106 protein-coding genes, 3 tRNA genes and 2 pseudogenes (2 of these 111 running past the window's edge) are annotated in these 113867 nt (G+C 70.7%); 48 read left to right on the top strand and 63 right to left on the bottom strand.

The features are described from left to right. The 3 genes from ACTWQC_RS15370 to ACTWQC_RS15360 all read left to right on the top strand — a co-directional run. A protein-coding gene (locus ACTWQC_RS15370; protein ID WP_443316222.1) for an acyl-CoA dehydrogenase crosses the window boundary here: on the top strand, positions 1-690 show its final stretch. Its footprint begins 1137 nt before the window's first position; only the last 690 of its 1827 coding nucleotides appear in the window; its start codon lies beyond the left edge, outside the window; it ends in the stop codon at positions 688-690. A gap of 148 nt (positions 691-838) precedes the next feature. Then, a complete protein-coding gene (locus tag ACTWQC_RS15365) occupies positions 839-1018 on the top strand; it encodes a hypothetical protein (protein WP_443316221.1) in 180 nt (59 codons plus the stop codon). A gap of 57 nt (positions 1019-1075) precedes the next feature. Then, positions 1076-1240, top strand: a complete 165-nt coding sequence (locus tag ACTWQC_RS15360; RefSeq protein ID WP_443316220.1) for a hypothetical protein — start codon at positions 1076-1078, stop codon at positions 1238-1240. Between the two features lie 81 nt (positions 1241-1321). Here the strand turns inward: ACTWQC_RS15360 and ACTWQC_RS15355 are convergent, their stop codons facing one another. Next, positions 1322-2146: a maleylpyruvate isomerase family mycothiol-dependent enzyme gene (locus ACTWQC_RS15355; protein ID WP_443316219.1), complete on the bottom strand. Its 825-nt coding sequence runs from the start codon at positions 2144-2146 to the stop codon at positions 1322-1324. Positions 2147-2305: 159 nt separating this feature from the next. Here ACTWQC_RS15355 and ACTWQC_RS15350 point away from each other — a divergent pair, with 159 nt between their 5' ends. Continuing rightward, positions 2306-3112, top strand: coding sequence for a carbon-nitrogen family hydrolase (locus tag ACTWQC_RS15350; RefSeq protein WP_443316218.1), 807 nt, complete (start codon positions 2306-2308; stop codon positions 3110-3112). Here ACTWQC_RS15350 and ACTWQC_RS15345 read toward each other — a convergent pair. Beyond that, positions 3109-3636: an LURP-one-related/scramblase family protein gene (locus ACTWQC_RS15345; RefSeq protein WP_443316217.1), complete on the bottom strand. Its 528-nt coding sequence runs from the start codon at positions 3634-3636 to the stop codon at positions 3109-3111. The genes ACTWQC_RS15350 and ACTWQC_RS15345 overlap by 4 nt on opposite strands. 74 nt (positions 3637-3710) lie before the next feature. Here ACTWQC_RS15345 and ACTWQC_RS15340 point away from each other — a divergent pair, with 74 nt between their 5' ends. Continuing rightward, positions 3711-5579: an NHL domain-containing thioredoxin family protein gene (locus ACTWQC_RS15340; protein WP_443316216.1), complete on the top strand. Its 1869-nt coding sequence runs from the start codon at positions 3711-3713 to the stop codon at positions 5577-5579. Positions 5580-5789: 210 nt separating this feature from the next. Then, positions 5790-6461, top strand: coding sequence for a DUF2690 domain-containing protein (locus ACTWQC_RS15335; RefSeq protein ID WP_443316215.1), 672 nt, complete (start codon positions 5790-5792; stop codon positions 6459-6461). On the opposite strand, the gene ACTWQC_RS15330 is transcribed toward ACTWQC_RS15335, so the two are convergent. The 6 genes from ACTWQC_RS15330 to ACTWQC_RS15305 form a co-directional block, all read right to left on the bottom strand. Further along, the gene (locus ACTWQC_RS15330) at positions 6452-6682 is read right to left on the bottom strand and encodes a hypothetical protein (RefSeq protein WP_443316214.1); all 231 of its coding nucleotides are present in this window, start codon (positions 6680-6682) and stop codon (positions 6452-6454) included. The genes ACTWQC_RS15335 and ACTWQC_RS15330 overlap by 10 nt on opposite strands. Before the next feature lie 166 nt (positions 6683-6848). After that, positions 6849-7616: a DUF4232 domain-containing protein gene (locus ACTWQC_RS15325; RefSeq protein ID WP_443316213.1), complete on the bottom strand. Its 768-nt coding sequence runs from the start codon at positions 7614-7616 to the stop codon at positions 6849-6851. Positions 7617-7698: 82 nt separating this feature from the next. After that, positions 7699-9825: a BTAD domain-containing putative transcriptional regulator gene (locus ACTWQC_RS15320; protein ID WP_443316212.1), complete on the bottom strand. Its 2127-nt coding sequence runs from the start codon at positions 9823-9825 to the stop codon at positions 7699-7701. Between the two features lies 1 nt (position 9826). Beyond that, positions 9827-11122: a M18 family aminopeptidase gene (locus ACTWQC_RS15315; protein WP_443316211.1), complete on the bottom strand. Its 1296-nt coding sequence runs from the start codon at positions 11120-11122 to the stop codon at positions 9827-9829. A 326-nt stretch (positions 11123-11448) separates the two neighbouring features. Continuing rightward, positions 11449-12816 carry an MFS transporter gene (locus tag ACTWQC_RS15310; RefSeq protein ID WP_443316210.1) on the bottom strand — a complete coding sequence of 456 codons (1368 nt, stop codon included), beginning with the start codon at positions 12814-12816 and terminating at the stop codon, positions 11449-11451. After that, positions 12813-13475, bottom strand: a complete 663-nt coding sequence (locus tag ACTWQC_RS15305) for a GntR family transcriptional regulator (protein ID WP_443316209.1) — start codon at positions 13473-13475, stop codon at positions 12813-12815. The genes ACTWQC_RS15310 and ACTWQC_RS15305 overlap by 4 nt, the downstream gene beginning before the upstream one ends. A 113-nt stretch (positions 13476-13588) precedes the next feature. On the opposite strand from ACTWQC_RS15305, the gene ACTWQC_RS15300 reads away from it, so the two are divergent. Further along, complete coding sequence (locus ACTWQC_RS15300; RefSeq protein WP_443316208.1) at positions 13589-13816, top strand: FitA-like ribbon-helix-helix domain-containing protein; 228 nt, start codon at positions 13589-13591, stop codon at positions 13814-13816. A gap of 36 nt (positions 13817-13852) precedes the next feature. Here ACTWQC_RS15300 and ACTWQC_RS15295 read toward each other — a convergent pair whose 3' ends face one another. Continuing rightward, positions 13853-14047 carry a DUF397 domain-containing protein gene (locus ACTWQC_RS15295; RefSeq protein ID WP_443316207.1) on the bottom strand — a complete coding sequence of 65 codons (195 nt, stop codon included), beginning with the start codon at positions 14045-14047 and terminating at the stop codon, positions 13853-13855. A 3-nt stretch (positions 14048-14050) separates the two neighbouring features. Further along, positions 14051-14887 (bottom strand): helix-turn-helix domain-containing protein, encoded by an 837-nt coding sequence (locus tag ACTWQC_RS15290; protein WP_443316206.1) that lies wholly within the window; start codon positions 14885-14887, stop codon positions 14051-14053. A 283-nt stretch (positions 14888-15170) separates the two neighbouring features. Here ACTWQC_RS15290 and ACTWQC_RS15285 point away from each other — a divergent pair, with 283 nt between their 5' ends. The 7 genes and pseudogenes from ACTWQC_RS15285 to ACTWQC_RS15255 all read left to right on the top strand — a co-directional run bounded on the left by ACTWQC_RS15285 (position 15171) and on the right by ACTWQC_RS15255 (position 19026). After that, positions 15171-15638, top strand: coding sequence for an ATP-binding protein (locus tag ACTWQC_RS15285; RefSeq protein WP_443316205.1), 468 nt, complete (start codon positions 15171-15173; stop codon positions 15636-15638). A 94-nt stretch (positions 15639-15732) separates the two neighbouring features. Then, a complete protein-coding gene (locus tag ACTWQC_RS15280) occupies positions 15733-15960 on the top strand; it encodes a hypothetical protein (protein ID WP_443316204.1) in 228 nt (75 codons plus the stop codon). Continuing rightward, positions 15938-16462, top strand: a complete 525-nt coding sequence (locus ACTWQC_RS15275; RefSeq protein WP_443316203.1) for a DUF6879 family protein — start codon at positions 15938-15940, stop codon at positions 16460-16462. The genes ACTWQC_RS15280 and ACTWQC_RS15275 overlap by 23 nt, the downstream gene beginning before the upstream one ends. A gap of 24 nt (positions 16463-16486) precedes the next feature. After that, positions 16487-16690, top strand: a pseudogene (locus ACTWQC_RS15270) (helix-turn-helix domain-containing protein); the annotation flags it as partial. A 12-nt stretch (positions 16691-16702) separates the two neighbouring features. Beyond that, positions 16703-17338, top strand: coding sequence for a DUF5753 domain-containing protein (locus ACTWQC_RS15265; protein WP_443316245.1), 636 nt, complete (start codon positions 16703-16705; stop codon positions 17336-17338). 90 nt (positions 17339-17428) lie between these two features. Then, positions 17429-17665 carry a DUF397 domain-containing protein gene (locus tag ACTWQC_RS15260; protein ID WP_443316202.1) on the top strand — a complete coding sequence of 79 codons (237 nt, stop codon included), beginning with the start codon at positions 17429-17431 and terminating at the stop codon, positions 17663-17665. 476 nt (positions 17666-18141) lie between these two features. Continuing rightward, positions 18142-19026, top strand: a complete 885-nt coding sequence (locus tag ACTWQC_RS15255; protein WP_443316201.1) for a JmjC domain-containing protein — start codon at positions 18142-18144, stop codon at positions 19024-19026. Positions 19027-19096: 70 nt separating this feature from the next. On the opposite strand, the gene ACTWQC_RS15250 is transcribed toward ACTWQC_RS15255, so the two are convergent. The 3 genes from ACTWQC_RS15250 to pdhA (ACTWQC_RS15240) are packed head-to-tail and all read right to left on the bottom strand — an operon-like array spanning position 19097 to position 22911. Next, positions 19097-20749: a dihydrolipoamide acetyltransferase family protein gene (locus ACTWQC_RS15250; protein WP_443316200.1), complete on the bottom strand. Its 1653-nt coding sequence runs from the start codon at positions 20747-20749 to the stop codon at positions 19097-19099. Between the two features lie 21 nt (positions 20750-20770). Continuing rightward, a complete protein-coding gene (locus ACTWQC_RS15245) occupies positions 20771-21751 on the bottom strand; it encodes an alpha-ketoacid dehydrogenase subunit beta (RefSeq protein WP_443316199.1) in 981 nt (326 codons plus the stop codon). 2 nt (positions 21752-21753) lie between these two features. Next, positions 21754-22911 carry a pyruvate dehydrogenase (acetyl-transferring) E1 component subunit alpha gene (pdhA, locus tag ACTWQC_RS15240; protein WP_443316198.1) on the bottom strand — a complete coding sequence of 386 codons (1158 nt, stop codon included), beginning with the start codon at positions 22909-22911 and terminating at the stop codon, positions 21754-21756. 321 nt (positions 22912-23232) lie between these two features. Between pdhA (ACTWQC_RS15240) and ACTWQC_RS15235 the strand changes: the two genes are divergently transcribed. After that, positions 23233-23889 carry a response regulator gene (locus ACTWQC_RS15235; protein WP_443316197.1) on the top strand — a complete coding sequence of 219 codons (657 nt, stop codon included), beginning with the start codon at positions 23233-23235 and terminating at the stop codon, positions 23887-23889. Between the two features lie 102 nt (positions 23890-23991). Continuing rightward, the gene (locus tag ACTWQC_RS15230; protein ID WP_443316196.1) at positions 23992-25029 is read left to right on the top strand and encodes a phosphotransferase; all 1038 of its coding nucleotides are present in this window, start codon (positions 23992-23994) and stop codon (positions 25027-25029) included. 70 nt (positions 25030-25099) lie between these two features. Here ACTWQC_RS15230 and ACTWQC_RS15225 read toward each other — a convergent pair whose 3' ends face one another. After that, positions 25100-26710, bottom strand: a complete 1611-nt coding sequence (locus ACTWQC_RS15225) for a protein kinase domain-containing protein (protein WP_443316195.1) — start codon at positions 26708-26710, stop codon at positions 25100-25102. A gap of 332 nt (positions 26711-27042) precedes the next feature. On the opposite strand from ACTWQC_RS15225, the gene ACTWQC_RS15220 reads away from it, so the two are divergent. After that, positions 27043-28794 (top strand): protein kinase domain-containing protein, encoded by a 1752-nt coding sequence (locus ACTWQC_RS15220; protein ID WP_443316244.1) that lies wholly within the window; start codon positions 27043-27045, stop codon positions 28792-28794. Positions 28795-28843: 49 nt separating this feature from the next. Here the strand turns inward: ACTWQC_RS15220 and ACTWQC_RS15215 are convergent, their stop codons facing one another. The 9 genes from ACTWQC_RS15215 to pdhA (ACTWQC_RS15175) form a co-directional block, all read right to left on the bottom strand. After that, positions 28844-29407, bottom strand: coding sequence for a bacterial proteasome activator family protein (locus tag ACTWQC_RS15215; RefSeq protein WP_443316194.1), 564 nt, complete (start codon positions 29405-29407; stop codon positions 28844-28846). A 168-nt stretch (positions 29408-29575) separates the two neighbouring features. Further along, a complete protein-coding gene (locus ACTWQC_RS15210) occupies positions 29576-30316 on the bottom strand; it encodes a hypothetical protein (protein WP_443316193.1) in 741 nt (246 codons plus the stop codon). Positions 30317-30509: 193 nt separating this feature from the next. Then, positions 30510-31487, bottom strand: coding sequence for an NAD(P)H-quinone oxidoreductase (locus ACTWQC_RS15205; protein WP_443316243.1), 978 nt, complete (start codon positions 31485-31487; stop codon positions 30510-30512). A 273-nt stretch (positions 31488-31760) separates the two neighbouring features. Beyond that, positions 31761-32846: a potassium channel family protein gene (locus ACTWQC_RS15200; protein WP_443316192.1), complete on the bottom strand. Its 1086-nt coding sequence runs from the start codon at positions 32844-32846 to the stop codon at positions 31761-31763. Beyond that, complete coding sequence (locus ACTWQC_RS15195; protein ID WP_443316191.1) at positions 32843-35254, bottom strand: molybdopterin-binding protein; 2412 nt, start codon at positions 35252-35254, stop codon at positions 32843-32845. The genes ACTWQC_RS15200 and ACTWQC_RS15195 overlap by 4 nt, the downstream gene beginning before the upstream one ends. Further along, positions 35251-36300, bottom strand: a complete 1050-nt coding sequence (locus tag ACTWQC_RS15190; protein ID WP_443316190.1) for a DUF6457 domain-containing protein — start codon at positions 36298-36300, stop codon at positions 35251-35253. Before ACTWQC_RS15190 ends, ACTWQC_RS15195 begins: the two co-directional genes overlap by 4 nt. Positions 36301-36494: 194 nt before the next feature. Beyond that, complete coding sequence (locus tag ACTWQC_RS15185) at positions 36495-38132, bottom strand: dihydrolipoamide acetyltransferase family protein (protein WP_443316189.1); 1638 nt, start codon at positions 38130-38132, stop codon at positions 36495-36497. Continuing rightward, positions 38132-39184 carry an alpha-ketoacid dehydrogenase subunit beta gene (locus tag ACTWQC_RS15180; protein ID WP_443316188.1) on the bottom strand — a complete coding sequence of 351 codons (1053 nt, stop codon included), beginning with the start codon at positions 39182-39184 and terminating at the stop codon, positions 38132-38134. The genes ACTWQC_RS15185 and ACTWQC_RS15180 overlap by 1 nt, the downstream gene beginning before the upstream one ends. Beyond that, positions 39181-40338, bottom strand: a complete 1158-nt coding sequence (pdhA, locus tag ACTWQC_RS15175) for a pyruvate dehydrogenase (acetyl-transferring) E1 component subunit alpha (RefSeq protein WP_443316187.1) — start codon at positions 40336-40338, stop codon at positions 39181-39183. Before pdhA (ACTWQC_RS15175) ends, ACTWQC_RS15180 begins: the two co-directional genes overlap by 4 nt. A gap of 217 nt (positions 40339-40555) precedes the next feature. On the opposite strand from pdhA (ACTWQC_RS15175), the gene ACTWQC_RS15170 reads away from it, so the two are divergent. Both ACTWQC_RS15170 and ACTWQC_RS15165 read left to right on the top strand, forming a co-directional pair. After that, positions 40556-41044, top strand: coding sequence for an Lrp/AsnC family transcriptional regulator (locus ACTWQC_RS15170; RefSeq protein ID WP_443316186.1), 489 nt, complete (start codon positions 40556-40558; stop codon positions 41042-41044). A 106-nt stretch (positions 41045-41150) separates the two neighbouring features. Then, a complete protein-coding gene (locus ACTWQC_RS15165) occupies positions 41151-41561 on the top strand; it encodes a VOC family protein (RefSeq protein WP_443316185.1) in 411 nt (136 codons plus the stop codon). A 36-nt stretch (positions 41562-41597) separates the two neighbouring features. Here ACTWQC_RS15165 and ACTWQC_RS15160 read toward each other — a convergent pair whose 3' ends face one another. Then, positions 41598-42194 carry a TetR/AcrR family transcriptional regulator gene (locus tag ACTWQC_RS15160; RefSeq protein ID WP_443316184.1) on the bottom strand — a complete coding sequence of 199 codons (597 nt, stop codon included), beginning with the start codon at positions 42192-42194 and terminating at the stop codon, positions 41598-41600. After that, positions 42191-43714, bottom strand: a complete 1524-nt coding sequence (locus ACTWQC_RS15155) for a 3-hydroxyacyl-CoA dehydrogenase (protein WP_443316183.1) — start codon at positions 43712-43714, stop codon at positions 42191-42193. The genes ACTWQC_RS15160 and ACTWQC_RS15155 overlap by 4 nt, the downstream gene beginning before the upstream one ends. Positions 43715-43837: 123 nt before the next feature. On the opposite strand from ACTWQC_RS15155, the gene paaN reads away from it, so the two are divergent. Continuing rightward, complete coding sequence (gene paaN / locus ACTWQC_RS15150; RefSeq protein WP_443316182.1) at positions 43838-45520, top strand: phenylacetic acid degradation protein PaaN; 1683 nt, start codon at positions 43838-43840, stop codon at positions 45518-45520. A gap of 34 nt (positions 45521-45554) precedes the next feature. Here the strand turns inward: paaN and ACTWQC_RS15145 are convergent, their stop codons facing one another. Genes ACTWQC_RS15145 through ACTWQC_RS15135 form a run of 3 tightly spaced genes read right to left on the bottom strand, consistent with a single transcriptional unit; the run spans position 45555 to position 48150 of the window. Beyond that, complete coding sequence (locus tag ACTWQC_RS15145) at positions 45555-46259, bottom strand: TrmH family RNA methyltransferase (protein ID WP_443316181.1); 705 nt, start codon at positions 46257-46259, stop codon at positions 45555-45557. Then, complete coding sequence (locus tag ACTWQC_RS15140; RefSeq protein WP_443316180.1) at positions 46256-47476, bottom strand: HTTM domain-containing protein; 1221 nt, start codon at positions 47474-47476, stop codon at positions 46256-46258. The genes ACTWQC_RS15145 and ACTWQC_RS15140 overlap by 4 nt, the downstream gene beginning before the upstream one ends. Next, complete coding sequence (locus tag ACTWQC_RS15135; protein ID WP_443316179.1) at positions 47473-48150, bottom strand: DUF5819 family protein; 678 nt, start codon at positions 48148-48150, stop codon at positions 47473-47475. Before ACTWQC_RS15135 ends, ACTWQC_RS15140 begins: the two co-directional genes overlap by 4 nt. Before the next feature lie 208 nt (positions 48151-48358). Between ACTWQC_RS15135 and paaA the strand changes: the two genes are divergently transcribed. The 6 genes from paaA to ACTWQC_RS15105 all read left to right on the top strand — a co-directional run bounded on the left by paaA (position 48359) and on the right by ACTWQC_RS15105 (position 53205). Further along, positions 48359-49303, top strand: a complete 945-nt coding sequence (paaA, locus tag ACTWQC_RS15130) for a 1,2-phenylacetyl-CoA epoxidase subunit PaaA (protein ID WP_443316242.1) — start codon at positions 48359-48361, stop codon at positions 49301-49303. Beyond that, positions 49300-49608 carry a 1,2-phenylacetyl-CoA epoxidase subunit PaaB gene (gene paaB / locus ACTWQC_RS15125; protein ID WP_443316178.1) on the top strand — a complete coding sequence of 103 codons (309 nt, stop codon included), beginning with the start codon at positions 49300-49302 and terminating at the stop codon, positions 49606-49608. The genes paaA and paaB overlap by 4 nt, the downstream gene beginning before the upstream one ends. Then, on the top strand, positions 49605-50306 hold the full coding sequence (paaC, locus tag ACTWQC_RS15120) for a 1,2-phenylacetyl-CoA epoxidase subunit PaaC (protein ID WP_443316177.1): 702 nt from the start codon (positions 49605-49607) through the stop codon (positions 50304-50306). Before paaB ends, paaC begins: the two co-directional genes overlap by 4 nt. Further along, positions 50300-50827, top strand: a complete 528-nt coding sequence (gene paaD / locus ACTWQC_RS15115) for a 1,2-phenylacetyl-CoA epoxidase subunit PaaD (protein ID WP_443316176.1) — start codon at positions 50300-50302, stop codon at positions 50825-50827. The genes paaC and paaD overlap by 7 nt, the downstream gene beginning before the upstream one ends. Next, positions 50828-51937, top strand: a complete 1110-nt coding sequence (paaE, locus tag ACTWQC_RS15110; RefSeq protein ID WP_443316175.1) for a 1,2-phenylacetyl-CoA epoxidase subunit PaaE — start codon at positions 50828-50830, stop codon at positions 51935-51937. Positions 51938-52056: 119 nt separating this feature from the next. Further along, positions 52057-53205 carry an acyl-CoA dehydrogenase family protein gene (locus ACTWQC_RS15105; RefSeq protein ID WP_443316174.1) on the top strand — a complete coding sequence of 383 codons (1149 nt, stop codon included), beginning with the start codon at positions 52057-52059 and terminating at the stop codon, positions 53203-53205. A 77-nt stretch (positions 53206-53282) separates the two neighbouring features. Here the strand turns inward: ACTWQC_RS15105 and ACTWQC_RS15100 are convergent, their stop codons facing one another. The 4 genes from ACTWQC_RS15100 to ACTWQC_RS15085 form a co-directional block, all read right to left on the bottom strand. Then, positions 53283-53627, bottom strand: a complete 345-nt coding sequence (locus tag ACTWQC_RS15100; RefSeq protein WP_443316173.1) for a rhodanese-like domain-containing protein — start codon at positions 53625-53627, stop codon at positions 53283-53285. Between the two features lie 69 nt (positions 53628-53696). Next, on the bottom strand, positions 53697-54509 hold the full coding sequence (locus ACTWQC_RS15095) for a J domain-containing protein (protein ID WP_443316241.1): 813 nt from the start codon (positions 54507-54509) through the stop codon (positions 53697-53699). A gap of 363 nt (positions 54510-54872) precedes the next feature. After that, positions 54873-56465, bottom strand: a complete 1593-nt coding sequence (locus tag ACTWQC_RS15090) for a DUF2252 domain-containing protein (RefSeq protein ID WP_443316172.1) — start codon at positions 56463-56465, stop codon at positions 54873-54875. A 182-nt stretch (positions 56466-56647) separates the two neighbouring features. Next, the gene (locus ACTWQC_RS15085) at positions 56648-57019 is read right to left on the bottom strand and encodes a winged helix-turn-helix transcriptional regulator (protein WP_443316171.1); all 372 of its coding nucleotides are present in this window, start codon (positions 57017-57019) and stop codon (positions 56648-56650) included. A gap of 106 nt (positions 57020-57125) precedes the next feature. Between ACTWQC_RS15085 and ACTWQC_RS15080 the strand changes: the two genes are divergently transcribed. Beyond that, a complete protein-coding gene (locus ACTWQC_RS15080; protein WP_443316170.1) occupies positions 57126-57776 on the top strand; it encodes an FMN-dependent NADH-azoreductase in 651 nt (216 codons plus the stop codon). Between the two features lie 144 nt (positions 57777-57920). On the opposite strand, the gene ACTWQC_RS15075 is transcribed toward ACTWQC_RS15080, so the two are convergent. The 3 genes from ACTWQC_RS15075 to ACTWQC_RS15065 form a co-directional block, all read right to left on the bottom strand. Next, the gene (locus ACTWQC_RS15075) at positions 57921-58574 is read right to left on the bottom strand and encodes a response regulator (RefSeq protein WP_443316169.1); all 654 of its coding nucleotides are present in this window, start codon (positions 58572-58574) and stop codon (positions 57921-57923) included. A gap of 29 nt (positions 58575-58603) precedes the next feature. Further along, entirely contained in the window at positions 58604-60487 is a 1884-nt protein-coding gene (locus ACTWQC_RS15070; RefSeq protein ID WP_443316240.1) for a sensor histidine kinase, read from the bottom strand. A gap of 226 nt (positions 60488-60713) precedes the next feature. Then, a tRNA-Leu gene (locus tag ACTWQC_RS15065) sits at positions 60714-60800 on the bottom strand. Between the two features lie 424 nt (positions 60801-61224). On the opposite strand from ACTWQC_RS15065, the gene ACTWQC_RS15060 reads away from it, so the two are divergent. From ACTWQC_RS15060 to ACTWQC_RS15030, 7 genes and pseudogenes are all read left to right on the top strand, one after another. Further along, positions 61225-62058 carry an FhaA domain-containing protein gene (locus ACTWQC_RS15060; RefSeq protein WP_443316168.1) on the top strand — a complete coding sequence of 278 codons (834 nt, stop codon included), beginning with the start codon at positions 61225-61227 and terminating at the stop codon, positions 62056-62058. Positions 62059-62068: 10 nt separating this feature from the next. Next, positions 62069-62590, top strand: a complete 522-nt coding sequence (locus ACTWQC_RS15055; RefSeq protein WP_443316167.1) for an FHA domain-containing protein FhaB/FipA — start codon at positions 62069-62071, stop codon at positions 62588-62590. 141 nt (positions 62591-62731) lie between these two features. Beyond that, positions 62732-64276: a protein phosphatase 2C domain-containing protein gene (locus ACTWQC_RS15050; protein WP_443316239.1), complete on the top strand. Its 1545-nt coding sequence runs from the start codon at positions 62732-62734 to the stop codon at positions 64274-64276. 22 nt (positions 64277-64298) lie between these two features. Beyond that, positions 64299-65690, top strand: coding sequence for an FtsW/RodA/SpoVE family cell cycle protein (locus tag ACTWQC_RS15045; protein ID WP_443316166.1), 1392 nt, complete (start codon positions 64299-64301; stop codon positions 65688-65690). Continuing rightward, on the top strand, positions 65687-67144 hold the full coding sequence (locus tag ACTWQC_RS15040; RefSeq protein WP_443316165.1) for a peptidoglycan D,D-transpeptidase FtsI family protein: 1458 nt from the start codon (positions 65687-65689) through the stop codon (positions 67142-67144). Before ACTWQC_RS15045 ends, ACTWQC_RS15040 begins: the two co-directional genes overlap by 4 nt. Positions 67145-67311: 167 nt before the next feature. Next, positions 67312-69324, top strand: a complete 2013-nt coding sequence (gene pknB, locus ACTWQC_RS15035; RefSeq protein WP_443316164.1) for a Stk1 family PASTA domain-containing Ser/Thr kinase — start codon at positions 67312-67314, stop codon at positions 69322-69324. A 158-nt stretch (positions 69325-69482) separates the two neighbouring features. Continuing rightward, positions 69483-69758: pseudogene (locus ACTWQC_RS15030) on the top strand (methyltransferase domain-containing protein); the annotation flags it as partial. Positions 69759-69938: 180 nt separating this feature from the next. Here ACTWQC_RS15030 and ACTWQC_RS15025 read toward each other — a convergent pair. From ACTWQC_RS15025 to ACTWQC_RS15000, 6 genes are all read right to left on the bottom strand, one after another. Continuing rightward, entirely contained in the window at positions 69939-70667 is a 729-nt protein-coding gene (locus ACTWQC_RS15025; RefSeq protein WP_443316163.1) for a class E sortase, read from the bottom strand. A 39-nt stretch (positions 70668-70706) separates the two neighbouring features. Continuing rightward, positions 70707-72224: a class E sortase gene (locus ACTWQC_RS15020; protein WP_443316162.1), complete on the bottom strand. Its 1518-nt coding sequence runs from the start codon at positions 72222-72224 to the stop codon at positions 70707-70709. Next, positions 72221-72862 (bottom strand): aminodeoxychorismate/anthranilate synthase component II, encoded by a 642-nt coding sequence (locus ACTWQC_RS15015; RefSeq protein ID WP_443316161.1) that lies wholly within the window; start codon positions 72860-72862, stop codon positions 72221-72223. The genes ACTWQC_RS15020 and ACTWQC_RS15015 overlap by 4 nt, the downstream gene beginning before the upstream one ends. Beyond that, positions 72859-73035, bottom strand: a complete 177-nt coding sequence (locus ACTWQC_RS15010; RefSeq protein WP_443316160.1) for a hypothetical protein — start codon at positions 73033-73035, stop codon at positions 72859-72861. The genes ACTWQC_RS15015 and ACTWQC_RS15010 overlap by 4 nt, the downstream gene beginning before the upstream one ends. A gap of 69 nt (positions 73036-73104) precedes the next feature. Then, complete coding sequence (locus tag ACTWQC_RS15005) at positions 73105-73800, bottom strand: class E sortase (protein ID WP_443316159.1); 696 nt, start codon at positions 73798-73800, stop codon at positions 73105-73107. A gap of 71 nt (positions 73801-73871) precedes the next feature. Then, complete coding sequence (locus ACTWQC_RS15000; protein ID WP_443316158.1) at positions 73872-74645, bottom strand: DUF881 domain-containing protein; 774 nt, start codon at positions 74643-74645, stop codon at positions 73872-73874. A 155-nt stretch (positions 74646-74800) separates the two neighbouring features. Between ACTWQC_RS15000 and crgA the strand changes: the two genes are divergently transcribed. Further along, positions 74801-75058, top strand: a complete 258-nt coding sequence (gene crgA / locus ACTWQC_RS14995; RefSeq protein ID WP_443316157.1) for a cell division protein CrgA — start codon at positions 74801-74803, stop codon at positions 75056-75058. 321 nt (positions 75059-75379) lie between these two features. Here the strand turns inward: crgA and ACTWQC_RS14990 are convergent, their stop codons facing one another. Both ACTWQC_RS14990 and ACTWQC_RS14985 read right to left on the bottom strand, forming a co-directional pair. After that, entirely contained in the window at positions 75380-76282 is a 903-nt protein-coding gene (locus ACTWQC_RS14990; RefSeq protein ID WP_443316156.1) for a rhomboid family intramembrane serine protease, read from the bottom strand. A gap of 106 nt (positions 76283-76388) precedes the next feature. Then, complete coding sequence (locus tag ACTWQC_RS14985) at positions 76389-76922, bottom strand: peptidylprolyl isomerase (RefSeq protein ID WP_443316238.1); 534 nt, start codon at positions 76920-76922, stop codon at positions 76389-76391. 259 nt (positions 76923-77181) lie between these two features. Between ACTWQC_RS14985 and ACTWQC_RS14980 the strand changes: the two genes are divergently transcribed. Beyond that, positions 77182-77901, top strand: a complete 720-nt coding sequence (locus ACTWQC_RS14980; protein ID WP_443316155.1) for a DUF5324 family protein — start codon at positions 77182-77184, stop codon at positions 77899-77901. A gap of 109 nt (positions 77902-78010) precedes the next feature. Here ACTWQC_RS14980 and ACTWQC_RS14975 read toward each other — a convergent pair. Continuing rightward, positions 78011-78083 (bottom strand) — tRNA-Ala (locus ACTWQC_RS14975). Between the two features lie 159 nt (positions 78084-78242). On the opposite strand from ACTWQC_RS14975, the gene ACTWQC_RS14970 reads away from it, so the two are divergent. Further along, entirely contained in the window at positions 78243-78791 is a 549-nt protein-coding gene (locus tag ACTWQC_RS14970) for a helix-turn-helix domain-containing protein (protein ID WP_443316154.1), read from the top strand. An 84-nt stretch (positions 78792-78875) separates the two neighbouring features. After that, on the top strand, positions 78876-80243 hold the full coding sequence (locus ACTWQC_RS14965) for a protein kinase domain-containing protein (RefSeq protein ID WP_443316153.1): 1368 nt from the start codon (positions 78876-78878) through the stop codon (positions 80241-80243). 4 nt (positions 80244-80247) lie between these two features. On the opposite strand, the gene ACTWQC_RS14960 is transcribed toward ACTWQC_RS14965, so the two are convergent. The 12 genes from ACTWQC_RS14960 to dnaA all read right to left on the bottom strand — a co-directional run bounded on the left by ACTWQC_RS14960 (position 80248) and on the right by dnaA (position 96543). After that, the gene (locus tag ACTWQC_RS14960) at positions 80248-81666 is read right to left on the bottom strand and encodes a hypothetical protein (RefSeq protein ID WP_443316152.1); all 1419 of its coding nucleotides are present in this window, start codon (positions 81664-81666) and stop codon (positions 80248-80250) included. Beyond that, the gene (locus ACTWQC_RS14955; RefSeq protein WP_443316151.1) at positions 81666-83585 is read right to left on the bottom strand and encodes a vWA domain-containing protein; all 1920 of its coding nucleotides are present in this window, start codon (positions 83583-83585) and stop codon (positions 81666-81668) included. The genes ACTWQC_RS14960 and ACTWQC_RS14955 overlap by 1 nt, the downstream gene beginning before the upstream one ends. 171 nt (positions 83586-83756) lie before the next feature. After that, the gene (locus ACTWQC_RS14950; protein WP_208809277.1) at positions 83757-83891 is read right to left on the bottom strand and encodes a DLW-39 family protein; all 135 of its coding nucleotides are present in this window, start codon (positions 83889-83891) and stop codon (positions 83757-83759) included. Positions 83892-84047: 156 nt separating this feature from the next. Next, positions 84048-84121 (bottom strand) — tRNA-Ile (locus tag ACTWQC_RS14945). 59 nt (positions 84122-84180) lie between these two features. Next, the gene (locus ACTWQC_RS14940) at positions 84181-84840 is read right to left on the bottom strand and encodes a DUF3566 domain-containing protein (RefSeq protein ID WP_443316150.1); all 660 of its coding nucleotides are present in this window, start codon (positions 84838-84840) and stop codon (positions 84181-84183) included. Positions 84841-84843: 3 nt separating this feature from the next. After that, entirely contained in the window at positions 84844-87471 is a 2628-nt protein-coding gene (gene gyrA / locus ACTWQC_RS14935) for a DNA gyrase subunit A (protein ID WP_443316149.1), read from the bottom strand. A 66-nt stretch (positions 87472-87537) separates the two neighbouring features. Then, on the bottom strand, positions 87538-89556 hold the full coding sequence (gene gyrB / locus ACTWQC_RS14930; RefSeq protein ID WP_443316148.1) for a DNA topoisomerase (ATP-hydrolyzing) subunit B: 2019 nt from the start codon (positions 89554-89556) through the stop codon (positions 87538-87540). 263 nt (positions 89557-89819) lie between these two features. Continuing rightward, positions 89820-90362, bottom strand: coding sequence for a DUF721 domain-containing protein (locus tag ACTWQC_RS14925; RefSeq protein WP_443316147.1), 543 nt, complete (start codon positions 90360-90362; stop codon positions 89820-89822). Continuing rightward, entirely contained in the window at positions 90359-91561 is a 1203-nt protein-coding gene (recF, locus tag ACTWQC_RS14920; RefSeq protein ID WP_443316146.1) for a DNA replication/repair protein RecF, read from the bottom strand. Before recF ends, ACTWQC_RS14925 begins: the two co-directional genes overlap by 4 nt. A 51-nt stretch (positions 91562-91612) precedes the next feature. After that, on the bottom strand, positions 91613-92488 hold the full coding sequence (gene gnd / locus ACTWQC_RS14915; protein ID WP_443316145.1) for a phosphogluconate dehydrogenase (NAD(+)-dependent, decarboxylating): 876 nt from the start codon (positions 92486-92488) through the stop codon (positions 91613-91615). Between the two features lie 133 nt (positions 92489-92621). Continuing rightward, a complete protein-coding gene (gene dnaN / locus ACTWQC_RS14910; RefSeq protein ID WP_443316144.1) occupies positions 92622-93752 on the bottom strand; it encodes a DNA polymerase III subunit beta in 1131 nt (376 codons plus the stop codon). 856 nt (positions 93753-94608) lie between these two features. Then, positions 94609-96543 carry a chromosomal replication initiator protein DnaA gene (dnaA, locus tag ACTWQC_RS14905; protein WP_443316143.1) on the bottom strand — a complete coding sequence of 645 codons (1935 nt, stop codon included), beginning with the start codon at positions 96541-96543 and terminating at the stop codon, positions 94609-94611. 424 nt (positions 96544-96967) lie between these two features. On the opposite strand from dnaA, the gene rpmH reads away from it, so the two are divergent. The 9 genes from rpmH to ACTWQC_RS14860 all read left to right on the top strand — a co-directional run bounded on the left by rpmH (position 96968) and on the right by ACTWQC_RS14860 (position 103785). Further along, a complete protein-coding gene (gene rpmH / locus ACTWQC_RS14900) occupies positions 96968-97105 on the top strand; it encodes a 50S ribosomal protein L34 (protein ID WP_443316142.1) in 138 nt (45 codons plus the stop codon). Positions 97106-97130: 25 nt separating this feature from the next. After that, entirely contained in the window at positions 97131-97547 is a 417-nt protein-coding gene (rnpA, locus tag ACTWQC_RS14895; protein ID WP_443316141.1) for a ribonuclease P protein component, read from the top strand. Continuing rightward, positions 97544-97861 (top strand): membrane protein insertion efficiency factor YidD, encoded by a 318-nt coding sequence (yidD, locus tag ACTWQC_RS14890; protein WP_443316140.1) that lies wholly within the window; start codon positions 97544-97546, stop codon positions 97859-97861. Before rnpA ends, yidD begins: the two co-directional genes overlap by 4 nt. 12 nt (positions 97862-97873) lie before the next feature. Continuing rightward, positions 97874-98983: a membrane protein insertase YidC gene (gene yidC, locus ACTWQC_RS14885; RefSeq protein WP_443316237.1), complete on the top strand. Its 1110-nt coding sequence runs from the start codon at positions 97874-97876 to the stop codon at positions 98981-98983. A 12-nt stretch (positions 98984-98995) separates the two neighbouring features. Further along, positions 98996-99508 (top strand): Jag family protein, encoded by a 513-nt coding sequence (locus ACTWQC_RS14880; RefSeq protein WP_443316139.1) that lies wholly within the window; start codon positions 98996-98998, stop codon positions 99506-99508. Between the two features lie 111 nt (positions 99509-99619). Next, a complete protein-coding gene (gene rsmG, locus ACTWQC_RS14875) occupies positions 99620-100336 on the top strand; it encodes a 16S rRNA (guanine(527)-N(7))-methyltransferase RsmG (RefSeq protein WP_443316138.1) in 717 nt (238 codons plus the stop codon). Positions 100337-100596: 260 nt separating this feature from the next. Further along, a complete protein-coding gene (locus ACTWQC_RS14870; RefSeq protein ID WP_443316236.1) occupies positions 100597-101682 on the top strand; it encodes a ParA family protein in 1086 nt (361 codons plus the stop codon). After that, the gene (locus tag ACTWQC_RS14865; protein ID WP_443316137.1) at positions 101679-102827 is read left to right on the top strand and encodes a ParB/RepB/Spo0J family partition protein; all 1149 of its coding nucleotides are present in this window, start codon (positions 101679-101681) and stop codon (positions 102825-102827) included. Before ACTWQC_RS14870 ends, ACTWQC_RS14865 begins: the two co-directional genes overlap by 4 nt. 340 nt (positions 102828-103167) lie before the next feature. Then, positions 103168-103785 (top strand): GNAT family N-acetyltransferase, encoded by a 618-nt coding sequence (locus tag ACTWQC_RS14860; protein ID WP_443316136.1) that lies wholly within the window; start codon positions 103168-103170, stop codon positions 103783-103785. 80 nt (positions 103786-103865) lie between these two features. Here the strand turns inward: ACTWQC_RS14860 and trxA are convergent, their stop codons facing one another. The 7 genes from trxA to ACTWQC_RS14825 all read right to left on the bottom strand — a co-directional run bounded on the left by trxA (position 103866) and on the right by ACTWQC_RS14825 (position 113464). After that, positions 103866-104195, bottom strand: a complete 330-nt coding sequence (gene trxA, locus ACTWQC_RS14855; protein WP_443316135.1) for a thioredoxin — start codon at positions 104193-104195, stop codon at positions 103866-103868. 40 nt (positions 104196-104235) lie between these two features. Next, positions 104236-105210: a thioredoxin-disulfide reductase gene (gene trxB, locus ACTWQC_RS14850; RefSeq protein ID WP_443316134.1), complete on the bottom strand. Its 975-nt coding sequence runs from the start codon at positions 105208-105210 to the stop codon at positions 104236-104238. Between the two features lie 113 nt (positions 105211-105323). Beyond that, entirely contained in the window at positions 105324-105764 is a 441-nt protein-coding gene (locus ACTWQC_RS14845; protein ID WP_443316133.1) for a hypothetical protein, read from the bottom strand. 494 nt (positions 105765-106258) lie between these two features. Beyond that, positions 106259-106945, bottom strand: a complete 687-nt coding sequence (sigM, locus tag ACTWQC_RS14840) for an RNA polymerase sigma factor SigM (protein ID WP_443316132.1) — start codon at positions 106943-106945, stop codon at positions 106259-106261. Positions 106946-106980: 35 nt separating this feature from the next. Continuing rightward, complete coding sequence (locus ACTWQC_RS14835) at positions 106981-108735, bottom strand: serine/threonine protein kinase (protein WP_443316131.1); 1755 nt, start codon at positions 108733-108735, stop codon at positions 106981-106983. A gap of 112 nt (positions 108736-108847) precedes the next feature. Beyond that, positions 108848-111067 (bottom strand): murein biosynthesis integral membrane protein MurJ, encoded by a 2220-nt coding sequence (murJ, locus tag ACTWQC_RS14830; protein WP_443316130.1) that lies wholly within the window; start codon positions 111065-111067, stop codon positions 108848-108850. A gap of 45 nt (positions 111068-111112) precedes the next feature. After that, positions 111113-113464 carry a DUF6049 family protein gene (locus ACTWQC_RS14825; RefSeq protein WP_443316129.1) on the bottom strand — a complete coding sequence of 784 codons (2352 nt, stop codon included), beginning with the start codon at positions 113462-113464 and terminating at the stop codon, positions 111113-111115. Between the two features lie 174 nt (positions 113465-113638). Here ACTWQC_RS14825 and ACTWQC_RS14820 point away from each other — a divergent pair, with 174 nt between their 5' ends. After that, positions 113639-113867: the 5' end (the start) of a CCA tRNA nucleotidyltransferase gene (locus ACTWQC_RS14820; protein ID WP_443316128.1), read on the top strand. Its footprint extends 1271 nt past the window's final position; 229 of the gene's 1500 nt are visible here — the first part of the coding sequence; the start codon lies at positions 113639-113641; its stop codon lies off the right edge, out of view.

Below are 113867 nucleotides of genomic sequence, written 5' to 3'. Positions count from 1 at the left end.
AAGGAGGCCGCGGGCGAGGACGCCTCCGCCGCGAACCGCCTCAATGACCTGCTCCTGCCGATCGTGAAGGGCTACGGCTCCGAGAAGTCGTACGAGCAGCTGGCCCAGTCGCTGCAGACCTTCGGCGGCTCCGGCTACCTGCAGGAGTACCCGATCGAGCAGTACATCCGGGACGCCAAGATCGACACCCTCTACGAGGGCACCACCGCCATCCAGGGCCAGGACTTCTTCTTCCGGAAGATCGTCCGCGACCAGGGCCAGGCGCTGACCACCCTGTCGGAGGAGATCAAGAAGTTCCTGGCCGACGCCACCGGCGGCGAGGACCTGGCCGGGGCCCGCGACGAGCTGGCCAAGGCCGCGGTGGACCTGGAGGCGATCGTCGGCGCGATGCTGACCGACCTCGCGGCCACCGAGAAGGACGTCAAGTCCATCTACAAGGTGGGGCTCAACACCACCCGCCTGCTGCAGGCCTCCGGCGACGTCGTGATCGGCTACCTGCTGCTCAAGGGCGCCGCGATCGCGGGCGAGAAGCTCACTTCCGCCTCGGCCAAGGACAAGGCGTTCTACGAGGGCAAGATCGCCGCGGCGAAGTTCTTCGCGCACAACGTCCTGCCGGGCGTCTCCGTGCAGCGGGGCCTGGCCGAGACCATCGACCAGTCCCTGATGGAGCTGGACGAGGCCGCGTTCTAGAGCGAAAAGCCGCTGAACTCGGCGCGCACGCCGCGCCGCCCGCTTCGGGGCCCCTGTCGGTCGGGCAGGGGCCCCGAGGCGTTTTTTCGGCTCCTACTCCTGGGCACAGAGGCAGCCCCGCCCGCGGAGCGCGAGAAGGGAGCCGCGCGTGGCTGAGCTCACCGCGCACATGAAGGCGTACTCCGCTATGCCGCGGCGGTGGACGACCGGAGGGCCGGGTACGCGGCCCGGCTGCTCTTCCACGAGGACCGGCCGGCGGGACGTACGGCCGCTGCCGGCCTGGTGGCTGCGCCGGGCCCGACAGCACCTCGGCGGCGAGCCCGAGTGAGCCGAGCACTGCTACCTCGCCTGGACGGAGGCGGAGGAGGGGGCGGTCGGCGACTGGGTGCGCGGCTACCCCGCCGCCCTCCGGCCGCACTCCGCGGAGGGCGGCTACGTCAACTTCATGGACCACGACGACCGGGACCGCGTCCGCGTCAACTACCGCCGGAACTACGACCGCCTGCCGAGGTCGAGCGCCGCTACAACCCCGGCAACCTCTTCCGCCTGAACCACAACATCGCGCCGCGACAGGCCGCCCGGCGGGGCGTCCGGGCAGCGGCGCGGGTCAGGGCGTGGACTACGGCGTGGACTACGGCGTGACGGTGAACTCCTTCATGATCGCCTGCGCCAGGGCCTGGTCGCCCTCGACCTTCACCCGCTCCGTCAGCGCCTCCCGCCTGCCGCGCCCACAGGCCAGCAGCACGTACGCCTCCCAGTCCAGGGTCAGCGTCACCGCCGGGCCCAGCGACGGGCTGCCGTTGACCGACCCCTTCCCCTCGGCGTCCACCCGGACCGTGCGCATGAACTCCAGCGGGCCGTGCACATCGAAGACCACCGCCGAATTCGCGGGCGCGGCCGCGTCCTTGGCGACGACCTCCGGCAGGGCTTCCACCAGGTAGTCGCGGGTGACCAGCGCCCCCGGCGAGTCGAGGTTGCCCGGCTTGCCCAGCGCGCGGCGCAGGTCCTGCTCATGGACCCAGACGTCGAACGCCCGCCACTGCAGGGCCTCTTCGAGGGTCTGCTCGACACCGAGCGGCCCGCGGACCTTCGTACCGGGGTCGCGCGTCTCGTTCCGCAGCTGCCGCGAGCGGCGGATGATCGTGTACTCCAGTTCCGAGGTCATCTCCGGTGCCGTGTGGCACCGCCGTACGTCGACGGGGACCTCCATGTAGCGCTTCTGCTCGTTCGTCACGTGGTAGAGGTCGCGGGGCAGGGTGTGGATCGGGCGCGGATCGCCGAGCATTTCGCAGTCGACGCCGATGACATGGGAGACCACGTCGCGCACCGACCAGCCGGGGCAGTCGGTGGCGTGGTTCCACTCGCCCTCGACGAGCGGTGAAACCAGCTCGGATATCGCCTCGATGGAGTGAGTCCAGGCGTCGATGTAGGGCTGCAGACTTGGATGGACGGTCACGGGACCCCTCGGGCGGTTGGACGCGGGCTGGGTGCTCGAGCCTCTGCTCTGGCAGTTAAGTTACGCTGCGCACGGGCACCCCGGCAGTGCTTTCGGGACTGAATCGTAGGCCCCGTTGCTGGGCGAATCGAACACTCGAATGTCGAGGGTGGTGGTAGTGTGCGCGCCTCGTTGCTCCAGATCGACGTGAACCCCCATGAGTCGGTCGGATCGCGCCGCGAACGCGTGGCCGGGCTCGTCCGCGAGCAGGCCGGTGCCGACCTCGTCGTCCTGCCCGAGCTGTGGCCGGTTGGGGCCTTCGCGTACGAGGACTTCGACGCGTACGCCGAGCCCGCCGAGGACGGCCCGACGGCCCGGGCGATGGGGGCCGCGGCGGCCGCGGCGCGGGTCTGGCTGCACGCGGGTTCCGTCGTCGAGCGGGCCGGAGACGGCACCCTCTACAACACCTCCCTGGTCTTCGGCCCCGACGGCGCGCTGCGCCGCACCTACCGCAAGATCCACCGCTTCGGCTTCGACAAGGGCGAGGCCGTGATGATGGGCGGCGGGGACGAGATCGCGACCGTCGAACTCCCGGACGCGGTCGCGGGTCTGGCCACCTGCTACGACCTCCGCTTCCCCGAGATGTTCCGTCAGCTGACGGACGCGGGCGCCACGCTCCTCGTCGTACCGGCCGGGTGGCCCGCCCGCCGCCGCGCGCACTGGACCCTGCTGGCCCGCGCCCGCGCCGTAGAGAACCAGGCCTATGTGCTCGCCTGCTGCTCGGCCGGCACCCACGGCGGGGTCGAGCAGGCCGGGCACAGCCAGGTCGTCGACCCGTGGGGTGAGGTGCTGGCCGAGGCGGGCGAGGCGGAACAGGTGCTGAGCGTCGAGCTGGATCCGGCGAAGGTGGCAGAGACCCGTGAGCAGTTCCCGGTCCTGCGCGACCGCGTCCTGGGCCTGCCGGAGCCGCTCCGCGGCCGGCACTAGTCGTCCCCTCTAGTCGTCCCCAAGTCGTCCCCGACCACGCCTCGCTCGCGTTCCGCGAGCCGGATCACGCACACCGCGACGGCGATGATCAGCGCCGCGTCCGCGTCCTCCCGCAGGACGTTCACGGCGTATGTGTCCCGCACCCGGAACCACTGCCGGGAGATATGGGCCAGCAGCTCGTCCTCGTACTCGACGGTGAACTCCCGGTCGAGGATCCTGCCGCTCACGTCGAGTTCGGTGCCGTCCACGAGCTCGACGCGGTAGTGGTTCCTGAGCAGCGAGAGGCGCTTCTTCCGGATCACGGCGAGCCTGCCGTCCTCGCGCTCGATCTGCATCGCGTCGCGCAGGCTGAGCATCTTCTTCCGGATGGTGACGAGCACGCGCCCCTGCGGGTCCTTCAGCTCGAAGGTCTCGCGCAGCCGCAGCGCCTTCCCGTCGACGAGGAAGGCCTTGCGGCCCTGCTCGTCCTCGATCCAGTAGTCCTCGCCGATCCCGAAGATCCGATCCCGCACCAGGTATTTCATGGGTGGGGTGTTCCCGTTCCGCCGCCCGGTGACCGCCGGAATAGGCCGTACGCCTGATGTGGTTGGCTTGAACCATGGCTCCACGTGCACGCGTCCGCGCCCCCGAGCTCGTCGGCAAGGGTGGCTGGCTCAACACGGGCGGTAACGATCTCACCCTCGCCGACCTGCGAGGACGTATCGTCATTCTGGACTTTTGGACCTTCTGCTGCATCAACTGCCTGCATGTCCTGGACGAGCTGCGGGAGCTGGAGGAGAAGCACCGCGACACCGTCGTGATCATCGGGGTCCACTCGCCGAAGTTCGTGCACGAGGCCGAGCACCAGGCGGTCGTCGACGCCGTCGAGCGGTACGAGGTGCACCACCCCGTCCTCGACGACCCCGAGCTGGCGACCTGGAAGCAGTACGCGGTCCGGGCGTGGCCGACGCTCGTCGTCATCGACCCCGAGGGGTACGTCGTCGCGCAGCACGCGGGCGAGGGGCATGCCCACGCCATCGGGAAACTCGTCGGGGAGCTGGAGACCGCGCACGCCGCCAAGGGCACGCTGCGACGCGGCGACGGTCCGTACGTGCCGCCGGAGCCGGTGGCGTCCGAACTGCGCTTCCCCGGCAAGGCGCTCGCCCTGCCCGGGGGCACCTTCCTCGTCTCGGACACGACGCGCCACCAGCTGGTGGAGCTCGCGGCGGACGGCGAGACGGTGGTGCGGCGGATCGGGACCGGTGAGCGCGGGCTGGCGGACGGCAGGCCGGAACGGGCGCGGTTCAGCGAGCCCCAGGGTCTCGCGCTGCTGCCTGGGGGCCCCTCCCGGACGGAGTCTGGGGGAGGTGCGGTCGCCGTCGCCGACACCGTGAACCACGCCCTGCGCTCGTACGACCCCGCCACCGGCGAGGTCACGACGATCGCCGGGACCGGGCTCCAGTGGTGGCAGGGTTCCCCCACCTCAGGGCCGGCCCGGGATGTGAACCTCTCCTCGCCGTGGGATGTGGCGTGGTTCGCCGGCCGGCTGTGGATCGCGATGGCCGGTGTCCACCAGCTGTGGACGTACGACCCGGCGGCGCGGACCGTCGAGGCCGTGGCCGGGACGACGAACGAGGGGCTGGTCGACGGCCCGGCCGCCGAAGCCTGGTTCGCCCAGCCGTCGGGGCTCGCCGCGACGGACGACCGGCTCTGGATCGCCGACTCCGAGACCTCGGCGGTGCGCTGGGTCGAGCGGGACGGCGACGGCTTCGCCGTGCGGACGGCGGTCGGCACCGGCCTCTTCGACTTCGGGCACCGGGACGGGCCCGCCGGGCAGGCGCTCCTCCAGCACCCGCTCGGCGTGACCGCGCTCCCGGACGGCTCCGTCGCCATCAGCGACACCTACAACCACGCCCTGCGCCGCTACGATCCGGCGACCGGCGAGGTGAGCACGCTCGCGACCGATCTGCGCGAGCCGTCGGGCGCCGTACTCGCCGACGGCGACATCGTCGTGGTCGAGTCCGCACGCCACCGGCTGACCCGGCTGCGGCTGCCGGAGGAGGCCGTACGGGTCGAGGCCGTCGCCCACCGCACGCAGCGTGCCGCCACCGACGTCGCCCCGGGGAAGCTGCGCCTGGACGTGGTCTTCCAGGCGCCCGCGGGGCAGAAGCTCGACGAGCGCTACGGTCCTTCGACCCGGCTGATCGTCAGCGCCTCGCCGCCTGAGCTGCTGGCGGACGGCGCGGGCACGGGCACGGACCTGAGCCGCGATCTCGTTCTCGCGGACGGGGCGGTGACGGAGGGCGTGCTGCACGTGTCCGCGATGGCCGCCTCTTGCGACGACACCGCGTCCGACATCGGCTCCGGCGCGGGGTCGAACGAGTACCCGGCCTGCCATGTGCACCAGCAGGACTGGGGCGTCCCGGTCCGTATCGCCGACGGCGGAGCGGACCGGCTGCCGCTGGTCCTGGCGGGCCTGGACGCCTGAGGCCGGCCGAGGGCCGGGGAGCCCGAGGCCGTGACTGCCTGAGGGCAGGGGGTGTCCACGTGCCGGGGGCTTCACCGTCCGAGCGCCTCACACATTGACCCAAGCAGGTGGCGTAAGAGGGGAGTTGCCGGGGTACGGCGTTGCCCGCGACCGAGCAGGTCGCAAGCATGGATCACTCCAGGATGTGATGTGGCTCACCCGGGAGGGATCGTGGCTGTGGGCAATGGTGGCACTCCGAACCCGCCGGACCCGCCGGCCCCCGCTCCCTCGCCGGGACCCTCCTCTCCAGGCCGCGGGCAGCGGCTGCGTGCATGGGTCCGCGGCCACGGGCCGCAGACGCTCGCGGGCGGCCTCATCGTGGCCGTGGCCGCCGCGGCCGCAGGGGCCTTCGTGACCGGGCTCTTCGACAGCGGCGGGAACGAACCGGCAGAGAAGCCTCCCGTGAACGGCGGCCCGAGCCGACCGGGCGCGGACGGCCCGCTGCGCGACTGCATCGGCGGCGCCTGCCAGGGGCAGGACCCCTCTGCATTCGGGTGCAACGCCGACGCGCAGGTGCTCGCGGAGCGGACCGAGCCCGTACGCCTGCAACTCAAGTACAGCCCGACGTGCCGGGCCGCCTGGGGCAGGATCCTGGAGGCCGGGATCGGGGACCAGGTAGTCATCTCCCCCGCAGTCGGCAAGGCGGCCAAGGCCGTCATCTCGTCCGGGCACGACAACTACACGAAGATGGTCGCGGCCGAAGGCCAGTTCAGGCTGACGGCCTGTGCGGAAGCCGACGAATCGAGCGGATCACCGGCCTGGACGCGGTTCTGCGTCGACGCCGGGCCCGAGAACGTGAGCCGAGCCCCCGTCTCCGGGGCCGCCGAAGCGGCTCACCGGTAGAAGCGGTTGTGGTCCTCGACCTCGACGACCGGCGCGCCGGGGGACGGGGGCTGGACCCGCCGCCGCTTGAGGATGCTCACGTATGCGGCGAGGCCGATGAAGCCGACGGCCATCATGATCAGGCCCGCCAGATCGAGGTTGACTCCGGCCATGTTCCAGTCCGTCGCGAACGTGAGGATGGCCCCCACCGCGATCAGAACAATGCACCCGCCGATACCCATTCTGTCCGCCTCCCGTGATCATTGGTTGTTCCGGGCTGGACCGCTTCCGGGTACCCGGGCCCGGAACAGCCATGCCGCGGCAGGGGAGTTCGAGGCCCTGTCGCGGCGTTTGTGCGGGTCGCCAGACCGGTCGCCGGCCGGTTCGCCGGGCCGGGCCATCAGGCGGTCACCAGGCGAGGGCGTCCCCCGCGCTGTCCAGCCAGTACGTGACCCGGCCGCTGTCGTCGACGTGGACCGAGCCGCCGGGCGCGGGCAGCGCCACCGGGCGGCCCGGCTCCCCGGCGGCGTCCACCTCGGCGAAGGCGACCGCGATTTCGGATGCCTCGCGACCGTTCGCGCCCGAGCCGTCGGCGGCGGAGAGGCTGATTCCGGCGTAGGCCGTCTCGCCCGGGGCGATGGTGGTGACGGCTTGTGGCTTGCTGTCCTCCACCGCCTCGAGGCCCGCCTTGTCGCCGTCGAAGGTCACATACGGGTGGGCGTACGCGTTGCAGGGCCTCCTGGACGTGTTGGTGGCGGTCAGGATCATGTGGTTGACGGGCCGCTTCACCGCCTGGAGTTGGACCTCGACGTTCGCGGGCGTGCAGGTCGGAACCTTGCCGCCACGGCCCTGCCCGGCCGTCGTGCCGGAGCCGTCGGCGGAACCGCCGCCCGCCGTGCCTCTCTTACTGCCCTTGCCGGAGCCCGTACCCGTCCCGGCGGAGGTCCTGGCCGCCGCGGAACCGCCGGACTGCTGCTCCGCGGAACCCTTGGCGCCGGTGCGCTGCGCGGCCGAGGCGTCGTTCGCGCCGCCGGAGGTCCGCACCCCCGAGCCGGAGTCCCCGCCGCAGGCGGTGAGCGTGAGGGCTGCCGCGGCGGTCAGGCATACGGCGGTGAGGCGCAGCGAGCGGGAACGGCGGGCGGCGGCGGAAGAGGCGCGGCCAGTGGCGTACGGCATGTCAGGTCTCCCCGGACTGAGGGCGGTCGGTGGGTACGGCCTGAACCCTGCCGACCCCCGCTGCCGTACCGCTAACCTCCGGCTAACGCTCCGCTGCCCCGGCTGAATCGGCCCCGGACACATCGGTCCCGGACGCATCCCTCTCGCCCGGCTCCCCGCCCCGCGCGAAGAGCTGCACCAGCGCGCTGATGACGTAGCGGTCGGTGGCCTCCTCGTCCACGAGGTGCATTTCGGCGAGCCGGTCCAGGCCGTCCCGGGTGCGGTCGGGGTCGGCGCCCGCGAGTGCGGCCACCGCGGACGCGTCGACCTGGCGGCCCGAGCCGGTGGCCAGCGCGCTCAGCAGCCGCGCGTCGTCCGCCGAGAGCCGGGCCACGGACGTCCGCAGCGCGGCCGCGATTCCGGTGTCCTCGGCGGACAGCAGGGCCAGCCGCCGCCGCTCGTCGCGCAGCGCCGCGGCCAGCCGGGACAGCCGCCAGCGCGGGCGCGCCGTCAGCTGCGCGGCCGCAGCGCGCAGCGCTAGCGGGAGCCCTTCGCACAGACCGACCAACTCGCGGGCGGCGTCCGGGTCGTCGGCGACCCGCTCGGGGCCGAGCACGGTGCCGAGCAGCGCCACGCCCTCGTCGGTGGCCAGTACCTGTACGGGTACGGGCCGGGCGCAGTCGGTGGCGACCAGGCCGTCGAGGCGGCTCCGGCTGGTCACGAGCGTGGCGCAGCCCGCCCCTCCCCCAGACTCCGTCCGGGTGGGGGTACCCCCAGCGGTAGCCGGGGGAGTACCCCCGGGCAGCAGCGGCCGTACCTGCGCAGAACTGCGTGCGTTGTCCAGGACGACCAGGATCTTGCGGCGGGCGACGATCGACCGGTAGAGCGCGGATGCGGCCTCCGCCGACGGCGGGATCTGCCCGGGCGGTGTCCCGAGTGCGAGCAGGAACTCGCGCAGCACGGCCGCGGGCGCCGCCTCGTCGCCTTCGCCGAAGCCGCCGAGGTCGGCGAAGAGCTGCCCGTCGGGGAAGGCGTGGGTGTGCAGGTGTGCCCACTGCACGGCGCACGCGGTCTTGCCGACACCGGCCGGGCCGGTCACGACGGCGACGGGGCTCTCGCCGTTCGCCGTCGCCGTGATCCAGCGGGTGAGGTCCGCGAGTTGTGCCTCCCGGCCGAGGAAGCGGGCCGGGGGCCGCGGCAGATGGCGGGGGACGACGTGGCCGGCCGCGGGCGGCGGGGAGCTGTCCGGTGGCGGGTGGCCCTGGGCCGCGCGCGCCGCGTCGCTCCGGCCCGCGCGCGCCCGCGGGTCCGCGTGCCCCTGCGGGTCGCCGTACGCCTGCGGGACGCCGTGTGCCTGCCGATCGCCATGCCCCTGCGGAACGCCCTGTGCCTGCCGGTCGCCGTACACCTGCGGGTCACCGTGTGCCCGCAGGCCGTCGTGCGCCCGCGGATCGGGGTGGGCCTGTGGAGCGGACGGCGCCGCGGCCACCGCCTCGGCGCGCAGTATCTCCTCGTACGCCCGGCTGAGCCGCTCCCCGGGGTCGACCCCCAGCTCCTCGCCGAGCAACTGCCGGGTCCGATGGAACCAGTTGATCGCGTCCGACTGGCGGCCCGCCCGGTACAGCGCCCCCATCAGAGCCGCCACCAGCCCTTCGCGCAGCGGGTTCGCGGCCGCCTCGACGTACAGCACGGCCGCGGCCCGCTCGTGTTCGCCGAGCGCCCCGTGTGCCGTCGCCAGCGCCTCGACCGCCGCCAGCCTCCGCTCCTCGAGCGCGTGCGCCGCGGCGGCGAACTGCGGTCCCGCCACCGTCCCGCTGAGCGCCGGTCCGCGCCACAGCCCCAGCGCCTCGCGCAGCAGGGGCACGGCGTCCTGCGGCGCCGCCTCGGGCCGCGCGAGGGACAGCAGCTCGCTGAACCGGTGGGCGTCGATCAGCTCTTCGGGCAGCCGCAGCAGATACGCGCCGGCCCGCGTGGCGAGCTCGATGCCGTACGCGTCGGCTCCGCCCTCCGCCAGGGCCGCGCGCAGCCGCGAGACGTGGCCCTGGACGACCGTACGGGCGTGGGCGGGCGGTTCGTCCTCCCAGAGGCAGGTGATGAGCTGCTCGACGGAGACCGTGATGTTGGGCTGCAACAACAGCATGGCGAGCACGCTGCGGCGCTTGGCGGGCCCGAGCGGAAGCTCACCGGAGCCGGTGGTGACACCGACCGGGCCGAGCAGCGCGAACTCCAACTCAGTCCTCCAGGAAGGCCGCCAGCACATTCGCCAGCAGAAACGGATCCTCCGCCCCGCACAGTTCACGGGCCGAGTGCATGGAGAGGATCGCGACACCGATGTCGACCGTGGCGATGCCGTGCCGCGCGGCGGTGATCGGACCGATCGTGGTGCCGCAGGGCATGGCGTTGTTGGACACGAAGGACTGCCACGGTACGCCCGCGCGCTCGCACGCGGAGACGAAGACCGCGCGGCCGCGCCCGTCCGTCGCGTAGCGCTGGTTGACGTTGACCTTGAGGATGGGGCCGCCGCCCGGCACCGGGTGGTGGCCGGGCTCGTGGCGCTCGGCGTAATTGGGGTGCACGGCGTGACCGGTGTCGGAGGACAGGCAGACGGTTCCGGCGAAGGCGCGCGCCCTGTCCTCGTAGCCGCCGCCGCGCGCGAAGACCGACCGCTCCAGGACGTTGCCGAGCAGCGGTCCTTCGGCGCCCGTGTCGGACTGGCTGCCGTTCTCCTCATGATCGAAGGCGGCCAGGACGGGGATGTACGGCAGGCTCCGGCCGGAGGTCGCCATGGCGGCGAGCGCGGCCGTACCGGCGTGCACGGACAGCAGGTTGTCCAGGCGCGGCCCGGCCAGCAGCTCGCGGTCCCGGCCCAGGTACGCGGGCGGCTCGACGCTGTGCACCATGAGGTCCCAGCCGGTGACCTCCTCGGCCGGAAGGCCCGACTCCTCGGCCAGGAAGCGGATGAGGTCCCCCTCCTGGACTTCCCCCAGGCCCCAGACCGGCGTCATGTGCCGCTGCTTGTCGAGCTTGAGGCCCTCGGTGTTGACGGACCGGTCGAGGTGCACGGCGAGCTGCGGCACGCGCAGCAGCGGCCGGTCGACGGATACGAGGTGCTGCGCTCCGCTGCGGAGTGTGAGCCGTCCTGACAGGCCGAGGTCGCGGTCGAGCCAGGTGTTGAGCAGCGTGCCGCCGTAGATCTCGACGGCGATCTGCCGCCAGCCGTGCGCGCCGGTGTCGGGGATGGGCTTGACGCGGAGGTTGGGCGAGTCGGTGTGCGCGCCGATGATCCGGTACGGCGTCTCGGCCCCGGCCCCCTCCGGCACGTACCAGGCGACGATGGCCCCGCCCCGCAGCACGTACTTCCCGCCTGCCGCCCCGTCCCAGACGGCGGTCTCCTCGACCTTCCGGAACCCGGCCTTCTCGAGCCGCTCGGCGGCGCTCGCCACGGCGTGGTACGGCGAGGGGCTCTGGGCGAGGAATCCGATCAGGTCGTCGGTATGGCCGCGGTCGAAGCGGGGGTGGGGGCTCATGCCGACAGCATAGAGAGGGGGGCGTGCGGGCGGCTCGGGTGCGCTACGCGATGCGGCGGCTCCGCGCCGCACGGTGACTGATCCCCCCCAGTCCGGGGGCGAGGCGGGGGCCCGCGCGGCACCGCGCGGGCCACCGCCGAGGGGGCGAGGCGCATGCGGGCGCTCCGCGCCGCACGGGATCGCCCGCCGGGCCGGGGCGCGGGAGCGAGGGCGGCGCGGCACCGCGCGGGCGACCGCCGCCTGCGCAAAGCGAGAGGCGCGAGGCACCAGCGAGAGGCCGCGGCGTTCTGCGGCCCACGCGGCCCGCGGCCGGCGGGCCGCGCCCGCTACGCCGGTACGTGGACCGTCTCCACGCGGCTCGCCACCACCCGTTCGCGCTCGCGCCGGTCCGCCCGCCCCCGCAGCCGCAGGATCTGCGCGACGCCGACCGCCTCCAGGACGAAGACCGACGCGAAGGCGATCCGGTAGTTGTCGCCGGTCGCGTCGAGCAGGACGCCGATCGCGAGGAGCGTCGCCATGGAGGCGGTGAAGCCGCCCATGTTGACGATGCCGGAGGCGGTGCCGAGGCGCTCGGGAGGGTTGGCGGGGCGGGCGAAGTCGAAACCGATCATGGAGGCGGGGCCGCAGGCGCCGAGGACCGTGCACAGGACGACGAGCAGCCACATCGGTGCGTGCCCGCCCGGCCAGCCGAGAGCCGCGCCCCAACTCAGGGCCGTCACGCCGACCGTGCCGAGCGCGAGCGGCGTACGGGCCTTGTGATGGCGGGCGATGATCTGCCCGTAGACGAGGCCGACGGCCATGTTGGCGAGGACGACCAGGGTGAGCAGTTCGCCGGCCTCGGCCCGGGACAGGCCCTGGGCCTCGACCAGGAACGGCATGCCCCACAGCAGCAGAAAGACCATGGCCGGGAACTGGGTGGTGAAGTGCACCCACATGCCGAGCCGGGTGCCAGGCTCCCGCCAGGCCGCCGCGATCTGCCGCCGTACGAAGCCGCCACCGCGCGCGTGGTCCTGCGCGTGGTGGCGGACCGCAGGCTCCGGCTCGTAGCCCTCGGGGTGGTCCTTGAGGAAGACCAGCAAAAGCACGAGCACGACCGCGCCGCCGATCGCGCTGCCCGCGAAGGCCGGCGTCCAGCCGAGGCTGTGCAGGAGGCGGGAGAGCACGAGCGTGGAGATGAGGTTGCCCGCCATCCCGAACAGCGCGGCGATCTGCGCGATCAGCGGCCCGCGCCGGGCCGGGAACCAGCGCGAGCCGAGCCGCAGCACGCTGATGAAGGTCATCGCGTCGCCGCAGCCGAGGAGCGCGCGGGCGGCGAGCGCGGTAGCGTACGAGTGGGAGAGCGCGAAGCCGAGCTGGCCGGCCGTGAAGAGGACAACGCCCAGCGCCAGGACCTTCTTGGTGCCGAGCCGGTCGACCATCAGGCCGACCGGTATCTGCATCCCGGCGTAGACGAGCAGCTGGAGGATCGAAAAGGTCGACAGGGCCGAGGCGTTGATGTCGAAGCGGTCGGCCGCGTCGAGGCCCGCGACGCCCAGGCTGGTGCGGTAGGTGATGGCGACGAAGTAGACGGCGACGCCGATGCCCCAGACGGCGACGGCCCGCCGTCCGCCGGGGGGATCGCCGGGCAGGCGTATGGCAGAGCCAGAGGCTGCGTCGGAGCCGGAGCCGGAGCTGGAGCCGGAGCCGGAGCTCACCGCTCATCACCCCGGACGAGGACGCGGACCCAGCTGACGTGCTGGTGTACGGCCTCGGCCGCGGCGTCGGCGTCGCCGGTGCGCAGGGCCTGGAGGATCTCGGCGTGCTCGGCGATGTTCTTGGCGATCCGGTCGGGGTGCGCGTGCATGACCGCGACGCCCATCCGCAGCTGGCGGTCGCGCAGTTGGTCGTAGAGCCGGTCGAGGATCCGGTTGCCCGCGCTGCGGACGATCTCGGCGTGGAAGCAGCGGTCGCTGGCGGCCACGGCGGCCAGATCGCCCTGGGCCGCATACCGCCGCTGCTCCTCCAGCAGCTCCTCCAGGCGCGCGATGAGCCGCGGCCCGGCGGGCACGGCCTTGCGGGCGGCGTGCTCCTCGACGAGCAGGCGAGTCTCGACGACATCGCCGATCTCCTGCGCGGAGACGGGCAGCACGAGCGCGCCCTTCTTCGGATAGAGCTTGATCAGCCCTTCGACCTCGAGCCGGAGCAGCGCCTCGCGCACGGGCGTACGGGATACGCCGACGGCTTCGGCGAGGTCGCCTTCGGTGAGCAGGGTGCCGCCTTCGTAACGGCGGTCGAGTACGGCCTGCTTGACGTGGGCGTAGACCCGCTCTGCGGCGGGCGGTTGCTTGACGGGGGCGGGGACGGCGGAGGGCATGCGCACATCTTAGATACAACAGAGATGCGTCCGCTGACCCCGTCCGGGATGCGGACAGGGGCGGTCCCGCCCACGGATTTGGACCCGGTGCCCATCCACGCCACGCTGAATGCATGGCAACAAAGCGGATCCGGAACCTCGACGATGAGACCTACGCCGTACTGCGCAGACGCGCAGCCGAGGCGGGCCAGTCCCTTGAGGCGTACCTGCGCACTCGCCTGGAGGACGAAGCACGGCAACCGACGATCGACGAACTGCTCCGGGCAGCTCGCGCAGAGCTGACGAGCGACGTGTCGATGAAGGACATCCTCGCCGTGCAGAACGAGGGTCGCGAGGAGTGATCGTCATCGGCTCTGCCGATGCGCACCCCCAGGACCTCACGCAGGGTCGAAGCCCCCGTGCACCAGCTCAGTGCGGAAGGCCGACCACGCGGCCGGGTCGAAGCGGAGTATCGGACCCTCCGGGTCCTTGGAATCCCGCACGGCGACCGTGCCGGGGACGTTGGTCGCGACCTCGACGCAATCCATGCCGTCCCCGCTGCGACGCGACTTCACGAAGACGAACTGCCGCATGTTTCACATCTCCTTGCAGATTCGGTCAACCAGATCGCGCGAGTCCTGCTCCGACAGCGCCAGCCTCACGGTCTGCTTGAAGATCTTGTCGTGCGCCAGGGCGTCGGCCTCGCTCTCCAACCAGATTGTGCCGGACGCGTTGTCCGCGTAGACCACGTCCAGGGCTGTGGACTCGGCGAATGAGGCGATGTTGAACGGCCCGATCATGCCGGGAAAGCCACCGCCGCTGAGCGGAACCACCTGGAACACAACGTTCGGATAGTGGGACACGCGCAGCAAGTGCTCCAACTGCCTGCGCATCACGTCAGCACCCCCGACACGCTGCCGCAGCACCGGTTCCCATACCACTGCCCATACTTGAAGCGGCTTCTCTCCATGGAGTCGCTTCTGCCGGTTCTGTTTCACCTCCACACACTGCTTGATCACGTCTGGGTCATCCAGCATGGCTTGATCGCGAGCGAGGGCGGCCGTGTATTCCGGCGTGTGCAGCAGACCCGGCACCAGCGCTACCTGCCACGTACGCATGCGCACCGCCACGTCCTCCATGGCGATGTATTCGGCGATGGCGACGTCGGGGTAGCGCTTCCACCACCCCTTCGCCTTGCGGCGCCCCCGGTCGAGTTTGGCCAGCTCAAGGAGGTCATTGACGGTTTTCTGATCCGTCAGGCCGTACAGGGCGCAGAGCGCCACGACATCAGGGTCACGAAAGGGAACCCAGCCCCGCTCCATCTTGGCGATCTTCGCCGCTGTAGCGCTCAGCGCATCTGCCGCTTGAGGCTGAGTCAGCCCTGCCGCGGTTCGGAACCGCAGTAGTTCGCTGCCCAACTTACGAGCCAGCACGGTCGATACGCGGTTCCCCAGAGCCGCCCGATCCCTTGCCACGACACATCACTCCCAAAGCCGGAATCAGTCTGCAGTGGTCCGGAGCGACCGCACAACCATGATCTGGAGACAGATTTCCCCGAGACAGCTTGTGTGGCTGACGCGAGCAAGACTACCTTCGGTACGCAACCGCTCGCACAGCGGAGCCAGTTGGCGGAAGTGCACCGCCTCGCCATGCCCGGCGACGACGGCAACGCCACCGCCGCACCCAAATCCCCAGCACAACCGGAGGCGTCAGCCCATGGCCTTCCCACAACCCGACGTCGTCCTCCACGAGGACGCGCTGGACTACACCCCGAGCCCCCGCAGCGTCTCCATTGCCCGCCGACGCGCGGCGCGGCTGGTTACCGAGTGGGGGCACGCCGCCCTCGCCAGCGAAACCGCACTGGTCGTCAGCGAGTTGTCGACCAACGCTCTGCTGCACGGCTCCCTACCGGGCCGCCTCTTCCGCGTACGGCTGGCCCTGACCGCCTCCGCCGTACGCGTCGAGGTCAGTGATACGCGCGGCGAGCACATGCCCTGCGTACAGACGCCCGTCGCAGACGAGTCGTTCGGGCGCGGCCTGCTCCTGGTCGGCGACATCGCGGACCGCTGGGGCACGAGGCCCCGTACCCCCGGCAAGACCGTCTGGGCCGAGCTCGACACGTGCCGTCCTGCCCCTGTCGCAGCGACCCCACAGCCCCGGCCAGGAGCCAGGCAGGCTCCGTAGGAGACGTGCAAGTTCACGCAATTTCCTCGCGCCACCAACTCGCTTGAGCGCATGCTCAAACACAGAATCGTCGGCTTCGACCGAGGAGGACATCATGGCTCTGCACAGGCTTGGCAAGGATCCTGAGAGCAAATCCGGCGGCTCTCCCACGATCTACCTGGACGACGAGACCGACAGTTACCTCGTCCAGGGCTGGAAGGTGCTGGACGAGGAGCGCCTGTCCACGATGGGCATCCCCGACCACGAGACCGTAGTTGAGATTCCGCGACGCATGGTCCAGTTCTTCCAGGAGATGAAGCGTGACGAAGGCACCGACGTTTGAGGAGCTGCTGGCCTCGGTCCGGCACTCGGCCGTGCACCTTGAGATGCGCGACGGCTACATGACGTCAGACCCTGCCTACATCGCCTGGCAGGAGGGCAAACTGACCGACCCGGTGGGCGGTGACCCAGAGTTCGAGGAGTGGCTCACGCGGGTCCGTGCGGCCACTGACCGCGGTGTCGTGATCCGCCGGGCGAGGGTGTTCTCAGTCCCGGTGTCGGACTACATCAAGTTCGAGCATTACGTCTCCGACGCCAATGTGAAGGCCGGCGAGCAGATTCGTTGGCTGCCTCGCCGTCGAGCGACAGACATCGCCTTCCCCGGGAACGACTTCTGGGTCTTCGACAACGAGCTGGTCCTGGTCCTCCACTTCACCGGTGACGGGGAGAGCGCCCCGGATTGGATGGAGCTGACGACCGACCCCAAGATCCTCAGTCTCTGCACCAGTGCGTTCGAGGCGGTGTGGGAGCGCGCCATCCCCCAGGCCGAATACCACCCGTCCTGACCGGCACGCCAGCGAAGCAATCCAGTGCCATCCTCGCCCTCTTCAGCTGTCCAGGAAGCCCGTCAGGCCCTGGGAAAGCGACTTCGAGAGATCCGCAAAGCAGGAGGCTTCAAGACGGCACGGGCCTTCGCCGCCCGTGCCGGCTGGAGTGAGTCGAAAGCCTCCCGAATCGAGAACGGCATTACGGCTCCGGGCGAGGAAGACCTCCATCGATACGCGGTGCTCTGCAAGGTGCCCGACGTGTACCCGGACCTCATCGCGACATCGCAGAACATTGAGGAGATGTACGTCGAGTGGCGGAGGTTGCAGCGGCAGGGGCTGCGCCCGATCCAGCAGGCTCACATTCCGCTGTACGAGCGCACCAAGCACTTCCGTATCTACGAGCCGGGGGTGATCCCCGGCCTCTTGCAAACCGCTGACTACGCACGTTCGATCATGAGCCGCATCATCTCGTTCTGGGACATACCCGACGACAGCGAAGCCGCAGCCGAGGTACGCGTGAGACGTCAGTGGGTTCTCCGTGACGCCAGTCGGCGATTCGGCATATTGCTGGAAGAGACCGCGCTGAGGTCAAGGTTCGGCGACGCCTCAATCATGGCAGCGCAACTGGGCCACCTCCTCACGGTGGCCTCCCTGCAACAGGTCAGCTTGGGCATCATCCCCACGACCGTCGACCGGACCATGTGGCCCGTCGAAGGCTTCTGGATCTTCGATGACAGCCAGGTGATCATCGAATTGGCCACGGCCCAGGTGACTGTGAAGCAGCCGAGCGAAATCGCCGCGTACTCGCGGATGTTCGCTGAGCTTGCAGCGATGGCCTGCTACGGACATAGGGCCCGCGCCTTGATCGCGGAAGCAATCAGCTCGCTCGAGTGAACATCTGCAAGCACGCGCAAGTTGTTTGAGCGGCGAAGTCCCCCTCTCCGATGCTCTCCGCACAAGAGATACACCGAGGAGGGATCCCCGATGCACAACCTGTACGGTCTGCCCCTCGAGGGCGCGGAGTTCGCTCAATTCTGCGGCGGCAACCTGGGAGGCGAGCACGAGACGTGCCTCTCCGTCGCGGAGATCCCCGGCGCCACGGGAGCGTACGTCCTCCGCGACACCAAACCCTCGGGCGCTGGCCAGGAGCTGCGTGTCACAGCCGACGAGCTGGACACGTTTGTCCTCGGCTGGGCCCAGAAGAGGGGTCTCAGGATCTAGATCATGCGCTGGCATGGACACTGGCACGGTTACGGCCCCTGGGTGGGCGGCGGTGCGCAATACGCTCAGGAAGGTTTGCGTCGGCCGGGTCGGCAACCCAACGACGAGCAAACCCGCGCCTTCCTGGGCTCAACGCTGCCTCCGATGATGACCGGCCACTGGTTGTTGCGTCAGAACCAGACTGCCGCCGATCGCACATGGACCGACGTAGTAGACACCGTCTTCTGGCTGAGCGGGCGTTACCAGGAGAATCCACCGTTCACCCGCGAGGACGGCAGGAACGCGTATCCCGGGCTCGACGAAAAGACGGCGTACGCGCTCGACGCACTGTCACGCGGAGTGGACGTGACCTGGGCCTACTGGACTGTCTCGGGCTCCCTGGCGTCCTACTCGGTGGTGTCGTGTCCCAGCCGGCACCATCCCAAGATCGCCTGCCCGCTTCCGCCCACCCGATCTCACAGCACTGGGGGGGACACATGTCGCTGAGGCTGCTGCTGAACGACTCCGTGGACGAACTGCTGAAGTCGTGGCCCACCGAGCCGCAGGTGCACCACCGCGGCGCCACCGACCTGGATCGCAATGTGCCGCTGTCCCTCATGGACTCGTACATCGATTACGACCTTCCATCACCGCAGTACGTCGCAGTGGTCAAGAACGGCCAGGCCGTACACCCCGGCCGGTTCTCGCATGACGGCAGGATGACTCCCGGAAAAGTCCGCGGTCTCATCGACGAGGGCCATACCGTGAACCTCCGCGAGGTGCAGCGAGCGATCCCGTACCTGGCCCGCGTCTCGCGGGTGATCCAACAAGAGACGGGCTACTCGAACCACATCAGCGCGATCATCACTCCGCCGGGACAGCAGGGACTCACGCATCACTGGGACCAATTCACGGGGATCGTCGCACAGATCACGGGCAGCAAGCGCTGGCCGCTGTGGCGCCCGGTGGTCGACCAGCCGACGGGGGACTATCTCTCATCGCCGCAGGTATGGACCCAGGAACTGCAAGAGCGTTTGGAGGCGAGTCCACCGGATGCGGAGTTCGAGCTGACGCCCGGTGACACGTTGGTCTTGCCCAGAGGCTGGGTGCACAGCCCACACGCCGTGGACGGCAGCACGAGCTTCCACCTGACGTTCGCGATTAAGGAGCGTTCGTGGCTGTGGCTGGCTGAGAAGCTCATCGGGCTGGCTGTCGAGGAGCAATCCTTCCGGGCCGAAGTGCCGCCGAGAGCATTCGCCGGAGAACTTGAGTCCGACGTTCTGGTAGCACGGTCGATGGTGGTCGACTTCCTGGGACGGATCGACCCGACTCTGGCCGCCGAGCGGATTCGGAAGGCCGCGGTGAGCGAGAAAGTCGGATAGCTGCTGCGCCACGCAGAGGGCCCGGACGCACGTGCGTCCGGGCCCCTGACCATGGTGTTGCCTTCGCGGGCTACGTCCAGGTGATCAGCCGCTTGGGCTGTTCCAGGACCGCTGCGATGTCCGCGAGGACCTTGGAGCCCAGTTCGCCGTCGACCAGGCGGTGGTCGAAGGACAGCGCCAGCGTCGTGACCTGGCGTGGCTTCACCTTGCCCTTGTGGACCCACGGCTGCAGCTTGACCGCGCCGAAGGCGAGGATCGCCGACTCCCCGGGGTTGAGGATCGGGGTGCCGGTGTCGACGCCGAAGACGCCGACGTTGGTGATCGTGACCGTGCCGCCCTGCATCGCCGCGGGGGACGTCTTGCCCTCGCGGGCCGTGGTCACCAGCTCGCCGAGCGCGGCGGCGAGTTCGGGCAGGGTCTTCTCGTGCGCGTCCTTGATGTTGGGGACGATCAGGCCGCGCGGGGTGGCCGCGGCGATGCCCAGGTTCACGTACTCCTTCCGCACGATCTCCTGGTTCGCCTCGTCCCAGGCCGCGTTGACCTCCGGGTTGCGCCGGATCGCGACGAGGAAGGCCTTCGCGACCAGGAGCAGCGGGTTGATCCGCAGACCCGCCATGTCCGGGTCCTGCTTGAGCTCCTGTACGAGCTTCATCGTGCGGGTCACGTCCACGGTGATGAACTCCGTGACGTGCGGCGCGGTGAAGGCGCTGGCGACCATCGCCTGGGCCGTCGCCTTCCGTACGCCCTTGACGGGCACACGGGTTTCGCGCGGCGCGGCGGGGGCGGCGGCAGGCGCGGGCGCCGGGGCCCCCACCGGTGCGGCCTCGGTCGCCGCCATGGCGGAGGCGGCGGCCGCGTGCACGTCGTCGCGCGTGACGATCCCGTCCGGGCCGGTCGGGGTGACCCTCGCCAGGTCCACGCCGAGATCCTTGGCGAGCTTACGGACCGGTGGCTTGGCCAGCGGCCGCCCACCCGGCACGGAAGGAGCCGCGGTCCCGGCAGCCCGTGCCCCCGGCTGCGCCACGGCGGCGGCCTGCGGCCCGCCGGGAACCGCGGCGGCCGTACCGGCGTGGCCGTTCAGCTCGGACTGCAGCGCAGCCGCGGCCGGCTGCGCCGCGGGCGCTGCCCCGCCGGCACCGGCGGAAGGCTGCCCCTGCGGCGCCGCGGGCGCCTGGTCGGCGCCACCGGCGCCCGGCTGGGCCGGGACACCCGGAGCCTGCCCCGGCTGCGGCTTGCGCGGGCGGCGCTTCGTCGAGGAGGCGGAGACGCCGTAGCCGACGAGGACCGGCTGGCGGCCCTCGGCCTCGGTCTCGCCTTCGCCCTCGCCCGGGACCGTCGGCGTGGGCGCAGGGCCGGGCTCGGCCGCCTCCCGGGCCGCCTCCTCCGACTTCGGCGGGTAGTACGCCGGCTGCCCCGCGGCGCCGGGCGCCGCCCCGCCCTCGCCCGGTGCGGCGGAGCCGCCCCCGGGCTCGGTGTCGACGGCGATGATCACCGTGCCCACGTCCACCGTCGTCCCCTCGGGGAACCGCAGCTCGTGGACGGTCCCGTCGAAGGGGATCGGCAGCTCCACGGCCGCCTTGGCGGTCTCGACCTCGCAGACCACCTGCCCGTCGGTCACCCTGTCGCCGGGCTGGACGTACCACTTGAGGATCTCGGCCTCCGTCAGTCCCTCGCCCACGTCGGGCATCTTGAACTCGCGGAAGCGCTGACCAATATCCGTCATCGTCACGATCTCCTCGGCCCCTCAGTACGCCAGCGCGCGGTCGACGGAGTCCAGCACCCGGTCGAGCCCGGGCAGGTACTCGTCCTCGAGCCGTGCCGGCGGGTACGGCGCGTGCATCCCGCCGACCCTCAGCACCGGGGCCTCCAGATGGTAGAAGCACCGCTCGGTGATCCGGGCGGCGATCTCCGACCCCGTCCCCAGGAATACCGGGGCCTCGTGCACGACGACCAGCCTGCCGGTCTTCTCGACCGACCGCTGGACGGTGTCGAAGTCGATCGGCGACATCGACCGCAGATCGACGACCTCGACGGACTTGCCCTCCTCCGCGGCCGCGGCGGCCGCCTCGAGGCAGACCTTCACCATCGGCCCGTACGCGGCCAGCGTCAGGTCCGTGCCCTGCTGGACGACGCGGGCGGAGTGCAGGGGTCCGGGGATGGCGCCGGTGTCGACCTCGGCCTTGTCCCAGTAGCGCCGCTTCGGCTCGAAGTAGATGACCGGGTCGTCCGACTCGATGGCCTGCTGCATCATCCAGTACGCGTCGGCCGCGTTGGAGGGCGAGACCACCTTCAGCCCCGCCACGTGCGCGAAGAGCGCCTCGGGCGACTCGCTGTGGTGCTCGACCGCGCCGATCCCGCCGCCGTACGGGATGCGGATGACGACCGGCAGCTTGACCTTGCCCAGGGCGCGGGCGTGCATCTTGGCCAGCTGCGTGACGATCTGGTCGTACGCGGGGAAGACGAAGCCGTCGAACTGGATCTCGGCGACGGGCCGGTAGCCGCGCAGCGCGAGGCCGATCGCGGTGCCGATGATGCCGGACTCCGCGAGCGGGGTGTCGATGACCCGGTCGTCGCCGAAGTCCTTCTGCAGCCCGTCCGTGACGCGGAAGACGCCGCCGAGTTTGCCGACGTCCTCGCCCATGATGAGGACCTTGGGGTCGGCCTCCATGGCCGTACGGAGCGATTCGTTGATCGCCTTGGCGAGCGAGAGCTTCTCGGTGGCCATGGTCAGTTCTCCTCCGCGTCCGCGAACGAAGCCTGGTACGCGGCGAACTGCGCGCGCTCCTCGTCGACGAGCGCGTGCCCGTCGGCGTAGACATGCTCGAACATCGCCATGGAGTCCGGGTCGGGCATGGCGCGTACGGCCTCGCGGACCCGCTTGGCGAGCGCGCCGCTCTCCTGCTCCAGCTCCTCGAAGAAGGCTGCGTCGCCGAAGCCCTCCCGCTCCAGGTGGGTCCTCAGCCGCAGGATCGGGTCCTTGGCCTCCCACTCCGCGCGCTCGTCGTCGCCGCGGTAGCGGGTCGGGTCGTCGGAGGTGGTGTGGGCGCCCATGCGGTAGGTGAACGCCTCGATGAGCATCGGGCCCTGGCCGCTGCGGGCCCGCTCCAGCGCGGCGCGGGTGACGGCGAGGCAGGCGAGGACGTCGTTGCCGTCGACGCGGACGCCCGGGAAGCCGTAGCCCTGGGCGCGCTGGTAGAGGGGGACGCGGGTCTGCCGCTCGGTGGGCTCGGAGATCGCCCACTGGTTGTTCTGGCAGAAGAAGACGACGGGGGCGTTGTAGACCGCGGAGAAGGTGAACGCCTCGGCGACGTCGCCCTGGCTGGAGGCGCCGTCACCGAAGTACGCGATGACGGCCGAGTCGGCGCCGTCCTTGGCCACACCCATCGCGTAGCCGACTCCGTGGAGCGTCTGCGAGCCGATGACGATCGTGTAGAGGTGGAAGTTGTTGGTTGTGGGGTCCCAGCCGCCGTGGTTCACGCCGCGGAACATGCCGAGCAGATTGGTCGGGTCGACCCCGCGGCACCAGGCGACGCCGTGCTCGCGGTAGGTCGGGAAGACGTAGTCGTCGTCGCGCAGCGCCCGGCCCGAGCCGATCTGGGCGGCCTCCTGGCCGAGCAGCGAGGCCCACAGGCCCAGCTCGCCCTGTCGCTGAAGTGCGGTGGCCTCGGCGTCGAAGCGCCGGGTCAGCACCATGTCGCGGTACAGGCCGCGCAGCTCTTCCGGGGTCACCTCGATCGAGTATTCGGGGTGCTCGACCCGCTCGCCCTCCGGCGTCAGCAGCTGTACGAGTTCGGGGCGGGCGTCGGTCGGCGGCTTCTTGACGCCGGCGCGCTTGCCGGTGCTGCTGCGACGCGGTTTCCGCGCGGCAGTGCTCTCCACGGTCACGGTGTGCTCCTCCGTCTGTCCGGCCCCCGGGATCCGCCGGTGGCCAGTTTGGGGCTCACCCGCTTCGAAACGGCGCACGGGGTATGTGCGGCACGGCCGAACCGGGCGTGACAGGTGTCCGGACGCGGCCTGCAATAGGCACGTTACCCAGTGCGCCACATGTCTGCGAAACCCCTCTGACCTGCGATTTTGCTTGGATTTCCAAGTAAATTGCGAGGTGAGCGGGAACTGCACTGGTCACGGCCTTGCGGCTCGCCGGACAACGGCACGTTATCCCGGAGCACAAGAGCACGGGAAGAGTTGGTGTGTGAGACTGACGGCGTGCGCGAAGAAGGGCAAATCAGGGTATTTCTGCTGGACGACCACGAGGTGGTCCGCCGCGGAATCCATGACCTTCTGTCGGTCGAGGAGGATATCGAGGTGGTCGGCGAGGCCGGCACCGCGGCCGAGGCCCTGCCCCGTATCCCGGCCACCCGCCCGGACGTCGCCGTACTGGACGTACGGCTCCCCGATGGCAGCGGCGTCGAGGTCTGCCGGGAGATCCGCTCCCGGGACGAGGACGTGAAGTGCCTGATGCTCACCTCCTCCGCCGACGAGGCCCTCATCGACGCGATCGTGGCGGGCGCCTCCGGCTACCTCCTCAAGGCGGTCCGCGGGCATGAACTGCTCTCGGCCGTACGGGAGGTGGCGGCCGGGAAATCGCTGCTCGATCCGGCCGCGACGGCCCGCGTGCGGGAGCGGCTGCGCGACGGAAACGGCGCGAAGAGCGATGAAAAACTCGCGCACCTCACCGAGCACGAGCGGAAAGTCCTGAAGCTGATCAGCGAGGGCCTGACCAATAGGGCCATCGGCGAGCGCCTGCACCTCCCCGAAAAGACGATCAAGAATGATGTCTCCGGCCTGCTGGCGAAACTCGGATTGGAGCACCGCTCCCAGGCCGCGGCATTCAGGGGCCGCATGCAGACGGAAAAGGGCTGACCGGAAGATCGAGCCGCGGTTCGTCGCCGTCCACTACCTCACCGGAGTCCCCGCGCGCCAGGCCGACCACGCTATGTAACCCGGTCATCTAGCATCTGGCGCGTGCCGCGCTCATATGACGCCTCTGGCGCTCCCGAGGCCCCCGTCGCTCTCGACGCCCTGCTCCGCCAGTACGAGGGCGCCGGCGAGCCGCTGTCCTGCGAACCCGTCGCCCAGGGCCTGCTCAACCGCGGCTACCACCTGGCCACCACCAGCGGCCGCTACTTCCTCAAGCACCACCTCGACGGCGACAGCGACGCCATCACCCACCAGCACGGCGCCATCGCCCGGCTCGCGGCGCTGGGCCTGCCGGTCGCCCCGCCCCTGGCCGACACGGACGGCCGTACGGTCGTGGTGATAGGCGGCGGCTGCTACGCCCTGCACCCCTGGGTGGACGGCAGGCACCGGGACGGCGCCCAGCTCAGCTGCGCCCAGTCCCGGCGGCTCGGAGCGCTGCTGGGGCTCGTCCACACCTGCCTGGAGCGGGTGATGCTGCAGTCACCGGTCCCCGAGGCCGAGGCCCGGGTCGAGAGCGCCGACCCGACCGACACCTTCGAGCTGATCGAGGAGCTGCTCGGCCTCGCCCGCGCCAGCCGCCCGCGTGACACCTTCGACGAGCTCGCGGAACACCGGCTCCTCGAGCGCAGGGCCCTGCTGGAGCGGCACGCCCACCGCCGCCCCGAGGCGGGCGCCGAGCCCGCGACGGGCTGGGTGCACGGCGACTTCCACCCGCTGAACCTGCTCTACCGGGGCGCGGAGCCCGCAGCGATCATCGACTGGGACCGGCTCGGCGTCCAGCCCCGAGCCGAGGAGGCGGTACGGGCCGCGGCGATCTTCTTCGTACGGTCGCGGGGGACGCTGGAGCTGTCGAAGGTACGGCCGTACGCCCGCGCGTACCGGGCCGCGACCGGCGCCACCCCGGACGAACTTGCCGCGGCGGTCCACCGGGTGTGGTGGGAGCGGCTCAACGACTTCTGGATGCTGCGCTGGCGCTACCAGCTGCGCGACCGTCGCGCCGATCCGCAGTTCCCGGCGGCGGCGGCGCTGTCGGTGTGGTGGACGCGCGAGTACGAGGCGGTCTGCGACGCCTTCACCGGGTGACCCCGGCCGGTGGCAATCCGGTGGCAATCCGGTGCCGGCGGTGGCAATACGGTGCCGGCCGCTGCCCCGGTCAGTCTTCCTCGCCGGGGTCGGGGAGGGTCGGGTCGCCCGACGGATCCCCGTTGCCCGGGTCGTCCGTGCCACCGGGGCTGGACGGGTCGTCGGTCGGATCGCCGCCGCTGGACGTGCCGTCCGTCGGGGTGTCGGTCGGATCGTCAGTCGGCGCCGTCTGGGACGGCGTCGTCGACGGCGTCTGGCTCGGCTTCTGCGAGGGCGTGTAGGACGGCGTGTAGTCGTCCTGGCCGCCGACGACCGCGCCCGGGTCCGTGCCCTCCGTCGTCTCCTCGTCCTCCGACTGGGACGGCTTGTTCTCCGTCTTCTCGGGGGCCGTGGTCGAGGGGGTGTCCTTCTTGTCCCCGCCGGCCTGCTGGCCGGTCCTGTCCAGCGCGTAGGCGGCACCGAGGATGATCGCGATCACGGCGAGCGCCACGAACAGCCACATCTTGCCGCGGCCGCCCCGGCCCTTCCCGCCGCCCGGCCGGCGGCCGTCGAAGCCGCCGTCGTCGGTGCGGGCGCCGGGCAGCAGCGGACCGCCGGAGCCCATCTGCGCGGTGTTGCCCGTCCTGAAGCCGACGGGGGTGTCGCCATGGCTCGGGTGCGGCAGGACGGTCGTGCCGGCCACGCCCATCGCCGGGGTGTTCGCGCCGGTGTGCGCCACGGGACCGGTGTCCCAGACCCCGCTGTGGCCGCCCTTCTCCTGCAGCATCTGCAGCGCGTACTGGACCAGGCCGCGCATTTCCTCGGCGCTCTGGAACCGGTCGTCAGGGTCCTTGGCGAGCGAGCGCATGACCAGCCCGTCCAGCTCCGGCGGCACCCCGTCGGCGGCCTCGGACGGCGGGACCGGGTCGTCCTGGACGTGCTGGTAGACGACCGAGAGCGGGGTCTCGCCGGTGAACGGCGGGCGCTGCGCGAGGAGTTCATACAGCAGGCAGCCGGTCGCGTAGAGGTCCGAGCGGTGGTCCACGGCCTTGCCGAGGGCCTGCTCGGGGGAGAGGTACTGCGGGGTGCCCATGACCATGCCCGTCTGGGTCATGGTGGACTGCGCGCCGTGCAGCGCACGAGCGATGCCGAAGTCCATCACCTTGACGGCGCCGGTGTTGGTGATGATGACGTTCGCGGGCTTGATGTCCCGGTGCACGATGCCGTGGTGGTGGCTGTAGGACAGCGCCTCCAGCACCCCGGAGACGATGATCAGCGCCTGGTCCGGCGGCGGCGCCTCGGCGTTGAGCAGCAGATCGCGGATCGTCCGGCCCTCGACGAGCTCCATGACGATGTACGGCACCGTGTGCGGGCCCACGACGTCCTCGCCGGAGTCGTAAACGGCCACCACCGCATGGTGGTTGAGGCCCGCGACCGACTGTGCCTCGCGCGTGAAGCGCGCCTTGGAGACCGGGTCCTCCGCGAGGTCGGTGCGGAGCAGCTTCACCGCCACCGTACGGCCGAGGCGCACGTCCTCGGCGGCGAAGACCTCGGCCATGCCGCCGCGGCCGAGGCGGTGGGTGAGGCGGTAGCGGCCGTCGCCGACGAGCCCGCCGACCCCCCACGCCTCCGGCGCTTCGGGGACACCCCCGCCGGTGGCGTCGGGTTCGGACGGGCCCTGGGCGCGCTGCGTCTGTGCCATCAGTCCTCGCCGTCGTGTTCGTCCGCGTGCTGTCGCTGCGGTCCTTGCGGTCTTCCCTAGGGCACGCTACAGGGTCCGGGCCATGGTCCGGTTCGTGATGGACCGGCCATCCAACCCCCCACAGGTCGCGCGAGGCAAATCACGTGGTGCCGCTGTAACGCTTCAGAGACGCTTCTTGCGCATCCGGTCACGGAACGGGCATGCAGCTTGACGTGTCCCCGCCCTCCGGCAGACTTGGCCGGGAATCACTGGTAATCATGCGTGACGGGATCGGCACGCCGGGGCCGCAGCGGCCGCAGCGCAAGGCCGTGCGCCACGGGGGGAGCAGAAAGATGAGCCAGGACGGCGCACAGGGCCGTTACGAGGGCCGTTCGGTCGGCGGCGGCCGCTACCAGCTGCGCGACCTGCTCGGCGCGGGCGGCATGGCGTCCGTACACCTCGCGTACGACACCGTGCTGGACCGGCAGGTCGCCATCAAGACCCTCCACACCGAGCTCGGGCGCGAGCAGTCCTTCCGCGAGCGGTTCCGCCGCGAGGCCCAGTCCGTGGCGAAGCTCTCCCACACCAACATCGTCTCGGTCTTCGACTCCGGCGAGGACGCGATGTCCGACAGCGCCTCCGGCGGAGGCGACGGCGCGGTCGTCCCGTACATCGTCATGGAGTACGTCGAGGGCCAGCCGCTGCGCTCGGTCCTGGACGCGGACGTGGCGCAGTACGGCGCGATGCCGGCCGAGAAGGCGCTGAAGATCACCGCGGATGTGCTGGCGGCGCTCGAGGTCAGCCACGAGATGGGCCTGGTCCACCGGGACATCAAGCCGGGCAACGTGATGATGACCAAGCGCAATGTGGTCAAGGTCATGGACTTCGGCATCGCGCGCGCGATGCAGTCCGGGGTCACCTCGATGACCCAGACCGGCATGGTCGTCGGCACCCCGCAGTACCTCTCCCCCGAGCAGGCGCTGGGGCGCGGCGTGGACGCCCGCTCCGACCTCTACTCGGTGGGCATCATGCTCTTCGAGCTGCTCACCGGACGGCTGCCGTTCGACGCGGACTCGCCGCTGGCCATCGCGTACGCGCATGTGCAGGAGGAGCCGCCCCCGCCGTCCTCGATCAACCGGTCGGTCCCGCCTGCGGTCGACGCGCTGGTCTCGCGGGCGCTGCGGAAGAACCCCAACGAGCGTTTCCCGACGGCCGAGGCGATGCGCGACGAATGCGCGCGGGCCGCGGGCAGCGGGCAGACCGGGGCCGCGCCGATCATCATCGCCGGCGGGCCCGCGGCGCGCAGCGGCTCGGGGGTCGGCTCGGCGGTCTTCCCTCCGGTGGACCAGCAGACCCCGGCGCCGCCGAACGTGCACACGCCGTACCAGCAGCCCGCGCAGCAGCCGCACTCGGGCCAGCAGATGGGCGGCTTCGGCCCCTCGACCCCGCCGCCGCCCTCGCAGCCGATGCAGCAGCCGGGGCAGCCGGGCTACCACACCCCGGGGACCCCGGGCCTGCAGACACCCGCTCCCTCGCCGTACGGCAGCGGCTCGCAGACCCCGCCGCCGTACTCGATCACCCCGCCTCCGCACGGCCCGTCCTCGGGCGGCAGGAGCAACATGCCGGTGATCGTGGCGTCGGTCGTCGTCGCGCTGCTGGCGATCGGCGGCCTGATCACCGCGATCGTGCTGAACAAGGAGAACGGTGATGGCGGCCAGGCGGACGGCAGGGAGACGACGCAGCCCACGACGGACGAGACGGCGAGCCGGCAGCCGGCGGGCTCGGGCGGATCCACGAGCGGCGGGGGCGAGTTCAACCCCGGCGACAAGACCCGGGTCATCGACACCGAGAAGTGCACCGAGGCGAACGAGTACTGGGACGACAACAGCAAGATCTCCGCGCCGCAGTTCCAGTACTACGACGTCACGTCGGTGAAGGAGTGCCTGAACGCAGCGGGCTGGAAGTACAGCGTGGTGTACGAGAACGAGAACTCCTGGGGCAAGGGCATCGTTCTCCGGCAGACCCCGCTGACGGGCGACCCGTTCGACCCGAAGGACAAGACGGAGAAGTTCGTGCTGACGGTGTCCACGGGCAAGCCCGCCTGAGGTACGAGGAGGGCCCCGGCGCGCGGTTGCGTGCCGGGGCCCTCCTCGTTTACAGGTACGGGCCTGAGCGGGCGCCGCCCTGGTGGGACCGCTCCTCGTCGCCCTCGGCTGTCATCACGCCCGGCGGCAGCGCCCGGCGCATCTGCTCCAGCTGGGCCCGGGCCGCCATCTGCTGGGCGAACAGGGCCGTCTGAATGCCGTGGAACAGTCCCTCGAGCCAGCCGACCAGCTGAGCCTGCGCGATCCGCAGCTCCGCCTCGGTCGGGACGGCGTCATCGGTGAAGGGCAGCGAAAGCCGCTCCAGTTCCTCGACGAGCTCGGGCGCCAGGCCGTCCTCCAGCTCCTTCACGGAGCTGTGGTGGATCTCCTTGAGCCGGACGCGGCTCGCCTCGTCCAGAGGTGCCGCACGGACTTCCTCCAGAAGCTGCTTGATCATGCTGCCGATGCGCATGACCTTCGCGGGCTGTTCGACCATGTCCGTCACAGGAACCTCGCGCGACTCCTCGTCGCCCTCCCCGCCGCCGGAGCCGGGGTTGCCGAGAGCCATCCCGTCGGGTCCGACGACCAGCACCTGGGGGTTCTCCTGCGACCGTTCATTCCTCGGCATCTCCATGCCGCCATTCTCTCGCACACGGACTTGTAAACGGTTCTGCCCCCGGGTACGGCCGATCCACCGCTTTCGATGGGCTCCCGGCGAGGGAAGGGCGGTGGCGGCGGGGGTGTGAGGTGGGCGCTCGGGTGTGTGCTCGGGGACGTGCGCGGGTGTGTGCTCGGGTGCGGGTCAGTGCTGCCGCAGCCGGATGCCGATGTAGGCGAGGCCGAATCCCATCAGCGCCAGACCGGTCCCGATCGGCAGCACCCGCAGCATCCGTCCGCTGGGGTGCGCCCCGGCCGGCTGGCCGCTCTCCTCGGCGCTCGTGCTGGGGGCGGCGCTGTCCGGATCCGGTGTACCGGTCGAGGACGGGTCTGCGGGCGCCTCGCTCACCTCGGTCCACTCGGGCTCGACCGGCTCCTGCTGCTGCGGCTCGTACGGCAGCGGGGGCCGCCACGCCCCCTCCAGCTCGTCACGGTCGGGCGGGGACGGCAGGTCAGGCGTCGGGCCGGGCGGGTGCGGGGCCGCATGGGTGGGCGGGGAGGGCTCGGCGGCGCCGCCGCTGGGGGGCGCGGCGGACGGTGGGCCGGGCGGCGCGCCCGAGGGTATGCCCGGGCCCGGCGGCGCGCTGGGTTCCTCGGGCGGGCCGGTCTCCCTGGAGCCGGAGCCCGGCCGGGAGGGGCCGCCGGGCCGGGACGAGGGGTCGGGGCCGGGGACCTGGGCCGCCCCGGGCGCCCTGCCGGACGGATACGGGGCGGATATGCCCAGGCGGCCCATCGGGTGAATCAGCAGGATTTGTGGCCCGGTGACGGACGTCCTGCGCTCCACAGGGAAATGAGCCTGTTCGCGGGCGAGCGCGGTGGGGGCCGGCAGCATGGCCGCCCCCACCAGGAGCCCGATGGCGAATCGCGAGCGAAGCGCTGGAGCCACAGTGGTGACCCCCTCCCGTGCGAGCCGTCAGGGTGACCCTTCCGATGCAGTGTTCAGAGTCACATGACGGATGAAATCCGGCATCTCGGACGGGAGTCGGGCGAGAGTCCGGCGAGGCTCGCTGGAGGTCGGAGCGGGCCGGAACGTACGGGATTCGGAGGAAGCCCGAGGGACCTGCGAGTCGCCCCGGCCGTCACACCGTGAGCAGGACCTTCCCCACGTGGGCGCTGCCCTCCAGCACCCGGTGGGCCTCCGCCGCGTCCCGCATCGGGAGCGTACGGTCCACCACCGGCCGTACCCGCCCGGTTGCGAACAGCGGCCATACGTGCTCGCGCACCGCCGCCACGATCGCCGCCTTCTCCGCCAGCGGCCGCCCGCGCAGCGAGGTCGCCGTCACCGCGCCGCGCTTGGCCAGCAGCGCGCCCAGGTCGAGCTCGCCCTTGCGCCCGCCCTGCAGGCCGATGACGGCGATCCGGCCGCTCACGGCGAGTGCCTTCACATTCTGGCCGAGGTACCTCGCGCCGATGATGTCGAGGATGACGTCCGCCCCCGCCCCGTCCGTGGCCTTGCGGATCTCCTCGACGAAGTCCTGCTCGCGGTAGTCGATGAGGATGTCCGCGCCGAGCTCTCGGCAGCGCTCCAGCTTCTCCGGGCTGCCCGCCGTCACCGCGACCCTGGCCCCGACCGCCTTCGCGAGCTGGATCGCCATCGTGCCGATGCCGCTCGATCCGCCGTGCACCAGCAGCGTTTCGCCGGGGCGGAGGTGGGCGACCATGAAGACGTTCGACCAGACCGTGCACACCACTTCGGGCAGTGCCGCGGCCGACACCAGGTCCACCCCCTCGGGGACGGGAAGCAGCTGGCCGACCGGGACCGCGACCTTCTCCGCGTAGCCGCCGCCCGCGAGCAGCGCGCACACCTCGGCGCCGACGGACCAGCCGGAGACTCCGGGCCCGAGCGCCGCGATCCGGCCGGCGCACTCCAGGCCGGGGTACGGGGACGAGCCTTGCGGCGCGGCGTAGAAGCCCTGGCGTTGCAGCAGGTCGGCGCGGTTGACGGCGCTGGCCACGACCTCGACCAGCACTTCGCCCTCGCCGGGCACGGGGTCCGGGACCTCGGCCCACACCAGGGCCTCGGGTCCGCCGGGTTCGGGGATGGTGATCGCGTGCATAGGCATGGCCGCGAGGCTACTCCGGTTGCAGGGCCGGGCCATTCAGCCGGTCCTGCTGGTTCAGCGGGTCCGGCTGGTCCGGCTGGTCCGGCTGGTCCGGCTGGTCCGGCTGGTCCGGCTGCTGGCTCAGCGGGTCCCGGCCGGTCCAGCTGGTCCAGCCAGTCCAGCCGGTCCGGGTCCAGCCGGTCCGGGTCCAGCCGGTCCGGGTCCAGCCGGTCCAGGTCCAGCCGGTCCAGGTCCAGCCGGTCCGGGTCCAGCCGGTCCGGGCAGCGGCTACTGCTCCGGTTCCCGGTCCAGGGTGTTGGTCTGGGGCCTGGCGCGGCTGATGGCGATGATCCGGTCGGTCGCCTGAAGCGGGCTGGCCTTCGGGTCGTCGTAGCCGAGGAGCCGGTGCCCGCGCAGCACGGACACGACCAGGTCGTCCACCTCCCGTACGGACCGTCCGACCTCGGCCTTCACCACCGGGCGCTCGATCAGGTCCAGGCCGCTGCCCTGCTGGATCAGGTCCTCCATGACCGTGACCGAGCTGGGGCTGACGACGGAGAGGCCGAGCAGGCGGCCCGCGGCGCTGGAGCTGGTGATCACAGCGTCCGCTCCGGACTGGCGCAGCAGCGGCGCGTTCTCCTCCTCGCGGACCGCCGACACGATCTTCGCGCCCCGGTTGAGCTGACGGGCCGTCAAGGTCACGAGGACGGCGGTGTCGTCGCGCTGGGTGGCGATGATGATACGTCCGGCCCGCTGCGTCTCGGCGCGCAGCAGGACATCGCTGCGGGTGCCGTCCCCGACGACGCCGACGAAGCCGTCTGCGGTGGCCGTGTCGATGACTTTCTGGCTCGGGTCGATGACCACGACCTTTTCCTTGGACAGGCCCTTGGCGGTCAGGGTCTGGAGGGCGGTACGGCCTTTGGTGCCGAAGCCGATGACTACGGTGTGATCGCGCAAGGCGGACCTCCAGCGGTTCAGCCGCCACTGTTCGCGGCTGCGTTCGGTGAGGACCTCGAGGGTCGTGCCGACCAGGATGATCAAGAAGAGCACGCGCAGGGGTGTGATGAGGACGACGTTGGTGAACCGGGCGCCGTCGCCGTACGGGACGATGTCGCCGTAGCCGGTGGTCGAGAGGGTGACGGTCGCGTAGTAGACGCAGTCGAGGAAGTCGACGTCCACGTCGGCGTTGTCGTGGTACTCGTCGCGCTCGGCGTAGACCAGGAGCACCGTCGCGAGGAGGACGAAGAGGGCCATCAGCAGGCGTCCGACGACCTGTTGGAGCGGTCCGCGGACGGTGCGGCGGGGGAGCTGTATGCGGTAGCCGCCGGGCTCGGGTGCGACGCGGGCGGCGGCGTCCTGGCTGGGCAGCTTCACGCGTTGGTCCCGCGGTGCGGAGGACTGCCGGGGGCGACTGGGCTGGTGGGAGCGTCGCTGGTGGGGGTGGCGTCGGCGCCGCTGGTGGGGCTGGGGCCGGTGGGGCTGGGGCTGGTGGGGCTGGGGCCGGCGCCGGTGAGGCTGATGTGGCTGGTGGACCAGGGCAGTTCGAGGTACTCCACCGCGTCCCCGGGCTCCGCGCCGCCGGGCGGCACGACCGCCAGCCCGTCGGAAGCGGCAATTCCGCGGAGCATCGCGGGCCCGTGGAAGTGCAGCGGCACGGCGCGGCCGCCGCGGAGGGCGACGGGGACGAGCCGGGTGTTGTGCGGATGGCCCTGAACGGCGGCGGTGAGGCCGACTGTCGCCGTCGTGGCGGCGGTTCCCGCCTCGTCGGTTGCCGAGGCCGCCCGGCCCGAGAGCATACGGAGCAGGGGCTCGGCGAGCGTGAACAGCCCGGAGACGGCGGCGAGCGGGTTGCCCGGGAGCCCCACCAGGTGCTTACCGGGGGCGAGCCGCGCGAGCAGCATGGGGTGCCCGGGGCGTACGGCGACTCCGTCCACCAGCAGGGCGGCACCGGCGCGGTGAAGCGTCGGATGCACGTGGTCGACGGGGCCTGAGGCGGTGCCGCCAGTGGTGACGACGAGGTCGGCGGTGGATGCGATGACGGCCTTGTGGAGGATGTCGGCTTCGTCGCGGAGGTGGTGCGTACCGATCACCTCCGCGCCGAGTGCGCGCAGCCAGGGGCCGAGCATCGGACCGAGCGCGTCGCGGATCCGGCCCTCGCGGGGGAGGCCCGCGTCCAGCAACTCGTCGCCGAGGACGAGGATTTCGACGCGGGGGCGGGGGAACGTGCGCAGCTCGTCGTAGCCCGCGGCGGCGGCGAGGCCGAGCACGGCGGGGGTCACGAGCGTCCTGGCGGGCAGCAGCCGGTCGCCGCGGCGGCACTCCTGGCCGCGGGGGCGGATGTCCTGGCCCGGCGCGACGGGTCCCCGGCCGGGGAGTACGTGCAGCCAGGCCTCGCGCGGGGCACCGCGCACCGCGCGGTACGGCTCGTCGGCGGGCGGTTCGTTGGCGGGCGGTTCGTTGGCGGGCGGCTGGTCGGTGGGCAGCTGGTCGGTGGGCAGTTGGTCGGCGGGCGGCTGGTCGGCGGGTGGTTCGGTGCCGTGTGGTCGTGGTTGCGGCTCGTCGCGGACCGGCTCCCGCGCCTCGCGCTCCCGCACCTCGCCGTGCTCGCTGCGCAGCACCGCCGTCGTACCGGCCGGGATCCGCGCGCCGGTGGCGATACGGACCGCCTGGCCGTCGGGCAGCGGCGGGGGAGCGTCATGTCCGGCGAGGATGCCGTGCTCGGAGCCTCCGGTGTACGGGACGTCCCGGGAGGACGTGGCGTCCGCAGCGTCCGCGGCGTCGGCGGCGTTCGCGGCGTCCGCGGTGTCCGCGGCGCTCGTGGTGTCCGCGGCGCTCGTGGTGTCCGCGGCGCTCGTGGTGATCCGCCAGGGCCCGGGGCCCGCGACTGCCCATCCGTCCATGGCTGAGGTGTCGAACGACGGCAGGTCGGTCAGTGCGACCAGCGGCTCGGCCAGCACATGCCCCAGCGCGTCCACGAGCCCCCGTACGACGGAAGGCAACGGCCCACCCGCGGCCCGCGCGGCCACGTCCCGGGCTTCGCTCCAGGACATAGCGTGATGGGCGTGATGGGCGGTATCGGTGCCCTGCGCGCCATGAACGCCATGAACGCCATGAACGCCATGGGCGTGGCCGGGCCGCCCGGCCGCCGCCTCCGCGGGTTGTGCGGCACCGGACCGCGGTGTTCCGCCCTGCGGGACGGAGGTCTGCTGCGGCGCGCTGTGGTGGAACGCTCCCGGCCACAATTCGTCCGACTCCGGCTCAGCGGAATCCCGCGCCCGCTCCCGACCCGGCGTGCCGTGCTGTCCGCCGCCCCGCTGCGATTCCGGCCGGATCACTCCGCCCCCGGAGGGCTCGGCGGCGTCTCCCGCGTCGTTCGGCTCGGCTGCCCCGCCCTCGATACGTACCAGGTGCGCTGCGCGGCGGGTGCGTGACGCGGAACCGCCCGGCTCGCGCCGGGCCGCGCGGCCCGTGCCCTGCGCGGCGGAGCCGCTGTGTCGCCCTTCGTTGGCGATGGCCAGCGCGTCGTCGACCTCCAGCGCGTCGTCGGCCTTCCGCGGCTCGTCGGCATCCAGCGCGTCGGCTGCCTCCAGCGCCGCGGCTACTTCCAGCGGGTCGCCGGGCTCGAGCGCATGGCCCGCCTGGAGGCCGGCATGGCGACGGTCGGCATGCAGGGGATCCGCATGCAGGTGGTCCGCATGATCGACGCCCGCTCGGCCGACTTCACCGGCCGCCGGGTGTTCCACGTTCCACGGCCCGTCGCGGCCCACGCCCGGGTCCGTCATCCCGCCGTCTTCTCGGGGCCGCTGGCCGGGCCGTCGGGGGACTCCTCGGCCCAGCGCTCGGCGAGCGCCGCCGCCTTGCGGACGGCGGTCGCGACCTCGGCCGCGCTTCCGCCCGCCCGGCCCGCCGCATACCCCACCAGGAAGGTGGTCAGCGGCGCCGCAGGCCTGGCCACGCCGTGCGCGGCATCGCGGGCTAGGTCCAGCAGGACGCCGGTGTCGACGTCCAGCTCGATCCCGAGTTCGTCCTTGACTGTGGCAATCCATTCGTCCAGCACGTTTCCATGCTCCCTGATACGGGCCCTGGCCGCGGCGATGTCCTCCCAGGTGTCGCAGTCGAAGGAGGAGGCGGCTGCGTCGGGGCCGGGCAGGCGGTGAAGGGTGAGCTCGGCGGTGAGCAGCCGGAGGGGCAGGTGGGCGAGGCCGCCGTGCTCGGCGGCGAGCAGGGCGAGTTCGCGGCGCAGCGGCTCGGTGCGGTACGCGGCGACCAGCGGCTGGTCACGCCCGTCGGCGTCGACGAGGACGACCGCGTCGGCCTTGTCCCCGGCACCCGGAGCGCCCGTGGAATCCGGACCGTCCGTGGAATCCGGACCGTCCGTGGAATCCCGACCGCCCAGCGAACCCGGACTGCCCGCGGACCCTGGACCGTCCGCAGGCCCCGGACCGCCCCTGGGACCCGGACCGCCGGAGTCCGCGCGACCCTCCGGCGGACCGTCCAGTGCCGCGAGCAGCCCCCGCACCGTAGCCGCCGACAGGAACGGCAGGTCGGCGGAGAGCACGAGCACGACCCGTGCCGTGACCTGCCGCAGGCCCGCGTCGAGGGCAGCCAGCGGCCCGCCGCCGGGCGGGTCTTCTCGGGTCCAGCGCACGACCCGTGCGGTCGGCCGCCGGGAGCCGACGACGACCGTGACGGCGGCGTCCGCGCACGCGCCGAGCACCCGGTCCAGGAGCCGGCGCCCGCCGACCCGAAGGCCGGGCTTGTCGGCGCCGCCCAGCCGCTTCGCGGCTCCTCCGGCCAGCACCACGGCGTCGTACGCATGCGCAGTCATGCACCCGAGTATGGCCGGGCGCGCCCCGTAGTCACCCCTGAGGTACGCGGACGGTGTGCGGGGGTCGGGGCGGAACGGGGGGGCGGAAGCCAGGCGGAAGCCAGGCGGAAGCCAGGCGGAAGCCAGGACAGAAGCCGGGCGAAGGCACCGGAAGAGTCCCAGGAGAGATCGGGAAGGCCCCGGTGTCCCCTCGGTCACACCGTGCGCAGCAGCACCGCGGGCTGCTCGACGCAGTCGGCCACGAACCGCAGGAAGCCCCCGGCCGTGCCGCCGTCGCACACCCGGTGATCGAAGGTCAGCGACAGCTGTACGACCTGCCGGACTGCCAACTCGCCCTGGTGCACCCAGGGCTTCGGCACTATTCGTCCGACACCGAGCATCGCCGCTTCCGGGTGGTTGATGATCGGCGTGGAGCCGTCGACGCCGAAGACGCCGTAGTTGTTGAGCGTGAAGGTGCCGCCGGTGAGCTCGGCGGGCGTGAGCGCGCCCGCCCGCGCTGCCTCGGTCAGCCGGGCGATCTCCTCCGTCAGCCCGACCGTCGTACGGGCCTGCGCGTCCCGGACGACGGGCACGACCAGGCCCCGCTCGGTCTGCGCCGCGAACCCGAGGTGCACGGCGGGCAGCCGTACGATCTCGCGGTTCTCGGTGTCCACGGTGGAGTTCAGTTCGGGGTAGCGGGCGAGCGCGGCGGTGCAGATCCGGGCCAGCAGTGCGAGCAGCGACACCTGGGGCCCGCCGGAGGCGTTCATGGCGGTCCGGGCGGCCATCAGCTCAGTGGCGTCGGCGTCCACCCAGCACGTCGCGTCGGGAATCTCGCGGCGGCTGCGGGACAACTTGTCGGCGACGGCCCCGCGCACCCCGCGCAGCGGAATCCGCTCCTCGCGCTCCGGGCCCCCCACGCCCGCGTGCTCGCCAGTCGGCTGTCCGGCGGGCGACCCGGCGAGGACGGGCCCGGGGCCGGTCGTCCCGGCCGCGGCGTACGGAGCCGCCTCGCCGTGCGCCGCGGTCACGGTCATCCTCCGCGCGGCCTCCTCGACGTCGGCCCGCAGGATCAGCCCTTCGGGCCCGGACCCCTTCACCGCCCGCAGATCGATCCCGTGCTCCCGCGCGATCCGCCGCACCAGCGGTGAGATCACGGCGACGGGCCCGCCTGCCCGTTCTCCTGCTTGGCCTGCGTACCATCCGTCCGCGGAGTGCCCGCCCGTGGGTTGCCGGGCCGTGGGTTGCCCGGCCGTGTGTTGCCCGGCCGCAGCTCGCTCGACCGCGGACAGCCCGTCCACGGTCTGCCCGCCCGACGCACGGTCCCTGGGGCCGGTACCCGCGGCGCCGGACGGCGCCCCCGCCCCGGCTCGCCCGCCCCGGCCACCGCCCGCGTGCGCCACGTCCGCCGCCCGCGGCTCTCTCTCGCCTTCCGTGGCCGACCGGGAGAACCCGCCCGAACGCCGGACCCGGCGGCGACGCGCGGCCGGCGCACCCGTGCCGTACCCGACCAGAACGTTCCCCGAGCCCTCCTCGGCCGCCGAGCCCGGCCGCCCCGCGGGCTCCGCGGGCTCCGCGGAATCCTCCGCCTGCGAGGCCGTGGAGTCCACGCCCACGGCGACCGTCAACAGTGGTGCCCCGACCGGAAGTTCGGTCCCTTCCTCCCCGAAGCGCGCGGTCACCACGCCCCCGTAGGGACACGGCACCTCAACCGTCGCCTTCGCCGTCTCGACCTCCACCACCGGCTGGTCGACGGCCACCACATCGCCCACCTGCACGAGCCAGCGGACGACCTCGGCCTCCGTCAGCCCCTCGCCCAGGTCGGGCAGCGTGAACTCGCGCACCACAGCCATCAGCGCATGCCCTCCGCCTCGGTCCAGCCTGACTCCCACTGGAGCCGGGCGACCGCGTCGAGAACGCGGTCCACACCCGGCAGATGGTGCCGCTCCAGCATCGGCGGCGGATACGGGATGTCGAACCCGGCGACGCGCAGCACGGGGGCCTCCAGATGGTGGAAGCACCGCTCCGTCACCCGCGCGGCGATCTCCCCGCCGGGGCCGCCGAAACCGGTGGACTCGTGAACCACCACCGCCCGGCCGGTCCTGCGGACCGATGCACTCACCGTCTCGTCGTCGAACGGCACCAGGCTGCGCAGATCGAGGACTTCGAGGTCCCATCCCTCGTCCCGCGCCGCCTCCGCCGCCTCCAGGCACACCGGCACGGAGGGTCCGTAGGTGATGAGCGTGGCGCTGCGGCCCGTACGGCGGACGACGGCCCGCCCGATGGGCGGCACCGCCTCCGGCTCGTCGGCCGACCAGTCGGCCTTGGACCAGTACAGCCGCTTCGGCTCGAGGAAGATCACCGGATTGTCGGAGGCGATCGCGGCCCGCAGCATCCCGTACGCGTCGGCGACGGTCGCCGGTGTGACGACATGGAGTCCGGGCGTCGCCATGTAGTAAGCCTCGGACGAGTCGCTGTGGTGCTCGACCCCGCCGATCCCGCCGCCATAGGGCACCCGTACGGTGATCGGCAGCGGCATGGCGCCCCGCGTGCGGTTGCGCATCCGCGCGACATGGCTGATGAGCTGCTCGAACGCCGGGTACGCGAAGGCGTCGAACTGCATCTCGACGACGGGCCGCAGCCCGTACATCGCCATCCCGGCGGCCGTGCCCAGGATCCCGGCCTCCGCAAGCGGCGTATCCGTGCAGCGGTCCTCACCGAACTCCTTCGCGAGGCCGTCGGTGATCCGGAAGACGCCGCCCAGCGTGCCCACGTCCTCTCCGAGGACGTGCACGGACGGGTCCTCTGCCATCGCATCCCGCAGCGCGCGCCCCAGGGCCTGTGCCATGGTCGCGGGCTTGCGCACGCCGGAGCCCGGCTCTGCGGTGGCTGGTGCCGTGGTCACTGCCCGCCCTCCCCTTCGCTGCCGGCCTGCTCGTCCTCCGCCGCGTCCAGCTCGGCACGCAGTTGCTCGGCCTGCTCGCGCAGCTGCGTGGTCCGCTCGGCGTAGACGTGGGCGAACAGGTCCATGGGGTCCAGGAGCGGGTCCTGGTTCATCCGCGCCCGCAGGTCGGCGGCCAGCCGCTCGGCGGAGTCGCGCGCGGCCTCCACCACGGCGTCGTGCAGCAGACCCTGCTCGCGCATCTCGCGCTCCATGAGGGTTATCGGGTCGTGCTCGCGCCATTCCTCCACCTCGGAGTCCGAGCGGTAGCGGGTGGCGTCGTCCGCATTGGTGTGGGCCTCGATCCGGTAGGTGACGGCTTCGACGAGCGTCGGCCCGCCGCCGCTGCGCGCCCGCCGCACGGCCTCGCTCAGCACCTGGTGAACCGCCACCGCGTCGTTGCCGTCGACGAGCCGGCCCGGCATGCCGTACCCGACCGCCTTGTGGGCGATGGAGGGCGCGGCCGTCTGCTTGGCGAGCGGCACGGAGATGGCGAAGCCGTTGTTCTGGACGAGGAAGACGACGGGGGCCTGCCAGACGGCGGCGAAGTTCAGCGCCTCGTGGAAGTCGCCCTCGCTCGTGCCGCCGTCGCCGACCATGGCCAGCGCGACGACGTCGTCCCCCTTGAGACGGGCGGCGTGCGCGAGGCCGACCGCATGCGGCAGCTGGGTGGCCAGCGGCGTACAGAGCGGGGCGACGCGGTGCTCGTACGGGTCGTAGCCGGTGTGCCAGTCGCCCCGCAGCAGCGTGAGCGCCTGCACGGGATCGAGGCCGCGGGCGACGGCCGCGAGCGTGTCGCGGTAGCTGGGGAAGAGCCAGTCCTGGTCCTCGAGGACGAGCGCCGCGGCGACCTCGCAGGCTTCCTGGCCGGTACTGGACGGGTAGACGGCCAGCCGCCCCTGCCGGGTGAGCGCCGTCGCCTGCGTGTTGTAACGGCGGCCGCGCACCAGCTCGGCGTGGAGCCGCCGGAGCAGGGACGGGTCGGCGTCCCGCGCCGCAGAGGTCCCCAGGATGCGGTACGGCTCCGCGTCGGGCAGCAGCGGCGCGGGATCGACGCGGGGCCGCCAGGAGGGCGGCGGGGCGGGGTGGTACGACCCGGGCTGTTCGAGGACCGTCATATCGAGCACCTCCTGGAGATCCCATGCCGGTGGGCCGGGACGGGCAGGCTTCCGGCGGACGCGGTTGGGGTCCCCCGGCGGAGCCAGGGGAGCGTCTCACCTACCGATTGTTCGGTCGTCGGCACATTTTGGCTACAGGCGGACCCAGCCTGTGGACAAACGGTTCTCCACAGCCTGAGATGAAGACAGGACGTCCATATCGGGGAGGCGCAGCGGGATGGCAGCTGAACGGATGGCCGAAGAAGACCGGATTCCGCCCTCACGCCCCCTCGATGCGATCGACCGCGCGATCCTCGGGATGCTGCGCACCGACGGCCGCGCCTCGATACGCTCCGTGGCCGAGCGCGTGCACGTCTCGCGCGCCAACGCCTACGCGCGCATCAACCGGCTCATCGAGGACGGGGTGATCCGCGGCTTCAGCGCCCGCATCGACCAGGAACGGGCAGGCCAGGGCGCGTCCGCGTACATCACCCTCAAGATCGTGCAGAACTCCTGGCGCACGGTGCGCGAGCAGCTCAAGGAGCTGCCGGGCGCCACCCATATCGCCCTGGTCAGCGGCGACTTCGACGTCCTGCTGCTGGTCCACACCGAGGACAACAGGGCGCTGCGCGAGCTGGTGCTCACCCGCATCCAGTCCATACCCGAGGTGCTGAGCACCCGCACGCTGCTGGTCTTCGAGGAGACGGACCTCTGGCCGGAGGAGTGACTCCTTCCGGTCGGACTCTCCGCCACCGATGAGTTCCGGACAACCGCGAGGTCTATCTCTCCGAAGCAGCACCACACGCCGAGCAGCGAGAGAAAAGAGACCCCTGATGTCCACGAAGATCTTCGTCAACCTCCCCGTGAAGGACCTCGCCAAGTCGAAGGACTTCTTCACCAGGACCGGCTTCTCGTTCGATCCGCAGTTCACCGATGACCGTGCGGCATGCCTGGTGATCAGCGACGACATCTACGCCATGCTGCTCACGGAGCCGTTCTTCAAGACCTTCACCGGCAAGGAGATCGCCGACACCAGGAAAAGCACGGAGGCCATCGTGGCGCTGGGCGTCGAGAGCCGGGAGCGGGTCGACGAGCTGGCCGACAAGGCCTTCGCGGCCGGCGCGCAGCCTTCGAGGGAGACCGACGACCAGAGCCCCATGTACGGGCGGACCTTCCAGGACCCCGACGGCCACCTCTGGGAGATCTTCTCCATGGATCCGTCCGCGATGCAGGAACAGGGCTGAGCGCCCTCACCTTTGACCGCCTTGCCGTACGGCTCCTCAGCTGGTCCGCAGGCCCGCGAAGGCCATCCGCACGACCGCCTCCGCCACTTCCTCGCCGTCGGCGTGGCCCGCGTGGCCGCCGTGCGGGCGGTACCACTCCACGATCGAGTTGATCATTCCGAAGAGCAGCCGCGTCGCGAGCCGTACGTCGACGTCGTCCCGCAGGTCCCCGTCCGCCGCGGCCTGCTTGAGCAGCTCGGCGACCTGCTGGTCGAACTCGCGGCGGCGCGCCATGGCCGACCGCTCGGTGTCGGTGTTCCCGCGCACCCGCAGCAGCAGCGTCACGTACGGCAGCTCTGCCATCAGCACCTCCGCCGTGCGCCGCGTCACGTGCTCAAGCCGGTCGATGGCCCGCCCCTCCGTGGCCTGCGGCTCCTGAAGGATGCCGAACAGCCCGTCCAGGGCACGGGATATGGCGAGTCGCAGCAGCTCTTCCTTGCCGCGGACGTGGTGGTAGATGGACGACTTGGAGATCCCCGCGGCGCGGGAGAGGTGCTCCATGGAGGTGCCGTCGTAGCCGCGCTCGTTGAAGACCTCGACGGCGACCGCGAGCAGCGACTCGGGCGTATAGGTGTCGCGCTTGGCCATGGTCATGATGAAAGCAGCCTCTCGTCGGCCGCCGCACGGCGGCACAGGAGCGGGGAGGGCGCATAGCGGGGCGCGCCATATGCGCCGTGGAGGTTCCGCAGGACATCACGCACCCATCGGGCGCCCAGTTCGTCCCCCCACTCCAGCGGGCCCCGCGGGTAGTTCACACCGAGCCGCATCGCGGTGTCGATGTCCTGCGGACCGGCCACGCCGCGGCCGACCGCGTCGACGGCGAAGTCCACGAGCATCGCGACAGTGCGGGCGACGATCATGCCCGGGACGTCGTCGATCACACTGACCTGCTTGCCCAGCGCCTGGAAGAGGCCGATGGCCGACTGCAGAGCCGCGGGGCGGACGGTGTCCGAGGGCGCCAGCGCGATACGGGTCGCGGTGCGGTAGTCCAGCGCGAGGTCGAAGCGGATGCAGTTGCCGGCCGGATCGGTCGTGGCGGCCGAGCCGTCGGTCAGCGTGAGCCGGGTGCCGTCGGGCAGGGCGATGAAGCCCTTGGAAGGCTCCGGCGCCCCGTCGCCCGTGACCTCGATGCCCGCCTCCGTGATCATCTCCCGCAGGACCGCGGCCGGTCCCAGGCCCGCGTGGATCCCGACCGTGTCCGGGGCCTTGCACTGCTCCGCGGTGTGCGGCTCCGGCTTCTGCGCCCCCTCGCCGTAGCCGAACCACCCGCGCCCCGCCTTGCGCCCGTGCCGCCCGGCCTCGACGAGGCGCCGCTGGGCCATGGACGGCGTGAACTTCGGGTCCTGGAAGAAGGCCTCCCACACGGAGCGAGTGACCGCCTCGTTCACGTCCTGACCGATGAGGTCCGTCAGCTCGAACGGTCCCATCCTGAAGCCGCCGCACTCGCGCAGCACCGCGTCGATCGTGGCGGGATCGGCCGCCCGCTCCTCATGGAGCCGGAAGGCCTCGGCGTAGAAGGGCCGGGCGAGGCGGTTGACGATGAACCCGGGGGTGTCTGCGCAGTGGACGGGCGTCTTGCCCCAGGCGGCGGCCGTGTCGTACGCGCGTGTGGCCGCGGCCTCGTCGGTGGCGGAGCCGCTCACCACCTCCACGAGGGGGAGGAGCGGCGCGGGGTTGAAGAAGTGCAGCCCGACGACGCGTCCCGGGCGGCGCAGCGCGCCGGCTACCGCCGTGACGGACAGCGACGAGGTGTTGGTGGCGAGGAGACAGTCGCCGGAGACGACCGTCTCGAGCGCCGTGAACAGCTGCTGCTTGGCGACCAGATCCTCGAGGATCGCCTCGACGACGAGCTGCGCGTCCGCGAGGCCGGCGATGTCCCCGACCGGATCGAGGCGGGCATAGGCCGCTTCGCGCTCCGCGGGTGTGATCCGGCCCTTCTCCACCAGCCGGTCGAGCCGCGCCATGACGGCGTCGGCGGCCGTCCCGGCCCGGCCGGGAGCGACGTCGTAGAGCCTCACCGGGTGTCCTGCGAGCAGCGCGACCTGGGCGATTCCCTGGCCCATGGTCCCGGTGCCGACGACGCCGACGGTTCCGGTCCGGTCGATTGCCATCATGGCCGAGATCCTCTCGTACACGTTGTCCACAGGCTCGACAGGCCCCCTTGTCCCGACCGATCGTTCGGTTACTCTAACCCTGTTGCCCTTTTCCGGCCCAGCTCAACGAGGAGTTGGTCAGTCATGGCCGCCGATCTCACCGCTGTCCAGCTGATCGAGAAGCACCGCCCGACGCTCGACCAGGCGCTCGAGGCCATCCGCACGCGCGCGTACTGGTCACCGCACCCGGAGCACCCGAAGGCTTACGGGGAGAGCGCCGCCGGTGACGGACAGGCCGCCTTCGACGCCCTGCGCGGCAAGCGGCTCGACCTCGACCAGCCGGGCACCGACGCCTGGGTGGGCGACGAGGTGTCCCCCTACGGCCTGGAGCTGGGCATGGAGTATCCGCACCCGGACGCCGATGCGCTGCTCCCGGCCATGCGCGCGGCGATGCCCGCGTGGCGGGAGGCCGGGCCCGAGGCGCGGGCCATGGTGTGCCTGGAGATCCTCTCCCGGATCAACGCGCGCACCCACGAGTTCGCCCACGCGGTCATGCACACCAGCGGGCAGGCGTTCATGATGGCCTTCCAGGCCGGCGGGCCGCACGCCCAGGACCGCGGCCTGGAGGCGGTGGCGTACGCGTACGTCGAGCAGGTCCGCACCCCTGACGCGGCGGACTGGTCCAAGCCGCAGGGCAAGCGGGACCCGCTCAACCTCCACAAGCAGTTCACCGCCGTGCCCCGCGGCATCTCGCTCCTGATCGGCTGCAACACCTTCCCCACCTGGAACGGCTACCCCGGTCTGTTCGCATCCCTGGCCACCGGTAACGCGGTGCTGGTCAAGCCGCATCCGCGGGCAGTGCTGCCGCTGGCGCTGACCGTCGCCGTCGCCCGCGAGGTGCTGGCCGAGGCGGGATTCGACCCCAATCTGATGGCGCTGGCCGCGGAGCGGCCCGGCGAGGGCCTGGCCAAGGCGCTGGCCGTGCGTCCCGAGGTCCGGATCATCGACTACACCGGCTCGACCGCCTTCGGCGACTGGCTGGAGGCCAACGCCCGCCAGGCGCAGGTGTTCACCGAGAAGGCCGGGGTGAACACCGTAGTCATCGACTCCACCGATGACTACAAGGGGATGCTGGGCAACCTCGCCTTCTCGCTGTCGCTCTACAGCGGCCAGATGTGCACGACCCCGCAGAACCTCCTGATCCCGCGGGAGGGGATCGGCACGGACGCGGGCCACAAGTCGTACGACGAGGTCGTCACCGACCTGGCGGGCGCGGTGCAGGGCCTGCTGGGCGACGACGCGCGGGCGAACGCGCTGCTGGGCGCGATCGTCAACCCGCAGGTACGGGAGCGCATCGAGGCGGCGCCCGGCCTCGGGAAGGTCGCGCTCGCCTCGCGCGCGGTGCAGCACCCGGACTTCCCGGACGCCACCGTCCGTACGCCCGTGATCGTCAAGCTGGACGGAGCCAAGCCGGACGACGAGGCGGCCTACCTGGCGGAGTGCTTCGGGCCGGTGTCCTTCGCGGTGGCCGTGGACTCGACGGCCGATGCGGTGGAGCTGCTGCGCCGCACCGTCCGGGAGAAGGGCGCGATGACCGTCGGCGCGTACACGAGCTCGCCCGAGATCGAGCGGCTGGTCGAGGAGGCGTGCTGGGAGGAGTGCGCCCAGCTGTCGCTGAACCTGACCGGCGGGGTCTACGTCAACCAGACCGCGGCGTTCTCGGACTTCCACGGCTCGGGCGGCAACCCGGCGGCGAATGCGGCGCTGTGCGACGGGGCGTTCGTGGCGAACCGCTTCCGCACGGTCGAGGTGCGACGGCCCGCGTAGACGCCCAGGCGTGGCTCCGGGATCCGGATCCCGGCTACAGCGCTTCCGGGGTCTCCACGCGGGCGTGGCGGCTGATCCAGGCGTGCATCGCGATGGCGGCCGCCGCGCCCGCGTTGATCGAGCGGGTCGAGCCGAACTGGGCGATCGAGCACACCAGGGCCGCGTGTTTCCTGGCCTCCTCGGTCAGGCCGGGTCCCTCCTGCCCGAACAGCAGCACGCAGCGGCGCGGCAGTTCGGTGGTCTCCAGCGGGACGGCCCCGGGGAGGTTGTCGATCCCGATGACCGGCAGCCCCTCGGCGGCCGCCCAGGCGGTCAGGCCGACCGTGTCCGGGTGGTGGCGCACATGCTGGTACCGGTCGGTGACCATGGCGCCGCGCCGGTTCCAGCGGCGCCGCCCCACGATGTGGACCTCCTTGGCCAGGAAGGCGTTGGCGGTGCGTACGACGGAGCCGATGTTGAAGTCGTGGCCCCAGTTCTCCACCGCCACATGGAAGTCGTGACGGCGGGTGTCGAGGTCGGCGACGATCGCCTCGCGCTTCCAGTAGCGGTAGCGGTCGACGACATTGCGCCGGTCGCCGTGCGCGAGCAGCTCGGGGTCGTAGTGATCGCCGGTCGGCCACGGCCGGGGGTGCGGCCCGACGCCGACCTCCGCAGGCGTGTAGCCGTCGTCGTACTGGATGGCCTCGGTGTTCCCGGCACCGGCACTGCCGGGGCTGCTGAGGCTGCTCACGGTGCTCACCCGACGAGGGTACGGTCGGGCTCCGCGCTGCCGCGTCCCTCGGGCTCCGAGTCCGCGCGGGACGACCGGCGGGGGCGCAGGCGCGCGGCCAGGCCACCGACCCGGCGCAGAAAGCCGGTCGGCAGGAAAACGGCGTCCGCAGCGATCATGGCCAGGGAGAAGAACGGCAGGCCCAAGGCCACCGCGAACGCCAGGTGCTCGAGCATCATCACGGCCAGCAGCGCGTTCTTGACACGCCGGTTCATGAGCGTGAACGGGAACGCGACCTGGACGATCACCGTGCCGTAGGTGATGAGCATCACCAGCACGCCGCTGCTGCCCACGAGGTCGGAGACCAGGGGCCAGGGCGCGAAGTAGTCCAGGTTGACCGGGTAGAAGGCCGCCGTGCCGTCCTGCCAGCGCGAGCCCTGGATCTTGTACCAGCCGGCGGTCGCGTAGATCAGGCACACCTCTGCCATGATCACCAGCAGGGCGCCGTTGTGGGCCAGGTTGGCGATGACGTCCAGCACGGTCGCCGTCTCCCGCCCGACCGCCGACTCCACGCGCGCGTACCGGCGCACCGCCCACCACAGGGCATGGATGATCCACAGCCCCCAGAAGACCAGCGCCCATCCCCAGCTCAGCCGGTCCAGGAGGGTGGCAGCGGCGAGAACGGCGCCGAGGACCGACCACAGGGCGATGCCCGCGGGGTCCCGCCCCGGCTCAAGGGCTCCCTCCTGCTCCCTCCTGCGCCGCCGCCGCGCGTCCAGCGACCACACCTGGCCGCAGCGCGTGAGGACCAGATAGATCGCCATGAGGTGGACGACGTTGTCGCCGCCGTCGCCCATGAAGATGCTGCGGTTCTGCAGCGACAGGACCCCGGCCATGAAGAGCACGGACATGGTGCGGGTGCGCCAGCCGAGCATGAGAAGGGCGCTCGCGGCGAGCGAGAAGGCGTAGACGGACTCGAACCACAGTCGCCCGTCGGACCACATGAGCACGGTGAAGGCGCCGTTCCCGTCGATCATCTGCCGGGCCAGATCCCAGCTCCACGGGCCATCGGGCCCGTACAGCTCGTGGCGGTGCGGCCATTCGCGCAGCAGGAAGAACAGCCAGGTGAAGGAGAAGCCGATCCGGACCACGGCGGTCTGGTACGGGCCGAGGGCGCTGCCGGTGACACGGGCGATGCCGCGCGCGAGCCCGCGCTCGGTCCGGCGGACGGGGAGGTTCGGCGTCACGGGCTGTCGGCTCCCTCGGGGAGGTCAGCGGCGGCGACCGTCCACCACGGGAGTACGCGATGCACGGTCCTGGTGTCGATCTTCTCGTCGCTCCACGGGGGCGGGGTGACAGGGGTGGTCGCCGAGCGCACCTGGATCCGCTCGACCCTGCCGCCGTTCTCCTCCGAGCCGAACCGGTCCATCACGATCCGCCGGATGTAGCGCTCGGAGAGCTGGCCGCGCAGGCCGTCCGGCCTGTTCTCGGCGTCGTGCGAGCCGGTGAAGAAGTCCCAGGCCCGGCGCAGCTCGTTCTGCTGCGTGTGGCTGGGCAGGGGGTTGTGGCGGATCCCGGCGCCGTCCTGGGCGGACAGGTCGGTCCACTCCGTGGTCGCGATCCCGCCGTCCGCCGTACGGACCTCGGCGCGGGCCTGTACCGCGATGTTCTGCTGGAGTGGGTTGGGAGCGAACAGTTTCCAGTTCTGCTCGAACTCCGGATAGACGTACTCGTCGACCGCCGCGCCGTGCCGCTTGGTGATCGTGTTGGAGGGGGCGACGTGCAGAAAGACCATCGACACGTGCACGGCGGCGGCGACGGCCACGACCGCGACCGCCACCGCTATCACTATTCGCGAGGGCAGCGAGAGTGCGGCTACGCCGCCCGGCGCCGCCGCTGTTTCGTCCTCGTCTCGCTCCATACCCGCCCTCCCGCGTCCCCGGATCTCCGGGGAACGGTACTCAGAGCACCCCGCCCAGCACAGCGCTCATGGAGTTATCCACAGCCTTGACACCCTACGAGCCGCCACAGCACCATTGAACCGAACGATCGGTCGGTCGGTTGGCTGGTCGATTGATCGGCGGGGAGTGGGGCTCATCGACGGAGAGGGGTGCCTGGTGACCACGGTGATGGAGTCCGGGAGCGCGGGCGCGTATGCGGCGGAGTTCGACGCCGTGGTGGCCGCGGACGAGCGGATCGAGCCGCGCGACTGGATGCCGGACGAATACCGAGCGACGCTGGTGCGGCAGATAGCGCAGCACGCCCACTCCGAGATCATCGGCATGCAGCCGGAGGCGAACTGGATCACCCGCGCCCCCTCGCTGCGGCGCAAGGCGATCCTGATGGCCAAGGTGCAGGACGAGGCCGGACACGGGCTGTATCTCTACAGCGCGGCGGAAACCCTGGGCACAGGGCGGGACGAACTGCTCGACAAGCTGCACTCCGGCCGCCAGAAGTACTCCTCGATCTTCAACTACCCCACGCTGACCTGGGCCGACGTCGGCGCCATCGGCTGGCTCGTGGACGGCGCGGCCATCACCAACCAGGTGCCGCTCTGCCGCTGCTCCTACGGCCCCTACGCCCGCGCGATGATCCGGATCTGCAAGGAGGAGTCCTTCCACCAGCGGCAGGGATACGAACTGCTGCTCACCCTGAGCCGCGGCACCCAAGCGCAGCACGCGATGGCGCAGGACGCGGTGGACCGCTGGTGGTGGCCCTCACTGATGATGTTCGGCCCGCCCGACGACCAGTCCTCGCACTCCGCCCAGTCCATGGCCTGGAAGATCAAGCGGCACTCCAACGACGAACTGCGGCAGCGCTTCGTCGACATCTGCGTCCCGCAGGCGGAAACCCTCGGTCTCACCCTCCCCGACCCGGACCTGAAGTGGAACGAGGAGCGGGGGCACTACGACTTCGGGGCCATCGACTGGGACGAGTTCCGCGAGGTGCTGCGGGGCAACGGCCCCTGCAACGAGGAGCGGATCACCCAGCGTCGGCGGGCGCACGAGGAAGGCGCCTGGGTGCGCGAGGCAGCTGCGGCCTACGCCGCCAAGCACGGGGAGGGGAAGGAATGAGCGCGACGAGCGGTACCGGCGGGGCGGCCGACTGGCCGCTGTGGGAGGTGTTCGTGCGCAGCCGCCGCGGCCTGTCGCACACCCACGCGGGGAGCCTGCACGCGCCGGACGCCGAGATGGCGCTGCGCAACGCCCGCGACCTCTACACCCGCAGGTCGGAGGGCGTCTCGATCTGGGTGGTGCCGTCCTCGGCGATCACCGCCTCCTCGCCCGACGAGAAGGACCCGTTCTTCGAGCCGGCCGCCGACAAGCCCTACCGGCACCCGACGTTCTACGAGATCCCGGAAGGGGTGAAGCACCTGTGACGGCCGCACTCGCCCTGGGAGACGACGCGCTGGTGCTCTCGCACCGGCTGGGGGAGTGGGCCGGGCATGCGCCGGTGCTCGAGGAGGATGTGGCGCTCGCCAACATCGCGTTGGATCTGCTGGGCCAGGCCCGGGTACTGCTGTCGATGGCGGGCGACGAGGACGAGCTGGCGTATCTCCGCGAAGAGCGCGCATTCCGCAACGTCCAGCTGGTCGAGCAGCCGAACGGCGACTTCGCGCACACCATCGCCCGCCAGCTCTACTTCTCGACCTACCAGGAGCTGTTCTACGGGCAACTGGCGGGCGGCGAGAGCGACTTCACACCGCTGGCTCGCAAGGCCGTCAAGGAGGTCGCGTACCACCGGGACCACGCCGAGCACTGGACGCTGCGGCTGGGCGACGGCACGGCGGAGAGCCACGACCGGATGCAGCGCGGCCTCGACGCGCTGTGGCGATACACGGGCGAGCTCTTCGAACCCGTAGACGGAGTGGCCGTGGACTGGGACGCACTGCGTCAGGGCTGGCTGGCGTCCGTGACGGCCGTCCTGGAGCGGGCCACCCTGGCCCTGCCCGGCGGGCCGCAGAGCGGTGCCTGGACGGCGGGCGCGGGTCGCCAGGGTCTGCACACCGAGCCGTTCGGCCGGATGCTCGCCGAGATGCAGCATCTGCACCGCAGCCACCCGGGGGCGACATGGTGACCACCAGCGACACACAGCCCCGTGACACGGCTGCCACGACCGCCCTCGAAGAGGAACTCCGCAAGCTGGCCGGCTCGGTGCCGGACCCGGAGCTGCCGGTCGTCACGCTGGAGGAGCTGGGCGTGCTGCGCGGCCTGCAGGTCGTCGGCCCCGGCCAGGTCGAGGTCGAACTGACCCCGACCTACACCGGATGCCCGGCGGTCGAGTCGATGTCGGCCGACATCGAGCGGGTGCTGCACGAGTACGGCATACCCGAGGTCACGGTCCGTACCGTCCTCTCCCCGCCATGGACCACCGACGCCATCAGCGCCGAAGGCCGCCGCAAGCTCGAGGAGTCCGGAATCGCACCGCCCCGCCCGGGCGGTGGCAGCGGGCCGGTCATGATCCAGCTGTCGGTCCACTGCCCGCACTGCGGATCGACCGACACCACGCTGCTGAGCCGCTTCTCCTCCACCGCGTGCAAGGCGCTGCGCCGCTGCGAGTCGTGCCGCGAACCGTTCGACCACTTCAAGGAGTTGTAGATGGCCCGCCCCGCGACCGAGACGGCCCGTTCCGCTCCGGCCGCCCGCCACGGTGCGTTCCATTCGCTGCGGGTGGCGGCGGTGGACCGGCTGACCGACGACTCGGTCGCCGTCACCTTCGCGGTGCCGCCCGAGCTGCGCGAGACCTACCGCTACATGCCAGGGCAGCATCTGGCGCTGCGCCGGGCAGGAGGCGGCGCGGAGATCCGCCGCACCTACTCCATCTGCGGGCCGGCCCTGGCCCCGGAGGGGCCGGAGACCCTGCGGGTCGGCGTACGGCTGGTCGAGGGCGGGGAGTTCTCAACCTTCGCGCTCAAGAAGCTGACGGTCGGCGACACCGTCGAGGTGATGGCACCGGCCGGTCGGTTCGTACTCGAGCCGGGGCCGGGACACTTCGTCGGCGTGGTCGGCGGCAGCGGCATCACCCCCGTGCTGTCGATCGTCTCGACGCTGCTGGCGCGCGAGCCGGAAGCCCGCTTCTGCCTGATACGCAGCGACCGCACCGCCGCCTCGACGATGTTCCTCGAGGAGGTGGCCGACCTCAAGGACCGCTACCCCGACCGGCTCCAGCTGGTGCATGTCCTCTCCCGCGAGGAGCAGCAGACCGGCCTGCCCTCCGGGCGGCTGGACGAGGACCGGCTCACCGGACTGCTGCCCGCACTTCTGCCGGTCGAGGCGGTCGACGGCTGGTTCCTGTGCGGACCGTACGGGCTGGTGCAGGGCGCCGAGCGGGCGCTGCGTGCCCTCGGCGTACCGCGCGGCCGCGTGCACCAGGAGATCTTCCATGTGGACGACGGCGCCTCGACGGCACCCGCCCGCGTCGCCGCCCCGGCCCACGCCACCGTGACCGCGACGCTGGACGGCCGCTCCGGAAGCTGGCCCGTACAGGACGGCGAGTCGCTGCTGGAGGCGGTGCTGCGCAACCGCGCCGACGCCCCCTACGCCTGCAAGGGCGGGGTGTGCGGAACCTGCCGGGCCTTTCTCGTCTCGGGCGAGGTGCGGATGGACCGGAACTTCGCCCTGGAGGCCGACGAGGTCGGCGCGGGCTACGTACTGGCCTGCCAGTCCCATCCCGTCACCGAGCAGGTGGAGCTGGACTTCGACCGCTGACCAGGCCGGGTCCCGCCGGGTACCGGACTGGTTCCGGTGGCACCATTCCCTATTCCTGAAACCTGTTCTATCTTGACGCCTCGTCAGAAGTGTGTGCCGGGCGCGCGGGAGGACAGGCAGTGGACTTCACCTTCACCGAGGAGCAGCAGGCGGCCGTCGAAGCGGCGAAGGCGGTCTTCTCCGGAGTCGCACCCGACGGAGTGCCCAGCCCGGCGCTGACCCCTGGCGCGGTCGCCGAGGACTTCGACCGGCCGCTGTGGCGCAAGCTCGCCCAGGCCGACCTGCTGAGCCTGGTCCTGGACCCCCGGCACGGCGGGGCGGGGCTCGATCCCATCGCGCTGTGTCTCGTACTGCGCGAGTCGGCCAAGGTGCTGGCCCGCGTCCCGCTGCTGGAGACCGGCGCCACGGCCCTCGCCCTGCGGACATACGCCCCCGCGGAGCTGTGCGACGACCTGCTCCCGCAGGTCGGCCGCGGCGAACTCGTCCTGACCGTCGCTGCCAACGGCCGCACCGGCCACGACCCGGCTGAACTCGCCGTCGACGCCCGGCAGGACGGCGACGGCTGGGCCCTGGACGGCACGCAGACGGCCGTGCCCTGGGCGCAGTCCGCCGATCTCCTCGTGATCCCCGCCCGCACGGGCGACGGCCGCACCGTACTCGCGCTCGTCCCCCGGCTCCACGACGGGGTCACCCTCGCCGACCAGGTGTCCACCAGCGGCGAGCGGTACGCCGAAGTCCGCCTCGAAGCCGTACGGCTCGCCGGCCGCGATGTGCTCACCGCCGACGGGGCGTGGGAGTGGCTGCGCCATCTGCTCGCCACCGGGACCTGCGCGCTCGCGCTCGGCCTCGGGGAGGGCGTGCTCGGCATGACCGGCGAATACACCAGCAAGCGCGAGCAGTTCGGCCACCCGGTGGCCACCTTCCAGGCCGTCGCCGTCCAGGCCGCCGACCGTTACATCGACCTGCGGGCCATGGAGGCCACCCTCTGGCAGGCCGCCTGGCGGCTCACCGCCGCACAGAGCGCCACCGGCACCACGGGCGCGCTCCCGCCCGCCGCCGACGTGGCCGTCGCCAAGGTCTGGGCCTCGGAGGGCGTACGCCGGGTAGTGCAGACCGCACAGCACCTGCACGGCGGCTTCGGCGCGGATGTCGACTACCCGCTGCACCGTTACCACGCCTGGGCCAAGCAACTGGAGCTGTCACTCGGAGCGGCCGCCGCCCACGAGGAGGCCCTGGGCGACCTGCTGGCCGCCCACCCCCTCGGCTGACGCCGGGCGCTGGCACCGTCGGAAACGCGTCAGAGGACGAAAGTGTGAGAGCACGAAAGGGTCAGAGGACGAAAGGGTCAGAGGACGAAAGCCTGCTCGCCGCTGTCAGCGACCAGCGGACGACCCGCGGCCTCCCAGGCGAGCATGCCGCCGTCCACGTTCACCGCGTCGAGCCCCTGCCCGATGAGGTACTGCGCGACCTGCGCCGACCTGCCGCCGACCCGGCACACCACATGCACCCGGCGGCCGTCGGCGACGGCCTCGGTCAGTTCGCCGTACCGGGCCACGAGCTCGCTCATCGGCAGGTGCAGCGCGCCTTCGGCGTGGCCGGCGGCCCACTCGTCGTTCTCGCGGACGTCCAGCAGGAAGCCGTCGGACGGCACCGCCGCGGCGTCCACCGCGGGCAGCTGGGCGAAGTGCATGGTCAGCCTCTCAGTCTCTTTCCGGGCACGGCCCGTGCCCGGCAGGGCGGCGGGGCCGTCCCTCGCACGTTACCCAACCAGCTCCGCCAGCCGGGCCTCCCGCTCGGCGACCTGCGCCAGCAGCTGCTCGGCGATCTCCTCGAGCAGCCCGTCCGGATCCTCCGGCGCCATCTTGAGCATGGCCCCGATCGCGCTGGCTTCCAGCTCGGCAGCGACCGCGGCCAGCAGTTCCTTGCGCTCGGCCAGCCACTCCAGGCGGGCGTACAGCTCCTCGCTCCGGCTCAGTGGCCGCTCATCGGGCCGCGGCCCGGCGGCCCACTCGTCGGCCAGTTCGCGCAGCACTTCCTCGTCCCCGCGGGCGTACGCCTCGTTCACCCGCACGATGAACGCGCTGCGCCGCTCCCGCTCCGCGTCGTCGCGCGCCAGATCCGGGTGGGCCTGGCGGACCAGCTCGCGGTAGACACGGCGGGTCTCCTCGCTCGGCCGCACGCGCTGCGGCGGCCGCACCGGACGCTCGGTGAGCATCGCCGTAGCCTCCGGCGACAGGCCTTCCGAGTCGATCCAGCCATGGAACAGCTCCTCCACCCGCGGCATCGGCAGCACCAGCCCGCGGGCCTCGCGGGCCTTGCGGATGTCCTCGGGGTCGCCGGTCCGGGCCGCGACGGCCTCCGCGATCTGCGCGTCCAGCTCGTCGAGCCGCGAGTACATCGGGCCCAGCCGCTGGTGGTGCAGCCGGGAGAAGTTCTCGACCTCGACCCGGAAGGTCTCGACGGCGATCTCGAACTCGATCAGGGCCTGCTCGGCGGCGCGCACCGCTTGCTCAAGGCGGGCTTCCGGCCGGGGTTCCTCCGGGGCCCCCGCCCCCACCCCCTCCCCGCCCATCTGGTCGGCTCCCGCCTGCTCGGCTCCCGGGTTCGTCTCGGCTTCCGGATTAGTCACCCGGCCAGCCTACGGGCAGGGCAACGACACCCGCGCCCGCCCGTCCCGGCCACCGCAGTCCGGCCCGGCTACACGCCTTCCGAGCCCCGCCGCCCGGCCGTCCCCGCCAACCGCCTCCCGAGCCCGGCCACCCGAGCCCGCACCCGGCAGTCCCCGACACCCGCCTCACGAGCCGACCATCCCGACGTCCCGGCCGGCCACCCGCGCCCCCAAGTCCGACTGGCACGTGGCCGACCGCCGCCCTACACCCGACCTGGGCGCTCATGGGCGCTCAGCCGCCCGACCGCAGCGGCTGCAGCTCGCCGGTCAGACCCCGAGCTCAGCCGCTATGCGGCCGCTCCGCACCGCGGCCACCAGCTCTGCGTGGTCCGCTTCCGTACGGTCCGCGTACGCCACCGCGAAGGCCGCCATCGCGTCGTCCAACTCCTCCCCCTTACCGCAGTAGCCCGCGACCAGCCTCGGGTCCGCGCTGTGCGCGTGGGCCCGCGCCAGGAGAGCGCCGGTCATCCGCCCGTAGTCGTCGATCTGGTCGGCGGTCAGCGCCGCCGGGTCCACGCTGCCCTTGCGGTTCCGGAACTGCCGCACCTGATACGGCCGTCCCTCGACGCTGGTCCAGCCCAGCAGGATGTCGCTCACCACCTGCATCCGCTTCTGTCCGAGCACCACCCGGCGCCCCTCGTGCCCGGCATCCGGTATCTCGAAGCCCGCCTTCGCCACGTGCGGCAGCAGAGCCGATGGCCGGGCCTCCTTCACCTGCAGCACCAGCGGCTCGCCCCGGTGGTCCAGCAGCAGCACCACGTACGACCTCAGGCCCACGCTGCCCGTGCCGACGAGCCGGAAGGCGACATCCTGCACGGCGTACCGCGCGAGCAGGGGCAGGCGGTCCTCAGGAAGCGTCTCGAGATAGCCGCCCAACGCCTTCGCCACCGCCGCGGCCTCGACGTCCGGCACCCTCCGCAGAACCGGCGGTGCGTCCGTGAAGCGCCGCCGCGGGCCTCCGCCCCCAGCACCGCCGCCCCCAGCACCGCCGCCGACCGCCCCGCCGCCCTCGCCGTCCGGCATGAGCTCCGTCGCCCGCGCCGCGAACCGCCCGCTCGTGTTCCGCCGCGCCTTCTCCGCGACCCGCTCCAGCGTGCCGACCAGGTCGTGGGCGTCGGTGTGCGAGACGAGCTCCTCGTCCGCGATCGCGTTCCATGCGTCCATCGCAGGCAGCTTCGCCAGCAGCCGCATCGTCCGCCGGTACGCCCCCGTGGCGTCGTGGGCCGCGGCGCGGCAGGTGTCCTCGTCGGCCCCGGCCTCGCGGCCCGCCAGCACGAGCGAGGCCACGAGCCGCTTCAGGTCCCACTCCCACGGCCCGTGCACCGTCTCGTCGAAGTCGTTGATGTCGATGACGAGGCTGCCGCGGGCGTCGCCGTAGAGCCCGAAGTTCGCCGCGTGCGCGTCCCCGCATATCTGCGCACCGATCCCCGTGATGGGCGTCCCTGCGAGGTCATAGGCCATCAGCCCGGCCGATCCGCGGAGGAAGGCGAAGGGGGTCGCGGCCATCCGGCCGACGCGTATCGGAGCGAGCTCCGGCAGCCGCCCGGCGCTGGACTCCTCGACCGCCGCCACCGCGTCCGGCCGTCCGGCGTCCGACGGCGGTTCGGCGTGCGCGGCACGCGGCACCCGCGCCCGCAGGGCCTTCCCCCGCTGCTTCGGCGCAGCCGATGCCTCGGACCACTGCACGAACCCCGCCACGTACGGAATCCGCTCGTCGGCCACCGCGCCCTGCCCCTCCGCGCCCTGCTCCTCCGTGCCTTGCCCCTCCGCGCCCTGCCCGTCCGTCGACACGATCAGCCCCCCGTTCCGTCCCGACAACGACTGGCCATGACCGTACCCTCGCTCGCCGCGGGGCCGCATGCCCTGTGGATAACTCCCCCGGTCGCCCAATCAGCCCCCCAACGTCCCCCATTCCGGACCGGCTTCACCCCACTCCCGCGCCGGCTTCACCACACTGCAGGACCGGCTTTGCCCCACCCCCGGACCGGTCGACCTCCCCAACCCCGGCCCGGCTTGACCCCGCCCTCCCGGGCTAGCCGGGGCTAGCCGCGGAGGTTCTTCGGGCACTGGCCCCCGTCCGGCAGATACTGCTCCGCCCATCGCCCGAGTTCCTTGAGCGCGGGCTCCAGTGCCCGCCCCGCCTCGGTCAGCCGGTAAGCCACCCGCAGCGGCGGCCCCTCGTCCACTTCCCGAACGACCAGCCCCGCCGCCCCCAGCTCCGTCAGCCGGTCCGAGAGCATGCGCTCGCTGATACCGGGGATCGCCCGGCGCAGCTCGACGAAGTGCACCGCGCGCTGCAGCAGCACGGACACGACCAGTCCGGTCCAGCGCTTACCGAGGAGCTGGAAGACGCGGGTCATGCCCGCATCGACTTCCTTGCACGCCTGCTCGCTGTGGTCCACCCCACCGTCCATGCCCACCAGAGTACTGGGCTCCCGTCATCTGCTGCAGAAAAGTAAGTGGCTGTGTTAAAACTAGCTACGTACGGAATGCAACCCGGATTCTTTGTCGGAGGTCCCGATGCCCACACTTCTTCACCTCGACTCGTCCGCCCTCCCCCAGGACGGCTCCGCCTCGCGTGACGTCACCGCCACCTTCCGCAAGGCCTGGGAGGAGCAGCACCCGACCGGCAAGGTCATCTACCGCGACCTCGCCGCCGACCCGATCCCGCACATCGACGCCGTCGCCATCTCCGCGGGCTTCTCGGACCCTTCCGAGCACACCCCCGAACAGCAGGCCGCCTTCGCCCTGCGCACAACCCTCGCCGAGGAGCTGGAGCAGACCGACGCCGTCCTCATTGGCGCCCCGATGTACAACTTCACGATCCCGTCCAGCCTCAAGGCCTGGCTGGACCACGTGGTCATCATGGGGCTGACCGCCGGTGACACCCAGTCCGCCGCAGGCAAGCCGGTGACCGTTGTGGCCAGCCGCGGCGGCTCGTACGCGCCGGGCACTCCGCGTGAGGACTTCGAGTTCGTGCAGACCTACCTGGACAAGGTGCTGAACGGCCTGCTCGGCCTCGAGGTCGACTTCATCGTCCCGGAGCTGACCATGGCCAGGGCGACCCCGGCGATGGCGGACCTCGTCGACCTGGCCGATGCCTCCCGCGCCAAGGCCCACGAAGACGCGGTGCAGAAGGCCAAGGCCCTCGCCACCCGCCTCGCGGCCTGAGGAACCGCCGTTGGCCCGACCGTCACTGCCATCCGCTGCCGTCCGCTGACGACGGCCGACGTCCGCTGACGTCCCCTGCCGTGCGCCGGCGACCGCCGACGTCCGCTGACCAGGCGGCGGCCGCACAGGACGCCGGGCCCGGGTCTACTCCCCGAGCCCGGCGTCCCGCGCCAGCAGCGCCGCCTGCACCCGGTTCCCGCACCCGAGCTTCGCGAGGATCCGGCTGACGTACGTCTTCACCGTCGCCTCGCTCATATGGATCCGCTCGCCCGCGTCCGCGTTCGAGAGCCCCTCGCCGAGCAGCGCGAGCACCTCCAGCTCCCGCGCGGTCAGCACCTCGAGCCGCCGCCGGGCCTCCTCGCCCCGCGCCGCCGCCCGCCCCGAGGCCAGCGAGTCGACCACGTGCCGGGTGGCCCCCGGCGAGAGATACGCGTCACCGCCCGCCGCGGCACGTACCGCGCTGATCAGTTCACCCGGCGCGGAGTCCTTCAGCAGAAAGCCCGCGCCGCCACTGCTCAGGGCGCGCAGCACGTTCTCCCTCTCACCGAAGGTGGTGAGGATGAGGGCCCGTACGGCAGGGGCGGCGGCGCGCAGCTCGGCGAGCGCCGACAGTCCGTCCATCACCGGCATCTGGATGTCGAGCAGGGCGACGTCGACCGAATGGGACCGGGCCAGCTCGAGCGCCTCACGGCCGTTCGCCGCCTCCGCGACCACGGAGATGTCCTCGGCCGAGGTGAGGATCATCCTGATGCCCGCCCGTATGAGCGGTTCGTCGTCCGCGACGAGAACCCTGATCACGACTCCCCCACCCGCCTCGCACCCGTCTACTACTCCCTGACCGCGAAGGACCGCTTCTCGATCAGCTTCCCGTCCCGGAAGCAGAAGCGGAAGGCCGGTTGGGTATCCCAGTTCTTCGGCGTCTCGGTCGACATCAGGGTCAGGCAGGCGGCGCCCTCGGGCTTCGCCGGGCCCTTCTCGTGCAGCCCCCCGGTCATGAACGAACCCTTGGGCAGCTTGTCCCGCACCTCCACCTCGGGGTCGCCGATGCGCACCGACTCGTAGACCGAGGGGTCGATCATGCTCTCGCCGGCCTCCCCCACGACGAGGGCGAAGCCCCAGACGACCAGTGCAACCATCACCAGCGCGATCCCCGAGAGAATCGCGCAGCCGAGGGCCAGGCTCCGGCCCCGTGAGCTCTTCGCCACCAGGCCCGCCCCTTCGGCGTACGAGCCGCCCGCGTACGGGTCGCCGGTGTACGGGCCGCCCGCGTACGGGTCGCCGGTGTACGAGTCGCCGGTGTACGAGTCGCCGAGCGCGACCCCCTCGCCCTGCGTCCAAAAGTCGTCCGCCCCGTCCACGAAGAGCGTGGGATCGGCCACACCGGCCACCCCACTCGCCGGACCGCCCGCGTCCCGGCCCGCCGCACCGCCTTGGCCCCCACTCGCCGCACCACCAGGGCCGGCACACCCGCCACCGCGCCCGCCCCCGCCCCCATCCGGCCCGTACGGCAGCACGCCCGCCACCCGGAACCCCCCGTCGCCCGTCGGCCCCGCGTGCACCATCCCCCCGATCAGCCGGGCCCGCTCGCGCAGCCCGACGAGGCCCTGGCCGCCGCGCACCGCCGCGCCGTTCCCGGCCTGTCCCGCGCCTGCGGCCGGCACGGGCACCGGCCCGTTGGCGACCTCCACCACCAGCGAGTCCGGCTCGTACCGCAGTCCCACCGTGATCCACGCCCCCGCCGCGTACTTGTGAGCGTTCGTCAGACCTTCCTGGGCGATGCGGTACGCCGCGTGGTCGGCCGCCGGTGCCAGCGGCCGCGGCTCGCCCGAGCGCCGCAGCTCCACAGCGGCGCCCACGGCCCGCGACGCCTCCACGAGCGCTTCGATGCCCACCGCACCCCGCGAGGCGGGCTGCGCGCCCTCCACGGGCTGCGGCTCCGGCGTGCCGTCCCGCAGGATCCCCACGACCTCGCGCAGCTCGTGCATCGCGGCCACCGAGGCGTCCCGCAGCACACCCACGGCCTCGCGCTGCCGCTCGGTCAGCTCGGGGTCGACCTCCAGGGCACCCGTGTGCACGGCGATCAGGGCCAGCTGGTGACCAAGGCTGTCGTGCATGTCCTGCGCGATCCGCTGACGCTCCCGCATCCGCGCCTGACCGGCGATCATCGCGCGCTCGCGCAGCAGCTGGGCGTTGTGCTCCCGGAGCGCGTCCAGCAGCCTGCGGCGCTGCCTCCAGTAGCGGCTCGCCAGGCCCGGCACGACGGTCGTGGCCAGGAAGAAGACGGTGGAGAAGATCAGCGTCGCGACCGGGGCGAGGGCCGGGGCCTCGGTGTACGCGCTGAGCGCCGCGTGCAGGACCATGGCGGCGCTGAACGACCCGACCGCCCTCCCCCTCGACGCGATGCCGCGCCCGGCCGACCAGCCCGCGACGATCAGCAGCGGCGCGAACCCGCCGAGCCCACCGGCCGCCGCGCCTGTGACAACCAACACGGTCGCCGGCAGTACGCGCCGCAGCGGCGACAGCAGCCCCACCGCCACCGCAGTCGCGAGAATCCGCAGTCCGCTACCGCTGGTCAGGCTCTCAAGACCGGCCGCGAGCAGCGCCAGGGCCAGGGACAGCACCACCTCACCGACGATCCGCCGCCGCGGCCACGCCCCCGGTACGACCAGGCGGCTCCACACGGCGTGTGCCCTTGCCCTCTCGCTCGCCATCACGCGGCACACGCTAGGCAGCGCCCGCCCACCGGCGCACTCCCCCTTCGTCGCGCCCCGGTGCGACGAAAGTCGCACTCACCAGGCGCACCCACCAGTCGCGCCCACCGGGCGAACGGACCGCGGCCGGGCTCCCGTCAGACAGCTGACCGGCATCTGACCGGCAGCAGACCGGCAGCAGACAAGACAAAAGCTCCGCAGATCCGAGGACCTGCGGAGCTTCTCGTGGTGCGCGAGGGGGGAGTTGAACCCCCACGCCCTTTCGGGCACTGGAACCTGAATCCAGCGCGTCTGCCTATTCCGCCACCCGCGCATGGGTGTTGTCGTCCGGCTCTCTCACATTCCCCGGACCGATCCGTCCGTGTCGCGTGGGAGCGCCTTCCGACATCCAGAAGGTTAGCACGCTGGCAGGGGTGGGTTCACACGCCTATTCCCAGGCCGCACGGGCGGCCCCGGGGCGGCCCGCGGGCAGCCCGGGAGCGGCCCTCGGAGCAGCCCGCGGAGCAGCGCGGGGACCCCGTACCCGCCTCGTGGCCCCGCGTACCGCCGCGATTGCGCGACACTGTTCCGGGGATGGCCTCTACCATCCGGTGTGGCCCGTCCCGGATCAGCCTGTGAGGGGCGACACTCGACGGCGGGGGTGGGAAGTGGAACCACTTGTGTTTGCGGCTCGTGGATACGATCAGTAAGCAGTACCAGGACGGCTTCGAGGAACGCATCAGGGAAGGAGGTGCCCCGTGGGAGTACTGAAGCGCTTCGAGCAGCGTCTCGAGGGTCTCGTGAACGGCACCTTCGCCAAGGTGTTCAAATCGGAAGTGCAGCCCGTCGAGATCGCGGGAGCACTTCAGCGCGAGTGCGACAACAACGCCACCATCTGGAACCGCGACCGGACCGTGGTCCCCAACGACTTCATCGTCGAGCTGAGCACGCCGGACTTCGAGCGCCTCAGCCCGTACGCGGGCCAGCTCGGCGACGAGCTCTCCGGCATGGTTCGCGACTACGCGAAGCAGCAGCGCTACACCTTCATGGGCGCGATCAAGGTGCACCTGGAGAAGGCGGACGACCTGGACACCGGGCTGTACCGGGTGCGCAGCCGCACGCTCGCCTCGAGCGAGTCCCAGGCCCCGCAGGGCAGGCGCCCCGCCGCAGCCCAGCGCCCCGGCGGCTACCCCGCGCAGCCCGCGGGCGCCCCGCCCATGCCCGCCGCGCCGCCGCCCGCCGCCCGCGCCGGAGGTCCTGCCCCGGTGACCCGGCTGCCCGGCGCGAGTGCGGGCCCGATGCCGAGCGCGCAGACCCGCCGCTGGATCGAGATCAACGGCACCCGCCACCAGATCTCCCGGCCGACGATGGTGCTGGGCCGCAGCACCGAGGCCGACGTGCGGATCGACGACCCCGGAGTCTCCCGCCGGCACTGCGAGATCCGGACCGGAACGCCCTCGACGATCCAGGATCTGGGGTCCACCAACGGCATCGTGGTGGACGGACAGCACACCACCCGCGCTACGCTCCGCGACGGCTCGCGGATCGTCGTGGGCAGCACCACCATCGTTTACCGGCAAGCCGAAGGGTGAAGCGGGGGCAATGTCAGAGCTGACCCTGACGGTCATGCGGCTGGGCTTTCTCGCCGTACTGTGGCTGTTCGTCATCGTGGCCGTACAGGTCATCCGCAGCGATCTGTTCGGCACGCGCGTAACCCAGCGCGCCGCGCGCCGCGGGGAGGGCCAGGCACGGCAGCCCGCCGGCCGGCAGCAGCCCCCGCAGCAGCGCGCGCCGTCGAACAACCGGGGCGGCGGCCGCCAGCGCCGCGGAGCGCCCACCAAGCTCGTGGTGTCCGAAGGCTCCCTGACCGGCACCACGGTCGCCCTCCAGGGCCAGACGATCACCCTCGGCCGGGCACACGACTCGACGATCGTGCTGGACGACGACTACGCGTCGAGCAGGCATGCCAGGATCTACCCGGACCGTGACGGCCAATGGATCGTCGAGGATCTCGGGTCCACCAACGGCACGTATCTCGACCGGACCCGACTCACCACCCCGACACCGATTCCGCTGGGTGCGCCGATCCGCATCGGCAAGACCGTCATCGAGCTGCGGAAGTAGTACGAGAATGAGCGAGCGGAGCGAGCGGGCCCTGGCCGCGCCGGCAGCCTTTGCGGCAGCCGGCGCGGCAGACGTGAGCGCGCTCCCGACCGGAGGGTGGGCACCGTGCGGATGTACCCCGAGCCGACCGGCGAGGTGCGCATGAGTCTGTCACTGCGCTTCGCCGCCGGATCGCACAAAGGCATGATCCGCGAAGGCAATGAGGACTCCGGCTACGCCGGCCCCCGCCTCCTCGCCATCGCCGACGGCATGGGCGGCCAGGCCGCCGGCGAGGTCGCCAGCTCCGAGGTGATCTCCACGCTCGTCCAGCTCGACGACGACGTGCCCGGCTCCGACATCCTCACCTCCCTCGGCAGCGCCGTGCAGCGCGCCAACGAGCAGCTGCGCGTCATGGTCGAGGAGGACCCCCAGCTCGAGGGCATGGGCACCACGCTCACCGCCCTGCTGTGGACCGGCCAGCGGCTCGGCCTCGTCCACGTCGGCGACTCCCGCGCGTACCTGCTGCGTGACGGCGTCCTCACCCAGATCACCCAGGACCACACCTGGGTGCAGCGGCTCGTCGACGAGGGCCGGATCACCGAGGAAGAGGCCACCACCCACCCGCAGCGCTCCCTGCTGATGCGCGCGCTGGGCAGCGGCGACCACGTCGAGCCCGACCTCTCCATCCGTGAGGTCCGGGCCGGCGACCGGTACCTCATCTGCTCCGACGGCCTCTCCGGCGTCGTCAGCCACCAGACCCTCGAGGACACCCTCGCCGGCTACCAGGGCCCCCACGAGACCGTGCAGGAGCTCATCCAGCTCGCGCTGCGCGGCGGCGGCCCCGACAACATCACCTGCATCGTCGCCGACGTCCTCGACGTGGACGACAGCGACACCCTCGCCGGGCAGCTCAACGACACCCCGGTCGTCGTCGGCGCGGTCGCGGAGAACCCGCAGCACCTGGGCGACAACGGCGCCATGGAGACCCCGGCCGGACGCGCCGCCGGGCTCGGCCGCGGCGTCCCGTCACAGGGGCCCGGCTCCGCGGCCGGCGGCTTCGGCCCGCCCGGCAGCGGCGACCCCGGCATCGCGGGACTCAGCGACGGCGGCTACGGCACGTACACCGACGAGGACTTCATCAAGCCGGGCCGCCGCGGCAGATGGCTCAAGCGGTCCCTGATCATCACGCTCGCGCTCGGCCTGGTCGGCGCGGCCGGGTACGGCGGCTACCGCTGGACCCAGACCCAGTACTACGTGGGCGCCAAGGGCGAGCACGTCGCGCTCTACCAGGGCATCAGCCAGGATCTGGCCTGGATCAGCCTCAACGAGGTGCACGAGGACCACCCCGAGATCGAACTCAAGTACCTCCCCGCCTACCAGCGCAAGCAGGTCGAGGACACGATCGCGGTCGGCAGCCTCGGCCAGGCCAAGGACAAGGTCGAGGACCTCGGCAAGCAGGCCGGTGCCTGCCACAAGCGCGCCGAGCAGGCCAAGGCCGCCAAGGAGCAGGCCGAACAGCGCGAGAAGGCCGAGGACCAGCAGGCCAAGCCGGGCGAGCAGCAGGGCGAGGCCGGCGGCTCGACAGGCAGCACTCCCGTCACGCGCGCGGAGGAACCGACCAAGCCCAGCGCCACTCCGACACCCGGCCCCACGCTGTCGGAGGAAGAGAAGCAGCTGGCCAAGCAGTGCGATAGCACCCAGCAGTAGCCGGTAGGGGGCCATCCAAGCCATGACCAGTAATACGACCACCATCAGCTCCGTGGGAGCACCGAGCAGGCGCAACACCGAACTCGCCCTGCTCGTCTTCGCCGTGCTGATCCCCGTCTTCGCCTACCTCAACGTCGGTCTGGCGAAGGAGGAGAGTGTGCCCGCGGGCATGCTCGGCTACGGCCTGGGGCTCGGCCTCCTCGCGGGCGTCGCGCATCTGATGGTGCGCAAGTTCGCCCCGTACGCCGACCCGCTGATGCTTCCGCTCGCGACGCTGCTCAACGGCCTCGGCCTGGTGCTGATCTGGCGGCTCGACCAGGAGCCGCTCGTCACCACCGAGGTGCTCGGCGGTCCCAAGGCCCCCGGCCAGCTGATGTGGTCGACGCTCGGCGTCGCGCTCTTCCTCGGCGTTCTGGCCTTCCTCAAGGACCACCGCGTACTGCAGCGCTACACCTACATCTCCATGGCCGTGGCGCTGGTCCTGCTGGCCCTGCCCATGTTCTTCCCCGCCGTCAACGGCGCGAAGATCTGGATCGTCATCCCCGGCGTCGGGTCCATCCAGCCCGGCGAGTTCGCGAAGATCATCATCACCGTCTTCTTCGCCGGCTACCTGATGGTCAAGCGCGACGCCCTCGCGCTCGCCAGCCGCCGCTTCATGGGCATGTACCTGCCGCGCGGCCGGGACCTGGGCCCGATCCTGGTGATCTGGGCGATCAGCCTGATGATCCTGGTCTTCGAGACCGACCTGGGCACCTCGCTGCTGTTCTTCGGCCTCTTCGTGGTCATGCTGTACGTCGCCACCGAGCGCACCAGCTGGATCGTTTTCGGCCTGCTGCTCTCCGCCGCCGGCGCCGTCTTCGTGGCCTCCTTCAACACCCACGTCGGCGCCCGGGTCGACAACTGGCTCAACCCGCTGGCCACCATCGACGGCGCCGTCACCGAGACCGCGCAGGTGATGTACTCGTTCGGCTCGGGCGGCATCCTGGGATCCGGGCTCGGCCAGGGCTACTCGCGGCTCATCGGCGGCCTCGGCGCGAAGAGCGACTACATTCTCGCCACCGTCGGCGAAGAGCTGGGCCTGACCGGCATGATGGCGATCGTCATCCTCTACGCGCTGCTGATCGAGCGCGGCATGCGGACCGCCCTGGCCGCCCGTGACCCCTTCGGCAAGCTCCTCGCCGTCGGCCTGTCCGGCGCCTTCGCGCTCCAGGTCTTCGTCGTCGCGGGCGGCGTCACCGCCCTGATCCCGCTGACCGGTATGACCATGCCGTTCCTCGCGCAGGGCGGTTCGTCCGTCGTCGCGAACTGGGCGCTCGTCGCCGTCCTGCTGCGCATCAGCGACACCGCGCGCCGGCCGGCCCCCGCCCCGGCCCCGTCCACCGACGCCGAGATGACCCAGGTGGTCCGACCGTGAACAAGCCCCTCCGCCGGGTCGCGATCTTCTGCGGCCTGCTCGTCCTCGCCCTGCTGGTCCGCGTCAACTGGGTTCAGTTCGTCCAGGCCGACGAGCTCAAGAACGACAAGAACAACCGTCGCGTCGCCATCACCCGCTACAGCGTGCCGCGCGGCGACATCATCGTCGACGGGAAGGCGATCACCGGCTCGACGACGACCGACACCGGCGACTTCAAGTACAAGCGCACGTACAAGAACGGCCCGATGTGGGCGCCGGTGACCGGCTACGCGTCCCAGGTGTACGACGCCAATCAGCTCGAGAAGCTCAACGACGGCATACTCACCGGTGACGACGACCGCCTCTTCTTCAACCGCACGATCGACATGATCACGGGCAAGCAGAAGAAGGGCGGACGGGTCGTCACCACCCTCGACTCCACGGCGCAGAAGGCGGCCTTCAAGGGGCTCGGTGACAAGAAGGGCGCCGTCGCCGCCATCGATCCGCAGACGGGCGCGATCCTCGCGCTGGCCAGCACCCCGTCGTACGACCCCTCCACGATCGCCGGCATGAACGACGGCGCGGCCTACAAGTCGCTGCTGAACGACAAAGACCAGCCCATGCTCAACCGGGCTCTGAAGCAGGCCTACCCGCCCGGCTCGACCTTCAAGGTGGTCACAGCCGCCGCCGCCCTCGAGCACGGCCTGTACGACGACATCGACGCGAAGACCGAGTCGCCGCTGCCCTGGAACCTGCCGAACACCAGCACCCCGCTGAAGAACCACGGCGACCTTCCCTGCAAGAACGCCAGCATCCGCGAGGCCCTGCGCGTCTCCTGCAACACCACCTTCGGCAAGATCGGCTCCGACCTCGGCCGGGACAAGATGGTCGAGACGGCCGAGAAGTTCGGCTTCAACAACCCCGAGATCGACACCCCGGTCCGTGCGGTGAAGAGCGCCTTCTCCACGAAGATGGACCTGCCGCAGACCGCTCTGTCCTCCATCGGCCAGTTCGAGACGTCGGCCACACCGCTGCAGATGGCCATGGTGACCGCCGCGATCGCCAATGACGGCAAGCTGATGAAGCCGTACATGGTGGACCAGCTGCAGGCCCCGAACCTCAACGTGGTCGAGCAGCACAAGCCCGAGGAGATGAGCGAACCCCTCTCGCCGGAGCACGCCCAGCAGATTCAGGACGCCATGGAGACCGTCGTCAAGGAGGGCACCGGCTCCGGCGCCCAGATGCCGGGCGTCACTGTGGGTGGCAAGACCGGTACGGCCCAGCACGGCGTGGGGAACAGCGAGAGGCCGTACGCCTGGTTCCTCTCGTATGCCAAGACCGACGAGGGCTCGCCCGTCGCGGTCGCGGTCGTCGTCGAGGACTCCGACGCCGATCGCGGCGACATCTCCGGCGGCGGTCTCGCCGCCCCGATCGCCAAGGACGTCATGGAGGCGGTAATCAACAGCGAGAAGTGAGCCCGGTCACACCGCTGAACCGAACTGCCCTTGTGACAGTACCGGTCCTGTATCAGGTAACGGCAGCTGGCCGGGTCCACCACGGCGTGCCGGGTACGGTATGCCCGAGCAGCACACCGCCGGACCCCACCGGTGCGTGGGAATGACGGAAGAGGGCTGGAGAAGCTATGGAAGAGCCGCGTCGCCTCGGCGGCCGGTACGAGCTGGGCTCGGTGCTCGGCCGCGGAGGCATGGCCGAGGTGTACCTCGCCCATGACACGCGCCTCGGCCGCACCGTGGCTGTGAAGACGCTCCGGGTGGACCTCGCCCGCGACCCGTCGTTCCAGGCCCGGTTCCGCCGAGAGGCCCAGTCGGCCGCCTCGCTCAACCACCCGTCGATCGTCGCGGTCTACGACACCGGCGAGGACTACGTCGACGGAGTCTCGATCCCGTACATCGTGATGGAGTACGTGGACGGGTCGACCCTCCGCGAGCTGCTGCACTCCGGCAGAAAGCTGCTGCCCGAGCGGTCGCTGGAGATGACCATCGGCATCCTTCAGGCGCTGGAGTACTCCCACCGGGCCGGGATCGTGCACCGCGACATCAAGCCGGCGAACGTCATGCTGACGCGCACCGGCCAGGTCAAGGTCATGGACTTCGGCATCGCGCGCGCCATGGGCGATTCCGGCATGACCATGACGCAGACCGCGGCCGTCATCGGCACCGCCCAGTACCTCTCGCCCGAGCAGGCCAAGGGCGAGAGCGTAGACGCCCGCTCGGACCTGTACTCCACCGGCTGTCTGCTGTACGAGCTGCTCACCGTACGGCCGCCCTTCGTGGGCGACTCCCCGGTCGCCGTGGCATACCAGCACGTCCGCGAGGAGCCCCAGCCGCCGAGCGTGTACGACCCGGAGATCTCCCCGGCGATGGACGCGATCGTCCTCAAGGCGCTGGTGAAGGACCCGGACTACCGCTACCAGAGCGCCGACGAGATGCGCGCCGACATCGAGGCGGCCCTCGACGGGCAGCAGCCCGTGGCGGCCACGGCGGCCCTGGGCGCGGTCGGCTACGGCGCTTACGGCGACGACCAGCCGACGACCGCCCTGCGCGCGCAGGAGGCCGGCGGGCAGACCTCCATGCTGCCGCCCATGCGCGAGGACGACGGCGGCTTCGGCTACGACGAGCGGCCGGACCGGCGCCGCGGCGGCGGGCAGAAGAAGAGCAGCACCTCGACGATCCTGCTGGTCGTCGCGGGCATACTGGTGCTCGTCGGCGCGATCTTCATCGGCCGTGAGCTCTTCGGCACCGACAGCCCCGCCGACCGGGTGGAGGTGCCGAACTTCATCGGCGACACCCTGAAGGACGCCCAACAGCAGGGCGACAGCGGCGGCTTCGTCGTCAAGGACGACGGGGACCCCATTCCCTGCGAGGACCAGAAGAAGAACCAGATCACCAAGCAGGACCCGGCCGCGGGCTCGAGGATCGCGAAGGACGAGACCGTCACGGTCACGCTGTGCTCGGGGCCCGAGCTGATTCCCGTCCCGGACGTGGAGGACCTGCCGATCGAGGACGCAAGGGACCGGCTCGTCAGGAAGGGCTTCGACCGCGACCAGATCCTGACGAAGTCGATCGAATCGGACCGGTCGCCCGGCACGGTGCTCAAGCAGGCACCCAAGGCCGGCACCAAGAAGCCGAAGACGGCCACGATCACGCTCACGGTCGCCAAGAAGAAGGAGACGGTCACCGTTCCTCCGGTGACCACCAAGACCTTCGAAGAGGCGAAGGCCCAGCTCGAGGCGCTGGGGCTGCAGGTCACGAGGACTGACGTCGACCAGCAGGGTGTCGCCGAAGGCACCGTGGTGGACCAGACGCCGGCCGCCGGCACCGAGGTCGAACCGGAGTCGACGGTCAACCTCAAGGTCGCCAAGGCCGCCGAGCAGACCCAGGTCCCGCAGGTGGTCGGCCAGAAGCTCAAGGACGCGAGGAAGGCCATCGAGGATGCCGGCCTCACCGTCGGCACCATCACCGGCCCGCAGGAGGACAACTCCACGGTGGTCCTGACCGACCCGCAGGGCGGCAGCCCGGTGGCCAAGGGCACGACCGTCAACATCACCACGGTCGACGGGAACGGTGACAACGAGGGCGGCGACGACGGCGGCATCTTCGGCGGCCCGACCGGCACCGTCCGCAGCAAGGACTGACGGCCGGCAACCGCCCGCCTGTCCGTCCGTACGGCACGGCGAAGGCTCCGGCTTCCATGCGAGTGGGAGCCGGGGCCTTCGGCGTACGTACGGCTGCCAGGGCCTGTCTGATGGGTCAGTCGCTGTACCCGATCGCGAAGGTTCTCGTGTCGTCCCCTGTGACTGAACCCTCCTCGTACCTCCGTGCGACAGCTGATGCCTACGACGCCGTCGCTGTCCGCTATGCCCATGTCACCCGCAATGGGCTCGACGAGCTTCCGCTGGATCGCGCGGTGCTCGCTGCGTTCGCCGAGTTGACGCGGGCCGCTGATGGCGGGCCCGTCGCCGAGCTGGGATGTGGCCCTGGATATGTGACGGCGCACCTGCGGGACCTGGGACTGGACGTCTTCGGCGTCGACCTGTCGCCGGTGATGATCGATCTTGCCCGCGGGGCGGGCCGGTAGCCGCGTTCGCGGGGCCATCTGCTGATGCGCAGACAGTAGATTCGGTGGACAGCGGCTCAGGGTGATGGAGTGCCACTAAAGGACTGTCCGCGGGCACGAGCGGAGCCAAAGACGCATGGCGGCAACGGTCACCGTGCCGTGGAAGCCTCGGCATGACCCATCGGACGGTGCCTAGCGCAGTTCCTTGGGCGGCGTGCGGTCCGCGTCCACCTTCTCCGTGCGCTCCAGCTCCGCCCACACGATGTAGCGGTACTTCGACGTGAAGACCGGCGTGCAGGTCGTCAGCGTGATGTAGCGGCCGGCCTTCTTCCTGCCCGACTCCTTCGGTACGGAGTCGAGCACCTTCACGTTGTACTTCGAGGTCTCCGGCAGCGTCGCGTAGACCTTGTAGACGTACCAGGTGTCGCGGGTCTCGAAGACCACCGCGTCGCCCTCGCCGATCTTGTCGATGTTGTGGAACTTCGCGCCGTGCCCGTCCCGGTGTGCGGCGAGCGTGAAGTTGCCCTTCTTGTCCCAGGGCATCGCCGACTTCACGGGCTTGGTGTAGAACCCGGCCACACCGTTGTTGAGCTCCTTGGTGCCCGTCCCCTTGGTGACCAGCACCTCCCCGCTGCTCATCGCCGGGACGTGAAGGAAGCCGATCCCGTCCTTGGTGTCCAGCTCGCCCGGCCCCTTCGCCGCCCAGCGGTCGCGGACCTCGTCACCCTTCTTCGCGGCATCGCGGTCCGCGAGGACGTTCGTCCACCACAGCGAGTAGACGACGAACAGGGCGAGCACCAGGCCCGCCGTGATGAGGAGTTCGCCCATGACGCTGACGACGGCGGCTGTCCGCCTGAACGTACCGCGCCGGCGCTGCGGTGGACGCGCCTCGGTGTCCTGTGCGTGCTGGGTCGCTGCCACCGCGTCCTGCTCCGTTTCCACTGGGGGTGAGATGAAGGTCTAGCCGACGAGCGCGTCCGGCTTGCCCTTGCTGCGCGGCCGCTCATCGACCATCTTGCCCCAGACGATCATCCGGTAGGTACTGGTGAATTCGGGGGTGCAGGTCGTCAGCGTGATGTAGCGGCCCGGTCCGGTGAACCCGGAGCCCGGCGGCACCGGACGGATCACGCCGATGTTGGCCGGCGAGGTCTGCGGGAGGATGCTCGCCATCTCGTACGTGTAGAAGGTGTTCCGCGTCTCGACGATGATCTCGTCGCCCGGGTCGAGTCTGTTGATGTAACGGAACGGCTCGCCGTGCGTGTTGCGGTGCCCGGCGACCGCGAAGTTGCCCTTCTTGTCCCAGGGCATCCCGGTCTTCAGCTTGCCGTCGGCGTAGTGGCCGACCATGCCGCGGTCGAGGACCTTGTGCTTGTCGATGCCCTCGGCGATCGGGACTTTCACATCCAGCTTGGGGATGTACATGATGGCGAAGCCCTGGCCGGGCGCGAACGCCCCCGCCCTGCGGTCGTCCTCCGCGCCGTCCTGGTCCCACGCCTTCTGCAGGTTGTTGGCGGCACCACCGGCCTGCGCGTGGGCGAGGACGTTGGTGTACCAGAGCTGGTAGGTCACGAACAGCAGCATCAGCACGCCGATCGTGATGAACAGCTCACCGACGACCCGGCTGGCGACGACCCCGGGCGGGTCCTTGCGCGCCCGCGCCAGCCGCCGGGCCTCGAGCCGGGAGGTGGGCGCGGGACTGTCCGCCCCCGCCGCGGCGGGGGCGTTCGCGGGCCGGCGCCCGCGGGCACGCCTGCCGCCCCGCTTGCCCTTGGCCGCCTTGCGCCGCGCCGCACGGCCGCCGCCGGGCGGTATACCGGGGTCACCGCTCCCGACGGTCGCGGGGACGCGCAGGGCGACCGTCTCGTCGTCGATCGGCGGCAGCCCGCCCGGCGGACCGTCGACGGCCGGATCGGCGGCAGCGGGATCGGACACGGTCGGAAGCAGGGCGGTGGCACCCGCGTCCGTCTGCGGGGAAGCGGCGGCCTGCCGCGAGGCTTCCTGGACGGCCTGCCGGGCCGCCTGCCGGATGGCCTCGACCTGCTCGCGACTCGGGCTCCTCCGGGACTCGTACGCGGGCTCGTACGCGCCCTCGTACGCCTCGCCGTTCCTGCCTGCCTCGCGGCTCTCGTAGGCCTCGTAGCCCCCCTGAGACCCATAGCCACCGCTGGACTCGTAGCCCTCATGGCCCCCGTACGCCTCGGCGTCATACGGCTCGCCGGTCCGGTACGGCTCGCGTGCGCCGTAGGCCTCGTACGCCCCGGGCCCGCCGTACGTCTCCTGGGCCGCGGACTGCGCCGACGCCTGCCGGCTGTCCGGCGCCGGGGCCCCGCTCTCGTATCCGGGCCCGTGGCCCTGCTCCGGCAGCGGGTCGTTCAGCGGGTCGTCCATACGCCCCACAGCCGCCTCGAACGCGTCTGCGTCGCCGTACGGCTCTCCGTACGGCGACGCGGATTCGCGCTCGGGGCGGAGTGCCGTCACGCGCCGACCCTGCCCACCACCGGCGCGAGGCCCGCCGACCGTTCCACGGCACCGGCGTCACCGCACGCCACCAGCCAGTTGGCCAGCATCCGGTGGCCCCACTCGGTGAGCACCGACTCGGGATGGAACTGCACGCCCTCGACGGGCAGATCGCGGTGCCGCAGCCCCATCGCGACCCCGCTCCCGGTCCAGGCGGTGATCTCCAACTCGTCCGGGACCGTGTCGCGTTCGAGGGCCAGCGAGTGGTAGCGGGTCGCGGTGAAGGGCGACGGCACGCCCTGGAAGACACCCACGCCCGCGTGCGTCACCCTCGACGTCTTGCCGTGCAGCAGCTCCGGCGCCCGGTCCACGACCCCGCCGTACGCGACCGCCATCGACTGCATCCCCAGGCACACCCCGAAGACCGGCACCCCGGTGTCCGCGCAGTGCCGCACCATGTCGACGCAGACCCCCGCCTGCTCGGGCGTCCCGGGCCCGGGGGAGAGCAGCACGCCGTCGAACCCGTCCTGCGCGTGGGCGAGTTCGACCTCGTCGTTGCGCCGCACCTCGCACTCGGCACCCAGCTGGTAGAGGTACTGGACGAGGTTGAAGACGAAGCTGTCGTAGTTGTCGACGACCAGGATGCGTGCGGTGCTCATCGTGCTGCCCGGCCTCCGTTGTCGACGGTCACGTCGTTGAACGGCAGCAGCGGTTCCGCCCACGGGAAGACGTACTGGAAGAGGACGAAGACGATCGCCAGTACGAGCACGAGCGAGATCAGCGCCCGCACCCATGTGTTCCCCGGCAGATGCCGCCAGATCCAGCCGTACATGCTGTCCCTACTTGCCGATGACGGTGTCGATGAGCACCAGAGTAAAGGGCCGCGGGTGTGGCCGGTGGGTCAGCTGCGCAATGCGTCCGGCTTGCCCCGCTCGACGGGCTGGGTGGCGTCCAGGTGCGCCCAGACGATCAGCCGGTGGCTGTGACCCCACTCGGGCTCGCAGGTGGTCAGCGTCAGATAGCGGCCGGGGCCCGCGTACCCCGCCTTCTCCGGTACCGGGTCGAGGACGGCGGTGTCGGTCGGCAGCGTGCGGTGGGGCTCGCGGTCGATGCGGTACGTGAACCAGGTGGTGCCGTCGCCCAGCACCACCGCGTCGCCGGGCCGCAGCTCGGGGACGTCCTTGAACGGGTCGCCGTAGGTGCGGCGGTGGCCGGCGACCGCGAAGTTCCCGGTCGCCCCGAGGCGGGCGGTACGGGCGTAGTGGCCGAGGCCCTTCTTGAGGGTGCCGGTGCCCGTGCCCTCGAGGACCGGCTTGGCCCAGCCGGAGCCGAAGCGCGGGACGTACATGACGGCGAACGGCTCCCCGTCCTCGTACGGCTTCTGCTGCCGCCCGGGTTCACCGTCGCCCTCGGCCGGTTTCGCCTCCGACACCGGGCCCGTCGACCACTGCTCCTCGAGCCGGTCGATCTGGCCGTCCATCGCGCGGTCGGCCCGTACGCCCGTCCAGAACAGCACGTAGACGACGAAGAGCACGATGACGGTGCCGACGGTGACGCAGAGCTCGCTGAACGTTCTGACGATCAGTCGCACGGCCACCGTGCCGAACCTCCGTCCCGGCTGCCCCTCGGGCCTGCTGCTCCGTGGGCTCGCTCCCCCACGGGGGCTCGCTACTCCACGGGCTTGGCGTAGTGGAGATCCACTGTGCCGGAGTAGCCGGGAAGAGTCACCGCCCTGTGCGTATCGACTTTCCAGCCGAGCCCGTACGCGTTGACGTACTGCATGTAGTTCTGGATCGTCGGGGAGTCGGAGAGCGCCTTCTCCAGCCGGGGGACGCTGCCGACCGCGGTCACCTTGTAGGGCGGGGAGTAGACCCGGCCCTGGAGGATGAGCGTGTTGCCCACGCAGCGGACCGCGCTGGTGGAGATCAGCCGCTGGTCCATGACCTTGATGCCCTTGGCGCCGCCCTGCCAGAGCGCGTTGACCACGGCCTGAAGGTCCTGCTGGTGGATGACGAGGTCGTTGGGCTGCGGCTCGGGGACCCCGGGGATGCGGGCGGTGGCGTTCGGGGGCGCGTCGGTGAGGGTGACGGTCACGCCCTGGCCGGTGAGCTTCGTGGTGCCCGCGGCGTTCTCCAGGCCGCGGAGCCTGCGGTCCTCGGCCGCGCTGCTGCCGTCGTCGCGCTGGGCGAGCCGGTCGACCTGGGAGCGGGCGGTGGCGGCCTCGTCGTCGAGCTCATGGTTCTTGCGGCTGCGCTCCTGAATGAGGTCCGAGAGCTTCAGCATCGAGTCGTCAGTGCGCAGATTGGTGCCCTGTGCCGTATGGAAACTCGTCCAGAAGATGAGTCCGGCGAGGGCGAAGACCCCGGCGGTCAGCAGGCGCACGGGCCGGAACCGGCGGGCCCGCGGGGGCCGGCCGGCGGGGGTGTCCGCTGAATTGCTCACCGTACCCTTATCTCCTTCGACGCCGCGGAAGCACTACGCTAACTGACGCCCGGGGGAGGCAGTGCTCCCCATCACGGACCGCCCCGGCGACGGAGAACCAAGCATTACCAAGCAGCTCTGCGCGGTCACGCAGCGCATCGACAGGAGAGACCCTCGTGCCGAAGTCACGTATCCGCAAGAAGGCCGATTTCACACCGCCGCCCGCGAAGCAGCAGACGAGCATCGATCTGTCCAGCGGCCGCCGCTGGGTGGCTCCGCTGATGCTGGCCATGTTCCTGATCGGCCTGGCCTGGATCGTCGTCTTCTACGTGACCACCGGGGACATGCCGATCGACGCCCTCGGCAACTGGAACATCGTCGTCGGCTTCGGCTTCATCGCAGCGGGATTCGTGGTCTCCACGCAGTGGAAGTAGGCCCGTCCGCGACCCTTGCCCCAAGGTTGCCCACAGAGTTATCCACAGGCCTGTCCACATGGGGAAAAGGTCAGACGATCTGTGGATAACCTCCGGGCCGTTGACGCCGGTGTGACAGGTGGTACGTCGTATGACGCACGAACGAGCCTTGATTTTGCTGGGAAAACGCAGGTCAGTGCGATAGCGGACAGCCGTTCCCCACAGCATGCACAAGATCCGACACCCGCTGTGGACAACTTGACGTCGAGGTTCCTCTTCAGCTCACTACGGCCCGGCTGGGGCGAAGGGGAGGCGGGGACGAGGCGAGGGCGGCGGACCTGCTCAGCCGGTGAGCTGGAGCGTCCGTATCCACACGACCGCGACGATCGCCAGCAGCGCCACCAGGCACGTGACGCGCTGGACGAGGGCGCGGCGCTCGCGCGGCGCGTGCACCATCCCGTACGCGACGGCCGCGCCGACCACCAGCCCGCCGATGTGAGCCTGCCAGGCGATGTTGGCCCAGGTGAAGGTGAAGACCAGGTTGAGCACGAGCAGGACGATGACGGGGCGCATGTCGTAGTTCATCCGCCGCATCAGCACCGCAGTCGCTCCGAGCAGACCGAAGATCGCGCCGGAGGCGCCGAGCGAGGGCTGGCCGGAGCCTGCGAGCCAGTAGGTGAGCGCGCTGCCGCCGAGCCCGGACAGCAGGTAGAGCGCGAGATAGCGCACCCGGCCGAGCGCGGCCTCGAGCGGCCCCCCGAGCCACCACAGGCCCAGCATGTTGAAGGCGATGTGCCACGGCGCCTGGTGCAGGAAGACCGCGGTCAGCAGCCGGTACCACTGCCCCTCCGCGACGCCTTCCGTCGGCACGTAATAAGGCGGCGGTGGCCACTCGCCGACGAGGGCGAGCTCGTCGACAAGCCGGTCGCCGACGACGAGCACGGCGACGAAGACCGCGAGATTGAGGCCCAGAAGGATCTTGGTGATGAGGTGGGGGTCGGCGGCCACCGTGCCGCCCGCGATGGTGCGGGGCCGGGAAGCGTACGGCGCCTGCCCGTTGCCGGACGTGCCCTTGACGCAATCCGGGCACTGGAAGCCGACCGATGCGCTGACCATGCAGTCCGGGCAGATGGGCCGCTCACACCGGGCGCAGCGGACGCCGGTCTCGCGCTCCGGATGCCGGTAGCAGCCCGGCGTGCCGCCCGCGGCCGCGGGAGTGTCCGGGCTTCCTGGCGCCTGATCCATCGGTCCCTCGTCTCCTCCGCATGCGCGATCCCCGCCTGGCAGCAGCCGCGCAAAGACCGCCCCGCCCGTCATACGGACGGGCGGGGCGGGATGGTTCCCGTTCCGGTCAGCCTTCGCGGGTCTCCACGACGACCGACTCGATCACCACGTCCTTGAGCGGACGGTCGGTGCGCGGGTTGGTGGCGGTGGCCGCGATGGTGTCCACAACCTGCTGGCTCTTCGGGTCGGTGACCTCGCCGAAGATGGTGTGCTTGCCGGTCAGCCACGCGGTCGGCGCGACGGTGATGAAGAACTGCGAGCCGTTGGTGCCCGGCCCGGCGTTGGCCATGGCCAGCAGGTAGGGCTTGCTGAACGCGAGGTCCGGGTGGAACTCGTCGCCGAACTCGTAGCCCGGGCCGCCGGTGCCGTTGCCCAGCGGGTCACCGCCCTGGATCATGAAGCCACTGATCACCCGGTGGAAGACCGTGCCGTCGTACAGCCTGTCCTGGGAACGCTTGCCGGTCGCCGGGTGGGTCCACTCGCGAGTGCCCTCGGCAAGCTCGACGAAGTTCTTGACCGTCTTCGGCGCATGGTTCGGCAGGAGCCGGATCTCGATGTCGCCTTGGTTGGTCTTCAGGGTGGCGTAGAGCTGCTCAGCCACGATCTGCCTTCCGTAGTTCTCACTGACGTTCACCGATCCTCGCACGGACCCACTCGGGACGAGTAGCCGACGAACCGGCGCGGGTGCCACAGAACAGTGGGAAAGTCGGAGGAGGCTCCCCATCAGCGGTAGTTGATCTCCTTTCGGGGAACTTGACCCGGATGCCCGTCCGCACATGCCATCCGACGAGCGAACGGGCATGATCTCTTATCGGGTGGAAAGGCGACAAAACGTACGCCACCGAGGAGGAGGAAATCCCGTGACCCGCAATCACAGCGTGCGCGCCGCGACAGGCACCGCGAAGGACAGCGTGCTGCACGCCGCGGAGGTGGTGGCGCCATACGCCGGTACCGCAAGGGACCAGGCCGTGCACTACGCGCACGAGGCCCGCGTACGGCTGGCGCCCAAGGTGTCCCAGGCCGCGCACCAGGCCCGCCACACCGCACTCGTGCAGTACGACGCGCACCTCCAGCCGCGCCTGCGGCAGGGCATCAAACAGGCACGCGGGGCGCTGCCGCCGAAGGTGGACGCCGCCGCCATGCGCACCGCCAAGCGAGCGCGTACGGCCGCACGGCAGGCCGCCGACTACACCGCGCCCCGGATCGGGCATGCGGTCGCCGCCGCGGAGCCGGTGCGGGAAGAGGCGGTGCAGCGCAGCGCGGCGGCCTTCGCGGCACTGCGGAACCACGTGACCGCCGCGGACATCCAGAAGCTGGCGCGCCGGCGCCGGCTCCGCGCCCAGGGCGGCCGGGTGGCCAAGCGGTTCCTGGTACTCGGCATGCTGGCGTCGGGCGCCATCGCCGTCTGGAAGTGGTGGGACAAACAGGCCAACCCGGACTGGCTGGTCGAGCCCCCGGCCGCCACGGAGCTCGGCGACCGCCCGCCGCTCACCTCGGTGGACGGCAGCGACACCCTGGATCCTGACGCCCAGGCGAACCAGGCCGAGACGGAGGAGGGCAAGCGAGGCGACCAGCGCTGAGCTCTCCCCCGGACCCGTCCTCACGACCGGGAGCACCACCATCCCGGCCGGGACCGTCACCACAACGCCCCCTCACCGCGTTTTCGCAGGTGAGGGGGCGTTCTTTGGGTGGAGCCTAGGGGAGTCGAACCCCTGACATCTGCCATGCAAAGACAGCGCTCTACCAACTGAGCTAAGGCCCCGAGGGTGGTGGATCAAGCCGTCGAACCGCGTCCGGTTGAGTGCCGCAGACAAGAGTACCGGGTCTTCGGGAAGATCTCGCAAAGGATAAGGGGCTCCCCGTCGGCAATCACGCTCCGTAGGATGTCGCGCGAGGTTCGCAGCAGCGAAGGGGAGTCGTCATGGATGCCGCACAGCAGGAAGCCACCGCCAGAGCCCGTGAGCTGCAACGCAGCTGGTACGGCGAGCCGCTGGGGGCGCTCTTCCGCCGGCTGATCGACGACCTCGGCCTCAACCAGGCGCGGTTGGCCGCTGTGCTGGGGCTGTCCGCTCCGATGCTCTCGCAGCTGATGAGCGGCCAGCGCGCGAAAATCGGCAACCCGGCCGTCGTTCAGCGGGTTCAGGCGCTCCAGGAGCTTGCGAGCCAGGTGGCGGACGGCAGCGTCAGCGCTGCCGAGGCGGCCAACCGCATGGAGGAGATCAAGAAGACCTCCGGCGGATCCGTGCTCAGCACCAGCTCCCAGAGCACGCCGAGTTCGGGGGCGCCGACCGTACGTCGCGTGGTCCGCGAGATCCAGTCGCTGCTGCGGTCGGTCGCGGCCGCGGGCGACATCATTGAAGCGGCGGACGCCCTCGCCCCCACCCAGCCGGAACTGGCAGAGTTCCTCAGGGTGTACGGCGCCGGGCGGACCGCGGAGGCGATCGCCCACTACGAGGCCCACCAGGGCTGAGCGCCGGCGGCAGGGGTGCGGTGGGGGTAGCGGTAGCGGTAGCCGGCAACGACGACTGAGGCGACAAAGGGGCGACGGGGAGCAATGGGTGAGATCTTCGCTGGTCGGTACGAGCTGATCGACCCGATCGGGCGCGGTGGGGTGGGCGCCGTCTGGCGCTCCTGGGACCAGCGGCGGCGGCGTTATGTCGCGGCCAAGGTGCTGCAGCAGAGCGACGCGCACACGCTGCTCCGCTTCGTCCGCGAGCAGGCGCTGCGCATCGATCACCCACACGTGCTCGCCCCGGCGAGCTGGGCGGCCGATGACGACAAGGTCCTCTTCACCATGGACCTGGTGAGCGGCGGCTCCCTCGCCCACCTCATCGGGGACTACGGCCCGCTGCCTCCCCGGTTCGTCTGCACACTGCTCGACCAGCTGCTGTCCGGGCTCACCGCCGTGCACGCCGAGGGCGTGGTGCACCGCGACATCAAGCCCGCCAACATCCTTCTCGAGGCGACCGGAACGGGACGCCCCCATCTGCGGCTCTCGGACTTCGGCATCTCGATGCGCAAGGGCGAGCCCCGGCTCACCGAGACCAACTACGTCGTGGGCACGCCCGGTTACTTCGCGCCCGAGCAAATGATGGGCTCCGAGCCGGACTTCCCCGCGGACCTGTTCGCGGTCGGGCTCGTCGCGCTGTATCTGCTGACCGGCAGCAAGCCGGACTCCCAGGCGCTCGTCGAGCACTTCATCTCGCACGGCGTGCCCGGCGCTCCCGAGGGCGTGCCGGAGCCGCTGTGGCAGGTGCTCGCGGGGCTCCTGCAACCGGACCCGCAGGCCCGCTTCCGTACGGCCACGGGGGCGCGCAAGGCGATTACGGCGGCCGCCGAGATGCTGCCGGAGGCCACGATCGAAGAGGAAGCGGTCGAGGTCTTCGACCAACTCGGGCCGCTGCCCGCGGGCTTCGGTCCGGACGGGCCGGTCGCGGGCGCCCAGGCAGGTCCCGTCGGCGGTGCGGGCCAGCCCGGCCCGCCCGGCCAGTCCGCCCCGTCCGGCACGCCGACGTCGGCGATGTCCGAGACGGGCAGCTTCCATCTCCCGCCGCCCGGGCAGCAGCCTCAGCCGCTCGAGCAGCCGAACACTCCACCCACGCCGACCCCCACTCCGATGCCCGCACCGGCCCCGATGCCGGCCGCTCCCCTGGCTCAGGGTCCCGCTCCATCGCATCCGTCCGCCCCCCTTCCCGCAAACGCGCCGGACATGGCCCAGGCTCCGACCGCCGCGGTCCGCCACGATTACGCTCCTACTCGTCCATACACCGCTCACGGCTCGCAGGTTCCCGCGCCGGGGACTCGAGCAGCGACCGCCGCCCCGCAACGCCGACCGGGACCGCCCCCGAAGGTGGCGATCCCGGTGCTGGCCGTGGCGCTGCTGTGCTTCGCGGTCGGTTTCTGGGCTCTGGCCGCGAGCTGACTCATCAGCCGGGCGGCTGCCCGTACCGCTGGTCCTGCGGATGCACCACGGCGGTGGGCGGCTGCGGTGGCTGCGGCTGTTGCGACTGGTGCGGGAGCCCGGCCGGGCCGGCCGGTGCCGCCGCAGGTGCGCCCGCCGGTACCCGCCGCCGCGCCACCAGCATCCACACGCCGAGCCCGACCAGCAGGACCGTACCGGCCCCGATCCCCGCGGCCGCGACCAGCTTCATCGTGCCGCTCTGCTCGCTGTCCGCCGCGGTCTCACCCTTCTCCGCGGCCTCCCTGTCCTCGTCGGTGATACCGAATCCGGCCGCCGCGGCGTCTCCGTCGTACTGCGGGCCCGGCTTCAGCTCACCGTCGATGTTGAGCCGCAGCGTCAGCGAAATGTCGCCCTTCGTGAATTCCCCGACGTCCGGGTGGAGGCTGACGGCCAGGTAGTACCAGCCCGCGACTTGCATCGGGCTGACGTCGGTCGAGCTGTTGTAGCGGTTGGTGTAGGTGACCGGAGCGGTCGGCCCGGCCACCATCGCCGTCTGCTCGCCGTCGTAGGAGCTGGTGTCGCTGTCGACCCGCCCGCGCGCCGTGTTGTACAGCTCGTAGCTCAGGCCTGTGGCCGCGAAGCCGCTGTCCTCGGTCACCGTGGCGTTGGCCAGCTCCAGGCTGCCGGACAGCTGCTGCCCCCAGTCGAGCGGGACGCGGTAGAAGCGGGTCTCGCCGGGCCGCAGCTGGTCCTTCCACACGCCCGCGTCGAGCGCGGGCGCATCGTTGAAGCCGGTGCCGCCCTTCCGGCTCTGGCCCTGACCGGTCGGCGGGGTCGGGGACGCCGAGTTCCAGCTCGTCGGCGGCGTGGTCGAGACAGTGCCCTTGACGCCCGGTTCGGACATATAGCGGATCTCGATCGGCCAGCGCCCGGGGTCGGCGGTCGCGTCGCTGGTCCGCTCGACTACGAAGTAGTACGAGCCCTGCTGTTGGCAGTTCCCGTCCTCCTCGACCTTGCGGGTGACGTAGCCGGAGATGGGACGGGCCTGCTCGCCGCTGCCGAACGACGCGTCACCGCTGTCGCATTCGGTGCCGTCGCTGCTCAGCAGCCTGACCTTGATCCCGTCGGCGTACTTGACCGGGGTGCCGGGCTTCGGGGCCGCGACAGCGGACAGGAAGGCGGTGGACTTCTCGTCCAGAGTGACCCCGTAGTAGAACGTGTCGCCCGGGCCGATGGTGTCGGTGTAGACACCCGGTTGAAGTGCCTGCGCGTCCGCGCTGCTCGTCTTGCCGCTCGCCTTCTTCGCATCGTCCGCGGCCCTGTAGGTCGGCAGACCCTCGGACCCGTCACCCGGCGCCGCCAGTGCCTGCCCCGGCATCGCCGCCACCGCGCAGAGCGCCGCCACGGCGGCCAGGCCCGACCGGCCCCTGCTGCGCTGCCTCATCACGCGCCACCCCTCGTCATCGGATCACTCGGCCCGCGCCTGCGCCGTACGAGCACCAGCACCGCGATCAGGACGATCAGGGCGCCGCCCGCCGCTGCGGCTATCGCAGGGCCGGTCCATCCTGCCCCGGACGCCCCGGCGTTGTCTGCGCGTGTGGCCACTTTGCCCTTTTCCTCCCCGCTCCTGTGGAGGACCGGGGCTTTGTGCTGCGGCCCGGCGAGCTCGTCGCCGACCACGTCGACGCGAAGAACCACGCCAATCGTCGCGTTTTTTGCGATCTTTGATGCCTCGGGGCCGAGGGACACGGCGATGTAGTAGTCGCCTGCCGCGCGCACCGGGACGGCCGCGCCGACGCTTTCCCAGCGGTTGGTCCAGGAGACCGGGACGGTACCGAGCTCCACCGAGAGGGGCTCGCCGTAGTAGGAGCGCTGGGCGGTGAACTCGCCGCCGGTGGCGACCGGCTGACGGGCGGGCGCGTAGACCGCGGTGTCCGCGAACGAGCTCGCGCCGCTGCTGTCCTCGAGGGTCGGCTCGTTGGCGAAGTCGGCGGAGTACCGCAGCTGTTGTCCCCAGCCCACATGGACCTTGTAGTAGCGCGTCTGGGCGGGGAGCAGCCGGTCCCGCCAGACGCCGCGCTCGAGCTGCTCCGCGTCGTTGAAGCCGGTGCCGCCGGTGACGTCCTTCGCGGTGCCGGTGGGAGGTACGGCGTCCTTGCCGGCCTTGCCGTATTCGGTCGCGGAGTGGGCGGGGACGAGGCCCTTCTTCAGCGGCTGCTCAGTGCCATAACGCAGTTCGACGGGCCAGCGGGCCTGGTCGGAACCGGATTCGCTCGAGCGGTGTAGAGAAAGCAGATAGCGCCCTGGCTCGTCGCAGAATGCGTCGCCGTCGGAGGAGGGGATGCGACTGACAGCGGTGGTGAGCGTCATCGCGCCTTCGTCCTGCCCGAAGCGGGCGTCTGCGCTGCCGCAGGTGGACCGGTACTCATTGGTGGAGGTCAGCTTGAGCTCGATCCCGTCGCCGTATGCGACTTTCACGCCGGGCTGGGGCACGGCCGTTACCGCCAGATCGGCGGTGGAGGCGGCGTCCAGTTCGGCCGCGTACCACCGGGTCTCGCCCGGGCCGATCGTGTCGACGTACTGGCCCGGGGTGATGGCAGGCGCGTCGCTCGCGCGCGAACCACCCGTGATCCGCTCGCCCTTGAAGCGGTAGCCGTCTGCCGAGAGCTGTGAGGCGCGCTGCAGCTGTCGTGCGAGGGCCTCCGCGTCCGGGGCGTCGTAGTACGAGCCGTGCCCGGCGTCGGCGATGCACTCCAGCTGGTCACGGGCCTTGCCGCGAACCTGGAAGCCGATGGTGTCGATCCGCAGGTCAACGCCCTTCGCCCCCAGTTGCTCGGCGACTTCGCAGGGCTGGGGAGTGCCGCAGTTGTCCTCGCCGTCGGAGATCAGCAGGATCGTGCGTCGGCCGAGGGAGCCGTCCGGGCGCCCGGGAAGGTCGCCGGCAGCCTTCCGCAGGGACAGGCCGATCGGTGTGTCGCCCTTGGGCTCCACATCGGCGACAGCCTGCTTGAGCGCTGCGCGGTCCAGCGCTTCGACGGGCCGGGCGAGCCGGGTGTCGTCGCAGCCCTTGGGCTTGTCGGCGCCGTATACGCGCAGCCCGGTGGGATAGCCGTCGGGAAGCGAGTCCACCACTGTGCCAACCGCCTTGCGGGCGGAGGCTATTCGGGTACTGCCCGAGCCGTCGTCCTCGGCCATCGATCCGGAGGAGTCGAGCACCATGACCAAGCTGCTCTGTCCGTCTGCCACCGCATCCGGCGCACCCGGCGCCACCGGAACCGCCGTCGCCGGCAGCGGGGCCGTGACCAGCGCCAGCAGTGCGCCCCCCAACAGCACCCGAGCCGTCCAGCGATGTAGTCGTGCCATGTCCCGCGTCCCCCTCACCCGGAGCCCCTGTCGGCTTTGCTCATGCAACGTATTGATTTGCTCAGGCAAACTCAAGGGGGCCGGTGTCACGGTCCAGCAACAGCAGAGGCCCCCGAACAGCACGAAGCCCCGGCCGCACAGCAGCCGGGGCCTGTCAGGACTGTTGGTGGCTCACACACCCGAACCTGAGGGCACGGAGTCGGTCGCCTCCGTCCACAGATCCTGCTCGGCGCGATCCGCCTGGATCTGGCGGTACACGAGGAGCCCGCCGATGGCGGCCAGTGCGACCAGGAGAAGCTTCTTCACCGCGCGACCTCGTCTTTCTTTGACGTAGGGGACCTCTGCCGCCCGACTATACACACCGGTCGATACCGATCGGTGACCTATGCCGGGCTCAACTTCCTCACGCCGCAAACGACATCGGACCCGGCGGAGAAACTCCGTCCGGGCCCGATCACGCGGTGGGGCTAACAGGACTTGAACCTGTGGCCTCTTCCTTATCAGGGAAGCGCTCTAACCGTCTGAGCTATAGCCCCGCGCTGCACCGAAAGATTAGCGCACGTCGGGCGTAGTCCCAAAATCGATTCCCGTGGTGCTACTCGTCCTCAGCCAGCGTCAGCTCGACCCCACCCACGAATCCCGCAGAGAGGTTATAGATGAACGCACCGAGCGTCGCCAGGGCGGTGGCCAGCACCACGTCGATCACCGCGATGATCGACGTGAACATCAGCACCCGCGGAAGCGACAGGAAAGCCTCCAGGTCGAAACCGTTGCCGTCGGACGATCCCGTCGCCTCGCTGATGGTCCCGCCGACGGTGCTGAAGACACCCATGGCGTCCATGACCATCCACAGCACGCCGACCGCCACGATGGTGCAGATCCCCAGCGCGATGGACAGCAGGAAGCTGACCTTCATCACCGACCACGGATCGGCCTTGGCCACCCGCAGCCGCGCCTTACGGGTGCGGGGCGTCGTACGGGCCCCCGTACGCGGCCGCCGTACGGCCTGGGGAGCCGCGCCGCCCGGCGCGGTAACCGGGGGCGACGGGTACGCCTGCGGCGGGTGGTACGGCTGGGCTCCCTGCTGGGGGTGCTGCGATTGCTGACCTTGAGTCTGCGGTTGGGGCTGGGGTTGTGGCTGTGGCTGCGCAGAACTGGCGGCCGGGCCACGGGCGCCCTCCACGGTCATGGATCCCGAGGGCGTGTGCCCCTCGGGTCTCCGACCGCCCGCCCCGGCGCCCGTGGCTCCACTCACGATCTACTCCTCGTGCTCGTCGGCCGGGGCCTCCGCACCCTCGGCCGCCTCCGGCGCGGTGTCCTCGGCTGCATCGGCCAGTTCCTCGACCTCTTCAGCCTCACGACCCGCCTCGGCGTTCCGGGCGATACCGACCACGGCATCGCGCTTGCCCAGGTTGATCAGTTGGACGCCCATGGTGTCACGGCCCGTCTCCCTGACCTCGTTGACCCGCGTGCGGATCACGCCGCCGCTCAGCGTGATGGCGAGGATCTCGTCGTTCTCCTCCACCACCAGAGCGCCGACCAGGGACCCGCGGTCCTCCACGATCTTGGCGGCCTTGATACCGAGGCCACTGCGACCCTGGACGCGGTACTCGTCGACGTTCGTGCGCTTCGCGTACCCGCCGTCGGTGGCGGTGAACACGAACGTACCGGGCCGGACGACATTCATCGAGAGGAGTTCGTCACCCTCGCGGAAACTCATTCCCTTCACTCCGGACGTCGCCCGCCCCATGGGGCGCAGCGCATCGTCCGACGCCGTGAACCGGATGGACTGAGCCTTCTTGCTGATAAGGAGCAGATCGTCATCCGCCGACACCAGCTCCGCGCCGATCAGCTCGTCCTCGCGACCGTCGTCCATCTCCCGGAGGTTGATCGCGATGACACCGCCCGAGCGCGGCGAGTCGTAGTCCTTCAGCGGCGTCTTCTTCACCAGGCCCGACTTCGTGGCCAGCACCAGATAAGGAGCCGCCTCGTAGTCCCGGATGGCGAGGATCTCGGCGATCTGCTCGTCCGGCTGGAACGCCAGCAGGTTGGCCACGTGCTGCCCGCGCGCATCGCGCCCGGCGTCCGGAAGCTCGTACGCCTTCGCCCGGTACACGCGGCCCTTGTTGGTGAAGAACAGCAGCCAGTGGTGGGTGGTCGACACGAAGAAGTGGTCGACGATGTCGTCCTGCTTCAGCTTCGTGCCGCGCACGCCCTTGCCGCCGCGCTTCTGCGAACGGTAGTCCTCGGTCTTCGTCCGCTTCACGTAGCCGCCGCGCGTGATCGTGACGACGATGTCCTCTTCGGCGATCAGGTCCTCGATGGACATGTCGCCCTCGAAGGGCACCAGCTTGCTGCGCCGGTCGTCGGCGTACTTCTCGACGATCGCGTTCAGCTCGGAGCTGACGATCTGCCGCTGCCGCAAGGGCGAGGCCAGGATCGCGTTGTACTCGTTGATCTTCGCCTGCAGATCGTCGTGCTCCTGAACGATCTTCTGGCGCTCCAGGGCGGCCAGCCGGCGCAGCTGCATCTCCAGGATCGCGTTCGCCTGGATCTCGTCGATCTGCAGCAGACCCATCAGGCCCTCGCGCGCCACATCGACCGTCTCGCTGCGCCGGATCAGCGCGATGACCTCGTCGATCGCGTCCAGCGCCTTGAGCAGACCACGCAGGATGTGGGCCCGCTCCTCGGCCTTCCGCAGCCGGAACTTGGTGCGGCGGACGATGACCTCGATCTGGTGCGTGACCCAGTGCCGGATGAACGCGTCCAGCGACAGCGTGCGGGGCACGCCGTCCACCAGCGCGAGCATGTTGGCGCCGAAGTTCGTCTGCAGATCCGTGTGCTTGTACAGGTTGTTGAGGACGACCTTGGCGACCGCGTCCCGCTTCAGCACGATGACCAGGCGCTGGCCCGTACGGGAGGAGGTCTCGTCCCGTACGTCGGCGATCCCGCCGACCCTCCCGTCCTTCACCAGGTCGGCGATCTTCTGCGCGAGATTGTCCGGGTTCACCTGGTACGGCAGCTCGGTGACCACCAGGCACTGGCGGCCCTGGATCTCCTCGACCTCCACCACCGCGCGCATGGTGATCGAGCCGCGCCCGGTGCGGTACGCCTCCTCGATGCCCTTGCGGCCCACGACGAGAGCGCCGGTCGGGAAGTCCGGGCCCTTGATCCGCTCGACGAGCGCGTCCAGCAGCTCCTCGTGCGAGGCATCCGGGTGCTCCAGCGCCCACTGCGCTCCGGCCGCCACCTCCCGCAGGTTGTGCGGCGGGATGTTGGTGGCCATACCGACTGCGATACCGGCGGAGCCGTTGATCAGCAGGTTCGGGAAGCGGGACGGCAGGACGGTCGGCTCCTGGTTCCGGCCGTCATAGTTGTCCTGGAAGTCGACGGTCTCCTCGTCGATGTCCCGGAGCATCTCCATGGACAGCGGAGCCATCTTGCACTCGGTGTACCGCATGGCGGCCGCCGGGTCGTTGCCCGGGGAGCCGAAGTTGCCGTTGGAGTCGACCAGCGGCATCCGCATGGACCACGGCTGGGCCAGGCGCACCAGAGCGTCGTAGATCGAGGAGTCGCCGTGCGGGTGGTACGTACCCATGACGTCGCCGACGACGCGGGCGCACTTGTAGAAGCCCCGTTCGGGCCGGTAGCCGCCGTCGTACATCGCGTAGAGCACGCGGCGGTGCACGGGCTTGAGGCCGTCACGGACGTCGGGCAGCGCACGCGACACGATGACGGACATCGCGTAGTCGAGGTAGCTGCGCTGCATCTCCGTCTCGAGCCCGACGGGCTCGACGCGCATGCCCACACCCTCGACGGCCGCGGGCGTGCCCTCGGGGGTGACGGTGGTCTCGGGGATGTCGGGAGTTGGGGTGTCGTCGGCCATTGCTGGTCAACGTCCTTTCGAAGTTCGGGCCCGGGCGGCAGGCAGGCCGGGGGAGTGCAGGCCGACTCAGATGTCGAGGAAGCGGACGTCCTTCGCGTTGCGCTGAATGAACGAGCGCCGTGCCTCGACGTCCTCGCCCATCAGCACCGAGAACAGGTCGTCGGCCTGGGCGGCGTCGTCCAGGGAGACCTGACCGAGAACGCGGTGGTCGATGTCCATGGTGGTGACCCGCAGTTCCTCCGCGTTCATCTCGCCCAGACCCTTGAAGCGCTGAACGGAGTCGTCCCTGATCCGCTTGCCGTTCTGCCGGCCCAGCTCGATCAGGGCGTCACGCTCGCGATCGGAGTACGCGTACTCGAAGTCGTCACGGCCCCACTTGATCTTGTAGAGCGGCGGGCGGGAGAGATAGACGTGCCCCGCCTCCACCAGCGGCCGCATGAAGCGGAAGAGGAAGGTCAGCAGCAGCGTGTTGATGTGCTGTCCGTCGACGTCGGCGTCCGCCATCAGGATGATCTTGTGGTAGCGGAGCTTGTCGATGTCGAAGTCCTCGTGGACGCCGGTACCGAAGGCCGAGATCAGCGCCTGGACCTCCTGGTTCTGGAGGATCTTGTCGACGCGCGCCTTCTCGACGTTAAGGATCTTGCCGCGGATCGGCAGGATGGCCTGGTACTCGGGGTTGCGGCCGGACTTCGCCGAGCCGCCCGCGGAGTCACCCTCGACGATGAAGATCTCGCACTTCGTCGGGTCGTTGGACTGGCAGTCGCTCAGCTTGCCCGGCAGCGACGCGCTCTCCAGCAGGCCCTTGCGGCGGGTGAGGTCACGCGCCTTGCGCGCCGCGACCCGGGCCGTGGCGGCCTGGATGCCCTTGCGGACGATGTCTGCGGCCTCGTTGGGGTTGCGGTCCAGCCAGTCGGTCAGGTGCTCGTGGACGATCTTCTGAACGAAGGTCTTGGCCTCCGTGTTGCCCAGCTTGGTCTTCGTCTGGCCCTCGAACTGCGGCTCGCCCAGCTTGACCGAGATGATCGCGGTCAGGCCCTCGCGGATGTCCTCACCGGTGAGGTTGTCGTCCTTCTCCCGCAGCAGCCGCTTGTCGCGCGCATAGCGGTTGATCAGGCTCGTCAGCGCCGCCCGGAAGCCCTCTTCGTGCGTACCGCCCTCATGGGTGTGGATGGTGTTGGCGAAGCTGTAGACACCCTCGCTGTACTGCGAGTTCCACTGCATGGCGACCTCGACCGAGAGCATGCGCTCCTTGTCCTCGGATTCGATGGAGATCACCGAGGGGTGGACGAGGTCGCCCTTGCGGGAGTTGAGGTACTTCACGAAGTCGACGATGCCGCCCTCGTAGAAGTACCGGACCGAGAGCGGCTTTCCGTCCTCGTCGACATGGTCGGGACGCTCATCGGTCAGCGAGATGGTCAGGCCCTTGTTGAGGAAGGCCATCTCCTGGAAGCGCCGGGACAGCGTCTCGAAGGAGTAATCAGTCGTCTCGAAAATGTCCGGATCTGCCCAGAAAGTGACGGTCGTTCCTGTGTGGTCGACCGTCTCGTTCTTCGCCAGCGGCGCCGTCGGCACACCGAGCTTGTAGTCCTGCGTCCACCGGTGGCCGTCGCTGCAGACCTCGACCGACACCTTGGACGACAGCGCGTTGACCACCGAGACACCGACACCGTGCAGGCCGCCGGAGACGGCATAGCCGCCACCGCCGAACTTGCCGCCCGCGTGGAGGACGGTCAGCACGACCTCGACGGCGGGCTTCCCCTCGGAGGGGACGATGCCCACGGGGATACCACGGCCGTTGTCTACGACGCGGACCCCGCCATCGGGGAGGATCGTGACGTCGATGGTGTCGGCGTGCCCGGCCAGAGCCTCGTCGACGGAGTTGTCGACGACCTCGTACACGAGGTGGTGCAGGCCCCGCTCACCGGTCGACCCGATGTACATGCCGGGTCGCTTGCGCACCGCGTCCAGGCCCTCGAGGACTGTGATCGCACTCGCGTCATACGACGGCTTGTCGGCAGTGGAAGCGGTGTTGTTCTCGTTGAGGTTGCCGGAATCGGCCACGAAGCGCCCTTTCTGGCACAGCACAAGCCGTCTCCGGGGCATACGGGAGCGGCTGCGTCGTTCGACATGTTCCGCGATTGGGCGGGATTGGTCCCTAGTCTACCGGTAGCGCGGACATGAATGGGGGTTTGCGAGTGCCTGAGTCCGCATGTGGCGCCCTGAACTGCCATCCGCCGACTCCCCATATGCGCCCCGGGGCTCCGAGAGGCTCACAGAGGCGCTCAGCGCTTCCGAGCGTCAACCCTCCACTACGGTGAGGGACGCCCCGGTCGTGTGTGCCCGCTCACTCACCCGTAGGTGTCGCCCGGGCCCCGGCTGCCCGGGGCGCGAAGCGGGCCGAAGCGCTGCTGCGGCCCGCCCGGACCCAGCACCTTGATCAGCTTGACCGTGCCCTGCCCGAGGTCCGCGTTGAGCCGGGCGACGAGCTGCGGCGCGAGCAACCGCAGCTGGGTCGCCCAGGCCGTCGAGTCGCACTGCACGGTCAGCACCCGCGCATCCTCGTCGTACTTCAGCGGCGCGCAGTGCTGCGCCACTTCGGGCCCCACGATCTGCGGCCAGCGTCCCATCACCCCGCCGACCGCAGCCGGAGTCTCCCAGCCACGCTCGGTGATCAGCCGGTTGATCGCGGCGCCGAGCGGCAGCGGATCCCGGCCGTCGGCACGCGCCCCGGAACGCAGGCCGCCACGCCTGGCCTGCTTCTTCTGCTGCGCCGCGGCGCCACGGGCCCGCGCCTGTTCCTTCGCCGCCCGCAGCGCTACCCGCGCCAGGTCCACCCCCGAGGGCTCGGGCTGCTTGCGGGGCTCCGGAGTCTCCGGGGACTGCTCGGTCATGTGCGCTTCACCACACCGTCCGCCACCGTGAAGCGCGTCCCCGCCAGCAGGCCCGGCACATCGTCGTCCACAGCCGCCGTCACCAGCACCTGCTCGCCCGGCGCGACCAGCTCGGCCAGCCGCTCCCGGCGCCGCTCGTCCAGCTCCGCGAAGACGTCGTCCAGAACGAGCACCGGCTCTCCCGCCCGTCGCCTGCCACCGCCCTCACTCGAAGGTGCTCCGGGACCCTCGGCGCGCAGCAGGTCGTACGAGGCCAGGCGCAGCGCGAGCGCGTACGACCAGGACTCGCCATGGCTGGCGTACCCCTTGGCCGGAAGGCGCCCGAGTGCCAGCAGCAGATCGTCCCGGTGTGGTCCGACCAGCGTCACACCGCGCTCGATCTCCTGCCTGCGGGCCTCGCCCAGCGCACCGAGCAGCAGCTCGTAGAGATCCTCCCGGCTGCCCGCCGCGCCGAGCCCCTCGCCCGCCGAGCACCGGTAGTCGAGCGCGACCGGCCCGCCGCCGGGCGCCAGCTGGTCGTACGCCTTGTCGGTGAGCGGCTGGAGCGCCGCGATCAGGTCCAGGCGCTGCGCCAGCAGCTCGGCGCCGGCCCGCGCCAGGTGCTGGTCCCAGACGTCGAGGGTGGACAGATCCGCCCCCCCAGACTTCGTCGCGGGAGGTGCCCCCGCGCGGCCCCCGTGCCTGCGCGCCATGGCCGCGCTCTTGAGAAGGGTGTTGCGCTGCTTGAGAACCCGGTCGTAGTCGGAGCGGACTCCGGCCATGCGCGGCGAGCGGGCGGTGATCAGCTCGTCGAGGAAACGGCGGCGCTCGCCGGGATCGCCCTTGACCAGGGCGAGGTCCTCGGGCGCGAAGAGGACGGTACGGACCAGGCCGAGGATGTCACGTGGCCTGACCTGCGAGGAACGGTTGATCCGAGCGCGGTTCGCCTTCCCCGGGTTCAGCTCGAGCTCGATCAGCTGCTGCCGGTCGTCCTGGACGACCGCCGCCCGGATGATCGCCCGGTCGGCACCCATCCGCACCAGCGGTGCGTCGGAGGAGACCCGGTGGCTGCCCAGCGTGGCGAGATAGCCGACCGCCTCGACGAGATTCGTCTTTCCCTGGCCATTGGGCCCCACGAAAGCCGAGACGCCGGGTTCGAGCGGGACTTCGACGCCGGCGTACGAGCGGAAGTCGGCGAGTGACAGATGCGTAACGTGCATGGCGCGCTGCGGCCTGCGCCGCCGACCTCCCTCGATGCTCTCTGACGGCTGCTAGGCCTGCTCGACCGCGTGGCCGCCGAACTGGTTGCGAAGCGCCGCGATCATCTTCATCTGCGGCGAGTCCTCCTGACGGGAGGCGAAGCGGGCGAAGAGCGACGCGGTGATCGCGGGGAGCGGCACCGCGTTGTCGATCGCGGCCTCGACGGTCCAGCGGCCCTCGCCCGAGTCCTCCGCGAAGCCGCGCAGCTTCTCCAGGTGCTCGTCGTCATCCAGGGCGTTGACGGCCAGATCCAGCAGCCAGGAGCGGATGACCGTGCCCTCCTGCCAGCTGCGGAAGACCTCGCGGACGTCGGTGACGGAGTCGATGGCCTCGAGCAGCTCCCACCCCTCGGCGAAGGCCTGCATCATCGCGTACTCGATACCGTTGTGGACCATCTTCGCGAAGTGGCCCGCGCCGACCTTGCCCGCGTGGACGGCGCCGAACCGGCCCTCCGGCTTGAGCGCGTCGAAGATCGGCTGGACCTGTGCCACGTGCTCGGCGGCGCCGCCATACATCAGCGCGTAGCCGTTCTCCAGGCCCCAAATGCCGCCGGAGACGCCGCAGTCGACGAAGCCGATGCCCTTGGCGTGGAGCTGCTCGGCGTGCTTCTCGTCGTCGGTCCACCGGGAGTTCCCGCCGTCGACGACGACGTCGCCGGGCGACAGCAGTTCGGCCAGCTCGTCGATGGTGGTCTGGGTGGCGATTCCCGCCGGGACCATGACCCAGACGACCCGCGGTGCCTTGAGCTTGCCCACCAGCTCCTCGAGGCTGTGGACATCGGCGAGGTCCGGGTTGCGGTCGTAGCCGACGACGGTGTGGTCCGCGCGGCGTATCCGCTCGCGCATGTTGCCGCCCATCTTGCCGAGACCGACGAGACCGAGCTCCATCAGTGATCCTTTGTGACGTAGTGCTGGCGTTTCGTACCTGAGTCGAGCCTACGCCCGGCACCCGATGCTCACTTGTGGGCTCCCCGCGCTCATTCCGCCGGGTGCGGCGAGCGCATCCCGGCAGGTCGGCGGCTCAGCCGCTCAGTCGCACGGGCATGATCAGGTACTTGTACGCCTCGTCCGCCTCGGCGTCCACGGCCGGCTTGCCGCTCAGCAGCGCGGGCTTGGTGGAGGTGGTGAACGACAGCTGGGCGACCGGGGAGTCGATGGCGCTCAGCCCCTCGAGGAGGAAGCCCGGGTTGAACGCGATCGAGATGTCGTCGCCGTCGAGCTGGGCGTCGACCCTCTCCACAGCCTGTGCATCGTCGCTCGACCCGGCCTCCAGGATCAGCACGCCCTGCTCGAAGCTCAGCCGGACCGGAGTGTTCCGCTCGGCGACGAGCGCGACACGCTTGACGGCGTCGACGAACGGCGCGGTCTCGAGCACGGCGACGGAGTTGAACTCGGTCGGGAAGAGCGTGCGGTACTTCGGCAGGTCGCCCTCGAGCAGCCGCGTGGTCGTACGGCGTCCAGCGCCCTCGAAGCCGATCAGGCCCTCGCCCGCGCCGGAGCCGGCCAGCGCGATGCTGACCGTGTCACCGCTGGTCAGGGACTTGGCGGTGTCCAGGAGCGTCTTGGCGGGCACCAGGGCGACCGCGGAGATGTCCGGCGTCTCGGGCTTCCACAGGAACTCGCGGACGGCGAAGCGGTAGCGGTCGGTGGCGGCCAGCGTGACCGTGTCGCCCTCGATCTCGATCCGTACGCCCGTGAGCACCGGCAGTGTGTCGTCGCGGCCCGCGGCGATGGCGACCTGGGCGGCGGCCGCGGCGAAGACCTCACCGGGCACGGTGCCGGTGGCGGTCGGCATCTGCGGCAGCGCCGGGTACTCCTCCACAGGAAGGGTGTGGAGTGTGAATCGAGAGGAACCGCAGACCACGGTCACCCTGACCCCGTCCGTGGAGATCTCCACAGGCCTGTTGGGAAGGGCACGGCAGATGTCGGCGAGGAGGCGGCCGGAGACGAGGACGGTGCCGTCCTCCTCCACATCCGCCTCGACCGAAACGCGCGCCGAGACCTCGTAGTCGAAGCCGGAGAGGCTCAGGCTGCTCTCCTCCGCCTTCAGCAGCAGGCCCGCGAGGACGGGCACCGGCGGACGGGCCGGGAGACTGCGCGCTGCCCAGGCCACCGCCTCCGCGAGTACATCGCGCTCCACCCGGATCTTCACCGTAAGCCGCCTCCTGCTGTTGCTGGCTCGCCCTGCTGGCCTTCTTCGTCGGCATGGGCTTCCCCGTCGCTGACGGCAGGGACCGATGCCGGAGACCAGTCTGACGCACACCGCCGACAGTCGGTGCCCGTCGGGGTCAAGTCGAAGGCCGGGGTGTCGGGCGGTGCGGGGGCGAGTTGTGCACAGGGCCCGTTTCGAGAGGAGTTTCCCGGTAGATCTACGTGGTCGTAGTAGTAGGCCCTGTGGATACCGTGGATAACCGCATCAGCGCAGGTCAGAACGGCTTTTCTGTCCACGGGGCCTGTGGGCGCGGCCGGTGGACAACTCAGTCGTGCTGTGGACGCGGGAAAGTTCTGCACACCCGGTGCACAGCCCCCACCCGGTTCTCCCCAGTGCCATCCCCAGAATTACCCACCTTCTCCCCAGCCCAACCAACCTCGTTGGTGTGACGCGGTTCACTCGCCCCAGTGATCACAGAGGTTTCGTTGCCGAACAGTGGACAACGGTGTGGAGAAGCTGTGGGCAAGTGCCCGGAGCCTGTGGGCAGGCAGTGGACAACGGAGCCGGACCACTGTGGGCGGCTTGGCCGTCCACAGTCTGTGGAACCCGGTTGGTCACATTTCCACACCCGGCTGACCTCCCGAGACAGCTTCCCGCGCAACGCCCCTGTGGACGCGATCTGGACAACTGGGCAGTCCCCAGGGTGTGGACGGCCGGAGGGGCGCCGAACTGTGGAGAAGGCGCCGACAGGGGCCCGAATTCGAACAGCCGGTGGACGCGGTACGACGAGGGGCGCTCCGGGACGCGTCCCCGGAGCGCCCCTCGGACGCGTCCCTCGGCCCTCGCGGGCCTGTCCTCAGCCGTTCTTGATGCGGTTGGTGAGCTCCGTGACCTGGTTGTAGATGGAGCGTCGCTCGGCCATCAGCGCGCGGATCTTGCGGTCAGCGTGCATCACGGTCGTATGGTCGCGGCCGCCGAACTGCGCGCCGATCTTCGGCAGCGACAGGTCCGTCAGCTCGCGGCACAGATACATGGCGATCTGCCGCGCCGTCACCAGCACGCGGCTGCGCGAGGAGCCGCACAGGTCGTCGACGGTCAGCCCGAAGTACTGGGCGGTCTCGGCCATGATGGCGGTCGCGGTGATCTCGGGGGCCGCGTCCTCGCCGCCCGGGATCAGGTCCTTGAGCACGATCTCGGTCAGCCCCAGGTCCACGGGCTGCCGGTTGAGGCTGGCGAAGGCGGTGACGCGGATCAGCGCGCCCTCGAGCTCGCGGATGTTGCGCGAGATGCGGGAGGCGATGAACTCCAGTACTTCCGGCGGGGCGTTGAGCTGCTCCTGGACCGCCTTCTTACGGAGGATCGCGATCCGCGTCTCAAGCTCCGGCGGCTGGACGTCGGTGATCAGGCCCCACTCGAAGCGGTTGCGCAGCCGGTCCTCCAGGGTCACCAGCTGCTTGGGCGGCCGGTCCGAGGACAGCACGATCTGCTTGTTCGCGTTGTGGAGCGTGTTGAAGGTGTGGAAGAACTCCTCCTGCGTCGACTCCTTGCTCGCGAGGAACTGGACGTCGTCGACGAGCAGGATGTCCATGTCGCGGTAGCGCTTGCGGAACGCGTCCGCCTTGCCGTCGCGGATCGAGTTGATGAACTCGTTGGTGAACTCCTCGGAGCTCACATAGCGCACGCGCGTGCCGGGGTAGAGACTGCGCGCGTAGTGCCCGATCGCGTGCAGCAGGTGGGTCTTGCCCAGGCCCGACTCCCCGTAGATGAAGAGCGGGTTGTACGCCTTGGCCGGCGCCTCGGCGACCGCGACCGCGGCGGCGTGCGCGAAGCGGTTGGACGCGCCGATGACGAAGGTGTCGAAGAGGTACTTGGGGTTGAGGCGCGCGGTCGGCTCGCCCGGTCCGGTGGCCGGCGCGGGCTGCGCGGCGAGCGGGCCGGGGGCGCCGCTGGGCGGGGGCGGGCCGCCGTGGGCGGGGCCGTTGTGTGTCGGGCCGCCGGCGTGGGGGCGGCCGGGGCCGCCCTGCTCCGGGAGATCGCGGTGCTGACCGTCGTACGGCGGCCGCTCGCCGCCGGGGGGCGGACGGTAGTCGGCCTGTGGCGACAGGGGGCGCTGGTCGTAGGGCTGCGGCCGGTCCTGCGGCGGCCCGGTGCGCGGGGAGGCGTACGGATCGTGCTCGGGGAAGCCGCCGAGCCGCTGCTGCTGCCAGCCGTAGTCGTCGCGGGGTCCGGGAGCGGGCACGCTCCCGGGGGTGCGGGGCCAGGCGCCGGGCTCAGGGCGGCTCTGCTGGTACTCGGGGTAGGCGGGGCGGGCGGTCGGCACTGCGTCCGCCGGGCGCCCGTAGGCGTCGTACCGGTCGTAGCCGTCGTACGTGTCCCGTTCGCGATCGCGGTCACGCTCCCGGTCGAGCTCTCGGTCCCGGGTGGGGTCGTGGCGCGGCGGCTCCTCGTAGCGCGGAGGCTGCTGCGGCCCGGGAACCTGGGGCGCGGGCGCCTGGGGCGCGGGCGGCGCCGCCGGCGCGGTCTCGGCGGCGCTGACGGTGATCGCCAGGCGGATGGGCTGGCCGCACTCCCGGCTGAGCGCGTCACTGATGAGAGGAGAGAGCCGACCCTCCAGGACGCCCTTGGCGTATTCGTTGGGCACGGCGAGGACTGCGGTGCCGGCGACGAGCACGAGGGGCTGGCAGTCCTTGAGCCAGCGCTGGTCCTTCGCTTCGATGCCCTGGCCCTCCCCGAGGAGCTGCTCGAGGACGCGTGGCCACACTGCGGCAAGATCGGCAGGTAGGTCAGCCACAGGGCACGCTCTCTCACTCACTAGGTGGGGGGTGGCGCCGGGGAGGTCCCACGAATGTGTGGTTCTCGGGACGGGCGGGAAGGAATCGGAGTTCAGCCACGGTAGTCAGGGCGACGCGCGTGGTTCAAGTCGTTGTCCACAGGGTGTGCACAAATGTGCCATGGCGCATGGGCGGGCCCTAGGCCGGGAGGGTGAACCGGGGCGGCGTGTCCCCAGCTGCCGCTGGTTTGACCGGATGGCGCAGCCGCGCGTACCGTAACCAGGTCGAGTTGTCGATGGCTGCTGCCGCCTGCCTCCGATGGGCATGGATCACGATTCGTGATCAAGAAGCGGTGCACTCGGGCGTATTGCGAGCTACTCGTGGGCGCACGGTGACAGCCAGGCGATGTCCCGCCACCACACGAGTCATTTCTGGAGCCCCCGAGTGAGCAAGCGCACCTTCCAGCCGAACAACCGTCGCCGCGCGAAGACCCACGGCTTCCGGCTGCGTATGCGCACCCGTGCCGGCCGCGCGATCCTCGCCGCCCGCCGTGGCAAGGGTCGCACGCGTCTTTCGGCCTGAGCAGCCTGACCTCAAGGTCCATGCAGTGCTGCCTACCGAGAATCGGCTGAGGCGGCGCGAGGACTTTGCGGCCGCGGTACGCCGAGGACGCAGGGCCGGGCGCCCTCTCCTCGTCGTCCACCTCCGAAGCGCCCCCTCCATCGAACCGAGGGGCACGGACCCGCATGCGTCTGGGGAGAATGCTCCTCCGGCACGTGCGGGTTTCGTCGTGAGCAAGGCCGTCGGCGGCGCGGTCGTCCGCAACCTGGTGAAGCGGCGGCTGCGGCACCTCATGCGAGATCGGCTGTGCTTGCTGCCCGCAGGTAGCCTGGTTGTCGTACGGGCGCTGCCCGGTGCCGGCGAAGCGGACCACGACGAGCTGGCCCGCGACCTCGACGCCGCGCTGCAGCGGCTCCTCGGTGGGGCCACCCATGGCAAAGCCCAGGGGAGGGTGCAGCGATGAAGTACCCGCTGCTGTGGTTGATCAAGCTGTACCAGTGGACCATCAGCCCGCTCCTCGGGCCGGTCTGCAAGTACTACCCGTCGTGCTCGCACTACGGCTACCAGGCCATTGACGTGCACGGCGCGGTGAAAGGGACGGCCTTGACCGCCTGGCGCATCCTGCGCTGCAACCCGTGGTCGCTCGGTGGCGTCGACCACGTACCTCCCCGGAAGCATCCGGTCTGGCACCAACGGCTGCGGAGCCGGTGGAGCACCCGCTCCGCCGAAGCGCCGGCGGGACAGCCCGAGACTCAGCCCAACGCCCAAGGAGCCTGATCCGTGTCTGTGATCGACTCGATCCTCGGTCCTCTCTATACCGCTGTCTCCTGGATCATCGTCCAGTTCCACTCGCTGTACAGCCTCGTCTTCGACAAGGACAGTGGCTGGGCCTGGGGTCTGTCCATCGTCTCCCTGGTGGTGGTGATCCGTATCTGCCTGATCCCGCTCTTCGTGAAGCAGATCAAGGCGACACGGAACATGCAGGCGCTCCAGCCGAAGATGAAGGCCATCCAGGAGCGCTACAAGAACGACAAGCAGCGCCAGTCCGAGGAGATGATGAAGCTCTATCGGGAGACGGGTACCAACCCGCTCTCGAGCTGCCTCCCGATTCTGGCGCAGTCACCCTTCTTCCTCGCGCTGTACCAGGTGCTGAACAAGATCGCCGGTGACCACCCCGTCGGTGTCATGGACCAGCAGCTGGTGGACAGCGCGCGGGGCGCCCACATCTTCGGCGCTCCGATCGCGTCGAAGTTCCTGGACAGCGCGAGCAAGATCGAGTCGCTGGGCGCGACGCTGACCGATGTCCGCGTGGTCACGGTCATCATGATCGTTCTGATGTCGGCGTCGCAGTTCTACACGCAGCGCCAGCTGATGACCAAGAACGTCGACCTCACGGTGAAGACGCCGTTCATGCAGCAGCAGAAGATGCTGATGTACGTCTTCCCCATCATGTTCGCCGTCTTCGGCATCAACTTCCCGGTGGGTGTCCTCGTCTACTGGCTGACCACCAACGTGTGGACCATGGGCCAGCAGATGTACGTCATCCACCGGAACCCGACCCCCGGCAGCCTGGCCTTCGAGCAGCGCCAGGAGCGGCTGCGCGCCAAGGGCAAGCTGAAGGAGGAGCCGGAGCAGGTCGAGGCCAGGAAGGCCGTCGAGGCCGCCCGGGCGGCCCGGCATCAGCCGAAGCGCCAGAGCAAGGCCAAGCGCCAGGCGGGCGGTGCTCAGACGGCCAAGAGCACGGCCTCCACCTCGAGCCCGGACCAGAAGCCGTCGCTGGAGAAGCAGGATCAGCCGCAGGACGGCGCTGCCAAGCCGAAGTCGGCCGGTGGTTCCGCCCGTACCAAGTCCGGACAGCGCAAGGGTCAGCAGCGGCCCAAGCACCCGTCCAAGAAGTAAGGAGGCCATCCAGTGACGGAAGGCACGACCTCTGCCACCGAGGGTGGCGACACCCTCACCCGCCTCGAGCAGGAGGGGGAGATCGCGGCCGACTACCTCGAGGGGCTGCTGGACATCGCGGACCTCGACGGCGACATCGACATGGATGTCGAGGCCGACCGAGCCTCGGTCTCGATCATCAGCGAGGACTCGACCAGCCGGGATCTCCAGAAACTGGTGGGCCGCGACGGCGAGGTGCTGGAGGCGCTCCAGGAGCTGACCCGGCTCGCGGTACACCGGGAGACCGGCGACCGCAGCCGTCTGATGCTGGACATCGCGGGCTTCCGGGCCCGTAAGCGCGAGGAGCTCAGTGAGCTGGGGGCCAAGGCGGCGGAGGACGCGAAGGGCAGCGGTGAGCCGGTGAAGCTGAAGCCCATGTCGCCGTTCGAGCGCAAGGTCGTCCATGACGCAGTGGCGGCGGCGGGGCTGCGCAGCGAGTCCGAGGGCGAGGAGCCCCAGCGCTGCGTCGTCGTACTCCCTGCCTGACCGGACCCCGGTCCCGCAGTGTTCGCGGCCCCGTCTGTTCGCAGGCGGGGCCGTAGTTTGTCAACCTGACAGTCAGCATGGACGAGAGCGTGTACGGAAGGACGGGTCCCCGTGACGGAGGCAGCGGAACTCCCCCCGGCGCCGGATGCGGCAGAGGTGATTTTCGGCGAGCGCTTCCCTGAGGCTGTCCGGTACGCCGAGCTGCTCGCCGATGCCGGCGTCAGGCGAGGGCTGATCGGGCCGCGTGAGGTGCCGAGGCTCTGGGAACGGCACTTGCTGAACTGCGCGGTGCTGTCGGAAGCGGTGCCGGAAGGCGTCACGGTGTGCGACGTGGGCTCGGGGGCCGGCCTGCCCGGCATCCCGCTCGCCCTTGTCCGTCCGGATCTGCGGATCACGCTTCTCGAACCGCTGCTGCGGCGGACCACCTTCCTCGAGGAAGTCGTCGAGCTGCTGGGCCTGGAGCACGTCAGCGTGGTGCGAGGCCGGGCCGAAGAGGTGCTGGGGACGCTCCCGCCGGTGCACGTGGTGACCGCGCGCGCTGTGGCTCCGCTGGACCGGCTGGCGGGCTGGGGCGTTCCGCTGCTGCGTCCTTACGGCGAGATGCTGGCACTCAAGGGCGATACGGCCGAGGAGGAGCTCAAGGGTGCGCGTGCCGCACTCAGCAAGCTCGGTGTTGTTGAGTCGTCAATTCTCCACGTTGGCGAGGGCCTGGTGGACCCGCCGTCAACTGTCGTACGGGTCGAGGTCGGTGAGAGCCCTGGCGGTGTGAGGTTCGCAGCCAAGAGGGCCAAGGCTGCTCGTGCCGGGCGGTCCAGGCGACGCCGCTAGTCATTGCAATGCTCCATACAAGCTGCCAAAACTACCCAGACCGGAGTGTCGCGACGATCTAGGGCGCCCGTCCATGCATCGTGTTTCACGTGAAACGTCGCTCACTGCTGCAGGGAATCATCAGCCGTGGTCGCGCGGCTGCCGCGAATCGCGACCGCACCGCGCCGTCTCGGAATGCGGACTCCGCACCGTCGGAAGCTGCTGTCGACGCGGATTCATCCACAGGAGAACGGGCCTCGCTGGTTCACGACCCCGAAAGCATGGCAGGCTCTGTTCATTGTGAGCCTGAAGTCGAGGAGAGTGAATCCTTGCGGTCCGACGCCAACATCGCGGGACCGATGACCGATCCGGTCCCCGGTCCCCGTACCGAATCGGCAGGGGACGGTGTTTCACGTGAAACACCACCTCCGATGGACGACACCCCCATCGGTCGCGCCGCGCAGCTTGCGGTGGAGGCGCTTGGTCGAGCGGGCGAAGGGCTGCCACGGCCCGAGCAGACGCGCGTGATGGTGGTCGCCAACCAGAAGGGCGGAGTGGGCAAGACTACGACTACGGTCAACCTTGCCGCCTCGCTCGCCCTGCACGGAGCACGGGTGCTGGTGATCGATCTCGACCCGCAGGGGAATGCCTCTACGGCTCTGGGTATCGATCACCATGCCGAGGTGCCCTCGATCTACGACGTCCTCGTCGAGAGCAAGCCGCTCTCGGAGGTCGTCCAGCCGGTCCCGGATGTGGAGGGGCTGTTCTGCGCTCCGGCCACGATCGACCTGGCCGGTGCAGAGATCGAGTTGGTCTCCCTCGTGGCGCGGGAGAGCCGGCTGCAGCGGGCGATCCAGGGGTACGAGCAGCCCTTGGACTACATCCTGATCGACTGTCCCCCGTCGTTGGGCCTCCTCACGGTGAACGCCCTGGTGGCCGGAGCCGAGGTGCTGATCCCGATCCAGTGCGAGTACTACGCGCTCGAAGGGCTGGGTCAGTTGCTCCGGAACGTCGACCTGGTGCGGGGCCATTTGAACCCCCAGCTGCATGTCTCGACGATCCTCCTCACCATGTACGACGGCAGGACCCGGCTCGCTTCGCAGGTGGCGGAAGAGGTGCGCAGCCACTTCGGCAATGAGGTGCTGCGGACGAGCATCCCGCGGTCGGTGAGAATCTCGGAGGCGCCGAGCTACGGGCAGACGGTGCTCACGTACGATCCGGGCTCCAGTGGCTCGCTCTCGTACCTCGAAGCAGCTCGCGAGATCGCGCTGCGAGGGGTCGGTGTGCAGTACGACCCGCAGTTCCCGCATCTGGCGGGCCAGAACGCTCAGCAGGAACAGCACAGCATGTCGGAGGGGATGCAGTGAGTGAACGACGTAGAGGACTGGGCAGGGGGCTCGGCGCGCTGATCCCCGCGGCTCCGCAGGGCTCGGGCAACGGCACGGTCCCGGCAGTGGGCGTGGGGACCACCTCACCGGCCGCGGTTCCGACCATCGCGCCGGACCGCGGGGTGGCGGCGGCCACGGTCGCCACGCTGCCGGCGAGCGGGGTTTCACGTGAAACGGAGGCGCCTTCCCCGGACGAGTCGGTTGCGGCTCTGGTGGAGGAGCAGCCGGGTGGAGCCCACTTCGCCGAGTTGCCTCTCGACTCCATTACGCCGAACCCCCGGCAGCCGCGTGAGGTCTTCGACGAGGACGCGCTGGCGGAGCTTGTCACCTCCATCGAGGAGGTCGGCCTCCTCCAGCCGGTCGTCGTACGGCAGCTGGCGCCGGAGCGCTACGAGCTGATCATGGGCGAGCGCCGGTGGCGGGCCTGCCGTGAGGCCGGCCTCGAGCGGATCCCCGCGATCATCCGGGCAACGGACGACGACAAGCTCCTGCTCGACGCGCTGCTGGAGAACCTGCACCGGGCGCAGCTGAACCCGCTGGAGGAAGCCGCAGCCTACGACCAGCTCCTCAAAGACTTCAACTGCACCCACGATCAGCTGGCGGACCGCATCGGGCGCTCCCGCCCGCAGGTCTCCAACACGCTGCGGCTGCTCAAACTGTCCCCGTCTGTGCAGCGGCGGGTCGCTGCAGGGGTGCTCTCGGCAGGACACGCTCGTGCTCTGCTGTCGGTGGAGGATTCCGAGGAGCAGGACCGGCTCGCGCATCGGATCGTGGCCGAGGGGCTGTCGGTTCGAGCGGTCGAGGAAATCGTGACGCTGATGGGGCCCAGGCCCAGCAGCTCCCTGAAGCCCAAGGGTCCGCGGGCCGGTACCCGCGTGTCGCCTGCGCTCACCGACCTCGCATCACGGCTGTCGGACCGCTTCGAGACCCGGGTGAAGGTGGATCTGGGACAGAAGAAGGGAAAGATCGTCGTCGAGTTCGCTTCGATAGAGGATCTGGAGCGGATCCTGGGCTCGCTCGCTCCCGGCGAGGGCCGGGTGCTGGAGCAGAGTCTTTCCAAGGAGGCTGCGGAGGCCGCGGAGTCTGCCGAGGCCGGGGAAGCGGAGGGGGACGGCGAGTACTGATTCCCCTGGTTCCTCCTGAGTCGAGGGCGGGCCATCGTGCCGGATCGTGACGGCCGGGACTCTCCTGGGGTCCCCGTCACCGGGACACGGCCCGCCCTTTGCTTTATCGCGGTATCAGTGCAATCGCGACGTGGATACGATGCGTTCGGGTATGGCGCATCCACGTGGAGACACCTCATTTGGAGGAGCGGGCCATGCGATCGGTGAGCCGCGCGGGACTGTTGGCCGCAGGATTGAGCCTAGGGGCAGTCGGCGGGTTCGTCGGCAGTCTCATCAGGGAGCGCGGAGCGCTGGCAGCCGCCCGAGGGGCGGCAGGCGATGGAAGTGAGGAACAGGCTGCATGGGGCGTCGGCTCGTACCGCTCACACTGGACAACCTTCCGGACATTCCCAAGCGCTGCCGGTCGTGCGTCTTCTGGGAGCTCGATCCGGTCAGCGGCGAAGCCGCAGTAAAGGCGGGCCGTCCGGAGCTGGAGAAGGAAGCCTGGATTTCGGCGGTGCTTCTCGAGTGGGGATCCTGCGGCCGCGTCGTTTACGTCGACGAGGTGCCGGTGGGGTTCGTCTTGTACGCCCCGCCCGCCTACGTGCCGCGGTCCACGGCCTTTCCCACCAGCCCGGTGTCACCAGACGCGGTGCAGCTAATGACGGGCTGGATCATGCCGGGTTACCAGGGGCAGGGTCTCGGCCGCGTCATCGTGCAGACGGTTGCCAAGGATCTTCTTCGCCGGGGATTCAAGGCGATCGAGGCCTTCGGTGATGCCCGGTGGAAGGAGCCCGCGTGCGTGCTCCCCGCCGAGCATCTGCTGGCCGTGGGATTCAAGACCGTACGTCCGCACCACCGGTTCCCCAGGCTGCGGCTTGAACTGCGGACCACGATCTCCTGGAAGGAGGACGTGGAGCTGGCGCTGGACCGGTTGCTCGGTGCGGTCCAGAAGGAGCCCGCTCTCCGGCCTCTGTAGCCTTCCGGATGCGTACTGCAGAAACGCGAACAGGCCCGCCCCTCCAGGGGCGGGCCTGTTTCACGTGAAACGTGGAACCGTCAGCCGATGAAGTCCTCGAGGTCGCGGAGGATCGCGGCCTTCGGCTTGGCGCCGACGATGGTCTTGGCCACCTCGCCGTGCTGGTAGACGTTCAGCGTCGGGATGGACATGACGCCGTACTTGGCCGCCGTCCCCGGGTTCTCGTCGATGTTGAGCTTGACGATCTCGATCTTGTCGCCGTGCTCGGCGGCGATGGCCTCCAGGGAGGGAGCGATCTGGCGGCACGGGCCGCACCAGGCTGCCCAGAAGTCGACGAGGACGGGCTTGTCGCTCTTGAGGACATCCTCATCGAAGGTTGCGTCGGTCACGTTCTTGAGGGCGCCGGCCATGGCGATCTCCTAATTCGTTGATGCGTGAGGAAGGTCAGTATCAGAGGGCCGCTGCGGCCTTTTCCGGCTCGGCGGGCCGGGTGTCGCTGAGAGCCGCCAGGTACCGCTCGGCGTCCAGAGCGGCGGCACAGCCGGTGCCGGCAGCGGTGACGGCCTGGCGGTAGGTGTGGTCCACGACGTCACCTGCGGCGAAGACCCCGATGAGGTTGGTCCGGGTCGAGGGAGCGTCGACCTTGAGGTAGCCCTCGGCGTCGAGGTCCAGCTGGCCCTTGAACAGCTCGGTGCGCGGGTCATGTCCGACGGCGATGAACAGGCCGGTGACTGGGAGCTCTGAAAGCTCGCCCGTCTTGGTGTTCCGCAGGGTCAGACCGGAGAGCTTCTGGTCGCCGTGGATCTCGGCGACCTCGCTGTCCCAGGCGAAGGAGATCTTCGGGTCGGCGAAGGCGCGCTCCTGCATCGCCTTCGAGGCACGCAGGGCGTCCCGGCGGTGCACGACGGTGACGGACTTGGCGAAGCGGGAGAGGAAGGTCGCCTCCTCCATCGCGGTGTCGCCACCACCCACCACAGCGATGTCCTGGTCCTTGAAGAAGAAGCCGTCGCAGGTGGCGCACCAGGAGACACCGCGGCCGGAGAGCTCGTCCTCGCGGGGCAGGCCCAGCTTGCGGTGCTGCGAGCCCGTGGTCACGATCACGGCCTTGGCGCGGTGGACCGTGCCGGCAGAGTCGGTGACGGTCTTGATCTCGCCCGTGAGGTCCACGGCAACGACGTCATCCGCGATGAGCTCGGCTCCGAAGCGCTCGGACTGGGCCCGCATGTTGTCCATCAGGTCCGGACCCATGATGCCGTCGCGGAAGCCGGGGAAGTTCTCCACATCGGTGGTGTTCATCAGTGCACCGCCAGCGGTGACGGCACCCTCGAAAACGAGAGGCTTCAGGGAGGCGCGCGCGGTGTACAGCGCCGCGGTGTAACCCGCCGGCCCGGAGCCGATGATGATCACGTTACGGACGTCGCTCACGGGTGTCTTCCTCGTCTCTGCCGACTGCTGGGTGGTCCTAGCGGGACTCTCATCCCACCCAACGGATCCTACGGGGCCGGCATTCCCGGAGCCCTCACTGCACGCCGCGTCGCTCAACCGCGCTTGTACACGTCCTTCAACAGCACATCGCCGGGACTCTGCGGCGAGGTCCCCGTACAGGCGGAGTCGACGACATAGACATCGACTCGAGCGGGATCGGAGACCCGCGGGAGCACGACGAGGTAGGCGGCCGTGCCCTCATACGTGATCTGGTCGGCCGCGATCGGGGCGTCGGTGCGCCCGATTCCCGCGCGCACGCACGAGGGCACGGTGGCGCCGCTCCCCCGCATGGTGGTGTTGGGGCTGGACTGGGAACCCACCTCGCCGTCAGGAGCCGAGGGACCGCGCTTGGTGTCCGCGTCGTCGAGCAGGCGCTGCACCCGCGGCGCGAGCCCACTGGCCGCCAGCTCGGCATCCTCCTTCGTGTCGGCCCTGTCCGCCATGGTGGAGCCCGTCGAGGAGTCGGACGGGGAATCGACGGCCTCGACGATCACGCCTCCGAGCCCGATGGCCGCGAGCGCGCATGCCGTACCGAAGACCGCCGTGCGCCAGCTACGCCTGCTGCGAGTTCGGCGGCCCGGGCCGGTGGACGCGCTTGGGCGTCCTTCAGGGCGATGCGCGGACCGCGGTGTACGCGACCCGGTCGTGGTTTCACGTGAAACGAGCGTGGCCGCGTCTGTCTCGCCGACGGGTTCCGCTGCGGCCTCGGTTTCACGTGAAACAGTGACGGGCGCCGTCGAGTCCAGAAGGGCCTCTGCGGCGAGAGCGGCATCGATGCGTCCTGCGATATCCGCAGGCATCCGCGTAGGGCCGGGCAAGGTGCCGAGCAGTCCGCGGATCTTGTCGAGAGAAGCCCGGACATCCGTGCACAGCTCGCAGGCCGCCAGATGGTCGCGTACCTCGGTTGTGCGGTCCGGTGGCAGGAGGCCCTCTGTCAGTGCGGAAATCTCCGCGACATCCGGATGCTGGTCCGTGCCGGTCGAGGATGTCACGCTCGCCCACCTCCGCCCTTCACGGCATCTGTGCCCCTCGGTCCTGCCGCTGGGACGGATGTCCCCTGCGTCCGGTTCCTTCCCCCGCCCGTGTCCGGACTATCCCCGCCATCGCTGCGTAGATGCTCGACCAGGGGGAGCAGTCTCGCCCGGCCTCGAGCGCAGCGGCTCTTCACCGTCCCTGTGGGGACATCGAGGACGTCGGCGGCCTCGGCAACGGGATATCCCTGCATGTCGACCAGGACGAGGGCCGCGCGCTGCTCTGCCGGGAGGGTGGCGAGCGCCTTCAGTAGTTCGCGGTGCAGATCGCGGCGCTCGGCCGGCGCGGCGGCGGACTCGTGGGGCTCCAGGAGCTGCTCGAGGCGTTCTGTCTCGGCGACCGGGGAGGTGCGGCGGGAGGCGGCCTTACGAGCCCGGTCGAGGCAGGCGTTGACGGTGATCCGGTGCAGCCAGGTCGTCACGGCCGACTGGCCGCGGAAGGAGTGGGCGGCGCGGTAGGCCGAGACGAGTGCGTCCTGGACGGCGTCGGCGGCCTCCTCCCGGTCGCCGAGCGTGCGCAGGGCTACGGCCCACAGGCGGTCACGATGGCGCCGGACTATCTCGCCGAAGGCCTCCGGGTCCCCCGCTACGTGGCGGGCGAGGAGCTCCTGGTCGCTTGCGGCGCCGCGTATGGCGTCCTCCAACGTCGGGCCCTCCCCTTCGCCTGTGCTGTCGCCGGTCAGCCCGTGATCTTGATCTCCGAGATCCCGCCACGGAACCCGTTGGCCGATCCGTCCGAGGGGAGCTCGGTGACGTGGATCAGTACGTATCGTGTCCGCACGGACTTGTCGAGGGCGGCCTTCAGAGTCCCTCCGCTACTCTCCGGCTTCGTGAGCTGCTGAGAGAAGTCGTCGAGCGACGACGGCGCCGCCGTGGAGGCGTCCGCAGCAAGCACCTCGACCTTCTGGCCGGGGCGGTACATGTGGATCTCGAGGCCGGACACGTCCTTGACGTCGCCCAGGTCGACGATGAGACCGCTGCCCTGCTGCCGCTGCGAGAGGTTGCCGAAGTTCGCGTAGCCCTCGTACCGAGGCGTCACCCAGGCCGTGCCCGTGTCACCGTCCACGGCGTTGCCGACCTTCTCCGCCGCCACCGGGGATGCCAGCGGCGAGAACTCGTCCGCGTCCTCGATCTGGAGCGGCCTCCCGAGATCCTTCTTCTTCCCGGCGTCGCCCCCTCCGGACGGCTGTGAGTCGCCCGAGTCGTCGGTCCTGCTCTCGCGGTCCATCAGGGTGTCTGCCAGCTGCCAGCTGCCGAGCCCCAGCGCCGCGATGAGCAGAGCGGCGACGGTCCACTTGAGCACCTGCCCGGTGCGGCTCTGGAAGGGCGACGGCGGCACCGGAGCGGGGCGGGAGGGGGAAGCCGGGCCCGGGCGGCTCACGGGCTGCCTGTAGGCGCCCTGCTGGTACGCCGTGGGCTGGTACGCGGGCGTGGCGAAGGAGGGCTCCGGCGGGCGGATGCGCGGCAGCGTCGCGACCGCCTTGGCCAGCTCCTCCGGGGTGGTGCAGGGCTGCTCCTGACGAGACGGAGTGGCGCCCTCGTTCACCAGGGCGCGCATCGCGAGGTCCGCGAGGCCCCGGTGGACGCCTGCCCGCACCTGGTCGGGCCGGATTAGCCCGACGCCCTTGGGCAGGCCGGACAGACCGTATGCGTTCCCCTCGTAGGGCCAGCGCTGCGTCAGCGCGGCGTACAGCAGTGCGCCGATCGCCTCGGTGTCGGTGCGCTGGGGCTGATCGGCGCTGATGCCGCGGAGCGCAGCCATCACCGCGAGGCCGCGGATGCGGTACTGACCGGACTCGGTGCGCAGAACGGAGCTGGGGGTCAGACGCAGGTGCGCGAGTCCCTCACGGTGTGCGGCGGACATCGCCTGGGACACCTGGCTGACGAGCTGATACGCCTCGTGCGCCTCGAGCGGTCCTGAGGCGAGCACGGTGGTGAGCTCGGTCGCGTCCGGAAGCCACTCGTGGACGACGTAGACCAGGTCGTTCTCCTCGACCGCGTCGAGGACCTGAACGAAGCGGGGGTCGCCGAGGAGGGCCGCGGAACGGGCCGCGGCGAGGACCGGTCGGGCCCGCGGGTGGTCGGCGGGCAGGACATGGACTCCTACGGCGCGCCGGAGCTTCTCGTCGACGGCGCGCCAGCTGCTGAATCCGTCCAGACGGGTGACGCACTCCTCGAGGCGATAGCGTCTGGCGAGTTTGTGGCCACTATGGAGTTCCGGGGGTTCCACGTCGGGCACAGGGCCTTTGGCGCTCGCGGCGCCCTCGGCCTCGCTCGTGCTCCGAGTCGTGCCGGTGTCCGCGGTTTCCGCGTCCGTCCCCGGCGTTTCCTGGGCGTCCGCCCCGTCGGCCGTGGCCTTGTCCGCCTGGGCGGTCAGCGGCTCTTCGCCGCTGGTGTCTGCCACGTCGACGGCAGCTGTGCTCCGTTCCGCCACCGTCGTTCCTGCCTCCCCATCCGTTGCACGCTCTCGCACCACAGCAAAGACAATTGTGCCCACAGTCCGCCGCTATGCACGACACACGGTGGCGGCCGATGGTTGTGCTCGGTCAGCGACCCAGGCGGCCCCGGACCATACCGACCATGGCGGTCAGTTCCTCGATGCGCATGCGCCTGGCCGCAGCGTAGAAGACACCGAGGAGAACCATCCCGCCGCCGACCAGCGCGACCAGGGAGCCCACGGCGCCGCTCCCGAGGGCCTGGGTGACGCCATAGGCCGCCCCTCCGGCGGCCAGCGCGGCCGGCACGCTGGCGCCCGTCAGGCGGGCGTACGTGCGCAGGACGTGTGAGCCGTCCAGATCGCCGCCCAGCTGCACGCGCAGCCTCTTCCAGGCGACGCCCACACCGATCGCGTACGCGAGTCCGTAGGAGGCGGCCATGCCCACGACGGCCCAGCGGGAGGGGAGAAGGACGAAGCAGAGACCGGAGGCGGCGGCGTTGACGGCCGCGACGATCACGGTGTTGTAGAACGGCGTTCTCGTGTCCTCGTAGGCGTAGAAGCCACGCAGCACGACGTACTGCACCGAGTACGGGATCAGGCCGAGACCGAAGGCCATCAGCACGTAGCCGATGTTGCGGGCGCCCTCCTCGCCGGAGCCCGCGTACAGCAGGGTCGTCATCGGGACGGCGAGGGCGAGGAACGCGAAGGCGCACGGCACGATCGCGACCGCCGAGGTCCTCAGGCCGTAGGAGATGTCGTCACGGACCGCCGAGGCGTCCTCGTCGTGGGCCGCGCGCGAAATGCGTGGCAGCACCGCGGTCATCACGGAGACGGTGATGATGGCCTGCGGCATCTGCCACAGGAGCAGCGCGTAGTTGTAGGCGGTGATGCCGGTGCCGGTGTAGCCCTCGCCCTCCGCGACCGAGCCGGCCCAGGTGGCGAGCTGGAGCACGACGATCATGCCGAGCTGGTTGGCGAGGACGAAGAGGAAGGTCCACTTGGCCAGGCCCAGCGCCTTTCCGAGGCCGTGGCCGCGCCAGTCGAAGCGCGGACGGATGCGGAAGCCCGCGTCCCGCAGGTAGGGGATCATCGCCAGGGCCTGGACGGTGAGGCCGAGCAACGTGCCGATGCCCAGCAGCCGGATGCCCTCGGGGGTGACCGTCGCCGCGCTGACACCGGTCGACGTGAAGCCGCCGAAGGCCCAGATGAAGGCGCCGAACGTGGCAATCACGACGATGTTGTTCAGGACGGGGGTCCACATCATCGCCCCGAAGCGGCCCCGCGCGTTGAGGATTTGGCCGAGCACCACGTGCACGCCCATGAAGAACATGGTGGGCAGGCAGTAGCGGGCGAAGGCGACCGCCACCTCCATGTGGGCCGGGTCGGAGGCGAACTTCGTCGACAGCATGCGGATGAGGACCGGGGCGGCCAGCACGCAGACGGTGGTGACACCGGCCAGCAGGACCACGACCAGGGTCAGCAAACGGTTGGCGTAGGCCTCGCCACCGTCGTCGTCGTCCTTCATGGCCCGCACCAGCTGCGGGATGAAGACCGCGTTGAGGGCTCCGCCGCCGACCAGGATGTAGATCATCGTCGGCAGGGTGTTGGCGACTTGGTACGTGTCGTTGAGCGTTCCCACGCCGATCGCCGCCGCCATGACGAGGGTGCGCAGGAATCCGGTGATGCGCGAGACGATCGTGCCGGCGGCCATGAGCGCGCTGGACTTCAGGATGCTGCCGGCCCGGCCGCCCGAGCGCTTGGGGGCCGGTGCGGGAGTCGGCTTCCGGGGCTCCGGCGGCTTCGGCGCCTGAGGCACCGCCTCGGTGAGCGGCTCGGCCGGTGGCGTCGGCGCGGGCGGAGTCTGGGGGGTCCGTGGCGCCTCGTACGGCTGCTGCTGGTCGCGGAAGAGATGCGCGAAGGCGTCCTGCTGTGCGGGTCTCTGGTCCGCTGCCGGTCCGACGAGGCCGTCCACGCCCACGTACTGCGTCGTCGCGGCGTCGTCGCCGTAGGGCAGGTGGTGCGACGGGCCCTCCGGCTCAGGGGGCGGGGTCGGCGCCCACAGCCGCGGATCCGGGGCGTGCGCCGGCGCCGGGGGCTGCCCGTAGAGGGGCCGGGGGCCCGGGTACGCCCCGGGGGGCGGCGGAGGGTGCGCAGAGCGGTCGTAGAGCGCCTCGGTGACCGGGTCCTGCGCCGCGGGGTCCTGGGCGCTGTACGGGTCGTAGGCGTAGGCGTCCTGGACGTACGGATCTGCAGGAGGGGACGGCGGTGTGTGGCCCGCCGGGTCACTGCCCGGGCTCTGGCCACGGTCACCGTCGTACGGCGCGTTCATCGCTACCCCACCTCATCGTCCGCGGCCGGCCGGCCCCGACTTCGCTCAACGGTCCACTTTCTCACCCTTACCGGATGCGTCGCCGCTTTCCGGTCCGGTGTCCGGTGTCACGTCACCCTGCTGCCCGGAACCGGTTTCCGGCTCCTGCGGCTCCGGACCCTCCGGCGCCGGATCTTCTGTCCCGGGGCCTTCCGGTGCAGTATCGGGGGAATCCGCGTCGTCCGCGGCCTCGCGGGCGGTGGCCCGCTTGCGCTGCGTGTACATCCGGATGCCGGCGAGAACGAGGAGCAGGACGCCGCCGGCGATGACGAGCATCACGGTGGATGTGATTTCGGTGACCTTCACCCGGAATGTCATCGAGTCACCGTAGGGAGTGCCGTCGTCCGTGTAGAGCTGGGCGGTCACCCACACCGTGCCGTTCGCATTGGCCGTGGTGTCGAACTTCACCGACTGGCTGTGCCCGCCCTCGACCTTGATCGCCTGCTGCTCGTCGACCTCGAGCCGGTTCGGCTGGCCGGAGGTGAGCACCAGTTTCATGCCCTCGATCCCCTGGACCAGGTTGTTCTGCACGGTCACCGGGATCGTCGCGCTGCGCCCGGACAGGGTCTGCGGCGACTTCTGGACAAGCTGAATGCTCTGGCTGAGGTCGGTGAGGTAACCCTTTACGGAGCTCCGGTAGTCGGCGGCGCCCCGGGCGTCGCCGCGCCAGGAGGTGGACATCCCACGCATGATCGCATTGCCGACAGGCGTCACCACACGGTCCGGCTGGGAGAGGATCACCTGGAAGCGCTCGAGCGAGCTCTGCGTCCGCTGGACCTCAACGAAGCCTTCCGTGGGCAGCTCCTGCTTGCGCAGTGAGCCGGGGTAGGAGCCGGTGTCCGGCACCCGGGTGGTGGCCGCCTGATCAGGCTTCGCCTTGGCCGCGTCGCCCAGGTCCAGCGCCTCGGTCCAGCGCTCGCCGTCGAGCCCGGCCATCGCCTCGGCCATCGTCCGCGCCTGGCTCGCGGTGGGAATGCGCTGCGGGGCGATCACGATGCTCCGCCGCTTCTCGGGCGCCTGCATGGTGACCATGAGCGTCTGGGCGAGGAACTCCTGCACGGCGAGCGTCGAGCCCTCCGCACGCGACAGATCGCCCTGGAAGGCCGTGGAGAGGCGGGCATCCGCCACCACCGCCGTATTGCCACGGCCGATCGGACGGGCCGCCGTGGGGCTGTAGGGGAGGCCTCCGGTCTCGCGGAGGCTGTCGCTTCGGGTGATCACGTTGTGCGCACCTGCGGAGGTGGCGACGTCGACCACCGAGGAGTCGATCGCGCCGTTCACAGGCCAGGCGAAGTCGGTACGGGGCTTGGTGCCCAGGATCGTTTCCACGGTCCTGGAGGCAAGGTCGGTGGCGGACTTGAGGTGGCCGAGCGCGCCGGACACGTCCTTCCCGCGGTGGGCGAGGGAGGCGAGGTCGGGATCGGCGAAGGGCAGCGACACGATCTCACGGCCGTCCACCGCGTCCTGGAGGTCCATGAGCCACTGCTTGGCGACGGTCTGGTTCCTGCCCGCGGTGGTCGTGCCGTCGGACTTCATGACCTTGTAGTTCTTCGTCATGGCCTCGACCGTCGCCAGCAGGTCCGGGTCGACCACCCAGGTCACCGGCAGGTCCTTGCCGAGCGCGACCATCTGCTGCAGGCGCCCGCCGGGCGCGAGCTCGGAAGCGAGGGAGTCGTCGCGGAAGATCCGCGTCTGCTCTTGATCCGAGTCTGTCCGCGCCGTGAGGTGGGCGGAGGAGATCAGCGGCCAGAGGAAGCTGACCTGCGTCTTCCGGTCAGCCGCCGAGGGCTGCCAGGGCAGGAAGGTCCGCTCGATGCCGAGCACCTGCTCGTACTGCCTGCTCTGGGTCTGTCCCGAGAGCGCGACACCGAGCTGATAGATCCCGTCGCTGCCGAGGTCCAGGTCCTCCACGGGGACGCTCAGGCTGAAGTTCCGTGTCGAGCCGGCCAGCAGCTTGTCGACGTCGATGGTGTGCTTGCCGCCGACCTCCTGCCCGTCGGCGCCGTAGGCGAACCCAGTGCGCTTGGCGGCGCTGTCGATCGCGCTGCGGCTGTTGAGGGTGGGGCCGAGCCGCAGTCCGACATGGGCGTCGGTGATCGTGGAGCGACCGTTGTTCGTGACGGTTCCCGTGACCGTGACCGTGTCGTCATCGGTCGGGGCGGTCGGCGTGAGCGAGTTGATCGATACGTCCACGGTGCGCGAGCCGGTGCCGTTCGGCTCGGCGTCCGCCGGGGGCGCGGCAGGGATCTGCAGCAGTCCGGCGAGCAGCGGCACTCCCACCAGGACGGCGGCAGTGCGCCGCAGCCACCGGCGGGCAGGAGCGGATCGCGTTCGCTGGAACTGTGCCGCCTCGGCCACGCGCTTGCCCGTCCCTCATCGTCGTCAGTGGTGGTCGTCGATTGTGCGTCCACGCATGGTAACGAGACCCGCTGGGGCGAAGTGCTGGGGAGTGCTCGACATGATCGGACCGGAGCCACGGCGTACGGGAATCGAGGACGCTCCCGGCTGCTGGGCCACGTACCCTGTTCTGTTGTGCCGAACGCCAACCATGACAGTCGTATCCCGCAGGCCTCGCAGACCACCCAGCCGGTCAGCGAGCTCAGTCAGGCGCAGCGCCGGGCCGTGAGCGAACTGCTGCGGGTGTCCCCCGTCGCCGACGACCTCGCCCGCCGCTTCCGGGAGGCAGGTCACACGCTTGCCCTGGTCGGCGGTTCCGTACGGGACGCGCTGCTCGGCAGGCTCGGCAACGACCTCGACTTCA

Origin of the sequence: Streptomyces sp. 8N616, from assembly GCF_052246385.1 — a bacterium.
Lineage (GTDB): Bacteria > Actinomycetota > Actinomycetes > Streptomycetales > Streptomycetaceae > Streptomyces.
Note: the sequence above shows the minus strand (reverse complement) of the source record. Positions and strands in the feature narration are given on the sequence as shown.

Bases quoted from the DNA above. Each gene is read 5' to 3' on its own strand.
- yidD (WP_443316140.1), top strand. From the start codon at position 97,544: ATGAAGTACCCGCTGCTGTGGTTGATCAAGCTGTACCAGTGGACCATC.
- ACTWQC_RS14960 (WP_443316152.1), bottom strand. From the start codon at position 81,666: ATGAGGCAGCGCAGCAGGGGCCGGTCGGGCCTGGCCGCCGTGGCGGCG.
- ACTWQC_RS15345 (WP_443316217.1), bottom strand. From the start codon at position 3,636: ATGAAATACCTGGTGCGGGATCGGATCTTCGGGATCGGCGAGGACTAC.
- ACTWQC_RS15085 (WP_443316171.1), bottom strand. From the start codon at position 57,019: ATGGACGGTGGGGTGGACCACAGCGAGCAGGCGTGCAAGGAAGTCGAT.
- ACTWQC_RS15295 (WP_443316207.1), bottom strand. From the start codon at position 14,047: ATGCGGCAGTTCGTCTTCGTGAAGTCGCGTCGCAGCGGGGACGGCATG.
- ACTWQC_RS15260 (WP_443316202.1), top strand. From the start codon at position 17,429: ATGCACAACCTGTACGGTCTGCCCCTCGAGGGCGCGGAGTTCGCTCAA.
- gnd (WP_443316145.1), bottom strand. From the start codon at position 92,488: ATGGAGCTCGGTCTCGTCGGTCTCGGCAAGATGGGCGGCAACATGCGC.
- recF (WP_443316146.1), bottom strand. From the start codon at position 91,561: ATGCACGTTACGCATCTGTCACTCGCCGACTTCCGCTCGTACGCCGGC.
- ACTWQC_RS14870 (WP_443316236.1), top strand. From the start codon at position 100,597: ATGGCAGGCTCTGTTCATTGTGAGCCTGAAGTCGAGGAGAGTGAATCC.
- ACTWQC_RS15135 (WP_443316179.1), bottom strand. From the start codon at position 48,150: ATGGAGCGAGACGAGGACGAAACAGCGGCGGCGCCGGGCGGCGTAGCC.
- ACTWQC_RS15170 (WP_443316186.1), top strand. From the start codon at position 40,556: ATGGCAGCTGAACGGATGGCCGAAGAAGACCGGATTCCGCCCTCACGC.
- ACTWQC_RS15045 (WP_443316166.1), top strand. From the start codon at position 64,299: ATGACCAGTAATACGACCACCATCAGCTCCGTGGGAGCACCGAGCAGG.
- ACTWQC_RS15315 (WP_443316211.1), bottom strand. From the start codon at position 11,122: ATGAGCCCCCACCCCCGCTTCGACCGCGGCCATACCGACGACCTGATC.
- ACTWQC_RS15050 (WP_443316239.1), top strand. From the start codon at position 62,732: ATGAGTCTGTCACTGCGCTTCGCCGCCGGATCGCACAAAGGCATGATC.
- ACTWQC_RS15330 (WP_443316214.1), bottom strand. From the start codon at position 6,682: ATGGGTATCGGCGGGTGCATTGTTCTGATCGCGGTGGGGGCCATCCTC.
- ACTWQC_RS15080 (WP_443316170.1), top strand. From the start codon at position 57,126: ATGCCCACACTTCTTCACCTCGACTCGTCCGCCCTCCCCCAGGACGGC.
- ACTWQC_RS15015 (WP_443316161.1), bottom strand. From the start codon at position 72,862: ATGAGCACCGCACGCATCCTGGTCGTCGACAACTACGACAGCTTCGTC.
- paaD (WP_443316176.1), top strand. From the start codon at position 50,300: ATGGTGACCACCAGCGACACACAGCCCCGTGACACGGCTGCCACGACC.
- ACTWQC_RS15305 (WP_443316209.1), bottom strand. From the start codon at position 13,475: ATGCCCTCCGCCGTCCCCGCCCCCGTCAAGCAACCGCCCGCCGCAGAG.
- ACTWQC_RS15195 (WP_443316191.1), bottom strand. From the start codon at position 35,254: ATGACGGACCCGGGCGTGGGCCGCGACGGGCCGTGGAACGTGGAACAC.
- ACTWQC_RS15220 (WP_443316244.1), top strand. From the start codon at position 27,043: ATGAGCCAGGACGGCGCACAGGGCCGTTACGAGGGCCGTTCGGTCGGC.
- murJ (WP_443316130.1), bottom strand. From the start codon at position 111,067: ATGAACGCGCCGTACGACGGTGACCGTGGCCAGAGCCCGGGCAGTGAC.
- ACTWQC_RS14955 (WP_443316151.1), bottom strand. From the start codon at position 83,585: ATGGCACGACTACATCGCTGGACGGCTCGGGTGCTGTTGGGGGGCGCA.
- pknB (WP_443316164.1), top strand. From the start codon at position 67,312: ATGGAAGAGCCGCGTCGCCTCGGCGGCCGGTACGAGCTGGGCTCGGTG.
- ACTWQC_RS15090 (WP_443316172.1), bottom strand. From the start codon at position 56,465: ATGCGGCCCCGCGGCGAGCGAGGGTACGGTCATGGCCAGTCGTTGTCG.
- paaA (WP_443316242.1), top strand. From the start codon at position 48,359: ATGGAGTCCGGGAGCGCGGGCGCGTATGCGGCGGAGTTCGACGCCGTG.
- gyrA (WP_443316149.1), bottom strand. From the start codon at position 87,471: ATGGCCGACGACACCCCAACTCCCGACATCCCCGAGACCACCGTCACC.
- paaE (WP_443316175.1), top strand. From the start codon at position 50,828: ATGGCCCGCCCCGCGACCGAGACGGCCCGTTCCGCTCCGGCCGCCCGC.
- ACTWQC_RS15185 (WP_443316189.1), bottom strand. From the start codon at position 38,132: ATGGCTGTGGTGCGCGAGTTCACGCTGCCCGACCTGGGCGAGGGGCTG.
- ACTWQC_RS15160 (WP_443316184.1), bottom strand. From the start codon at position 42,194: ATGACCATGGCCAAGCGCGACACCTATACGCCCGAGTCGCTGCTCGCG.
- pdhA (WP_443316187.1), bottom strand. From the start codon at position 40,338: ATGACGGTCCTCGAACAGCCCGGGTCGTACCACCCCGCCCCGCCGCCC.
- ACTWQC_RS15190 (WP_443316190.1), bottom strand. From the start codon at position 36,300: ATGACTGCGCATGCGTACGACGCCGTGGTGCTGGCCGGAGGAGCCGCG.
- ACTWQC_RS15070 (WP_443316240.1), bottom strand. From the start codon at position 60,487: ATGGCGAGCGAGAGGGCAAGGGCACACGCCGTGTGGAGCCGCCTGGTC.
- ACTWQC_RS15155 (WP_443316183.1), bottom strand. From the start codon at position 43,714: ATGATGGCAATCGACCGGACCGGAACCGTCGGCGTCGTCGGCACCGGG.
- ACTWQC_RS14970 (WP_443316154.1), top strand. From the start codon at position 78,243: ATGGATGCCGCACAGCAGGAAGCCACCGCCAGAGCCCGTGAGCTGCAA.
- ACTWQC_RS15245 (WP_443316199.1), bottom strand. From the start codon at position 21,751: ATGGCCACCGAGAAGCTCTCGCTCGCCAAGGCGATCAACGAATCGCTC.
- ACTWQC_RS14965 (WP_443316153.1), top strand. From the start codon at position 78,876: ATGGGTGAGATCTTCGCTGGTCGGTACGAGCTGATCGACCCGATCGGG.
- ACTWQC_RS15010 (WP_443316160.1), bottom strand. From the start codon at position 73,035: ATGTACGGCTGGATCTGGCGGCATCTGCCGGGGAACACATGGGTGCGG.
- ACTWQC_RS15095 (WP_443316241.1), bottom strand. From the start codon at position 54,509: ATGGGCGGGGAGGGGGTGGGGGCGGGGGCCCCGGAGGAACCCCGGCCG.
- ACTWQC_RS14925 (WP_443316147.1), bottom strand. From the start codon at position 90,362: ATGACCGAGCAGTCCCCGGAGACTCCGGAGCCCCGCAAGCAGCCCGAG.
- ACTWQC_RS14860 (WP_443316136.1), top strand. From the start codon at position 103,168: ATGGGGCGTCGGCTCGTACCGCTCACACTGGACAACCTTCCGGACATT.
- paaN (WP_443316182.1), top strand. From the start codon at position 43,838: ATGGCCGCCGATCTCACCGCTGTCCAGCTGATCGAGAAGCACCGCCCG.
- ACTWQC_RS15205 (WP_443316243.1), bottom strand. From the start codon at position 31,487: ATGCACGCGATCACCATCCCCGAACCCGGCGGACCCGAGGCCCTGGTG.
- ACTWQC_RS15285 (WP_443316205.1), top strand. From the start codon at position 15,171: ATGGCCTTCCCACAACCCGACGTCGTCCTCCACGAGGACGCGCTGGAC.
- ACTWQC_RS15215 (WP_443316194.1), bottom strand. From the start codon at position 29,407: ATGGAGATGCCGAGGAATGAACGGTCGCAGGAGAACCCCCAGGTGCTG.
- ACTWQC_RS15340 (WP_443316216.1), top strand. From the start codon at position 3,711: ATGGCTCCACGTGCACGCGTCCGCGCCCCCGAGCTCGTCGGCAAGGGT.
- paaB (WP_443316178.1), top strand. From the start codon at position 49,300: ATGAGCGCGACGAGCGGTACCGGCGGGGCGGCCGACTGGCCGCTGTGG.
- ACTWQC_RS15055 (WP_443316167.1), top strand. From the start codon at position 62,069: ATGTCAGAGCTGACCCTGACGGTCATGCGGCTGGGCTTTCTCGCCGTA.
- ACTWQC_RS15300 (WP_443316208.1), top strand. From the start codon at position 13,589: ATGGCAACAAAGCGGATCCGGAACCTCGACGATGAGACCTACGCCGTA.
- ACTWQC_RS15250 (WP_443316200.1), bottom strand. From the start codon at position 20,749: ATGACGGATATTGGTCAGCGCTTCCGCGAGTTCAAGATGCCCGACGTG.
- ACTWQC_RS15255 (WP_443316201.1), top strand. From the start codon at position 18,142: ATGTCGCTGAGGCTGCTGCTGAACGACTCCGTGGACGAACTGCTGAAG.
- ACTWQC_RS15165 (WP_443316185.1), top strand. From the start codon at position 41,151: ATGTCCACGAAGATCTTCGTCAACCTCCCCGTGAAGGACCTCGCCAAG.
- ACTWQC_RS15280 (WP_443316204.1), top strand. From the start codon at position 15,733: ATGGCTCTGCACAGGCTTGGCAAGGATCCTGAGAGCAAATCCGGCGGC.
- ACTWQC_RS15325 (WP_443316213.1), bottom strand. From the start codon at position 7,616: ATGCCGTACGCCACTGGCCGCGCCTCTTCCGCCGCCGCCCGCCGTTCC.
- ACTWQC_RS15100 (WP_443316173.1), bottom strand. From the start codon at position 53,627: ATGCACTTCGCCCAGCTGCCCGCGGTGGACGCCGCGGCGGTGCCGTCC.
- ACTWQC_RS14990 (WP_443316156.1), bottom strand. From the start codon at position 76,282: ATGGATCAGGCGCCAGGAAGCCCGGACACTCCCGCGGCCGCGGGCGGC.
- trxA (WP_443316135.1), bottom strand. From the start codon at position 104,195: ATGGCCGGCGCCCTCAAGAACGTGACCGACGCAACCTTCGATGAGGAT.
- ACTWQC_RS15225 (WP_443316195.1), bottom strand. From the start codon at position 26,710: ATGGCACAGACGCAGCGCGCCCAGGGCCCGTCCGAACCCGACGCCACC.